Annotated in this window: 99 protein-coding genes and 4 pseudogenes (2 of these 103 running past the window's edge); 57 read left to right on the top strand and 46 right to left on the bottom strand. The window is 70.4% G+C overall.

Translation table 11 applies throughout. From position 1 onward, the window contains the following. A protein-coding gene (locus OG747_RS03985) for a lysophospholipid acyltransferase family protein (RefSeq protein ID WP_405877831.1) crosses the window boundary here: on the top strand, positions 1–625 show its 3' portion. Its footprint begins 203 nt before the window's first position; the window shows 625 of its 828 coding nt (coding positions 204–828); its start codon lies beyond the left edge, outside the window; it ends in the stop codon at positions 623–625. Between the two features lie 98 nt (positions 626–723). Here OG747_RS03985 and OG747_RS03980 read toward each other — a convergent pair whose 3' ends face one another. The 3 genes from OG747_RS03980 to OG747_RS03970 all read right to left on the bottom strand — a co-directional run bounded on the left by OG747_RS03980 (position 724) and on the right by OG747_RS03970 (position 3276). Continuing rightward, positions 724–885: a hypothetical protein gene (locus tag OG747_RS03980; RefSeq protein ID WP_405877829.1), complete on the bottom strand. Its 162-nt coding sequence runs from the start codon at positions 883–885 to the stop codon at positions 724–726. A gap of 94 nt (positions 886–979) precedes the next feature. Continuing rightward, positions 980–2023 (bottom strand): LLM class flavin-dependent oxidoreductase, encoded by a 1044-nt coding sequence (locus OG747_RS03975; RefSeq protein WP_405877827.1) that lies wholly within the window; start codon positions 2021–2023, stop codon positions 980–982. A 41-nt stretch (positions 2024–2064) separates the two neighbouring features. After that, positions 2065–3276, bottom strand: coding sequence for a hypothetical protein (locus tag OG747_RS03970; RefSeq protein ID WP_405877825.1), 1212 nt, complete (start codon positions 3274–3276; stop codon positions 2065–2067). A 353-nt stretch (positions 3277–3629) separates the two neighbouring features. Between OG747_RS03970 and OG747_RS03965 the strand changes: the two genes are divergently transcribed. Continuing rightward, positions 3630–4598, top strand: coding sequence for an aldo/keto reductase (locus tag OG747_RS03965; RefSeq protein WP_405877823.1), 969 nt, complete (start codon positions 3630–3632; stop codon positions 4596–4598). Positions 4599–5345: 747 nt separating this feature from the next. After that, positions 5346–7499 carry a ricin-type beta-trefoil lectin domain protein gene (locus tag OG747_RS03960; RefSeq protein ID WP_405877821.1) on the top strand — a complete coding sequence of 718 codons (2154 nt, stop codon included), beginning with the start codon at positions 5346–5348 and terminating at the stop codon, positions 7497–7499. Positions 7500–7532: 33 nt separating this feature from the next. Here the strand turns inward: OG747_RS03960 and OG747_RS03955 are convergent, their stop codons facing one another. The 3 genes from OG747_RS03955 to OG747_RS03945 form a co-directional block, all read right to left on the bottom strand. After that, positions 7533–8777 (bottom strand): hypothetical protein, encoded by a 1245-nt coding sequence (locus OG747_RS03955; RefSeq protein WP_405877819.1) that lies wholly within the window; start codon positions 8775–8777, stop codon positions 7533–7535. Between the two features lie 257 nt (positions 8778–9034). Further along, the gene (locus tag OG747_RS03950) at positions 9035–9766 is read right to left on the bottom strand and encodes a DUF4232 domain-containing protein (RefSeq protein ID WP_405877817.1); all 732 of its coding nucleotides are present in this window, start codon (positions 9764–9766) and stop codon (positions 9035–9037) included. Positions 9767–9912: 146 nt separating this feature from the next. Continuing rightward, positions 9913–11310, bottom strand: a complete 1398-nt coding sequence (locus tag OG747_RS03945) for a serine/threonine-protein kinase (RefSeq protein WP_405877815.1) — start codon at positions 11308–11310, stop codon at positions 9913–9915. 85 nt (positions 11311–11395) lie between these two features. Between OG747_RS03945 and OG747_RS03940 the strand changes: the two genes are divergently transcribed. Then, complete coding sequence (locus OG747_RS03940; RefSeq protein WP_405877813.1) at positions 11396–11809, top strand: DUF2637 domain-containing protein; 414 nt, start codon at positions 11396–11398, stop codon at positions 11807–11809. On the opposite strand, the gene OG747_RS03935 is transcribed toward OG747_RS03940, so the two are convergent. Then, positions 11690–12814: a PP2C family protein-serine/threonine phosphatase gene (locus OG747_RS03935; protein WP_405877811.1), complete on the bottom strand. Its 1125-nt coding sequence runs from the start codon at positions 12812–12814 to the stop codon at positions 11690–11692. The genes OG747_RS03940 and OG747_RS03935 overlap by 120 nt on opposite strands. A gap of 354 nt (positions 12815–13168) precedes the next feature. Here OG747_RS03935 and OG747_RS03930 point away from each other — a divergent pair, with 354 nt between their 5' ends. From OG747_RS03930 to OG747_RS03910, 5 genes and pseudogenes are all read left to right on the top strand, one after another. Then, positions 13169–15925, top strand: coding sequence for a SpoIIE family protein phosphatase (locus OG747_RS03930; protein WP_405877809.1), 2757 nt, complete (start codon positions 13169–13171; stop codon positions 15923–15925). Between the two features lie 100 nt (positions 15926–16025). After that, positions 16026–16148, top strand: coding sequence for a hypothetical protein (locus tag OG747_RS03925; RefSeq protein ID WP_405877807.1), 123 nt, complete (start codon positions 16026–16028; stop codon positions 16146–16148). Between the two features lie 252 nt (positions 16149–16400). Then, positions 16401–16632: pseudogene (locus tag OG747_RS03920) on the top strand (class II aldolase/adducin family protein); the annotation flags it as partial. 193 nt (positions 16633–16825) lie between these two features. Beyond that, entirely contained in the window at positions 16826–17377 is a 552-nt protein-coding gene (locus OG747_RS03915) for an RNA polymerase sigma factor (RefSeq protein ID WP_405877805.1), read from the top strand. A gap of 228 nt (positions 17378–17605) precedes the next feature. Continuing rightward, a complete protein-coding gene (locus OG747_RS03910) occupies positions 17606–18544 on the top strand; it encodes a hydrolase (protein ID WP_405877803.1) in 939 nt (312 codons plus the stop codon). Between the two features lie 73 nt (positions 18545–18617). Here OG747_RS03910 and OG747_RS03905 read toward each other — a convergent pair whose 3' ends face one another. The 4 genes from OG747_RS03905 to OG747_RS03890 form a co-directional block, all read right to left on the bottom strand. Beyond that, positions 18618–19967 carry a jacalin-like lectin gene (locus tag OG747_RS03905; RefSeq protein ID WP_405877801.1) on the bottom strand — a complete coding sequence of 450 codons (1350 nt, stop codon included), beginning with the start codon at positions 19965–19967 and terminating at the stop codon, positions 18618–18620. Positions 19968–20417: 450 nt separating this feature from the next. Continuing rightward, entirely contained in the window at positions 20418–21803 is a 1386-nt protein-coding gene (locus tag OG747_RS03900; protein WP_405877799.1) for a glycoside hydrolase family 43 protein, read from the bottom strand. 73 nt (positions 21804–21876) lie between these two features. After that, positions 21877–23286 carry a glycoside hydrolase family 43 protein gene (locus OG747_RS03895; protein ID WP_405877797.1) on the bottom strand — a complete coding sequence of 470 codons (1410 nt, stop codon included), beginning with the start codon at positions 23284–23286 and terminating at the stop codon, positions 21877–21879. Next, positions 23180–23770 (bottom strand): LamG domain-containing protein, encoded by a 591-nt coding sequence (locus OG747_RS03890; RefSeq protein ID WP_405877795.1) that lies wholly within the window; start codon positions 23768–23770, stop codon positions 23180–23182. Before OG747_RS03890 ends, OG747_RS03895 begins: the two co-directional genes overlap by 107 nt. A 208-nt stretch (positions 23771–23978) precedes the next feature. Between OG747_RS03890 and OG747_RS03885 the strand changes: the two genes are divergently transcribed. After that, a complete protein-coding gene (locus tag OG747_RS03885) occupies positions 23979–24479 on the top strand; it encodes a hypothetical protein (RefSeq protein ID WP_405885441.1) in 501 nt (166 codons plus the stop codon). Positions 24480–25186: 707 nt separating this feature from the next. Here OG747_RS03885 and OG747_RS03880 read toward each other — a convergent pair. The 6 genes from OG747_RS03880 to egtA are packed head-to-tail and all read right to left on the bottom strand — an operon-like array spanning position 25187 to position 30036. Beyond that, the gene (locus OG747_RS03880; protein ID WP_405877793.1) at positions 25187–25402 is read right to left on the bottom strand and encodes a dodecin; all 216 of its coding nucleotides are present in this window, start codon (positions 25400–25402) and stop codon (positions 25187–25189) included. Between the two features lie 53 nt (positions 25403–25455). Then, entirely contained in the window at positions 25456–25578 is a 123-nt protein-coding gene (locus OG747_RS03875; protein WP_405877791.1) for a hypothetical protein, read from the bottom strand. Positions 25579–25617: 39 nt separating this feature from the next. Continuing rightward, positions 25618–26580: an L-histidine N(alpha)-methyltransferase gene (gene egtD, locus OG747_RS03870; protein WP_405877789.1), complete on the bottom strand. Its 963-nt coding sequence runs from the start codon at positions 26578–26580 to the stop codon at positions 25618–25620. Further along, positions 26577–27386, bottom strand: coding sequence for an ergothioneine biosynthesis protein EgtC (egtC, locus tag OG747_RS03865; protein ID WP_405877787.1), 810 nt, complete (start codon positions 27384–27386; stop codon positions 26577–26579). Before egtC ends, egtD begins: the two co-directional genes overlap by 4 nt. Beyond that, a complete protein-coding gene (egtB, locus tag OG747_RS03860; RefSeq protein WP_405877785.1) occupies positions 27386–28708 on the bottom strand; it encodes an ergothioneine biosynthesis protein EgtB in 1323 nt (440 codons plus the stop codon). The genes egtC and egtB overlap by 1 nt, the downstream gene beginning before the upstream one ends. Continuing rightward, entirely contained in the window at positions 28705–30036 is a 1332-nt protein-coding gene (gene egtA, locus OG747_RS03855; RefSeq protein WP_405877783.1) for an ergothioneine biosynthesis glutamate--cysteine ligase EgtA, read from the bottom strand. Before egtA ends, egtB begins: the two co-directional genes overlap by 4 nt. Positions 30037–30314: 278 nt before the next feature. On the opposite strand from egtA, the gene OG747_RS03850 reads away from it, so the two are divergent. Continuing rightward, the gene (locus tag OG747_RS03850; protein WP_405877781.1) at positions 30315–31172 is read left to right on the top strand and encodes a TIGR02452 family protein; all 858 of its coding nucleotides are present in this window, start codon (positions 30315–30317) and stop codon (positions 31170–31172) included. Between the two features lie 113 nt (positions 31173–31285). On the opposite strand, the gene OG747_RS03845 is transcribed toward OG747_RS03850, so the two are convergent. The 4 genes from OG747_RS03845 to OG747_RS03830 all read right to left on the bottom strand — a co-directional run bounded on the left by OG747_RS03845 (position 31286) and on the right by OG747_RS03830 (position 35593). Further along, positions 31286–31741: a type II toxin-antitoxin system PemK/MazF family toxin gene (locus OG747_RS03845; protein WP_405877779.1), complete on the bottom strand. Its 456-nt coding sequence runs from the start codon at positions 31739–31741 to the stop codon at positions 31286–31288. A 487-nt stretch (positions 31742–32228) separates the two neighbouring features. Further along, entirely contained in the window at positions 32229–33722 is a 1494-nt protein-coding gene (locus OG747_RS03840) for an SPFH domain-containing protein (protein WP_405877777.1), read from the bottom strand. Positions 33723–33868: 146 nt separating this feature from the next. Beyond that, a complete protein-coding gene (locus tag OG747_RS03835; RefSeq protein WP_168498610.1) occupies positions 33869–34087 on the bottom strand; it encodes a hypothetical protein in 219 nt (72 codons plus the stop codon). An 81-nt stretch (positions 34088–34168) separates the two neighbouring features. Continuing rightward, the gene (locus OG747_RS03830; protein WP_405877775.1) at positions 34169–35593 is read right to left on the bottom strand and encodes an amidase; all 1425 of its coding nucleotides are present in this window, start codon (positions 35591–35593) and stop codon (positions 34169–34171) included. 170 nt (positions 35594–35763) lie between these two features. Between OG747_RS03830 and OG747_RS03825 the strand changes: the two genes are divergently transcribed. The 3 genes from OG747_RS03825 to OG747_RS03815 all read left to right on the top strand — a co-directional run bounded on the left by OG747_RS03825 (position 35764) and on the right by OG747_RS03815 (position 38850). Beyond that, positions 35764–36798: a LacI family DNA-binding transcriptional regulator gene (locus OG747_RS03825; RefSeq protein WP_405877773.1), complete on the top strand. Its 1035-nt coding sequence runs from the start codon at positions 35764–35766 to the stop codon at positions 36796–36798. A gap of 80 nt (positions 36799–36878) precedes the next feature. Further along, positions 36879–37376 (top strand): FAD-dependent monooxygenase, encoded by a 498-nt coding sequence (locus tag OG747_RS03820; RefSeq protein WP_405877771.1) that lies wholly within the window; start codon positions 36879–36881, stop codon positions 37374–37376. 37 nt (positions 37377–37413) lie between these two features. Next, a complete protein-coding gene (locus OG747_RS03815) occupies positions 37414–38850 on the top strand; it encodes an aldehyde dehydrogenase family protein (RefSeq protein ID WP_405885440.1) in 1437 nt (478 codons plus the stop codon). 15 nt (positions 38851–38865) lie between these two features. On the opposite strand, the gene trxA is transcribed toward OG747_RS03815, so the two are convergent. Beyond that, entirely contained in the window at positions 38866–39252 is a 387-nt protein-coding gene (gene trxA / locus OG747_RS03810; protein WP_405877769.1) for a thioredoxin, read from the bottom strand. A 128-nt stretch (positions 39253–39380) separates the two neighbouring features. Between trxA and OG747_RS03805 the strand changes: the two genes are divergently transcribed. Next, the gene (locus OG747_RS03805; RefSeq protein WP_405877767.1) at positions 39381–40823 is read left to right on the top strand and encodes a dihydrolipoyl dehydrogenase family protein; all 1443 of its coding nucleotides are present in this window, start codon (positions 39381–39383) and stop codon (positions 40821–40823) included. Between the two features lie 465 nt (positions 40824–41288). On the opposite strand, the gene OG747_RS03800 is transcribed toward OG747_RS03805, so the two are convergent. Beyond that, entirely contained in the window at positions 41289–41945 is a 657-nt protein-coding gene (locus OG747_RS03800) for a peptide deformylase (protein WP_405877765.1), read from the bottom strand. A gap of 252 nt (positions 41946–42197) precedes the next feature. On the opposite strand from OG747_RS03800, the pseudogene OG747_RS03795 reads away from it, so the two are divergent. Both OG747_RS03795 and OG747_RS03790 read left to right on the top strand, forming a co-directional pair. Beyond that, positions 42198–42371, top strand: a pseudogene (locus OG747_RS03795) (PepSY domain-containing protein); the annotation flags it as partial. Between the two features lie 31 nt (positions 42372–42402). Further along, positions 42403–42861: a BlaI/MecI/CopY family transcriptional regulator gene (locus OG747_RS03790; protein ID WP_405877763.1), complete on the top strand. Its 459-nt coding sequence runs from the start codon at positions 42403–42405 to the stop codon at positions 42859–42861. Positions 42862–43164: 303 nt separating this feature from the next. Here the strand turns inward: OG747_RS03790 and OG747_RS03785 are convergent, their stop codons facing one another. The 3 genes from OG747_RS03785 to OG747_RS03775 all read right to left on the bottom strand — a co-directional run bounded on the left by OG747_RS03785 (position 43165) and on the right by OG747_RS03775 (position 44533). After that, a complete protein-coding gene (locus tag OG747_RS03785) occupies positions 43165–43512 on the bottom strand; it encodes a tetratricopeptide repeat protein (RefSeq protein WP_405877761.1) in 348 nt (115 codons plus the stop codon). 77 nt (positions 43513–43589) lie between these two features. Continuing rightward, entirely contained in the window at positions 43590–44030 is a 441-nt protein-coding gene (locus OG747_RS03780; RefSeq protein ID WP_405877759.1) for a MarR family winged helix-turn-helix transcriptional regulator, read from the bottom strand. An 8-nt stretch (positions 44031–44038) separates the two neighbouring features. Further along, a complete protein-coding gene (locus OG747_RS03775; protein WP_405877757.1) occupies positions 44039–44533 on the bottom strand; it encodes a MarR family winged helix-turn-helix transcriptional regulator in 495 nt (164 codons plus the stop codon). 193 nt (positions 44534–44726) lie between these two features. Between OG747_RS03775 and OG747_RS03770 the strand changes: the two genes are divergently transcribed. Then, positions 44727–45692, top strand: coding sequence for a pirin family protein (locus tag OG747_RS03770; protein ID WP_405877755.1), 966 nt, complete (start codon positions 44727–44729; stop codon positions 45690–45692). A 212-nt stretch (positions 45693–45904) separates the two neighbouring features. On the opposite strand, the gene OG747_RS03765 is transcribed toward OG747_RS03770, so the two are convergent. Together OG747_RS03765 and OG747_RS03760 are read right to left on the bottom strand one after the other, a co-directional pair. Beyond that, complete coding sequence (locus OG747_RS03765; RefSeq protein ID WP_405877753.1) at positions 45905–46327, bottom strand: hypothetical protein; 423 nt, start codon at positions 46325–46327, stop codon at positions 45905–45907. Positions 46328–46371: 44 nt separating this feature from the next. Then, positions 46372–47586 (bottom strand): globin domain-containing protein, encoded by a 1215-nt coding sequence (locus OG747_RS03760; RefSeq protein ID WP_405877751.1) that lies wholly within the window; start codon positions 47584–47586, stop codon positions 46372–46374. A 429-nt stretch (positions 47587–48015) separates the two neighbouring features. On the opposite strand from OG747_RS03760, the gene OG747_RS03755 reads away from it, so the two are divergent. The 3 genes from OG747_RS03755 (at position 48016) to pflA (ending at position 51399) form a co-directional block, all read left to right on the top strand. Next, positions 48016–48315 carry a hypothetical protein gene (locus OG747_RS03755; protein WP_405886077.1) on the top strand — a complete coding sequence of 100 codons (300 nt, stop codon included), beginning with the start codon at positions 48016–48018 and terminating at the stop codon, positions 48313–48315. A gap of 79 nt (positions 48316–48394) precedes the next feature. Beyond that, complete coding sequence (gene pflB / locus OG747_RS03750) at positions 48395–50656, top strand: formate C-acetyltransferase (protein WP_405877749.1); 2262 nt, start codon at positions 48395–48397, stop codon at positions 50654–50656. Then, positions 50653–51399, top strand: coding sequence for a pyruvate formate-lyase-activating protein (gene pflA / locus OG747_RS03745; RefSeq protein ID WP_405877747.1), 747 nt, complete (start codon positions 50653–50655; stop codon positions 51397–51399). The genes pflB and pflA overlap by 4 nt, the downstream gene beginning before the upstream one ends. Positions 51400–51972: 573 nt before the next feature. Here pflA and adhE read toward each other — a convergent pair. The 3 genes and pseudogenes from adhE to OG747_RS03730 form a co-directional block, all read right to left on the bottom strand. Beyond that, positions 51973–54642 carry a bifunctional acetaldehyde-CoA/alcohol dehydrogenase gene (adhE, locus tag OG747_RS03740; RefSeq protein ID WP_405877745.1) on the bottom strand — a complete coding sequence of 890 codons (2670 nt, stop codon included), beginning with the start codon at positions 54640–54642 and terminating at the stop codon, positions 51973–51975. A gap of 302 nt (positions 54643–54944) precedes the next feature. Then, positions 54945–55366, bottom strand: a pseudogene (locus OG747_RS03735) (type I glyceraldehyde-3-phosphate dehydrogenase); the annotation flags it as partial. A 106-nt stretch (positions 55367–55472) separates the two neighbouring features. After that, the gene (locus tag OG747_RS03730) at positions 55473–56165 is read right to left on the bottom strand and encodes a response regulator (protein ID WP_405877743.1); all 693 of its coding nucleotides are present in this window, start codon (positions 56163–56165) and stop codon (positions 55473–55475) included. Between the two features lie 481 nt (positions 56166–56646). On the opposite strand from OG747_RS03730, the gene adhP reads away from it, so the two are divergent. The 4 genes from adhP to OG747_RS03710 all read left to right on the top strand — a co-directional run bounded on the left by adhP (position 56647) and on the right by OG747_RS03710 (position 62883). Beyond that, positions 56647–57657, top strand: coding sequence for an alcohol dehydrogenase AdhP (adhP, locus tag OG747_RS03725; RefSeq protein WP_405877741.1), 1011 nt, complete (start codon positions 56647–56649; stop codon positions 57655–57657). A gap of 118 nt (positions 57658–57775) precedes the next feature. Continuing rightward, positions 57776–60463, top strand: a complete 2688-nt coding sequence (ppdK, locus tag OG747_RS03720; protein ID WP_405877739.1) for a pyruvate, phosphate dikinase — start codon at positions 57776–57778, stop codon at positions 60461–60463. A gap of 314 nt (positions 60464–60777) precedes the next feature. Then, positions 60778–61485, top strand: coding sequence for a CBS domain-containing protein (locus tag OG747_RS03715; protein WP_405877737.1), 708 nt, complete (start codon positions 60778–60780; stop codon positions 61483–61485). A gap of 405 nt (positions 61486–61890) precedes the next feature. Then, positions 61891–62883 carry an Acg family FMN-binding oxidoreductase gene (locus OG747_RS03710; protein WP_405877735.1) on the top strand — a complete coding sequence of 331 codons (993 nt, stop codon included), beginning with the start codon at positions 61891–61893 and terminating at the stop codon, positions 62881–62883. Positions 62884–63370: 487 nt separating this feature from the next. Here the strand turns inward: OG747_RS03710 and OG747_RS03705 are convergent, their stop codons facing one another. The 3 genes from OG747_RS03705 to OG747_RS03695 form a co-directional block, all read right to left on the bottom strand. Beyond that, positions 63371–64267 (bottom strand): universal stress protein, encoded by an 897-nt coding sequence (locus OG747_RS03705; RefSeq protein ID WP_405877733.1) that lies wholly within the window; start codon positions 64265–64267, stop codon positions 63371–63373. A 240-nt stretch (positions 64268–64507) separates the two neighbouring features. Then, positions 64508–64867, bottom strand: a complete 360-nt coding sequence (locus OG747_RS03700; RefSeq protein WP_405877731.1) for a hypothetical protein — start codon at positions 64865–64867, stop codon at positions 64508–64510. A gap of 182 nt (positions 64868–65049) precedes the next feature. Then, entirely contained in the window at positions 65050–65415 is a 366-nt protein-coding gene (locus OG747_RS03695; RefSeq protein WP_405877729.1) for a hypothetical protein, read from the bottom strand. Between the two features lie 267 nt (positions 65416–65682). Here OG747_RS03695 and OG747_RS03690 point away from each other — a divergent pair, with 267 nt between their 5' ends. Continuing rightward, positions 65683–66666: an Acg family FMN-binding oxidoreductase gene (locus OG747_RS03690; RefSeq protein WP_405877727.1), complete on the top strand. Its 984-nt coding sequence runs from the start codon at positions 65683–65685 to the stop codon at positions 66664–66666. Positions 66667–66700: 34 nt separating this feature from the next. After that, positions 66701–67234: a hypothetical protein gene (locus tag OG747_RS03685; protein WP_405877725.1), complete on the top strand. Its 534-nt coding sequence runs from the start codon at positions 66701–66703 to the stop codon at positions 67232–67234. A gap of 10 nt (positions 67235–67244) precedes the next feature. Here OG747_RS03685 and OG747_RS03680 read toward each other — a convergent pair whose 3' ends face one another. Together OG747_RS03680 and OG747_RS03675 are read right to left on the bottom strand one after the other, a co-directional pair. Continuing rightward, positions 67245–68480: an amino acid deaminase/aldolase gene (locus OG747_RS03680; protein ID WP_405877723.1), complete on the bottom strand. Its 1236-nt coding sequence runs from the start codon at positions 68478–68480 to the stop codon at positions 67245–67247. Continuing rightward, positions 68477–68755 carry a hypothetical protein gene (locus tag OG747_RS03675; RefSeq protein ID WP_405877721.1) on the bottom strand — a complete coding sequence of 93 codons (279 nt, stop codon included), beginning with the start codon at positions 68753–68755 and terminating at the stop codon, positions 68477–68479. Before OG747_RS03675 ends, OG747_RS03680 begins: the two co-directional genes overlap by 4 nt. Before the next feature lie 99 nt (positions 68756–68854). Here OG747_RS03675 and OG747_RS03670 point away from each other — a divergent pair, with 99 nt between their 5' ends. Further along, positions 68855–69511, top strand: a complete 657-nt coding sequence (locus OG747_RS03670) for an MFS transporter (protein ID WP_405885439.1) — start codon at positions 68855–68857, stop codon at positions 69509–69511. A gap of 88 nt (positions 69512–69599) precedes the next feature. After that, a complete protein-coding gene (locus OG747_RS03665; RefSeq protein ID WP_405885438.1) occupies positions 69600–70193 on the top strand; it encodes a TetR/AcrR family transcriptional regulator in 594 nt (197 codons plus the stop codon). Positions 70194–70438: 245 nt separating this feature from the next. Here the strand turns inward: OG747_RS03665 and OG747_RS03660 are convergent, their stop codons facing one another. Further along, positions 70439–71785, bottom strand: coding sequence for a glycoside hydrolase family 125 protein (locus tag OG747_RS03660; RefSeq protein ID WP_405877719.1), 1347 nt, complete (start codon positions 71783–71785; stop codon positions 70439–70441). Between the two features lie 183 nt (positions 71786–71968). Here OG747_RS03660 and OG747_RS03655 point away from each other — a divergent pair, with 183 nt between their 5' ends. The 4 genes from OG747_RS03655 to OG747_RS03640 all read left to right on the top strand — a co-directional run bounded on the left by OG747_RS03655 (position 71969) and on the right by OG747_RS03640 (position 76346). Beyond that, positions 71969–72976 carry a carbohydrate ABC transporter permease gene (locus OG747_RS03655; protein ID WP_405877717.1) on the top strand — a complete coding sequence of 336 codons (1008 nt, stop codon included), beginning with the start codon at positions 71969–71971 and terminating at the stop codon, positions 72974–72976. Then, on the top strand, positions 72960–73871 hold the full coding sequence (locus tag OG747_RS03650; RefSeq protein WP_405877715.1) for a carbohydrate ABC transporter permease: 912 nt from the start codon (positions 72960–72962) through the stop codon (positions 73869–73871). Before OG747_RS03655 ends, OG747_RS03650 begins: the two co-directional genes overlap by 17 nt. A gap of 51 nt (positions 73872–73922) precedes the next feature. Continuing rightward, positions 73923–75221, top strand: a complete 1299-nt coding sequence (locus OG747_RS03645) for an ABC transporter substrate-binding protein (protein ID WP_405877713.1) — start codon at positions 73923–73925, stop codon at positions 75219–75221. A gap of 93 nt (positions 75222–75314) precedes the next feature. Beyond that, positions 75315–76346 (top strand): LacI family DNA-binding transcriptional regulator, encoded by a 1032-nt coding sequence (locus OG747_RS03640; RefSeq protein WP_405877711.1) that lies wholly within the window; start codon positions 75315–75317, stop codon positions 76344–76346. A 35-nt stretch (positions 76347–76381) separates the two neighbouring features. On the opposite strand, the gene OG747_RS03635 is transcribed toward OG747_RS03640, so the two are convergent. Next, complete coding sequence (locus OG747_RS03635; RefSeq protein WP_405877709.1) at positions 76382–77551, bottom strand: glycoside hydrolase family 76 protein; 1170 nt, start codon at positions 77549–77551, stop codon at positions 76382–76384. 241 nt (positions 77552–77792) lie between these two features. Here OG747_RS03635 and OG747_RS03630 point away from each other — a divergent pair, with 241 nt between their 5' ends. Together OG747_RS03630 and OG747_RS03625 are read left to right on the top strand one after the other, a co-directional pair. Then, positions 77793–79406 (top strand): glycoside hydrolase family 27 protein, encoded by a 1614-nt coding sequence (locus OG747_RS03630; RefSeq protein ID WP_405877707.1) that lies wholly within the window; start codon positions 77793–77795, stop codon positions 79404–79406. Positions 79407–79426: 20 nt separating this feature from the next. After that, positions 79427–80902, top strand: a complete 1476-nt coding sequence (locus OG747_RS03625) for a glycoside hydrolase family 76 protein (protein WP_405877705.1) — start codon at positions 79427–79429, stop codon at positions 80900–80902. Between the two features lie 448 nt (positions 80903–81350). Here OG747_RS03625 and OG747_RS03620 read toward each other — a convergent pair whose 3' ends face one another. The 3 genes from OG747_RS03620 to OG747_RS03610 form a co-directional block, all read right to left on the bottom strand. After that, a complete protein-coding gene (locus OG747_RS03620) occupies positions 81351–81827 on the bottom strand; it encodes an alpha-L-rhamnosidase C-terminal domain-containing protein (protein ID WP_405877703.1) in 477 nt (158 codons plus the stop codon). Further along, complete coding sequence (locus OG747_RS03615) at positions 81814–84354, bottom strand: zinc ribbon domain-containing protein (RefSeq protein ID WP_405877701.1); 2541 nt, start codon at positions 84352–84354, stop codon at positions 81814–81816. Before OG747_RS03615 ends, OG747_RS03620 begins: the two co-directional genes overlap by 14 nt. 1106 nt (positions 84355–85460) lie before the next feature. Then, positions 85461–85883, bottom strand: a complete 423-nt coding sequence (locus OG747_RS03610; protein ID WP_405877699.1) for a pyridoxamine 5'-phosphate oxidase family protein — start codon at positions 85881–85883, stop codon at positions 85461–85463. A 338-nt stretch (positions 85884–86221) separates the two neighbouring features. Here OG747_RS03610 and OG747_RS03605 point away from each other — a divergent pair, with 338 nt between their 5' ends. Then, positions 86222–86521 carry a hypothetical protein gene (locus OG747_RS03605; RefSeq protein ID WP_405885437.1) on the top strand — a complete coding sequence of 100 codons (300 nt, stop codon included), beginning with the start codon at positions 86222–86224 and terminating at the stop codon, positions 86519–86521. Beyond that, positions 86518–87285: a respiratory nitrate reductase subunit gamma gene (gene narI, locus OG747_RS03600; protein WP_405877697.1), complete on the top strand. Its 768-nt coding sequence runs from the start codon at positions 86518–86520 to the stop codon at positions 87283–87285. The genes OG747_RS03605 and narI overlap by 4 nt, the downstream gene beginning before the upstream one ends. Before the next feature lie 184 nt (positions 87286–87469). On the opposite strand, the gene OG747_RS03595 is transcribed toward narI, so the two are convergent. Continuing rightward, entirely contained in the window at positions 87470–89206 is a 1737-nt protein-coding gene (locus tag OG747_RS03595; RefSeq protein ID WP_405877695.1) for a GAF domain-containing protein, read from the bottom strand. A gap of 338 nt (positions 89207–89544) precedes the next feature. Between OG747_RS03595 and OG747_RS03590 the strand changes: the two genes are divergently transcribed. Further along, complete coding sequence (locus OG747_RS03590; RefSeq protein ID WP_405877693.1) at positions 89545–90117, top strand: hypothetical protein; 573 nt, start codon at positions 89545–89547, stop codon at positions 90115–90117. A gap of 27 nt (positions 90118–90144) precedes the next feature. Then, on the top strand, positions 90145–90714 hold the full coding sequence (locus OG747_RS03585) for a hypothetical protein (protein ID WP_405877691.1): 570 nt from the start codon (positions 90145–90147) through the stop codon (positions 90712–90714). Positions 90715–90863: 149 nt separating this feature from the next. On the opposite strand, the pseudogene OG747_RS03580 reads toward OG747_RS03585, so the two are convergent. Then, positions 90864–90989 (bottom strand): annotated as a pseudogene (locus OG747_RS03580) (DNA-binding response regulator); the annotation flags it as partial. Between OG747_RS03580 and OG747_RS03575 the strand changes: the two are divergent. From OG747_RS03575 to OG747_RS03560, 4 genes are all read left to right on the top strand, one after another. Further along, on the top strand, positions 90927–91121 hold the full coding sequence (locus OG747_RS03575; protein ID WP_405886075.1) for a hypothetical protein: 195 nt from the start codon (positions 90927–90929) through the stop codon (positions 91119–91121). The pseudogene OG747_RS03580 and the gene OG747_RS03575 overlap by 63 nt on opposite strands. A 159-nt stretch (positions 91122–91280) precedes the next feature. Beyond that, entirely contained in the window at positions 91281–93404 is a 2124-nt protein-coding gene (locus OG747_RS03570) for a molybdopterin cofactor-binding domain-containing protein (RefSeq protein WP_405885436.1), read from the top strand. Positions 93405–93414: 10 nt separating this feature from the next. After that, positions 93415–93870, top strand: coding sequence for a (2Fe-2S)-binding protein (locus OG747_RS03565; RefSeq protein ID WP_405877689.1), 456 nt, complete (start codon positions 93415–93417; stop codon positions 93868–93870). A gap of 97 nt (positions 93871–93967) precedes the next feature. Continuing rightward, positions 93968–94168 (top strand): hypothetical protein, encoded by a 201-nt coding sequence (locus OG747_RS03560; protein WP_405877687.1) that lies wholly within the window; start codon positions 93968–93970, stop codon positions 94166–94168. 95 nt (positions 94169–94263) lie between these two features. Here OG747_RS03560 and OG747_RS03555 read toward each other — a convergent pair whose 3' ends face one another. Continuing rightward, positions 94264–96255, bottom strand: a complete 1992-nt coding sequence (locus OG747_RS03555; protein ID WP_405877685.1) for a protein kinase domain-containing protein — start codon at positions 96253–96255, stop codon at positions 94264–94266. 975 nt (positions 96256–97230) lie between these two features. Here OG747_RS03555 and OG747_RS03550 point away from each other — a divergent pair. Both OG747_RS03550 and OG747_RS03545 read left to right on the top strand, forming a co-directional pair. Then, entirely contained in the window at positions 97231–97407 is a 177-nt protein-coding gene (locus OG747_RS03550; protein WP_405877683.1) for a hypothetical protein, read from the top strand. An 89-nt stretch (positions 97408–97496) separates the two neighbouring features. Continuing rightward, complete coding sequence (locus OG747_RS03545; RefSeq protein ID WP_405877681.1) at positions 97497–98117, top strand: TetR/AcrR family transcriptional regulator; 621 nt, start codon at positions 97497–97499, stop codon at positions 98115–98117. A 78-nt stretch (positions 98118–98195) separates the two neighbouring features. Here the strand turns inward: OG747_RS03545 and OG747_RS03540 are convergent, their stop codons facing one another. Continuing rightward, complete coding sequence (locus OG747_RS03540) at positions 98196–98777, bottom strand: peroxiredoxin family protein (RefSeq protein WP_405886073.1); 582 nt, start codon at positions 98775–98777, stop codon at positions 98196–98198. A 357-nt stretch (positions 98778–99134) separates the two neighbouring features. Between OG747_RS03540 and kdpF the strand changes: the two genes are divergently transcribed. From kdpF to OG747_RS03505, 7 genes are all read left to right on the top strand, one after another. Beyond that, positions 99135–99224 carry a K(+)-transporting ATPase subunit F gene (gene kdpF / locus OG747_RS03535; protein WP_016434100.1) on the top strand — a complete coding sequence of 30 codons (90 nt, stop codon included), beginning with the start codon at positions 99135–99137 and terminating at the stop codon, positions 99222–99224. 8 nt (positions 99225–99232) lie between these two features. After that, positions 99233–100897, top strand: coding sequence for a potassium-transporting ATPase subunit KdpA (gene kdpA / locus OG747_RS03530; protein ID WP_405877679.1), 1665 nt, complete (start codon positions 99233–99235; stop codon positions 100895–100897). Next, on the top strand, positions 100894–103029 hold the full coding sequence (gene kdpB / locus OG747_RS03525) for a potassium-transporting ATPase subunit KdpB (RefSeq protein ID WP_405877677.1): 2136 nt from the start codon (positions 100894–100896) through the stop codon (positions 103027–103029). Before kdpA ends, kdpB begins: the two co-directional genes overlap by 4 nt. Positions 103030–103034: 5 nt before the next feature. After that, complete coding sequence (locus tag OG747_RS03520) at positions 103035–103703, top strand: potassium-transporting ATPase subunit C (protein WP_405877675.1); 669 nt, start codon at positions 103035–103037, stop codon at positions 103701–103703. A 126-nt stretch (positions 103704–103829) separates the two neighbouring features. Then, a complete protein-coding gene (locus OG747_RS03515) occupies positions 103830–104537 on the top strand; it encodes a response regulator (protein WP_405877673.1) in 708 nt (235 codons plus the stop codon). A 241-nt stretch (positions 104538–104778) separates the two neighbouring features. Next, a complete protein-coding gene (locus OG747_RS03510) occupies positions 104779–106947 on the top strand; it encodes a zinc ribbon domain-containing protein (RefSeq protein WP_405877671.1) in 2169 nt (722 codons plus the stop codon). A gap of 579 nt (positions 106948–107526) precedes the next feature. Continuing rightward, complete coding sequence (locus tag OG747_RS03505; protein WP_405877669.1) at positions 107527–107862, top strand: hypothetical protein; 336 nt, start codon at positions 107527–107529, stop codon at positions 107860–107862. 626 nt (positions 107863–108488) lie between these two features. On the opposite strand, the gene OG747_RS03500 is transcribed toward OG747_RS03505, so the two are convergent. Continuing rightward, positions 108489–109379, bottom strand: coding sequence for an LLM class F420-dependent oxidoreductase (locus OG747_RS03500; RefSeq protein WP_405877667.1), 891 nt, complete (start codon positions 109377–109379; stop codon positions 108489–108491). A gap of 284 nt (positions 109380–109663) precedes the next feature. On the opposite strand from OG747_RS03500, the gene OG747_RS03495 reads away from it, so the two are divergent. The 5 genes from OG747_RS03495 to OG747_RS03475 form a co-directional block, all read left to right on the top strand. After that, positions 109664–111475: a hydrogenase maturation protein gene (locus OG747_RS03495; RefSeq protein WP_405877665.1), complete on the top strand. Its 1812-nt coding sequence runs from the start codon at positions 109664–109666 to the stop codon at positions 111473–111475. Between the two features lie 61 nt (positions 111476–111536). After that, a complete protein-coding gene (locus OG747_RS03490) occupies positions 111537–112625 on the top strand; it encodes a hydrogenase expression protein HypE (protein ID WP_405877663.1) in 1089 nt (362 codons plus the stop codon). An 85-nt stretch (positions 112626–112710) separates the two neighbouring features. Beyond that, positions 112711–114495 (top strand): nickel-dependent hydrogenase large subunit, encoded by a 1785-nt coding sequence (locus OG747_RS03485; RefSeq protein ID WP_405877661.1) that lies wholly within the window; start codon positions 112711–112713, stop codon positions 114493–114495. Further along, a complete protein-coding gene (locus tag OG747_RS03480; protein WP_405877659.1) occupies positions 114492–115109 on the top strand; it encodes a hypothetical protein in 618 nt (205 codons plus the stop codon). The genes OG747_RS03485 and OG747_RS03480 overlap by 4 nt, the downstream gene beginning before the upstream one ends. After that, positions 115106–115343, top strand: partial view of a DUF5947 family protein gene (locus OG747_RS03475; protein WP_405877657.1) — the beginning only. Its footprint extends 419 nt past the window's final position; only the first 238 of its 657 coding nucleotides appear in the window; its start codon is at positions 115106–115108; its stop codon lies beyond the right edge, outside the window. The genes OG747_RS03480 and OG747_RS03475 overlap by 4 nt, the downstream gene beginning before the upstream one ends.

The raw sequence follows: 115343 nt of genomic DNA, 5'->3' as shown, positions 1-115343 counted from the left end.
GGGCGTCCGCGTCCGGATCACCGGCCCGGCCGCACCCACCGGCGGGCTGCTGATCGTCGCCAACCACATCTCCTGGCTGGACATCCCGCTCCTCGCCGCCGTCCGGCCGGCCCGGATGGTCGCCAAGTCCGAGATCCGGCAGTGGCCGGTGGCGGGCCCGCTGGCCGCGCGCGGCGGCGTCCTGTTCATCGAGCGCGACCGGCTGCGCGCGCTGCCGGACACGGTCGCGCGCATCGCCGGGCTGCTGCGCGGCGGGGCGGCCGTCGTGGCCTTCCCGGAGGGCAGCACCTGGTGCGGCAGGGCGCAGGGACACTTCCGGCGGGCCGTCTTCCAGGCCGCGCTGGACGCCGGGGTGCCGGTCCAGCCGGTGCACATCCACTACCGGCTGGCCGGGGGAGTGGCGAGCACCGCGCCCGCCTTCGTCGGGAACGACTCGCTGCTCGCCTCCCTGTGGCGGGTGGGCTCGGCGCGCGGGCTGGTGGCGGAGGTCGAGGTACGGCCCACGCTCGCGCCGGGCAGCCACCCCGATCGACGGGGCCTGGCCCGCGCGGCACAAGGGGGGTTGCACCCCGTGGACGGACGGGCATCAGCTCCCGCACATCTCTCACGTACCGCTATGAAATAGCGCGAAACGGTAACACCGACCTCGCGCGTAAGGCCCGGCCGCCGTCGCGGTGAAGACGGCAGACTCGGCGCCCGCGCACGCGTACGAGCCGCGCGGGTCTATCGGTCCTGAGCGAGGGCGCGGGCGAGATACGGAGCCGTCGTGCTCCCTTCCACCCGCGCCACCTCGGCCGGCGACCCCGCCGCCACGATCCACCCGCCCTCGTCCCCGCCGCCCGGACCCAGGTCGATCACCCGGTCCGCGCCCGCGACCACCGCCATGTCGTGCCGGACGTACGAGTCATGGCGGCCGCTGGGGACCTACGGACTGGACATGGCCAGAACTCCTGCGGGGCTCGGGGCAAACCCCACGATTCTAGGCCGCGGTCAGTCCCGCGACCCGGGCGAGCCTGCGGAAGGAGTCCCGCAGGGCCTCCCGGTCGTACGTACTGGTCGTGACCAGCACCTCCTGCGCGTCCGTCTCCTTGATCAGCGTCTCCAGCTCGTGGGCGACCTGCTCCTCGGTGCCCGCTATGTGCCCCGTGAGCCCGGACTCGTAGAACCCCCGCTCCTTGCCGCTCATGACAAGGCCCTCGACCCGCTCGGCGGGTGGCAGCGGCGGGAACGTGCCGTGAGTGCGGGAGTACGCCATCGACCAGGCCTCCGGGAGCAGCAGTCGGCGCGCCTCCTCCAGGGTTTTGGCGACCGCGACCGTGCCGGAGACGACGACGTACGGCTCCGCGGCCCAGCGGGAGGGGCGGAACGCGGCCCGATAGTCATCGATGCCGCGTCGCATCTTCTCCCGGTTCCTGAGGTCCCCGATGACCAGTGGAAGCCCCGCCCGCGCCGCGATCGTGGCGCCCTCGCCCAGGGCGAGCACGAAGGGCGGCACCGTCAGCCCCTCCGCGGGGCGCGCGTGCACCCCCGTCGGTGACTGGCCGCGGAACCAGCCGAGCAACTCGTCGAGCTGGCCCGCGAAGTCGTCGGCGACGTCCTTGTCCCGCCCCAGCGCCCTGCGCACCCCGTCCGTGAAGCCGACGGAACGCCCGAGCCCCATGTCGATCCGCCCGGGAAACAAGGACTCGAGAACCCCGAACTGCTCGGCCACGACCAGGGGTCGGTGGTTCGGCAGCATCACCCCGCCGGTACCGACCCGGATCGTCCGGGTGGCGGCGGCGACCGCGGCGGCCAGCACGGTGGGCGCGGACCCGGCGACACCGGGCACGCCGTGGTGCTCCGAGACCCAGAAGCGGTGGTATCCGAGCCCTTCCACTTCCTGGGCCAGGCGCACGGTGTCCCGCAGGGCCTCGGCAGCGTCGTGCCCCTCACGGGTGCGCGAGCGGTCGAGGACGGAGAAACGCGTGGCGCTGACGCGGGAGCCCCGCCCCCGAGGAGCTTCGTGATCTTGCTGACTCGGCATGGCTCTTTCGGATGATACGACTTCGTCGTGCCGGTCGTCGGTCAGAGAGCCCGGTGGGAAATGGTGAGCAGGTAGGTGCCGTAGAAGAGGGAGAACACGGTCAGGCCCGTGAGCAGGACGGCGACCGTACGGCGGCGGGCGCGGACCAGGGACAGGGCGAGCGGGAGCAGCAGGGGGAAGGCGGGCAGCAGGAGCCGGGGCCTGCTCGTGAAGTAGTGGGCGTCGCCCAGGGCGATCGCGAGGAGGATCCCCGAGTACACGAGGAGCGGTAGCGGCTGCCGGTCCAGGACGCCGAGGACGAACAGCAGGACGCAGCCGAGGACGATTCCGGCGGCCAGATAGGTGACCAGGGTGTCGTGTCCGACGATCAGGTGCTTGAACATGCGCGCGGTGTCGAGGCCGAAGTCGAACCGCGAGCCCCACAGGCTCTGCACATGGAAGTAACCGGTGGGGTCGCCCGTCCTGAGCCCCACCCAGGCGACATAGCCGAGCCACCCGGTGGGGGCCAGCAGAATGGCCCCCCAGGCGCGTGGGGCGGTGGGTTCCCCGGCGCGGCGACGCTGCCAGAGGTGGGCGACGGCGGCCACGACGACGGCGGCGGCCACGGCGAAGCCGTTGGGGCGGCACAGTCCGGCCAGCACGGCCAGCGTCCCCGCGGTCAGCCAGCGGTGGGTCAGCGCGGCGTAGAGCGACCAGGCCGCGAAGGCCGTCATCAGGGATTCGGTGTACGCCATCGTCAGCACGACGGCGTGCGGCAGCAGCGCCCAGAGCGCCGCGAGCGCCAGGCCGACCTTGCGCCCGTGCAGCAGCTCGCCGACCGCGTACACGCCCCAGGCGGCCACGGCGGCGGCGACCCAGGCGATGACGAGCGCCGCGTTGACCGGGCCGATCGGCAAGGCCGTGCTCAGCGCCCGGATCAGCCCCGGGAACAGGGGGAAGAAGGCCAGGTCGTTGTAGATGAGGCCGTTGCCCGACTTGGCGGCGACGATCGTGCCGTAACCGTACCGGGCGATGTGCCAGTACCAGCTGCCGTCCCATTCCAGGCCGAGCACGGTACGCGGGTGCCGGCCGAGGTGCAGCGACCAGACGGTCACCATGAGCACGCCCGACAGCCGCACGGCGGCGAACAACCACAGCGCGGGCAGTGCCCGCTTCAGTTCGGCCCGCCATCGCCACACCTGCGCAGGCACGGCAGGCGGAGGCACGAGCCGCCGCGTGACCGTGTCGCTGCCCCTCAGGGGGCCGTCATCCATACCGTCCTCCTTTTCGCCCTGCTAGAGGGATTGACCGGGGACGAGGTTCCACGGGGATGGAAGATCCTGACTTCATGTGAATCGACGGTGCACAAGGGCGCATCCCGCACCGTGGCGTACGGCCGCGCCGTTCACACTCCCGGGTGAGTGCGGGCCGGTCGCCGACGGCCCACGAGCCCCGTACCGGTCGGCGGGGTGGGTCAGGGCGTCGATGGGAAGGCCGAGGTCGGTGACGCCGCCGTGCGACTAAGCGAACCGCGATCGGGAATGGCTTCCCCGGAGCGCTCCGCGGCGGCTGGCCGCGGCCGCTTCGGCGGGAGCCGTCCCACCCCCCATGGAAAGCAGGAGTGAGCATGCAGTACGTGAAGCTCGGTTCGACGGGCCTGGACGTGTCCCGGATCTGCCTGGGCTGCATGGGTTTAGGGCTGCCCGACCGGGGGCCCAACGCGTGGACGCTCGACGACGAGGGGGCCCGCCCGTTGATCCGCCGTGCGCTGGACGCCGGGATCACCTTCTTCGACACGGCGAACGTCTACTCCGAGGGCACCAGCGAGGAGATCGTCGGCCGGGCGTTGACGGAGTTCGCGCGCCGCGACGAGATCGTCATCGCCACCAAGGTGAACGGCGTGATGCACGACGGCCCCAACGCACGCGGCCTCTCCCGCAAGGCCGTCATGACGGAGATCGACAACAGCCTGCGCCGGCTGGGCACCGACTACGTGGACCTGTACCAGATCCACCGGTTCGACCCCGCCACTCCCGTCGAGGAGACGATGGAGGCCCTGCACGACGTGGTGAAGGCGGGCAAGGCCCGTTATGTCGGGGCGAGTTCGATGTACGCCTGGCAGTTCTCCAAGGCCCAGTACACGGCCCGGCTGAACGGCTGGACGCGGTTCGTGTCCATGCAGAACCACTACAACCTCCTCTACCGCGAGGAGGAGCGCGAGATGCTGCCGCTCTGTGCGGACCTGGGCGTCGGCGTGCTGCCCTGGAGCCCGCTCGCCCGCGGCCGACTCACCCGCGACTGGGACGTCACCACCGAGCGCAGCCGCACCGACGAGTACGGAAAGCGGCTCTACCAGGCGGGCGACCGCGCGATCGTCGACGCCGTCACCCGGATCGCCGCCGAACGCGACACCCCGCGCGCCCGGATCGCCCTCGCCTGGCTGCTGCGGCAGAGCACGGTGACCGCGCCCATCGTCGGTGCCACCAAGGTGGGGCACATCGACGACGCGGTGGCCGCCCTCGACGTGGAGCTCACGGAGAAGGAGGTCGAAGAGCTGGAGCAGCCGTACACGCCCCGGGCGATCAGCGGCCACTGATCCACAGAGCGTCGGGAAGCCGCACCCAGGGCGCGAAGGGCACCGGCACGCCCGCCCACCGGTGCTACGAGAACTCGCTCATCGCTTGCGTCGTGGAAGTGGTGAGCCGGGCCCAGTGGCGGGCGGGCGGTGCGCTCAGCCGAGGCGCCCCGGGAGGTCGCCATCCCGCCGCGGTGGGGGCGGTCGCGAGACCGCCGACGAGTAATGCGCCCGTGAGCAAGGCGGCGGCCAGGTGTTTTTGACGGCCGCGGGGCAACGGGAATGCGGACATCACCGGCTCCCGGTGGTGAAGTGAATGCGTTGCCGCCGTCACGATGGGGTGAACGACGGAAATGGGAGCGCTCCCAATAGGGGGCATTGCATGGGCATGTCAGAGCGTCAATGGGCGGGTGAACGCCTTTCCGGTCCCCGGGTCCTGGTGGGGCCGTCTCGCGCGGGGGCCTGGCCGAGGGCCGTGTGGGATTGCGAATTTCCTTTGCGGGGACTTCGGCTGACCTTCCGTCAATCTCCCTGCGTGCGGCGGAATGGGGAAAGTGACGAGATCTCTTGTTTCGGCTCGTCGCCCTGTGCAAAGGTGTGCGTTGTCGGCGTGCAGACATTTCGTTTCCTTCTGTGCGCGTACGGTGCACCCGCCCGCCCCTCGCTTGAAAAGAGCTGTCGGAGGGGGTGTTCGTGGCAACAACCCCCCCATGGGTAGTCCCTCCGCTTCGACGGGCGGGCTACATACCCATTGGTATGGACTAATTCATGCTTACCTTTGGGAGGAAAGCGGACGTGAATGACGCAGCCCTGTCTCATTCCCCAGCACTCGCTCGCTTGTTCGAGGTTTCGGATGAGCGGCTCGCGGCCGATCTGAAGAAGAGCTCGGGGAACACGCCTGCGCACCACCCCGTCGGAGAACTCCTCGACCGCCACTGGGAAGCGGTCTTCTCCTACGCGCGTCTGTGCACCAACGGGGTGCGTCCCGCCGGAATGCTCACCACGGCCGCTTTCACCCGGTTGTTCGGGGAATCGCTGCGGCAGACCGGGCCGACGGCCGCCTGGCGGCCGCAACTGCTGCTCACCGTACGCCGTATGGCCGTCGAATGGCTCGGGGACCAGCGGCGGGAGCTGCTCCATCCCGAGCTGCTGGCCGAGTCGGACAGCCGGGAGCGGGTCATGGCGCGACTGCTGCCGCCGGAGGGCAGACGGCAGCTGGCCCGGGCCTTCCAGCGGCTCCCCGAGCCCGCCCGCTGTCTGCTGTGGCACACCGAGGTCGAGGCCGAGCAACTGGACGTACCGGCCGCGCTGTTGGGCATCGGCGACGACGACGCCTCCGTGGAACTGCGCCGGGCCGGTGAACGCCTGCGCGACGGCTGCCTGGAAATCCATCGTGAACTGGCCCCCGAGGAGGAGTGCCGCCGCTACCACCGCATGCTGGATGTGTCCCTGCGCCGCGGTGGCGAAGACCTCGACCCCGATCTGCGCAAGCACATGGGCCGGTGCCGGCACTGCCGCAACACCGCCGACCAGTTGAGCCGGTTCAACGGCGACCTCGCGCTGTCGCTGGCCGAGGCCGTGCTCGGCTGGGCGGCCGCGGCCTACCTCGAATCGCGCCCCGGCCGCGACACCGCGATCGTGGAAGTGACGGGTGCTCCGGCCGCTGCCCCCGCTGCCCCCAGCATTCCTCCCTTGCCCAGCTATGCCCCTTTCCCCAGCCATGCCCCTTTCCCCAGCCATGCCCCCTTCCCGAGCCATGACCTCGTCCCCAGTCACGCGGGCCCCCTCACGGGCCAAGCCCCGCTCGTCGGCCATGACCTCTTCGCCGGTCATGACGCCCACTCCGGCCATGCCCCGCTCCCGCCGAACGAGCCCCCGCGCCCCGCACCGCACGCCCATGCCCCCGCCGCATCCCGCCCGGCCACGCACAAGGCGCCCCGACGCTCCTCCCGCCGTGCCCCGCACCGCCGGAACATCGCGCTGGCCGCGCTGACCGTGAGCGGAATGATCCTGGTCCCGCTCGTCCTGTGGGTCGCCCAGGGATCGGACGGCGCGGACGGCGTGGCCGACGGCGCCGGACCTTCGGGCACGCCCAGTTCGGGCCCCGCCAAGGCGTCCGGCTCGAACCCGTCCTGGGTAGGCACCGGCGAGAAGTCGAACGGCACCGTGCGCGGCCGACTGCGCAACATCGAGACCGGGCTGTGCATCGGCATCGTGGGCGAGAAGCCCGTGAAGGGGGTGGAGACGGCGCTGACGCCGTGCTCCTCGGCCGCGAGCCAGGAGTGGGCGTACGAGGAGGACGGGCTGCTGCGCGATGTAGCCGCCCCCGACCTCTGTCTCGACTCCCACCTCGGCTACTCGGTCCAACTGGCGCCCTGCTCCGGCGAGTCGCAGCCGGGCACCAAGAACGTGCGTTACGACTTCACCCTCCAGGGCACGGTGGTGCCCCGCTGGAACCAGGACCTGGCCCTTGCCCCCGCCTCCACCGCGAGCGAGGCGTCGCTGGTCCTCAAACCCCGCAAGGACGAGTCCGACCAGCACTGGGCGATGGACACCTCGTCGCCCTCGCTCCAGATGGAGGCGGTCAACTGGGACTCCGCGGGACAGGCGGGGACATCCGCGAGCCACGCCTCTCCCGAGCACTCGAAGACGCCGTCGGCGAGCAGCGGCACGCCCAAGTCGTCGCCCAAGCCTTCGACCCATCCGTCGACGCCCGCGCCGACCCCCTCGACGTCGTCGCCCGCGGACGGCTGTTCCCCGTACTCCTACTGCTCGCCGCCGAGCGGGCAGGACGGCGCACCCGGTTACGGATATGGCAGCTACGGCAGCTACGGCAGCTACGGCGGCTATGGAGACGGCGGCTACGGATACGGCGGATACGGCGGCTACGGATACGGCGGTGGCCAAGCGGGCCACCGCTGATCCGTCCGGGACGCGGGCGGGCGTCGTCAGTGGTCAGGAGCCGGCGGTGGCCGACTGGGAGGCCGCCGTGCCCAGGAACTCCGCCCAGCCGCCGAGGGGCGACTGCCCGGGGTTGAGCGTGCGCAGCTTGCGCAGCACCGCCGGGTCCTGGGCCTCCAGCCACTCCACCAGCTGGCGGAAGGAGACCATGCGCACGTCGTCGTGCGTGGCGATCTGCTTGACGGCCTGTTCGACGGCATCCATGTATATACCTCCGTTCCAGCGCTCGAAGTGGTTGCCGATGAAGAAGGGCGCGCGGTTGCTTTCGTAGGCGCGGCGGAAGCCGGCGAGGTAGCTGTCGCGGGCCTGGGCGCGCCAGGCGTCGTACATGGTCTTGTCGCCGAGCGGGTTGGCGTGCGACTGGTTGGCCATGAGGTTGTAGTCCATCGACAGGACCTGGAAGGAGTGGCCGGGGAAGGGTATGGACTGGAGCGGGAAGTCCCAGATCTTGCCGCCCTGGACCTTGCCGGGCCACATCTGCAGGCCGCCGGGGGAGCTGGCGTCGTACTTCCAGCCGAGGGCGGCGGCGGTCGGCAGCAGGTTGGACTGGCCCTCCAGGCATGGGGTGCGGCCGCCGATGAGTTCCTTCTCGTAGTCGAAGGGGAGCGGTTCGAGGTCGGTGAAGCCGGTGTTGGTCTTCCACTCGGTGACGAACTTCTTCGCCTGCGCGATCTCGCTGCGCCACTCGGCGGGCGACCAGCGGCGCACGCCGTCGGTGCCGCAGAAGTGGCCGTTGAAGTGGGTGCCGATCTCGTGGCCCTCCAGCCAGGCGGCGCGGATCTGCTGGATGGTGGAGTGGATGTGCCGGTCGGCGAGGTAGCCGATCGCGGAGGCGCCGACGGGGTGCTGCGGCGGGCTGTAGAGGTGCTTCTTCGACTCGGGCAGCGTGTAGATGCCACTGAGGAAGAACGTCATCGAAGCGCCGTGGTCGGATGCGACCTTGCGGAACCGGGAGAACAGCTGGTTGCTGAGCTCGCCCGCGCCGTCCCAGGAGAAGACCACGAACTGCGGCGGCCGCTCACCCGGCTTCAGCCGCGTGGCCTTCGGCTGCTTCGGCTGGGCCCCGGTGTCGGCGGTGGAGCCGTCGCCGATGAGCTTGGGCTGCGGGGTCTTGCCGCTCCCGTCGCCCTTGTCGCCGCTGCCCACGGACCAGTCGTTCGCCGAGCAGGCGGAGAGCGCGCCCAGGGCGCCCGCCGATGCCGTCGCGGCCAGCAGACGCCTGCGTGAGATACCAGTCATGACCATCCCCCGATTCCTTGTTCCCTGTTCTTGGTGCGGCTCCCGCCCGCCGGGCCGGAGCCTTCCGTTCCTGTGACGCGCCGCCCTTGGCGGTGTGCGTCAAACGCTGTGATGCGCGGATGTTCGGGAAAGGTCGCCGCAACGGCCACGTGTTGCTGTTCCGTGACAAACCCCGCCGATCCGCGGGGCGGATGGCGGGGCTGGGGGGAGCGGGACCGGTGGGGTCAGGCCGGGGTCGGGCTGGGGGCCGGCTGGGGTCAGACGCCGCTGCCGGCGCGGACGACGGTCAGGGACACCGAGGAGGCGTTCCCGGACACGGGCACCTTGCCCCCCGTCCACGCCACCTTGAGCGGGTCCCGCTCGTCGGGCGGGGTCACGATCAGCGTGGCGGGCGTCGCGGTGTTCGCCCCGCTGATCTCCGGGTTGGAGAACGTCAGGCCGGCCCACGCGTTGCGCCCGGGCGCCAGTGTGACGGTCGTCGGCGTCTCCGAGGAGCGCTTCGGGTCGGGCCCGAGCTGCTTGCCGGACGCGTCCACGAACGCCGCTCCGGGGAAGCCGCGCAGGGTGCAGGTGCGGTGGGAGGTGTTGGTGAGGACGACGGGGAAGTTCTCCTGACCCGCGCCCGGTTGGTTGGCACCGACCGCCGCGCGCAGTTCGGAGGTGTGGCACCGCGTACTGCCGGACGTGCCGCTCCCGCTCCCGCTCCCGGACGCGGACGAGGAGGACGACGAGGAGGTCGCGGCCACTGCCGATGCCGTGTCGGAACCGGTCGGGGCAGTGCTCGTACCGGTGCCGTCCGCGGTGGTGTCACCGGAGGCCGGCTGGGCCGCGCCGGGGAGTTTCTGCGGGGTGCTCGTCGTGCCGTTGTCGCTGCCGCAGGCCGAGAGCGGGCCCAGCACCAGCACGATGCCCGCGACCAGTGCCGCCCGGTGGGCGGGGGAGGACGGACGGCGTGCGGAAGCCGCCCCGCCGGGCTGGAAGGTCGCCATGTCAACACTCCTTGGGATTCACCGCACGCGCCATGACTCGGCGTGCGAACGGCGCTCTGTGCTCCGCCACCAGTCTCTGATGCACCGGGAGAGGGAAAAGTTCGCGGGACCCTCGGGCGGGTTCGCGCGATCTTCGGGCAAGTTCGTCAGTCCTTCACTCGTACGGAGCCGAGCACCCGGTCGGTCGTGGCGTCGCTGCCGGCGGCCTGGCGGATCTGGACGTACAACTGCGGCTGCTCGGCGCCGCCCGCAGGGGTGAGCCCCGCCTCCGTGAGCGAGCCGCGGCTTCCCTGACAGGCGCTCCAGGTCCGGATCAGTCCGTGCCAGCGCGCGCCGGTATAGGTGCGGCTGCCCTCGTAGTGACAGCCGGTGTGGGCGATCGTCCCGACCCCGGCGCGCACGTCGCCGTGTTCGCTGAGGCCGACGAACACCCCCTCGGCCCCCGAGCGCAGGTCCTGCCACTTCGCCAGGTCGTCGGCGACGGCGAGACCCGGCTCGTGGGTGTCCGACAGGCCCATGGTCCGCGGATTCCATCCGGAGTCGCGCAGTTGGCCGCCCCAGCCGTCCGGAACCTCGACCGAGACCCGTCCGGAGGCGTCCTCGACCGTCATGGACGTGGCGCCGGACTGCCGGGTCACGAGCGCGGCGGTGACACCGGCCGCGCCGAGCACGACCGCGGCGGCCACGGACACGGCCGTGACCACGGTCCGCCGACGGCGCCGGGGCGCGCGGACGGTGCCCATCGACACCTGTTCGGCCAGCCGCTCCAACTCCACGGCGAGGCTCAGCGCCGTGGGCCAGCGCCGCTCGCGGTCGGGCTCCATGGCGCGCAGCAACGCCCGCTGGACGTCCGGGGCCAGGTCCGTACGGAGCCGGTCGGGCCGTACGACCTTGCCGGGCGGCCCGGGGACCGAGCCCGTGATCAGGTGGTAGCCGAGGGCACCCAGGCTGTACACGTCGGCCCGCGCGTCGATGCCCGACCCCGGCTGGGCCTGTTCCGGCGGGGTGTAGCCCGCGGAACCCGCCGCCATGGTCAGTCCGGAGGCCTGCGCCAGGCTCTTGGCGAGACCGAGGTCGGCGAGCAGGACCCGGTCGGCGCCGCCGGGTGAGGTACGCATAAGGACGTTGGAGGGCTTGATGTCACGGTGTACGATCCCGGCCTCGTGCAGCGCGGCGGCTCCGCGCGCCGCGAGGGCCGTCAGACGCAGGGCCTCGGCGACGGGCAGCGGCCCGGCCTCGACCCGGTCCGCGAGGGTGCCCCCATCGGCGTACTCCATGACGAAGTAGGGCCTGCCGTCGGGGAGTTCACCGATGTCGTAGACCTGGACGACCCGGTTCGAGTTGGCCTTGCGCAGCAGCCGGGCCTCGGAGAGGAAACGCTCCCGGACGTCGAGGTGGTCGACCCAGTTCTCGGAGAGCACCTTCACGGCGACGACGGCCTCCAGGACCTCGTCGTGGGCGAGCCAGACCACGCCGAAACCACCCGCGCCGAGGCGCCGGTCCAGACGGTAGCGGCCGATCCGCTCCAGGGGATCCCTCAGCATGGACGACCCGCCGAAAGGCCTGTGAGCCGGTGGTTTCGAGCACGGCCGAGGTGGCGTGGCGTCGCCGCATCGCCGGCGACGCCCGATGAGGGCTCCTGAGGAGCCCCGGACGAGGGGTTCTCGTGCGGCTGACGTCGGGGGAGGGGTGCGAAGCGGCTGTGCCCTGTCGGTCGCGTCCGTGGCGGTGTACGCCTCCTGTGTTCACCAGCGGGCATTTGCTCTCCAGGGCGGGGCGGATGCCACGAGCGCCACGCTGTGGCCGCTGTCCGTAGACGGGCTGCTGCTCCTGGCAACGGTCGGATTGTTGAAGCCTACCTGTCACGTCAGCCGTCGAGCACACCGCGCCATGGGGATGGCGTTCTTCCTCGGGATCGGGGTCTCACAAGCGGCCGACACAGCCGTGATCCCGGGGATTCCGGCACCGCACCGAGAGGGCCGCGATGTCGTCGTTGAGCCTTCCGCCGCTGTAGTGGAGCAGGTCCCAGTGAAGCCGGTCTAGCAGCTCGCGAGGCGGCTCCGTGCCCTGCCGCCGCATCCAGTCCGGCAGCGGGAAGAACTCGCCGGCGCGGTCCCGGGTCTCCGACACGCCGTCGGTGTAGAGCAGCAACTGGTCGCCCGGGGCGAAGGGGATGGTGTCGACGCAGTAGCGGTCACCGATGAGTGCCGAGAGATTGAGAGGCGGCGAGGAAATGGTGGGCTCCAGGACGCGGATCTTCCCATGGTGAGCAAGCAGCGGCGGGGGATGTCCGCAGTTGAGAAGCCTGACGCGGCCGCCGTCGTGCGCGATCTCGGCGATGATAGCCGTGGCGAAGCGTTCCGGCAGATCCTGGCCGGGATACGCGGCGTTGTGGCGGGCGATGCTGGTCTCCAGCCGGTGGACGATGCTCCGCAGGTCGGGTTCGTCGTATGCGGCCTCCCTGAAGCAGCTGATCACCGCTGAGGCCGCCCCCACCGCGGACAAGCCCTTGCCGCGTACGTCGCCGATGAGCAGCCGGACCCCGTACGGTGTGCCGGCCGCCTCGTAGAAGTCGCCGCCGATCCGGGCCTGTTCTTGGGCCGCCAGATACAGCGACTCGATCTCGACGTTCTCGATGCGGCGCGGCAGGGGGCGCAGCAGCACTTTCTGGGCTGCGTCGGCCACGAGGCGGACGTGGAAGAGTATTTCCTCGCGCTGGAGTCGGACATGACTTGCGTATGCGGCCGCCAAGGTGACCGCGACGATCGCGGCCGACGTGTACTGCGTCCCCAGGTCGGTGTAGAGGAAGCTCAGACTGATCATGACCAGCAGGCAGAACGCCCCCAGGAGAATCGTGGGGAGTACGGGCCACATCGCGGCGGCGAGAGCGGGTGCGGCGGGCAGGAGGCGGCTGACGGCGATCTGCCGCGGTGTGGCGAAGGCCAAGCCGGCGATGAGGACGGTAAGGATCACCGGTGCCAGCTGGGCGGCTTCCCATCGGCCGCAGTACAGAGGACGACGGCGCCGCAGCCGCCCAGACGTGGTCACAAACTGCATTATATCGGTCAAAGTGGGCATTGGGCTCTGAGGGGTCATGCGCCACATGCGCGGGGATCGCGCACTTCATGCACGGGAATCACGCTCATGGGTGGCCATCAGGGCGGCGCGCCGCATCCCCCGAAGTCGCCGACCACCCGACCGCGCAGAACCCGTCCCGCCTGGGTGGCGCGCTGGAGACGCGATACGGGAGCGTCCGGGATTCCGCCGACCGGGACGCCGCGGTGGCCGGCGTGGCGGAAGCCGTGCGGCACATGCCCGAGCGGCCCCCGAGGTCGAGCCGGGTGGGGATCACTCCGCGGGTGGGCGCTGGTCACCCGGGATCGCCAGTGCTAGAAAGGTCGCATGGCGAGCTTTTTCGCCCTTTTTCGACGCATATCACTCAGGTCATTGGTCGGCAAGAGCCCGCGAAGCGTAGCCGGGCAGGTGCTGGTTCTCCAGGTGGCCCTGGTAGTGCTGCTCGTGGCCTGCGGCGTGTTCGCCATCTTCCTGCAGTCGGAGCGGGACGCCAACGCCGAGGCCAGGCGCCGCTCCGTAGCCGTTGCAGAGACCTTCTCGCACTCTCCCGGTGTCGTGGCGGCACTGCAGAGCCCCGACCCGTCCAAGATCCTCCAGCCGCTCACCGAGGTGGGGCGCAAGGCCGCAGGCGTCGACTTCATCGTGGTCATGGACACCAAGGGCATCCGCTACACCCACCCCATACCGAACCGAATCGGAAAGCGGTTCGTGGGCAACATCGGGCCGTCGCTGGCGGGGAAGGTCTACACGGAAAGCGTCCACGGCCCGCTCGGCCACGAGGTACAGGCCACCGTCCCCGTCGACAACGCCAGGAGCAAGGTGGTGGGCCTCGTCTCCGCCGGGCTGAAGGTCAAGAACGTGACCAATCAGGTATACCGGCAACTACCGATCATCCTGGGTGCCGGAGCCGGGGCGCTCGCGCTGGCCACCGGCGGCACGGCACTGATGGGCAGGCGGCTGCGACGGCAGACCCACAGCCTGGCCCCGGACGAGATGACCCGCATGTACGACCATCACGACGCGGTGCTGCACTCCGTGCGCGAAGGGGTGCTCATCGTCGCCGGCGACGGGCGGCTGCTGCTGGCGAACGACGAGGCCAGACGGCTGCTGGAGCTGCCCCCGGACGTCGAGGGACGGTTCGTGTCGGAGCTGTCGTGCCTCGACCCCGAGACGGTGGCACTGCTCGTCTCCGGGCGCGAGGCCACCGACGAGGTGCACTTCGCCGGAGAGCGACTGCTGGCGGTCAACCAACGGCCCACGGGGCGCGACGGAGGTCCCGGGGGAACGGTGGTGACGCTGCGCGACTCCACCGAGCTGCAGGCGTTGACCGGCAGGGCGGAGATCGCACGGGAGCGGCTCAAGCTGCTGTACGACGCCGGACTCGAGGTCGGCACCACCCTGGACGTGCTGCGCACGGCCGAGGAGCTGGCGCGGGTCGCCGTCCCTCGCTTCGCCGACTTCGCCACGGTGGACCTGGCCGACGCCGTGCTGCACGGCGAGGAGCCGGCCCCCACGGCAACGGGCATGCGACGCGCAGCCGTGTGCGGTATCCGGGATGACCATCCGCTCTACGAAAAGGGCCGGCTGATCGACTTTCTGCCTGCCACGCCCCAGGCGCGCGGCTACGGCAGCGGCCACTCCGAGCTGGTGGCCGACCTGTCGACCGCCACGGGCTGGCGGGTGCAGGACCGGGAGCGCGCCAAGGAGATCATCGACTACGGCATCCATTCCCTCATCGCCGCCCCGATCCAGGCCCGCGGCGTCGAGCTGGGCATGGCCAACTTCTGGCGCACCAAGCAGCACGAGCCCTTCGACGAGGAGGAACTGTCGCTGGCGGAGGAACTGGTGGCCCGTGCCGCGGTCAGCATCGACAACGCCCGCCGCTACACCCGCGAGCACGCCCTTGCGGTCACTCTCCAGCGCAGCCTGCTGCCGCGGGCCCTGCCTGAGCAGAGCGCCCTCGATGTCGCCTACCGCTACCTCCCCGCCCGGTCGGGCGTGGGCGGAGACTGGTTCGATGTGATTCCGCTGTCGGGGAGCCGGGTGGCGCTGGCCGTCGGCGACGTGGTCGGCCACGGCCTCCACGCCGCCGCGACCATGGGACGGCTACGGACCGCGGTGCACAACTTCTCCACCCTCGATCTGCCGCCCGACGAGCTGCTGAGCCATGTGGACGACCTGGTCGGCCGCATCGACCAGGACGAGGCGGGTATGGAGGGCAACGCGGGTGTCGTGGGCGCCACCTGCCTGTACGCGATCTACGACCCCGTGATGCGCCGCTGCGTCATGGCGCGTGCGGGGCACCTGGCGCCGGCGCTCGTCCACCCCGACGGCACCGTCACCTTCCCGGACCTGCCGGCCGGGCCTCCCCTCGGCCTCGGCGGCATGCCGTTCCAGACCGCCGAGCTGGATCTCGCGGAGGGCACTCAGCTCGTCCTCTACACCGACGGCCTCATCGAGGACCGCAGGCGCGACCTGGACGTGGGAATGGAACTGCTGCGCGACGCGCTGGCGGGCCACCCCGACCGGACGCCCGAGGAGAGCTGCCGGGCCGTGCTGGACGAGCTGCTGCCCGAGCGGCCCAAGGACGACGTCGCTCTGCTCATCGCCCGCACCCGTGCACTGCCGCCCGACCGGATCGCCGACTGGGATGTGCCGCCCGACCCGGCCGCCGTCGCGGGGATGCGCGACGCCGTGTCCCAGAAACTCGACGAGTGGGGCCTGTCCGAGCTCGGCTTCAGCATGGAGCTGGTTCTGAGCGAGCTCATCACCAACGCCATCCGCTACGGCTCCGAGCCGATCCATGTGCGGCTGATCCAGGACCGTACGCTGATCTGCGAGGTGGCCGACGGCAGCAGCACGTCGCCGCATCTGCGGTACGCCGCGACGTTGGACGAGGGAGGCCGGGGCCTGTTTCTGGTGTCGCAGATAGCCGAGCGCTGGGGCACCCGGTACACCCCCCAGGGCAAGGTGATCTGGGCCGAACAGGTGCTGCCGGACGTCATCGAGGAACCCGACCTGAAGCCGGCCGACGCGGACGAGCCCCCGGACGAGGGCGCGGCCGCCCAGGACGCCCCGGCGTGAAGACGGTTCGGCCCAGCAGTGCTTCGTCAGGTACGCCGATCCTGCCTGGTCGGGAGCATGGTGGCGGTAGGGGGCTTGGTGAGGCGGAAGGGCTCCGGGGGTGAGACGGCCTAGCTCGGTCCTGGCCTCGGGCGACAGGGCGATCTTCGACGCCTACGCCCCGGCCGACGGCTACTACACCGTCCACACCGACTACGCGTCCAACGGGTCGAGCACCCTGTGAAGCAGTGGCAGATCCTGAGGATCCGCACCGATGACACGAAGTAGCATCAGCCAGCCTGCTCAAGCCGAACACCCAACAGTCCCCCGGTCGCCGGACGGTCCCGCCACCCGGACGCTGCCGCACGCCCGGCTGAACGATCATTTTCGGATCAGTTGAAGACCCTGGTTGCGGCGGTACGGCGGCCGGATCTCCTCCGAGTGGGAGTTCGCCAAGGCACTGCAGATCTTGGAGGAGGACCCGGAGGTCTGGCAGAAGGCCGTCGAGGTCCCCGGCGCGCTCGTCGCCAACCACGGCCCCTTCACCTGGGGTGCCACCGTCCGCAAGTCCCTCGAACACTCCATCATCTGCGAAGCCGTCGCCGACATCGCCATCCACACCCTCGCGCCGGCCCCCGCCGCCTCGGCACCTCCTCGACCGGCACTACACCCGCAAACACGGCCCCGACGCCTACTACGGCAACCCGGAGACGGCGAACCCCGTGTAACCGCCCGTCACACGGGAGGGGGATCAGATCCCGCCGACGTGGCCGGTCGGCGGGACGACGGGTGTGCCCGAATCGGCTCGACTCGTACTGAGGGAAGACCCTGTCGCGGATGTTGCCGACCGTGTGGGCGAGCCGCCAGGCGGTGCATGCGACTATCGTGCCTGGCCTTGGATCGACAGCGAGGGAGCATCCAGTGCAGGACGCGGCGGGGACCGAGGAGCTTGCGCAGCGCGCGGCCGTGGGCGATCCGGGGGCCCTCGACCTGCTGCTGGAGCGGATCCGGCCGGAGATCGTGCGGCGCTGCGGACGCTTCCTGCCCTGCCGCGAGGACGCCGAGGAGGCGGCGCAGGACGTCCTCCTCCAGGTGGCACGGAAGATCGACTCCTTCGAGGGGCGCAGTCGCTTCAGCACCTGGCTCTACACGGTCGTCGCCAACTGCGCCCGCCAGAAGTACCGCGAGCTGAAGCGGCGGGCCGCCGAGCAGCCGGACGTCATCGACGCCTCGCAGCACGTCGACCCGCGCACCACGAGCGTGATCGCCGGTTCCCGTATCGACCTCCTGGAGGCGCTGGAACGCCTGGAGCGCGAACACCCCCACCTGGTCGCGCCGTTGGTCTATCGGGACATCTGCCAGCTGGAGTACGCCGAGGTCGCCGAACGGGTCGGCATTCCGCTCGGCACGCTCAAGTCCCGGCTGCACGAGGCCCGACGGCAGGTCAGGCCCTGGCTGGTCGACGCATCCTGACGGGACATCAGCCAGGAACAGTCGTCAACTGGCCAACTGTCTACGGTGGTTGTGGCGCAAGGTAAGAGGTTGATGATAAGTCGCGGCAGGGACTCCCGGTGGCCGTGATCTCGTCTGTACTGTCCACCGTTGTGTCGAACGGCAGTCGTTCAACGGCCGTTCTACGCGCGCAGATCGGCGCCCCGCACCGCCTCTTCCCCCGTCCCCCCACCCATGGAGGAATGCCGGATGCTCACCCCCACAAGGCCCCGCCACAGACTCGCCGTCGCCCTCACCGCGCTCGGCGTGCTGCTCACGGGAGCCGCGCTCCAGACCACCGCCGCCGCCCCCGCGCACGCGGCCACCACCCACCGCGTCCTGTTCGACAACGGCCACGCGGAGACGGCGGGCAACGCCGACTGGATCATCTCCACCAGCCAGCCCAACCCGCTGAGCGAGGACTCCTCGCCGTCCTCCGAGACCGACTGGACCGGCGCCCTGTCCTCCTGGGGCGTGGCCCTGCAGCAGACCGGCGACTACAGCCTGGACACGCTGCCTTCGGGCTCCAAGCTGACCTACGGCGGCACTTCGTCCACCGACCTGTCGAACTTCGACACACTGGTGCTGCCCGAGCCCAACACGCTCTTCACCACGGCCGAGAAGACCGCGATCATGACGTTCGTGAAGAACGGCGGCGGCCTGTTCATGATCTCCGACCACACCGGCGCCGACCGCAACAACGACGGCTACGACGCGGTCAAGATCCTCAACGACCTGATGACCAACAACAGCGTCGACTCCACCGACCCGTTCGGCTTCTCCATCGACTCGCTGAACATCAGCTCGGGCTACCCCGCGGCGATCAGCGACAGCAGCAACCCGGTCCTGCACGGCTCGTTCGGCACGGTCACCAAGAGCCTCATCGCGAATGGTACGACGGCCACGCTCAAGCCCGCCGACAACTCGGCCGTCAAGGGACTGCTCTACCGCTCCGGTTACTCCGGCAACACGGGAGCCTTCTTCGCCACCAGCACCTTCGGCAGCGGCAAGGTCGCCTTCTGGGGCGACAGTTCACCGATCGACGACGGCACCGGCCAGTCCGGCAACACGCTGTACGACGGCTGGAACGACACCGGCGCCACGAACGCGGCCCTCGCTCTGAACGCCACCGAGTGGCTTTCCTCGTAAGTGAGGTGAGCTGACCGAGCCCGCTCCCCGCCGTGTCCGACCACACGGCGGGGAGCGGGCTTTTCACGGTCGTTCAGCGCTGGGTGTAGATAAAACCGATCTTGTCGACCTCGTCGCCCGTACGGCCGTGGAACCCGGCGATCTGCCAGCCCGACGGCGCCGTGCGGGTCACGCAGTCCGAGGTCGTCGTACCGCCCGCCAGGGTGTTGCCCAGGTTGGTGGTGAACTTGGCGTAGAAGATCCGGGTGTTGCCGTCCTTCACGCCCTCGCACAGCTGCGCCGAGGTGACGTACTCGCCGCTGCCGAGCGTGAGCGACGAGGCGGTGCCGCCCGTGCCGCCGTGCGCCAGCGTCGTGCCGTTGCTCAGCGTCAGGCCCATCTGGTCGACGCGCGAGCCGCTGCGCAGGGTGACGGCGGTCGCCCTGGCCCCGGTGGGCACGCTGTCGATGTCGTTGAAGTAGTCCCCGTGCGGGCCGCCGAACTGGTCGCTCAGCTGGAAGGCGGAGTTGCGCGACCAGGTGAACTTGGCGGTGATCGGGTCGTGGTCGGAGAGCATGAGCCCGTCGGAGGTCAGGAAGCTCGCGTGCTCGTTGTTGTAGCTCGTGGCGTCGAGCGTGACCAGCTTGCTGCCGCGGTAGAGGATCTTGTCCACGACCTCGCAGGTGTTGGGCACGGTGGCACCGGTCTGGTCGCAGACGAGCGCGTCGCTGCCCTTGGCGGGCGCGGTGCCGCCGCGGATGACCTTGACCCAGGCGTCGGTGAGCCCGTTGGCCGCGCCGAACTCGGCGATCGTGTCGCCGGTGCGCGTGTAGCGGGTGTTGGTGTCACCCATGACCACCACGGCGTTGCCCTTGGAGTGGCTCTGGATGAAGGCCGTGAGCTGGTTGAGGTTGTCCGCCCGCGAAGCCAGGTCGCCGTCGTTCGTGCCCGCGTTGGTGTGCAGGTTGTAGAAGTCGACGTAGACACCCTCGGCCAGTCGCTCCCGCATGAACGTGAAGCCCTTGGGGGTCAGGCAGTCGCCCGAGTCGAGCTGGCAGGAGTTCCAGTGCACCCGCTCGAAGTCGTCGGTGTCGTACGAGATCTTCGACAGGGTGTTGAGCCCGCTGCCGATCCCGGCGCCGCCGCTGGTGGGCGTGCGGTAGGCGTGCGTGGTGTCGCCGGCGTAGAGATAGGCGTGGTAGTTGAAGTCCTCCTGCACGTGGACGATGTCGTACGGGCCGAGCCGCTGGCCGATCGCCGTGGTGCTGGTGTCGCGGGGTGTCGAGGCGCTGGAGAGGCTCTCGGGGAGGCCGGCGACGTTGTAGCTGAGCACACTGAAGGTGCCCGAGTCGGCGGCCGCGGCGGTGGGGGCGGTCGCTGTGAGTCCGCCGAGGGCCGCGGTTGCCGCGGCGAGAGTGGCGAGGACTCTTCGGAGGGGTGACATGGGGAGTGTCTCCTGGGGACTGAGGACTGGGGGCTGGGGACCGGGGATGAAGGGGGTTGGCACCTGCTCGTCGAGGAGGGTGCGTGAGGTCGTTTTAGCTCGATCGTGTGATGGTCGGCTTCCGGGCTTGCGGTGCCCTGGGCCGTCCGGGTTGGCGTGGCTGTGCGATCTGGGACGCCGGGTGCGGTGCCGGCGTGCGGGGCCCCTGCTCCACCAGGGTGATGGTTCGGGGCCTCCCCGTCGCTTCTGGCCGTACCCATATGACCGGGTCGCGTAGGGAACTGGCCTCCCGGGACCGGACCACGCACAGGATGCGTGTCGCCGCCCCGGGGTTGAGTACGCTGGGGACCTGGGGGTACCTCCCACGCCCTTAAGGCAGTGGGGGAGCGCCCAAGACCGTTCGGGGCGCGCGGCTGATCGGGCTCACTCCCGCTCAGTCCATAGGAACGGTCAGTAGCCGACCGAGAACGTGGCGTCGGCCTTTTCGGTGCTGGTGGAGATGGGATCGATGCGCAGGACGTAGTCCGCGTGGCGGATGTGACGGTCCGGATAGTTGAAGGAGCGGAAAGACGACCAGGAGGTATCGGCCAGGCCCGCGGTCCGGTAGAACGTGGCGTCCTGCGCGAACGTCGTCGTGCTGTCGTTGACGTCCAGTTGCAGTTGGTAGTTGTAGTGCCTCAGGTAGCGCGTCGGATAGCTGACGGACTGGAAGGACACCCCGGAGCTGTCGGCGAGCCCCGGCACGAGCTTCCACTCCGCGTCGGTGAACGGGTCGAACGGGTAGGCGTCGATCCTGCCGACGTAGTTCGCGTGGCGGACGTAACGGTCCGGGTAGTTGTAGGACTTGATCCGGTTCCAGGCCGGAGTGCCGTACTTCGCCACGAGGTTGTCGTACTCGGTCGTGGTGATCGGCTGGATGGTGCCGTGCTTGGAGTTGAGCGGCTGGGTGTACAGGCGCTGGTCGACCGCGGTCCAGGTGCCGGCGGCGAGGTCGGTGGTCTGCCAGGCGTAGAAGACACCGTTCGGGGTGTAGGTGTCACCCCACAGGTACCAGGTGCTGGACGTCTGGGACTTGACGAGGATCGGGGCCTCGGTGCCGCCGTGCGAGACCGGCGTGCTGAACACGGTGAAGCTGCCCGGATCCAGGGAGGTCGACTTGGCACCGACCAGCGTCTGGTCCTTCTTGAAGTACAGGTAGTTGACCCCGCCGACGCCCACGGCCAGGTCGCCGTCGATCACGTCATAGCCGGGGTCGAAGAAGACCTGAGCCGCCGACGCCGTCGCGAAGTCGGTGGTGTAGTTCACCATGATGACGTTGTGGCCGCTGGAGTCGACGGCCGAGTAGATGATCCCGTACTGCCCGCGCCCGGCGTCCCAGTACGCCTCCGGCGCCCAGCTGTGGGTGGCCATGTCGTGCAGCTTCAGCCGGCGGTAACCGGTGAAGGAGCGCAGGTCGGTGGAGTCCCAGACGTGGATGTACTGGCTCTGCAGGCTCCAGTCGGTGCCCTTGAGGTCGGTGGCGAGCACCACGAAGGTGCCGTCCTGCTTGCGCAGGATGAACGGGTCGCGCAGCCCACCGGTGCCCCCGGTCGGCGTCACGACCGGGTTGTTCTGGTTCAGCGGGGTCCACTGGAGCGAGTCGGCGCTGACGGCCAGATGGAGGCCGTAGTCGGAGCCGAGGCCGTTTGGGGACTCGGTGAAGTAGCCCATCACGTACGCGGATCCGGACGCCGCCCGCGCGGACGGGGTGCCGATCGCGAAGGAGGCGGTGAGGGCGGCCATCGCCCCCAGCACCGTACGGCGGGACGGCTGGAGCGGGCTGGAACGGTCACTCATCGGGTACTCCCTTTCTTCGCTGACAGGGACCTCTGAACGTGGCTCTTTGAACGCGGCTTTCCTGACGCGGCGGTCATGCCCAGGCCGTGACGGGAACGAAGGAGCTGTCCTGGCGGAAGAGATCGGTGCCGTCCGACACGTCCACGCGGAGCTGGTAGTTGTAGTGGCGCAGGTAGTAGCCCGGGTAGTTGTACGACTCGAAGCGGACAGCGCCGTCGGGTGTGCCGGTGCGGATGATGTACGTGGCGTCCTTGGCGAACGTCGACGTTCCGTCGTTGGCGTCGAAGCGGGCCCGGAAGTCCCAGTGCCTCAGGTAGTTGCCGGCCGCGTCCCGGAAGGAGTAGCCGTTCGCTTCGGCGAGGCCCGGCACCACGGTGAAGGTGGACGCCTGCTTCTCCGCGGTGGTGCTGGAGCTGGTCACCACGGGCAGGTTGAGCAGCGCGGTCTGCTCCTGCCAGTAGCGGGTGGAGTAGTTGCCCGACCGGAAGGAACGGGTCACGCCCGTCGCCAGGTTGACGCCGCCGGACACCGTCTCCTTGATCACGGTGAAGTGCCGGGCCGTACCCGAGACGCCGGGCAGCTTCTTCGGGGCGGTCCAGGTGGCGAAGGTGTCGTAGCTGTCGCTGTAGTAGTAACTGCCGTCGCCGTAGCCGTCGAAGAAGATCCGCCAGGCGCCGTTGTCGAGCTGGATCACCGAGGGACCCTCACGCGTGCCGCCCCAGCCCGCCCAGTCGCCGGTCCTGGTGATGGTGTACGGCCCGGTCAGGCTGGAGGCGGTGGCGTACTCGATGTACTTCGTCGTCTCGTTCTTGGGGAACGCGTGGTAGGTGGAGCCGATCTTCACGATGAACGTGTCGATGTGGTTGGTGCCGATGCCGGACAGGGCCACGGGCGAACTCCACGCGTCGAGCGTGGAGTTGGAAGCCTTCATCACATACGGCGTGAAGATCCACTCGTCGTCGGTGGTCGAGCACGACACGATGATGTTGACGCTGCCGTCGCTGTCGACGAACCACTCGGGTGCCCACGCGCGGGACAGATTGGTGATCGGTACCGTGTAGTCGTACAGGAAGGTCCAGCTGACCCGGTCGGAGCTGCGCGCGAAGCCGATGGTGGTGCTGACGTCCTGCCAGGTGTGCGTGGTGTACGTGATGTAGTAGTAGCCGTCGGTGTGCTTGAACACGCTGGCGTCGCGGATGCGGTTGCTGGGCGGGGTGTAGGCGGACGCCTTGACGAGCCGGAAGTCGGTGGCGTCGTCGGACTGGTAGACGTTCACGGTGCCGTCGTCGCTGTTGAGGAACGGCACGATGGTGTAGCGGGTGGCCGAGCCATGGGCGGGCGCCGCCGCGGCGGCCGACCCGAGCAGCCCGGGCAGTTCACCCAGGACGAGTGCGGTCGCGGGTATCGCGACCATCGCACGCAGCAGACTGCGGCGGGACGGGTCGAGCGGCGTCGAGGACGCGTTCCGGTCGGGGGTGATCATGATGCGGCTCTCCTTGTTTCTGTTGATCCGGGTGGGGGCGCGGCGACTCCGCGTCCCCACCCGCCGTGCGCACACGTCGAGGCGCCACCCAGGCCTGGGCCAGTGCGGCGACTTCCTCGGCCGTGAGGGTCTTGCCGTGCACACGGAAGTCGTCGACAGCCCCCTTTGAGCAGGGGCCGGCGTACTGAGACCTGCCGAGGTACCCGGCGCGGATGTGGTTGCCGAAGTAGCGCGGCTTCACCGTCACGGGGGCGTTTCGCCCGGCCTGCTGCCCGTCCGCACAGAGGACGGCGGTCCCGCTGCCGTGTGTCAGTGCCACGTGCACCCAGCGGTCGGTGGGCAACGGCTCGGCGTCGATGCGCTGTTCGGCGCCCGCGCGCCCGGCGGTGATGGCGTAACGGAGGGTGTCGTCGCCGCTGAGCGGGGTCAGGAACATATTGGCCGTGACGCCGGTACCGAGATCGAACAACGTGATCCTCCGCATGCCGAAAAGTCGGGGCGGTGGTGTCCCTCCACCGTCCCGCCATGTTCGATATACCGAATGTCGTGCGACATGCCGTGCGAGGGTTCACGTTAAGGGCTGGCCGGGTGTTGTCAACAGTCCCTGGAGGGGCGGAAGTTGTTAAAGAGACCGGAGACTGGGCGGGGGTTCGGCTCGGGTGGCGGGTGGGGTGTCCGAGGCCCTGTTTAGGGTGGTCCGCGTGACGGAGAAGAACAGCACCCCGCTCGCCGTGTTCGACCTCGACGGAACGCTCGCGGACACCGCGCACCGTCAGCGGTTCCTGGAGCGCAAGCCGCGGGACTGGGACGCGTTTTTCGCGGCCGCGCCGCAGGACCCGCCGCTCGCGGAGGGGGTGGCCCTGGCGTTGCGGTACGCGGAGGAGTACGAGGTGGTGTATCTGACCGGCCGCCCCGAGCGCTGCCGCCGTGACACCGTCGCGTGGCTGGCCGCGCAGGCGCTGCCCGCCGGCCGCATCTGGATGCGGCGCAACGACGACCGCAGGCCGGCCCGCCGCACCAAACTGGACGTCCTGCGCCGGCTCGCCCGCGACCGCGAGATCCATGTCCTGGTGGACGACGACGAGCTCGTCTGCGACGAGGCGGAACGGGCCGGTTTCAGGGTCGTACGGGCACGCTGGGCGACCACGTCCGCGGCACTGAGAGACGCTCAGGAACGAGAGGGACGGACCTAGAGGTCCGCGGCGAGGGGGAGTCGAGGGGGTTCCCGTGCAGCCCGGGTGGGGGTTGAGGGGCCGCGGTCCCGGCGCCGTTCGCGGCTCTGCCTGCTGCCGCGCCGCGGGCCTTCACCGCGGCCCGCCACGCGGCTCCTCCTCGGCGCGCATGTGGCTTCGCACGCGGCTCCCCCCGGACACCGCGCGCGTCTTGCCCGCTGGGCCGCCCGCAGCTCTCCCCGGCGGCTTCGCCCGCGCGTTCCTCCGGCGGTTTCGCCCAAGCCCCTTCCCGGGGCTCCGCCCAAAGTCCCGGGCAGGGCCTCGTCCGAGGGGCCCGGGCGGCAGGGCGGCTCGCAGGGCTCGGGCGTGGTGCTCCAGTTGGGTGACCCGGCGCGTGGCCCGCGCGAGAGGCAAGTCCGTGGCTCCGGCCGGAGACTTCCCCCGGTGGCTCACCCAAGACCGGGCCCAAGACCGGGCCCAAGACCGGGAAACCATGCCCAAGACCGGGCCCTGGGACCTGCCCGAGGGGCCTGGGCGGGGGCAAGTTGCGGCGCTTGAGCGCGGGATCGCGTGACCCGGCGCGCGGCTCGCCCGGGGGGTGGCCCGCGGCCCCCGGCGGCTCGCCGAAGGCCCGTCCAAAATCCGCCGGAGGCAGCCCGCAGGGCTTGAGCGTGGGGCTCCGATTGGGTGACCCGGCGGGCTGGTTTCCTGGCTGGAAGCCGGCTGCGTCAGGCGCCGTCCTCCAGACGGAAGCCGACCTTCAGGCCGACCTGGTAGTACTCGATCTCCCCGTCCACGATCTGTCCCCTGACCTGGGTGATCTCGAACCAGTCCAGGTTGCGCAGGGTCTGCGAGGCACGGGCGATCCCATTGCGAATGGCCTGGTCGACGCCCTCGTGGGAGGTGCCGACGATCTCGGTGACCCGGTACGTGTGATCGGACATGCGGGTGCTCCTCTCCGCCGTGGCGGGTGTGCCACGCGTCATTCCACGGTGCCTCACGGCGCGGCGGTGCGCGAGATGTCGGTGATGTCGTCGATATCGGCGATATCGGCGATGCCGGAGAAGGCAACCAGCTTGCGGCCGCCGTGCTTTTCACAGTCGGCCGGCAAGCTGATCACGTGACAACAAGCGTCTCTGGAACTCTTCCCCTGGTGGCGTCAGCGGACCACGCTCAGCGACAGTGCGAAGCGGCCCTCCCGGTCCGTCCACCAATGGGCCAGGTCCAGCCCCGCGGCGGCCAGTTCGCGACGTACGCCTTCCTCATGGAACTTCGCCGAGATCTCGGTGCGCAGTTCCTCGCCCTCCGCGAAGTCGACGGCCAGGTCGAGCGCGGGGATCTTCACGGTCTGGTCGGTCGCCGACCGCAGCCGCATCTCGATCCACTCGTTCTCGGCGTCCCAGAGGGCGACATGGTTGAACGTGTCCGGGTCGAAGTCGGCGCCGAGTTCGCGGTTGACGACGTGCAGCACGTTCTTGTTGAAGGCGGCCGTCACCCCGGCCGCGTCGTCGTACGCGGCGACGAGCACCTTCTCGTCCTTGACCAGGTCCGTGCCGAGCAGCAGGGTGTCGCCGGGGGAGAGCAGCGCCCGTACGGACGACAGGAAGGTGGTGCGCTCGGCGGGCAGCAGATTGCCGATGGTGCCGCCGAGGAACGCCACCAGCCGGGGTCCGGGCGTCCCCGGGAGCGCGAGACCGCCCGTGAAGTCGGCGATCAGCGCGTGCACGCCGAGGCCCGGATGTTCGGCGATCAGCGCGTGCCCGGCCTGGGTCAGTGCGCTTTCGCTGACGTCGACCGGCACGTACGTATGGAGTCCCGGCAGCGCGTCGAGCAGGTGGCGGGTTTTCTCGGACGAGCCGGACCCCAGTTCGACGAGGGTGCGCGCACCGGTCGTCGCGGCGATCTCGGGGGCCCGGGCGATCAGGATCTCGCGCTCCGCCCGGGTGGGGTAGTACTCGGGCAGTTCGGTGATCTGGTCGAAGAGTTCGCTGCCGTGGGCGTCGTAGAACCACTTCGGCGGCAGCGTCTTGGGCGTGTGGGTGAGGCCGTGCAGGACGTCGGCGCGCAGCGCGGCGTCCGTGGCGTCCTCGGGCAGGGTGCGGGTGAGAAGGAACGGGCTCACGTGCTGGGCTCCTTGGTGCGGGCGGATGCCATGGGGGCGTGCGCGCCTTCCGGCGCGTGCGGGTCCTTGAGCGGAGTGAGCAGGACGTCGGTGCGGCTCGCCGCGAGCAGCGTGCGGTCCGGCACCTCCCGCCAGTGCGGGTCGTCGTCGTACGGCTCGGAGGCCACGACGGTGCGGCGGCCGGGCTCGGCGAGGTACCAGAGGGTGTCGCCCCAGGCCGTCGCCGTGATCGTGTCGCCGTTGGTGAGCAGGAGGTTGAGGCGGGACCCGGGGGCCGCCTCGGCGACCTCCAGGACGGTGTCGGCCAGTGCCCGGCTCTCGTCGTCGCCGGCGCGCAACCGGTGCAGGAGCAGCGCCCAGACGAGCGCCGAGTCGCAGCGGGCCTCGAGCGACAGCAGTTCCACGGGCGGCAGGCTCTGTACGAGCGGGGCGAGGGAGCCCGGCCAGCCCCGTACGGCGCCGTTGTGGCTGAACAGCCAACGGTCCGCGGCGAACGGCGCCGCCGCGGCCTCGTCGTCCGCTCCGGCCACGGTGGCATCCCGGACGGCGCCGAGCAGCGCCGTGGTCTTCACGACCCGGGCCAGGTCCGCGAACGACTGATCGCCCCAGATCGGCCCGGGGCGCCGGTACCGGGCGGGCACCGGATCCCCTTCGGCGTACCAGCCGACCCCGAAACCATCGGCGTTGACCGTCCCGTGCCGTTGCCGCCGCGGTGCCCACGACTGCCGGAACAGACTGTGCGGCGGCTCCACGAGGAGCCGTCCGAGCGGCTCCGCGGGTCCCAGGTAGGCCAGATGACGGCACATCAGGCGTTCCCGTCGCGGGCCGTGCGGAATCCGGAGAAGATCTGCCGCCGGATCGGATAGTCCCAGTTGCGGAACGTTCCCCGGCAGGCCACCGGATCCACGGCGAACGAGCCACCACGCAGCACCTTGTACTCCGGACCGAAGAACACCTCCGAGTACTCCTTGTACGGGAACGCCGCGAAGCCCGGATAGGGGTGCAGGTCGCTCGACGTCCACTCCCACACGTCACCGATCAACTGCCGTACGCCGAGCGGTGATTGCCCCGCCGGGTAGCTGCCGGCCGGGGCCGGGCGCAGATGGCGCTGGCCGAGGTTGGCGTGCTCGGGGGTGGGGTCGGCGTCGCCCCACGGGTAGCGCGTGGAGCGGTCGGCAGCCGGATCGTGACGGGCCGCCTTCTCCCACTCGGCCTCGGTGGGCAGTCGGCGCCCCGCCCAGCGGGCGTATGCGTCGGCCTCGTACCAGCAGACGTGCAGCACCGGCTCCGAGGGCGGTACGACCTCGGTGACGCCGAAGCGGCGCCGCAGCCACTGCCCGCCCTCGCGGCGCCAGAACAGCGGCGCCTCGATGCCGTGCGAGCGGATGTGGTCCCAGCCTTCCGGAGTCCACCAGCGCCTCTCGCCGTACCCGCCGTCCTCGATGAAGGCCTGGTACGCGGCGTTCGTCACCGGAGTGGTGTCGATGAAGAACGGCGCGACCTCGCGGCGGTGCGCCGGGCGCTCGTTGTCCAGCGCCCACGGCTCGGTGGACGTCCCCATCGTGAACGGGCCGCCGGGCACCAGGACCTCGGCCGGTCCCGTGAACGGCGGCGCGGGAGCGGGGTCCGGCGCCGTGAGGGCCGCCGGTCCCCTGCGGAGCTGATGGGTGATCAGCATCGTCTCGTCGTGCTGCTGTTCATGCTGCGCGATCATCCCGAACGCGAAGCCCGCCTCGGTCAGCGGCGTGCCCTGGAACGCGGCGCTCTCCAGGACGTCCAGCGCCCGCCCGCGCACCTCGGCGGCGTACTGACGGGCCTCCGCGGGCGGCAGCAGCGGCAGCGAGGGCCGCTCGGCGCGAGGGTGCTCGAAGGCGTCGTACAGGCCGTCTATTTCGGGCCGCATCGCGTCCCGCCCGGCGACCGCGCGCAGCAGCCACAGCTCCTCCTGGTTGCCGATGTGCGCGAGGTCCCAGACCAGCGGGGACATCAACGGCGAGTGCTGTGCGGTCAGTTCGGGTTCCTCCACGCAGGACGTGAGGAGCGCGGTGCGGTCGCGGGCCGTGGTCAGTGCGTCGAGCGCGCGCTCCCGGAGCGACTCCGGGTCCGTGGGTGATGCGGGGGCGGTCATGTGCGGATGTCCTTCCCGTACAACCGACCGTGCGACCGGTCGTGGTGATCATGGCCCTGACCATCGAATTGGCTGCGGAACCGGCTCAGCAGGTCGTCGGCGGGGCAGCGCCCCCGGGCCACATAGCGGTCCGTGAACTCCGCGACGGCCTCCTGTACCTCGGCGGTGGCGCCCAGCCGGGGCAGCGCCTCCGCCGCGGCCGCGAAACAGGTGACGGCGGCGTCGCGCAGCTCGGGGTCGGTCAGGCCGTACCGCGCCGCGGTGGTCCACAGCGGATTGCGTGGAGCCGGCCGCGAATCAGCCCGCTCCGCGAGGGGTTTGACGGTCCGGTACGCGACCTCCGCGGCCTCCGGGTCGTCGAACAGCGCCGCCGTCACCGCGAGTGGCACGATCCACCCGTCGTCCCCCGGCTGCGCGTCGATCATGCGCAGTTCCAGATGGCCGCGCGGGCGGACCGGCGGGAACAGGGTCGTCAGGTGGTAGTCGAGATCCGCCCGGTTCGGCGGTGTCCCGGACCGGGTCCACGCCCGGAAGGTCAGATCCTCCGGTACGTCCCAGGGGCCGTCCGGCGCCCGGACGCACATCACCGGCGCGTCCAGGACGTGCCGGGCCCAGGCGGCGCGCGGATCGCCGCCCAGCCGAGGTGCGCTGGACCGTCCCGGGTCCATCGCCGCCCACAGGGACTGCCGCGTGGAGCGCCAGCCCGTGTACCTGCCCTGGGCCGCCGGGGAGTGCGCGAACGCGGCCACCAGGACCGCGCCCAGCTGGTGCGCCAGCCACCAGCGGCGCCCGTGCCCGAGCGGGCCCGGCTCCTCGTACCCGGCGTCCAGGCACACCTGGACGGAGGCGGAGGAGCACATCATGGCCCGCCCCTCGGGGCCCGCCCGGTCGAGGTAGCGCTCCATGGCGTCGTAGCGCGGCTCATGGAGGTAGCGGCTCGGGGGGTTCCAGGGATCCTGGCCGTACCCGCTGAGGCCGAGATCCGCCTCGCGCAGTACCGCGCGCACCGCGTCGAGGTCGGCCGACACGGACCCGATGCACTCCATCAGGGAGGCGGCGGGAAGGGAGCTGAGCTCCAACTGGCCGCCGGGTTCGACGGTGAGCGCCGAACGCAGGGGCAGGGTCCGCAGTGCGGCGTAGGCCGCTTCGAGTTGTTCGGGTGTTGCCGGGAGCTGCGGCCGGCGCAGCTCGTGGATGAGCCATTCCACCTCGACGCCGAGGGTGCGGGGCGGTCCGGTCTTGAAGCAGATGCCCCTGACCAGCGCCTCCACCTCGGCCTCGGTGACGGCGGAGCGGTGCTCCGTACAGTCACTCACCGAATCGGACATGTCGGGATCCTCCTGAGATTCCACCATGCCGCCGGCCCGACGTCTGTGGTGCCGGACCGGCATCGCTCGTCCCACCCAAGACCTTCTTGGCGGCTCGCACAAGAGTGCACTTCGACGCTCGTGGCACCGGAAGGCGCTGTTTGCCGGGCCGCGAGGCACTGTTTACGGGGCTGCGAAATTCCGTTGCGCCGTACGACCAGCATCGCTCACGATGCGTTCATGGGCACGGCGGGGGAGATCGCGAGGGGCGTTCTCGTGGCGCGTACGGGGGTCGCGCCATGAGTGCGCGCCTGCGCGCGATCGCGCAGCAGACCGAGGACATCGTCGCGGCGGGCGCGTACCGCGCGTCCGGGGGACGCGCGGTGTCGATCGCCGCGGCGGTCGAGGCCGCACGGGCCGGCACCCGGATGTACGGACCGGGGCCGGTCCGGACACCGGCCGGTGCTCCCGCGGGCACGCCGTCCGCGAGCACGCTGTTCCAGGTGACGGGCGAGAGCAGCATGGAGGCCGCCCGACGGCTCGCGGGCGAGGGCGGCCCACGCCCGGCGGGCCCGGTCGCCGTCCTGAACTTCGCCTCGGCACGCAACCCCGGCGGCGGCTACCTGAACGGCGCGCAGGCCCAGGAGGAGGCTCTGTGCCGGGCCTCCGCGCTGTACACGTGCCTGCTGCGGGCCCGCCAGTTCTACGACCACCACCGCGCCCACCGGGACCCGTTGTACACGGACCGTGTCATCCACTCACCCGCCGTGCCCGTCTTCCGTGACGACCGCGGAGCGTTGCTCGACGAGCCGTACACCGCCGGATTCCTGACCGCCGCGGCCCCCAACGCCGGAGTCGTCCTGCGTACGGCCCCGGAGCGCGCGGCCGAACTGCCGGGCGCCCTGGCCGTACGCGCCGAGCGCGTCCTGGAGACCGCCGCGGCCCACGGCTACCGCCGTCTGGTGCTGGGTGCGTGGGGCTGCGGCGTCTTCCAGAACGATCCGGCACACGTGGCGGGGGCGTTCCACGGCTTGCTGGTCAAGGGCCGCTTCGAGGGGCTCTTCGACCACGTCGTGTTCGGGATCCTGGACCGCACGAGGGACCAGGCGACGCGAGGCGCCTTCGAGCAGGCGTTCGCATCCGAGCTCCGGGGGTGATGACGCGCCTGACAGGGGCGCGGGGCTGTGACATTGTGCGGCTCCGCCGCGTGGGCGCGACCAGCCACAACGAACCCGCGGCCTCCCCTCAGCCCCCGCCTGCACGGCGGCCCTCAACGCCACCCGTACCGCTCCCGCAACCGATGCACCACCGAATTGAACCGCATCCGATCCAGCGCACAAGCCTCCCGCCGCATCCCGTCCTCGTGCAACCGCAGCACCCGGTCCACGTCCACCCACGAGTCGCGCCCCGACCGATCCCACGGCCCACTCCCGATCGGCACCCACTCCCGGTCGCCGTCGTGCCGCTTGCTCGACAGCTGGACGGCGAGCAGCGTGCCGGTGGCCTCGCGGGCGACCACGAGCACCGGGCGGTCCTTGCCCCGCCCGTCGTTCTCCTCGAAGGGCACCCACGTCCAGACGATCTCCCCGGGATCGGGGTCGCCGTCGTGCGCGGGCGCGTACTCGGTCCGTATCCGGCCCACCTCGCGGGGCTCGGCCTCGGTGGTGGCGGAAGGGCCGTAGCGGCCGGGGACGTCTTCGGCGGTGTCATCGGTAAAGGCAGTCACGCGGGTCACGTTAGAGCGTCTCTGGAACTCTTAAGGATCCGGGGTTATCGCGTGGCCCCGAGGGGTGGAAGCGATGGCAACCGCACCCGGCGCAGGCTGGGCGTCACCATCTCGGTGTGCGTCACGGTCAAATGGGTTGCCACCACAGCTCCTTCGTCGTCCTTTGCGCACGAGACTCGCAGGAGGGAAGGGCACCGGCAATGCCGGGGCGGTGAACCCATGGGTGCGGCCCACGAGTCCGCGCCTGGTACGTGGCTGACGGCCAAGGTGTGCGGTCAGCGAACCCCTCGGACGAAGGTGATGCCGACCGCGTCGGCGGGATTGCCACGGGATCGCCGACAACGCGCTGTGGGCCCTCGACTTCGAGGACCCACAGCCACGACGTACGTGAGCGAGCGGGGTGGGAACCGCCCCCGTGGGGCGCGGGTGACGAGTGACTGGATCGCCGCCCGCCACCGGCCTCACTCGCCGTCGTTCTCCACCGGTATCACTCCTTGTCGTCCCTCTCCACCGGCACCTTCTCCGTGCGCGGCGGTACGAAGCCGTTGAGCCCGGCCGCGGTGGACTTGCCCGCGCTGTCGTCCGGGTTCATCGACGAGAGCAGTTGACGGGCGAGGCCGAGGCCCGTGCCGCCCATGGTGAGCGCCTTGGCGAACAGGTCCGACATGCCGTCGGCGCCGTTGAGCAGCACCATGTGGTCGACGTTGCCGAACGCGCTGGCACCCGCCTGGACGATCTCCGGCCAGTTCTCGGCGAGTTGCTGGGCGACCACCGCCTCCTGGTTCTCGGCGAGGGCGGCGGCCCGTGCCTTGATGGCCTCCGCCTCCGCGAGACCCTGCGCGCGGGTCGCCTCGGCCGCGGCGAGACCCTTGGCCTGCGCGGCGGCCGCCTCGGCCTCACCCGTGGCCCTGGTCGCCGTCGCGGCGGCCGCACCCCGGGCCTTCGTCGCCTCGGCCTCCGCGTTGGCGGCCGTCTTGACCCGGTTCGCCTCGGCCGCGGCCGCGAGCTCGGTCTCCTTGGCCTTGGCCTGTGCCGCCGAGATACGCGCGTCACGCTCGGCCTCGGCCCGGGCCCGGGTCTCGTACGCCTGGGCGTCCGCGGGCTTGCGGACGTCCGCCTGGAGCTGCTGTTCACGGCGGTGCGCCTCGAGTTCGGCGATCCGCGTCTCCTGGACGACGACGTCCTGCCGGGCGGCGGCGTCGGCGAGCGGTCCGGCCTGCCGGGCCTTCGCGGCGGCCTTGTCGCGCTCGGCCTGGTACCCGGCCTGGAGGATCTCGCTGTCCCGGGTCGCCTCCGACATCCGGGCCGCGGCCTTCTGTTCGGCCTCGGTGGCGAGACGATTCGCCTCCGCCTGCGCGATGCGCGCGTCCCGCTGTACGGCGGCGGCGTGCGGCATCGCCAGGTTCTTGATGTACCCGGTCGGGTCCTCGATCTCGTGGATCTGCAGCGAGTCGACGATCAGACCGAGCTTCTCCATCTCCGTACCGCACGCGGCCCGGGTCTGGCCGGTCAGCTTCTCCCGGTCGCGGATCATGTCCTCGACGGTCAACCCGCCGACGATGGACCGCAGATGGCCGGCGAAGACGTTGTGCACCCGCTCCGACATCATCTTCTGCTGGTCGAGGAAGCGGCGGCCCGCGTTGGCGATCGACACGAAGTCGTCGCCCACCTTGAAGATGACCACACCCCGCACCTTCAGCGGAATGCCCTGGGAGGTCACGCAGTCCACGTGCAGCTCGGTCTCGTTGAGGTCGAGCGAGATCTTGCGCACCGCCTGCACACCCGGCAGCACCAGCGTGCCGCGCCCCGTCACGATGCGGAATCCCATGCCCTCTTCAAGGCCTTCGGTCCGATGCTTCGAACCGGAGATGATCAGCGCTTCGTTGGGCTCCGCAACACGCCACATGAGCTTGAAGACCACAACGACGAAGATCAGTGCGAGGACAACAGCCCCCGCCACGACGCCGACAACCATCGGCATACGCCCCCTTTGCATGGTGCCCTATCGGCACCGAACGAACGGGAGTGTGCTCCTCGGCGGGGCCGGGGTACAGACGCTGACGGATCCTTGTTGCAATCTTGACGCACACCGCTCTCACCTGGGGCGGAGCGTGCACAGACGAGCCGTCAACTGTCGTACGCGGCCGATACGTACACCGTGCGCGGCGGCAGATACTCGACCACCATCACCACCGTGCCGCACTCGATCCGCTCCTTCGCGGCGGCGGGGTACGCGAGGAAGTGCTCGGCGCCGCCGCGGACCCTGACGATCACCTCGCCGACGAGCCCGGGCCCGACCGTGCCGGTCACCCGCCCCATCAACCCGACCATCGACGCATCGTCCATCATGGGCACAGGGTACGGCCGGAACCCGCTGGTCAGTGCCTCCGTGTCGAACCCGCTTGAGGATTTTCGCCCCGAACTCGCCTACACCGCCGGGGAGTCCGCGGGCGCCCCGTGCGGCGGCCAGTGCTCGTGCCAGCGCTGGTCGGCCTCCAGCTGGGCGGCCAGCGAGACGAGCAGCGGCTCGCTGTTCGCCGGGCCGAGGAGCTGGGCGCCGACCGGCAGGCCGTCGCCGACGAAACCCGCGGGGACATTGACGCCCGGCCAGCCCAGGATGTTCCACGGCCAGGCGTACGGGCAGGCGGCGATCATGGCCCGATCGGTATCGAGGCCGCTCAGGTTCACCATCGAGCCGATGCGCGGCGGGGGAGCGGCCGTCGTCGGCGCCAGCAGGACGTCGTAGGAGTCGAAGAGCGTGCCGATCCGCCGGTGCAGGGTGGTCTCGGCGCGCCGGGACGCCCGCAGGGGCGCGCCGCCGAGCAGTCGGCCGAGGCGGGCGGCGCCCAGGGTCCGGTGGTCCAGGAGGTGCGGGTGGGGCAGGTCGCGCACCCGCTCGGCGAGCCCGGCCGTGGCGCGCGGGATGAAGGTCAGCCCGATCTGCCCGTACCGCGGCTCCGCCTCCTCCACCGTGTGGCCGAGCGCCGCGAGCCGCTCCGCGAGCGCGACGACCCGTGCCCGTACGAGGGGGTCGAGCCGCGCGGGCAGCGCCGTGAACGGCGGTTTCAGCGAAAGGGCGATCCGCAGCCGGCCCGGCTCGCGGCCCACCGCGTCGGAGATGCGCAGCGCGGGCGGGCGGTGCAGATCGCCGTCGTGGTTGCCGCTCGCCGCGTCCAGGAGCAGGGCCGCGTCCGCGACCGAACGGGCGAGCGTTCCGTTGACCGTGATGCCCTGGAAGGACTCCGCACGCGGCCACGTCGAGATCCGGCCGCGCTGCGGCTTGATCCCGATCAGATGGGTCCAGGAGGCCGGGATACGGACCGAGCCCGCGCCGTCCGAGCCCAGCGCCGCGGGGACCAGTCCCGCCGCCACCGCCGCCGCGGAGCCGCCGGACGAGCCGCCCGGGGTGTGCTCGGAGTGCCAGGGATTACGGGTGGCGCCGAAGGCGGGCCCCTCGGTGAACGGCCACTGGCCGAGCTCGCAGGTGTTGGTCTTGCCGATGACGATCGCCCCGGCCGCGCGCAGCCGGCGCACCGCCTCCCCGTCCTCGGCCTCGGGCGGGAACACCCCCCGGCAGCCGAACGCGGTCGGCTCGCCCGCCACGTCCATGTCGTCCTTCACCGCCACCGGAACCCCGAGCAGCGGCCGCCGCACCCCCGACGCCAACTCCTTGTCGGCGGCGTCGGCCTCGGCGAGTGCCGCCTCGGCGCGCACCACCCGGAAGGCGTTCAGGGAGTGCTGGGTCGCCTCGATCCGGGCCAGCGCCCGCTCCACCAGCTCGCGTGCGCTCACCTCTCCAAGGGCGAGGGCGCGCGCACACTCCGCCAGACCTGCGGCACGGTCGTGAGCCATACGGGACCACCTCCGGAGCACGTCGTCTACCGCACGGTAACCTCCCCACGGGCCATCCCGCACGGGATGCGGAAGTTCCCTCGCGGAAGGGGATGTTCCGGCATGGGAGGCCCGCGAGGTTCCCCCGGCGCGAAGGGGCGCGCGGGGTTTCTGCAAGGATGCGACACGTCATGGTGCAGATACCGAAACAGCCCGTCCCGCCGTCGCCCGCACAACGACCCGTGCCGACGAGTGCCGATGTGGCCCGCCTGGCAGGCGTCTCCCGGGCCACCGTCTCGTACGTTCTGAACAACACCAGCGCCGTCCGGATCAGCGAACCCACCCGCCGCCGCGTGCACGAGGCGGCCAAGGAACTCGGGTACGTCCCGCACGCCGCCGCCCGTTCCCTGCGCGCCGGGCACAGCCGTATGGTCCTGATGCCCACGCCGAGCGTGCCCGTGGGACCGCTCTACAGCCAGTTCCTCAACGAACTTCAGTGGGCGCTGGGCCGTCTGGATTACACCGTCGTGCAGTACGGCAGTGTCGGCCTGCACGACGACGAGGCCGCCCGCGCCTGGGCCGAGCTGCGGCCGGTCGCCGTACTGGTGCCCGGCAGCGACCTCGGCCCGCAGGGAGTGGCCGTCCTCAAGCGCTCCGGCGCCCGGGCCGTCGTCACGTTCGGCCCCGAGCGCATCGAGGGTGCGCACGCGCTGCTCATGGACCACGACAAGGTCGGCCACAGCGCGGGCGTCCACCTGCTGGCCCGGGGCCGCCGCCGGGTCGGCGTCGTGGTGCCCGAGGAACCCGGCCTGGAGATCTTCTCCAAGTCCCGGCTCGACGGCGTCCGCCGCGCCCTGACCGGCACCGACGCCGCTGTGACCGAGCTGCCGCTCGCATACGAGGAGGGGGCCGCCGCCCGGCTCGCGGCGCGCTGGCGCCCGCTCGGCCTGGACGCGGTGTTCGCCTACAACGACGAGTACGCGATGCTGCTGATGCGTGCCCTCCAGGAGGAGGGCATCGGCATCCCGGACGAGACGGCCGTGATCGGCGCCGACGACCTCATGCTCGGCCGGCTGCTGCGGCCCCGCCTCAGCACCGTCCACATCGAACTGCCGTCCGGACGCGACCTCGCGGAACTGGTCGACCGCGCGGTGCGCGAGCCGGGCGCGGCGCCCGAGGCCCGCGAGGTACTGGGCGCGCGGGTGGTGCACCGCGACTCGAGCTGAGAGAGGCTGTAGCCGGTCCGGACATGTATCGGCCGGATCGGATACGGCCGTACGGCCGGATCGGATACCGGAGGCGCGTCATGCGGACCACGGTCGGCATCATCGGCGGCGGCCCCGCCGGGCTCCGGCCGGCCCGGCTGTCGCATCGCACGGGCATCGACTGCGCCGTCCTGGAGAGCGGGCCGCGCGCCCACGTCGAGCAGCGTCGGCGCGTCCGCGAGCCGATGAACCACGGCCGGCTGTTCCTGGCCGGGGACGCCGCGCACATCGTGCCGCCGACCGGGGCCAAGGGCCTCAACCTCGCCGTCTCGGACGTACGGGTGCCGGCCCGCGGGTTCGCCGTGCCGCACCGCACCGGATCGGTCCAACTCCGACTCCGTTACTGGGAGTTGTTCCTCGACCGGGTGTGGCAGGCCACGCGCTTCTCGTACGACATGACTAGGATGTTGCACGCTCAACCAAATGGGGATGTCTTCGACCACCGGGTCCAGCTCGCCGGGCTGCGCCGGATCACGGCATCCCGCCACGCGGCCGCCGAACCGGCCGCGAACCACACGGGACTCCCCCTGGGACGATGAGTCCCAGGGGTGAACAGTGAACGATCGGAGAGCCGACATGCCGCTGCTCGACCCCAAGACCTGGCAGTCCCGCACCCTGGCGGGCGCCGAGTACGCCGTCACCGAGCCCGCCACCGGCGAGACACTGGCCACCGTCACGCTCGCCGCCGCCGAGGACATCGCCACGGCCGCCCGGGACGCCCGCGCCGCCCAGGCGGAGTGGGCCAAGGCGCCGCACTTCGTCCGCGCGGCCGTGCTGCGCAAGGCCGGTGACCTGTTCGCCGCACACGCCGACGAGCTGCGCGAATGGATCGTGCGCGAGTCCGGCTCCATTCCCGGCAAAGCCGACTTCGAACTGCACGTCGCGGCCCAGGAATGCTACGAGGCCGCCGCCCTCGCCTCCCGCCCGACCGGCCAGATCCTGCCGTCGGAGGCGCCGCGGCTGTCCTACACCCGGCGCGTCCCGGTCGGCGTGGTGGGCGTGATCTCCCCCTTCAACGCCCCACTGATCCTCTCCATCCGCTCGGTGGCCCCGGCGCTCGCGCTCGGCAACGGCGTCGTACTGAAGCCGGACCCGCGCACCGCCGTCTGCGGCGGCCTCGCGCTCGCCGCGGTCTTCGCCGAAGCGGGCCTCCCGGACGGCCTGCTGCACATCCTGCCCGGCGGTGCGGAGGTGGGCCAGGCGCTGGTCGCCGACCCGCACGTACCGGTGATCTCCTTCACCGGCTCGACCGCCGCCGGACGCGCGGTGGGTGAGGCGGCGGGCCGCCTTCTCAAGCGCGCCCACTTGGAGTTGGGCGGCAACTCGGCGCTGATCGTGCTGGAGGACGCCGACATCGACGCGGTCATCTCCACGGCCGCGTGGGGCTCGTTCTTCCATCAGGGCCAGATCTGCATGACGACGGGCCGCCACCTCGTGCACGCCTCCCTCTACGAGGAGTACGTCGAGCGGCTCGCCGCCAAGGCCGACTCGCTCGCCGTCGGGGACCCGCACCGCGAGCAGGTGCACCTCGGACCCATCATCGACAGCGCCCAACTCGCCAAGATCCAGGGCCTGGTGGAGTCCAGCACGGCGCGCGGCGCGAAGCTGGCGGCCGGCGGTACGCACGAGAAGCTGTTCTACCGGCCGACCGTCCTCGCGGGAGTCGACGACTCGACGCCCGCGTATGCCGAGGAGGTGTTCGGGCCGGTCGCGCCGGTACGTTCGTTCAGTACGGCGGACGAGGCCGCGGCGCTCGCCTCCGCGGGACCGTACGGCCTCTCGCTGGGCATCGTCACCCGGGACACCGCACGCGGCCTGGACCTGGCCGAGCGCATCCCGACGGGGATCGCCCACATCAACGACCAGACGGTCAACGACGAGGCGGTGGCCCCCTTCGGCGGGATCGCCGCCTCCGGCACCGGCGCCCGCTTCGGCGGTGAGGCCAACCTGGAGGCCTTCACCGACGTGCGCTGGACGACGGTGCGCGGGGACGTGGCGCCGTACCCGTTCTGATCAGAGGGACGGGTCTTACTTGCCCTGCTGTGCCTGCTGTGCCTGCTGTGCGGCGATGGACTTGCGGACCTCGTCCATGTCCAGCTTGCGGGCCTGTCCGATGATGTCCTCCAGGGCGGCCTCGGGCAGGGCCCCGGGCTGGGAGAAGATCGCGACCTGGTCGCGGACGATCATCAGGGTCGGGATCGACTGGATCTCGAAGGCCGCGGCCAACTCGGGCTGCGCCTCGGTGTCGACCTTCGCGAACACCAGGTCGGGGTTGGCCTCCGCCGCCTTCTCGTAGACCGGGGCGAACTGCCGGCACGGCCCGCACCAGGAGGCCCAGAAGTCGATCAGGACGAACTCGTTGTCCGTGACCGTCTGGTCGAAGTTCTCCTTGGTCAGCTCCATCGTGCTGCTCATGGCGTGACTACCTCTTCCTGATGTCGGGCCTCGGGGCGAAGCCGGTGTGCACAACGCCGCCCCCCAGCGGCGTATTCCGCGCGCGTACCCGTGTGGCCACGGCGCACACCAGCAACCAGACTGGCCCCATGACGGAAACGGAATCCATCGCGTACGACGTCGTGGTGCTCGGTGCCGGGCCCGTGGGGGAGAACGTCGCCGACCGCGCCCGCGCGGCCGGTCTCTCCACCGCGGTCGTGGAGAGCGAGCTGGTCGGCGGCGAGTGCTCCTACTGGGCCTGTATGCCCAGCAAGGCCCTCCTGCGTCCGGTCATCGCCCGCGCCGACGCCCGCCACGTGCCCGGCCTCAGCCAGGCGGTGCAGGGCCCCCTCGACGTCCCGGCGGTCCTCGCCCACCGCGACTACTACACCTCCCACTGGAAGGACGACGGACAGGTCGACTGGCTGAACGGCATCGGAGCCGACCTCTACCGCGGACACGGGCGCCTCGCCGGGTCGCGCAAGGTAACCGTCGAAGGCCCGGACGGCCCGGACGGCGAACGGCACGTGCTCACCGCGCGGCACGCGGTCGCCCTCTGCACCGGCAGCCGCGCCCTCCTCCCCGACCTGCCGGGGCTCGACCAGGTCAGGCCCTGGACCAGCCGTGAGGCCACCAGCGCCCACGAGGTGCCGGGCCGGCTCATCGTGGTGGGCGGCGGCGTTGTCGCCACCGAGATGGCCACGGCCTGGCAGGCGCTCGGCTCCCAGGTCACCGTCCTGGTCCGAGGCAAGGGGCTGCTGCCCCGTATGGAGCCCTTCGCCGGTGAGCTGGTCGCCGAGGCGCTGAAGGAGGCGGGCGCGGACGTCCGCACGGGCACCTCGGTGACCGCGGTGACCCGCGAGGGCTCGACCGTGGTGGCCCTGACGAACACCGGCGACCGCATCGAGGCCGACGAGATCCTCTTCGCCACCGGCCGCGCGCCCCGCACCGACGACCTCGGCCTCGACACGATCGGCCTGGAGCCCGGCTCCTGGCTCGACGTCGACGACAGCCTGCGGGTGACCGGCAGCGAGTGGCTCTACGCGGTCGGCGACGTCAACCACCGCGCACTCCTCACCCACCAGGGCAAGTACCAGGCCCGGATCGCGGGCGCCGCCATCGTCGCCCGCGCCGCCGGGGTGCCCCTGCTGGAGACGGACCCCTGGGGCGCGCACGCGGCGACCGCCGACCACGGGGCCGTCCCCCAGGTCGTCTTCACCGACCCGGAGGCGGCGGCCGTGGGCCTCTCCCTCGCCGAGGCCGAGAGCGCGGGCCTGCGCGCCCGCGCCGTAGACGTCGACATGGCCTCCGTGGCGGGCGCGGGCCTGTACGCCGACGGCTACCGCGGCAAGGCCCGGATGGTCGTCGACGTCGACCGCGAGATCCTGGTCGGCCTCACCTTGGTCGGCCCCGGCGTGGGCGAACTCATCCACTCGGCGACGATCGCGGTCGCCGGGGAGGTCCCGGTCAGCCGCCTCTGGCACGCGGTCCCGTCCTACCCGACAGTGAGCGAGGTGTGGCTGCGCCTGCTGGAGGCGTACCGGGACGCGTAACTCCCCCCAGGCTCGGGGGTGCGGGTGCGGGTGCGGGTGCGGGTGCGGGTGCGGGTCGAGGCTGACGGATGTGGTAAGGAGCAGCGGTGTCGGCCGAGGCCGAGCATGAGTGGGCGCCGCCGTCGGGCCAGGCTCGGCGGGTGGCGCCCGCCGTGGGCCCGAGCCCGGCACGGCGACGCCCCGGTCCGGGCCCAAGCTCGGCATGAGCCGAGGCCGCCGGCGACCGAAGCCGACGCCGGCCGAACCCACCACACCCGGCACCCGCGCGCCCGAACCCCGGCACACCCCAGCACCCCGGCACACCCTGTACCCGGCCACCCGGAACCCCGCCACGGGCGAAACCTGGCCCCGCCACCGCCACCGCCACCGCCACCGCCGCCGGCGGTAAGCCGCCGTCGGGCCGCGCCTGCCGGGTCGCACTCGGCCGAGTCCAGCCGGCCGGCCGCCGCCTGCCGGCACCGGGTCTTACTCAGGCAGGGCGAAGCCCATGACCGCCGCCGCATCCTCCGGGGTCGGTTGCGTCCAGCGTTCCGCCATCGCCTGGTTGGAGGACAGCGAGCGCAGTTCCGCGCGGTCGAGGTAGAGGACACCATCCAGGTGGTCCGTCTCGTGCTGGACGATACGCGCGGGCCAGCCCGTGAACACCTCGTCGATCGCACGGCCCCGCTCGTCCAGCGCCGTCAGCCGCACCTCGGAGTGCCGGGCCACCACGGCCTGCCAGCCCGGCACGCTCAGGCACCCCTCGAAGAACGCGGCCCGCCCCGCGCCGACCCCCTCGTACGACGGATTCACCAGCACCCGGAACGGCTGCGGCACCCGCCCGCGCACCACCCGCACCTCCTCGGACACCGGCGCAGGGTCCTCGACGACCGCGATCCGCAGCGGCACGCCGACCTGCGGTGCCGCGAGGCCGACACCCGGCGCCGCGTGCATGGTCGCGCGCAGGGCGGCGACGAAGCGGGCCAGGAGCCCGGGACCGAGCTGGCCCTCGAACGGCTCGGCGGGGCGGCGCAGCACGGGGTCCCCGGCGGCGACGATGGGCAACGGGCCTTCATGGGCGAGGAGTTCCTCGACCAGGTCGCTCAGGGGGCGGGAGGCGCTGGGGTCACGTTCGGATGCCATCGCGCCAGGATGCCAAGCCGGATCGCACCAAGCGAGGCGGCGCCAGGCGCGTCCCCCGGCTCCCTGCACATCCCTGGGTGTGACCCACGCCATCTATCCGCTCGGGAACTCGGCGACTTTGCGCCCCGACTTCTGGACCACCACGGGCGAGGAGGCCCAACTTCCCGACCCACGCGCCGAATCCGTCCCATCCGCATTCCTGTGCCTGTCCAAACCCCGTCCCCGTACCGGCCCCCGCCCCCGCCCCTGCCCTCGCAGCAGGTGCCGCCGCAGATCCTCGTACCGCTCATGGCGGCCGTAGCCGTCCTCGGCTACTTCGTCCCACTGCTCGGCATCCCGCTCGCGGTGTTCATCGCTGTGGACGTCGTCCTCGGCGAGAGCGCGTACCGACGAGGCAAGCGCACCTACGGAGGCCAGGTAGCGTGATCGGGTAGGGGAACGCCGGAAGGAGACGGACATGGCGCAGCGCGACCGCGACGACCCGCAGCGGCCTTCCAGGCGGCGCGGGCAGGGCGAGTTGGAGGGCCAGGTGCTCGGTGCGCTGCGCGAGGCGGAGGCCCCGGTGACCGCCGCCTGGGTGAGGGAACGCCTCGGCGGCGACCTCGCCTACACCACCGTCGTCACCATCCTCACCCGGCTGCTCGCCAAGGACGTGGTGGCCCGCGAACGACGCGGACGTTCCTTCGTCTGGCGGCCCACCGCCGACGTCGCGGGCCTGGCCGCCCTCAAGATGCGTCGGCTCCTCGACGGCGAGAGCGACCGCGAGGCCGTCCTCGCCAGCTTCGTCACCGCGCTGCCGCCGGACGACGAACAGGCGCTGCGCGCGCTCCTGGAGGCAGCGCACGCATCCGACGTGACGGGTGGGCGCGATGTGGTGAATGGGGCCGACGGGACGCCCGATGGTGCGGAAGACTGACGTCTCATGGGGGTCTCACGGCCACCCGGCTGCTGACGGTGGTCGCCACCGTCCTGGCCCTGTGCAGCACCCTCTGCCTGGGCCCGCTGATGGTCCATCGGGACCGCCTCGCCTGGTCAGCCTGGACGACCTGCTGGGACGGCTGATGCAGTCGCGGGCGGCGTGACGGAGCCGGCCGGCCGGGGCGGCGCCGAGTGCCGTGCAGGGCTCACCCGCGGTGTCCCGCGATGTCCCGCGGTGTACGGGAAGAGGCCCAGCACCACCGGTGCCCGGCCTCTTCGGTCCCGCGACCTCAGGACGGGATCACACCTGTTCGAAGTCACCGGCGAGCGCCGAGGCGATCCGCAGATGCGACTCGGCCTCGTCGTGACGCCCCTGGCGCTGGAGTGTGCGCCCCAGCATCAGCCGGGCGTAGTGCTCCACCGGGTCGAGCTCCACGAGGGCCCGCAACTCGGCCTCGGCGCGACGCAGTTGGGCCGAGTGGTAGTACGCACGCGCCAGCAGCAGCCGCGGTCCGACCTGCTCCGGTACCTCGTCCACCAACCCGCTCAGAATCCGCGCCGCGACGGCGTAGTCCCTGGCGTCGAAGAACAACCGCGCCCGCTCCCACCGCTCCGCGGTCGTCCCCTGGTCGTAGTACGTCGTGTCCACTGCTGACCTCCTTCGGGACCGGAAACAGGCCGAGAAGGTTGAATATTCCACAACCTCTCGTGGGTGCTTGTGCGGCCTTACGCGTTGGCCAACTCCGCCTCGGCCCGCTCCGTGACCAGGGCCAGCACACGCCCCGCGGTCGCGAGATCCTCGGCCGGAATGCCCGCGTACAGCCGGGCCGCGATCTCGTTCCCGCTCGTGCGGATCTCCTCGAACACCTCCCGGCCGCGCTCGGTGAGCGACACGCGCCCCGCCGCCGGCTCCTCGAGCAGCTTGAGGGCCGTCAGCTCGTCGACGGTCTCCTCGGCCGCCGACTCCTCGATCTTCAGTGCACCGGTCAGCCGACCGACGAGCCGGGCGCGCTCGACGGTCCCGCCCTGGTCCGAGACGGCCCGCAGGGCCACCGACTGGTCGAAGGTGCTTCCGATACGCGCCAGCACGGTTTCCAGGACCGCGCGGCTCGCGTAGTGGGCAAGGCCGATGACCTGGCCGTTGACCGGGGTAGTGGTGGTGGTCATGGCGACTCCTAGTCAGGATGCGAAGTGAACTCGGCAGGTGGATCGAGTGGTGTATCGAGTGGTACGTCGAGCAGGGTCGCCAGTTCGTTGGTGAACGCCTCCGTGCGTTCGCCGGCGAGCCCGCCGAGGGGTTCGAGGAGCTGGTCCAACATGCCCTGGACGATCCTGATCGCACGGCGTGCGACCTCGCGCCCGTCCTGTGTGAGCGACAGTTGGACCGCGCGGGGATCTGCGGGGTCCCGCGTCCGGTCGACGACGCCGGCGGTCTCCAGGGCCCGGGCCAGCTTCGAGACATAGAGCGGTTCGAGTCCGGTGTGGTCGGCGAGCTGGCGCTGATTCGGCCGCCGCCCGGCCCTGTGCATGCCGTACAGCGACGCGACCAGCGAGTACTGGGCGTGGGTCAGGCCCAGTGGTGCGACCGCCCGGTCGACGGCCACCCGCCACTTCATCGACAGGCGCCAGACGAGGAAACCGGGGGTCGCGTGCTTGGGTACCGAACTCATGAGAAAAACCGTACATGGCTACTATATCCATGGCTACTATTTCTCGGACGCCCCCGACCAACGACGTACTGGCCTACGACCATGGTCCTAGGCCCGCGCCGCTTCTGATCTGAGCCGAGGGCCCCCGCCAAGGGAGTTCGAGGGAGCGTGGATGGCCTGACGGACGGTCCTCGACGGGGCTAGGTTGTGCGCCATGAGCAATCTTGATCGCGAGGCAGTTCCCGCACTGTGCGGTGGCCGCGGTTTCGTGGTGGCCGAGCCGGTGCGTGAACTCCTCAGTCCCCGCCGGGTCAAGCTCGGCGAGTCCACCGAAGTCCGTCGCCTGCTGCCCAACCTGGGCCGCCGCATGATCGGCGCGTGGTGCTTCGTCGATCACTACGGGCCCGACGACATCGCCGATGAGCCCGGCATGCAGGTCCCGCCGCACCCGCACATGGGCCTGCAGACCGTCAGCTGGCTGCACGAGGGCGAGGTGCTGCACCGCGACTCCACGGGCAGCCTGCAGACGATCCGCCCGCGTGAACTGGGCCTCATGACCTCGGGGAGGGCCATCAGCCACTCCGAGGAGAGCCCCAAGCCGCACGCCCGCTTCCTGCACGGTGCTCAGCTGTGGGTCGCCCTCCCCGACAGCCACCGCCACACCGACCCGCACTTCGAGCACCACGCCGAACTGCCCCTCGTCACGGCTCCCGGCCTCAAGGCCACGCTCATCCTGGGCACCGTCGACGGCACGACCTCGCCCGGTACGACGTACACCCCGATCGTCGGAGCCGACCTGGCCCTGGCGAACGGCACCGACGTGCGACTGCCCCTGGAGCCCGACTTCGAGTACGCCGTCCTGTCCATGTCCGGCGAGGCCCACGTGGACGGCGTACCGGTGCTCCCCGGCTCGATGCTCTACCTCGGCTGCGGCCGCACCGAACTCCCCCTGCGCGCCGAGTCGGACGCGGCTCTCATGCTCCTCGGCGGCGAGCCGTTCGAGGAGGAGTTGGTCATGTGGTGGAACTTCATCGGACGTTCCCAGCAGGACATCGAAGAGGGCCGCAGGGACTGGATGGCGGGGACCCGCTTCGGCGAGGTGCACGGCTACGACGGCGCCCCACTGCCCGCTCCCGAACTCCCGCCGCTGCCGCTGAAGCCGCGGGGACGGGTACGTTGACCTGCGGTTATCTTTCCGGCGCGAGTGTCCGGGAGGCGTGGTTGGCTTCCCCCCTGGGTAGGGGTGGCCCAGGGGGGCAGTTGGCCTTCGGCCTCGGCGGCATGGGCTCCGCGACCCGCGAGGGCTTCCGCGGTGTCCGCGTACAGACGCGGGGGAAGCGCAGAGGCCCGGTCGGTGACGGTCCACCGACCGGGCCTTTACTCACCGCGGACTCACGCCGGGTGAGAGTCCGCCGCGCCGCCGCTTTCCGGGACAGGACTCGGGGTGCCGGATCCGCCGCGCCACGGCGGGGCCTCCGCCCGATGGTCGTTGTGTCCGGCGCGGGCGGCCTTGTCCGTCTGGCGGCGCAGTCGGTCCTGGAGCTGGTCGATGAGCTCGTGGCCGGTGGCCTCCTCGGCGAGCACGACCACTTCATGCCGTCCGACGTGCAGGGTGGCCGTTGCCGACCAGGGACGGTCCGCGTGGTGGGCGGATGCTCTCGTGATGTGCACCTCGCCGCTGACGGCGGGCAGTCCCGGCCGGCCCACGACCGCGTCGATCTTCGTGCGGGCGTACGCCAGGGTCTCCTCGTCCACCTCGCCGTCCGGGCGCAGCAGCACTGCGGGAGCGGTGGTCTGGGTGTCATTGCTGGTCATGCCGATTCCTTTCCTGGAAACGCGGTGGGATGTCCCGACGTCGTTCAGGCCGCCGGGCCGGGCAGCCACAGGTCGGGTCCGAAGACCTCGTAGCGGATGCGCTGTGCGGGAACCCCGGCGCGCAGCAGTTGTGCGCGGACCTCGCGCATGAACGGCAGCGGGCCGCACAGGAATACCGTGGCGCTCTCGGGCAGTTCGATGCCGTCGAGGTTCATCAGGCCCTCGCGGGCGTCGGGTTCCTCCGAGCCGGGGCGCTCGTACCAGAAGACCGCGCGGGCGCCCGGCAGTTGGCCGACGAACTCGCCCGTCTCGCTGCGCAGGGCGTGGTCGGCGGGGGAACGGTCGGCGTGCAGGACCAGCACCGGGCGGGTCGAGCCGAGGCCGGCGAGATGGGCCAGGATGCCGGTCATGGGGGTGCCGCCAATGCCCGCGGAGACCAGTACGACCGGAGTGGTGGCGTCGGCCGGGTCGTCGAGGAAGACGTCCCCGAAGGGAGCGGACAGTGTCAGTTCGTCTCCCTCGTGGATCTGATCGCTCAGGAGGTTGGAGACCTCGCCCTGCGGCGTGTCGGCCGTGCCGACGACCCGCTTGACGGTGATCCGCCGCAGATCTCCGCCCGGGTCGGAGGACAGGCTGTACTGGCGCAGCTGGTGCACCCCGTCGGCCATCAGGACCCGTACGCTCACGTACTGGCCGGCCCGGGCATGCGGCGCCGGTTCGCCGTCGGCCGGGCGGAGGACGAAGGACACCACGTCCGGCGTCTCGGTGCGGCGCCCGACGACCGTCCACTGCCGCCACACCTTGCCGGGATCCACGCCCGCGTCCTGGTACAGGAGGGCCTCACGGCCGATCAGGGCACCGGCCATCAGCCAGTACACCTCGTCCCAGGCGGCAGCCACCTCCGGGGTGACCGCGTCGCCGAGGACCTCGGCTATCGCGCCGAGCAGGTACTTGTGCACGATCGTGTACTGATCGTCGGTGACGCCGACCGCGGCGTGCTTGTGCGCGATCCGGTCCAGCAGCGTGTCCGGGCGGGTGTCCGGGTCCTCGAGCAGCGCGGTCGCGAACCCGGCGATCGAGCCGGCCAGAGCGCGGCGCTGGGCTCCGCCGGCCTGGTTGCCGCGGTTGAACATTCCGTCGAGCAGTTCCGGCCGGTCGCGGAACATCGCGCCGTAGAAGCGAGTCGTGATCTCGTCGAGCGCGCCGGCCACGGCGGGCAGGGTGGCACGGACCACAGCGGCGGATTCTGCGGACAGCATGAAGCCTCCCGGGCAGGGGATGGGGTGGGACGGACGCCGCATCGCATCGGGCGGCATCTTCTGTGTAGCAGGCACCCGACCGCGTTTCGGCGCTGTTTCACGGCGCTGGGCGAAGAGGGGCCGAACGGCCCCATCGATTCAGGCACACCGGTCCCACCACCTGCTCCGCCGCGGGGCCGCACGGCACCGGGACGAACTCCTGTCGGCCCTGTCCGCCGCAACCGTCCTGGGCGAGCGCCGACAGCGGCGACGGCGCCGACATCGCCAGGCACCCCGCAGGCGTCGCGCTGTGGAGGACGGGTCCCCGGGCGGCCTGCTGATCGCGGCACCACTTCCTGTATGCGGTCACGGCCGTCGGCAGGGTGGGGAAGATCCGCTCGCTGCCGACGGCGGCCGCCGGCCAAGCACCTGTCCGACGGATCGGAGAGCATGTCGACCAACCCGTTCGCCGACCACCACGTGATCTACGCCGTCGTCCTCATCTCCCTCGCGGTCGTGGGCGCCGGCGCCACCCGGTGTCCGGGCAGGGCCTGGGCGCGGCTGCCCTCGTCGGCCGCAACCGCCGGCTGCTCCGAGGCCCGCATGCTCGTCGGACCGGGGCACCTCCGCTTGTCCGCGGGGGTGCCCCGATCGCTGGTGCGGTCCTCGGCGGTCAGAAGTGGGCTCGATCCGACGAGGCCCAATGGCCCCGCACAGCAGGGACGGGTGGCGCGCCCCAGGTGCGCCTAGCGGCCCTCCCCTCGTGGATGTCGAGCGACGAGCATCGGAAGCGCAGAAGTTCATGTGGACAGTGAGGGAGAGACCGGCGATGACGGTAACGGTGACAGCTGGACCCCGGGCGACGACCGAGGCATGGCGAGGCTTCGCCGGCGCGCGCTGGCGGGACCACATCGACGTGCGCGACTTCATCCAGGCCAACTACACGCCCTACGCGGGCGATTCCGCGTTCCTCTCCGGGCCGACCGAGCGCACGCTCGGCGTCTGGGGCAAGGTCGCCGCTCTGTTCCCCGAGGAACGGCGCCGAGGCGTCCTCGACGTCGATCCAGGCAACCCCTCCACCATCACCTCGCACCGGCCGGGCTTCATCGACCGCGAGCGCGAACTGATCGTCGGTCTGCAGACCGACGCCCCGCTGAGGCGGGCGATCATGCCCAACGGCGGGCTACGGATGGTGGAAAACGGGCTGAAGGCGTACGGCTACAAGGCTGACCCGTTCGTCAGCCGCGTCTTCGGGACCTACCGCAAGACCCACAACGACGGTGTCTTCGACGCCTACACCCCCGAGATGCGCGCCGCCCGCAAGGCCGGGATCATCACCGGACTGCCCGACGCCTACGGCCGAGGCCGGATCATCGGCGACTACCGGCGGGTGGCGCTGTACGGCACCGCCCGGCTGATCGAGGCCAAGCGGGCCGAGCGCGCCCTGCTGGACGCGGGGCCCTCCAGCCCGGACGTCATCCGGGACCGCGAGGAACTGGCCGAGCAGATACGGGCGTTGGGCGAGCTGGCCCAGATGGCGGCCTCGTACGGCTGCGACGTCACCCGGCCCGCTGCCACGGCGCACGAGGCCGTGCAGTGGCTCTACCTCGGCTTCCTGGCCGCGGTGAAGGAGCAGAACGGCGCCGCGATGTCACTCGGCCGCACCTCCACCTTCCTGGACGTCTACCTTCAGCGCGACCTTGACGAGGGGATCCTCGACGAGACGCGGGCGCAGGAGCTGGTCGACGACTTCGTGATCAAGCTGCGGATCGTACGGTTCCTGCGCACCCCCGAGTACGACGCGCTGTTCTCCGGCGACCCGACGTGGGTGACGGAGTCCATCGGCGGCATCGGTACGGACGGCCGTCCGCTGGTCACCCGCACCTCCTTCCGCTTCCTGCAGACCCTGTACAACCTCGGCCCGGCCCCCGAACCCAACCTGACCGTCCTGTGGTCGCCGCGGCTTCCCGAGGGCTTCAAGCGGTTCTGCGCGCAGGTCTCGATCGACACGAGCGCGATCCAGTACGAGTCCGACGACCTGATGCGTCCGCGCACCGGGGACGACACGGCGATCGCCTGCTGCGTCTCGGCGATGGCGGTCGGCAAGCAGATGCAGTTCTTCGGCGCACGCGTCAACCTGGCCAAGGCGCTGCTGTACGCGATCAACGGTGGCCGGGACGAGATGACCGGCGAGCGGATCGCCCCCGAGGCACCCGCTCTGACCGGGGAGTACCTGGAGTACGAGGAGCTGTCCGCGGCCTACGACCACATGCTCGACTGGCTGGCGGCCACGTACGTCAACACGCTCAACGTCATTCACTACATGCACGACAAGTACGCCTACGAGCGCATCGAGATGGCGCTGCACGACCACCCGGTGCACCGCTTCATGGCCTGCGGCATCGCCGGACTGTCGGTCGCCGCCGACAGCCTGTCCGCCGTCAGGTACGCGCGGGTGAAGGTGATCCGGGACGACACCGGACTGGCCGTGGACTATCAGATCGAGGGCGAGTACCCGGCGTACGGCAACAACGACGACCGCGCCGACGCCCTCGCCGCCGATCTCGTGACGTCCTTCATGGCGAAGGTGCGCAAGCACCCCACCTACCGGGGCGCCGAGCACACCCAGTCCGTCCTGACGATCACCTCGAACGTCGTCTACGGCAAGCACACCGGCAACACCCCCGACGGCCGCCGCGCCGGACAGCCCTTCGCGCCCGGCGCCAACCCCATGAACGGCCGTGACCGGCACGGCGTGGCCGCCTCGGCCCTCTCGGTGGCCAAGCTCCCGTACGAGCAGGCCCGCGACGGCATCTCGCTCACCACGACGATCACGCCCGAGGGACTGGGACACGACCCGGCCGAGCGTGCGGGCCACATGGTCGGCATCCTGGACGCGTACATGGCCTCCGGCGGATTCCACATGAACGTCAACGTCCTGGACCGGGCCACGCTCGAGGACGCCATGGAACACCCGGAGAAGTACCCGGAGCTGACCATCCGTGTCTCCGGATACGCCGTCAACTTCGTCCGCCTGACCCGCGAGCAGCAGCTCGACGTGATCAGCCGCACCTTCCACGGATCGCTGTGAGTACCGCGGTCGAGCCGGTGACGGGCCGGGTCCACTCCTGGGACCTGTCCACGGGTGTGGACGGTCCCGGGACCCGGTTCGTGCTGTTCCTCAGCGGCTGCCCGTTGCGCTGCCTGTACTGCGCCAATCCGGACACCTGGCACATGCGCGACGGCCGGCGGACCACCGTCGACGAGGTGACGGCCGAGATCGAGAAGTACCGGGCCTTCATCACCACCGCCGGCGGGGGAGTGACGCTCACCGGCGGTGAGGCCCTGCTGCAGCCCGCGTTCACGGCCGGGATCTTCCGTCGCTGCAAGGAACTCGGTCTGCACACGGCCCTCGACACCTCCGGCTTCCTCGGCGCCCGCGCCACCGACGAACTGCTCGCCGACACCGACCTGGTACTGCTGGACATCAAGTCCTTCGACGTCCGGACCTACCGGAAGCTGACCGGAGGAGACCTCTCCCCGACCCTCAGCTTCGCCACCCGCCTGGACCGGCTCGGCATCCCGGTGTGGATCCGCTACGTCCTCGTGCCCGGCTGGACCGACGACCCGGCGGCCGTCGATGCGCTCGGCGCGTTCCTCGCCGGGCTGGGCAACGTCGACCGGGTGGACGTCCTGCCGTTCCACAAGCTCGGCGCCCACAAGTACGACGCGCTGGGGATCCCGTTCCCGCTTCGCGACACACCCGCGCCGGATCCGGACCTGACGGAGCGGGTGCGCGAGCAGTTCCGGGAGCACGGCCTGCGGGCGCTCTGAGGGAGTGGCCCGGCACGGCGTGATCGAGGTGCAGCGGCCCGGAGCCCCCGACCGGAAAGTGATCCGGTCGGGGGCTCCGGGCCGCTGCGCTGGGAGCTTCTCTCCAGGTCGCGATCAGGCCACGGCCACGATGGCGCCCACCTCCATCAGTACGCCGGCGCTGAGTCAGGGGGCGAACCAGATCGCCTTGAGGACGAGCCCACCTGCGGCCCCGACGAGGGCTGCGGTGGGCCACCAACAGCTGCCCGCGAGGGTCCCGGCGCCGGCGGACGGCTCGGCCGGCGTCCGCGGCGACCCGCGGCACCCACCGGTCGAGGCCGAGGATCAGGTCGAACAGGCTCCGGCGGGGCAGGCGATGTCCAGTCGCGTCGGGTGGTCGGGCTCCTCACCGACGGTGAACAGCGCAACATCCCCAGGTTGAAGCTGAACAGGGTGACCGGCGTGGCCGCCGACGGGGAGCCGTGACGAGGGCCGTCCGGGGCCGATGTGGGGGTCATCGGTCCCGGACGGAACGATCGGCACATGGCGGATCGGCACCCGCCCATCGCGGATGCCGATCCCGTTCCATCGGGCCTACTCGTCGGTCGCCTCGACCGGTCCGAAGTAGGCCGCCCGCATGATCTCCTGCATGTCGTCGAGCATGGGCATCCGCGGGTTGGCGGGCGCGCACTGGTCCTCGTAGGCGTTGAGGGCCTGCTGGGGCAGGGCATCGAGGAACGCGTGCTCGTCGACGCCGAGAAGGCGGAACGACGGCTCGATGCCCACGGCCTCGCGCAGGCGTTCCACCGCGTTGGCCAGCGACTCGACGCCCTCCTGCGAGGTGGTGGCGGGCAGGCCGAGAGTGCGGGCGATGTCCTGGAAGCGTTCGGGGGCGCGGTAGTTCTCGTACTTGGGCCAGCCCGTGAGCTTGGTCGGGACGGTGCCGTTGTAGCGGATGACGTGCGGGAGCAGGACCGCGTTGGTGCGGCCGTGCGCGATGTGGAAGGTGGCGCCGAGGGTGTGGGACATGGCGTGGACGATGCCGAGGAAGGCGTTGCCGAAGGCCATGCCGGCGATGGTGCCGGCGTTGTGCATCTTCTCGCGCGCCTCGGGGCGGCCCAGGCGGTCGTTCACCGCTGCTTCGATGTTGTCGAAGATCAGCCGGATGGCGTGCAGGGCGAGGCCGTCGGTGAAGTCGTTGGCGTAGACGGACACGTACGCCTCGATGGCGTGGGTGAGGGCGTCGAAGCCGCTGTCGGCGGCCAGGGCCGGGGGCAGCCCGGTGGTCAGTAGCGGGTCGACGATGGCCACGCTGGGGGTGAGCGCGTAGTCGGCGAGCGGGTACTTCTTGCCGGTGGCCGGGTCGGAGATGACGGCGAACGGGGTGACCTCGGCGCCGGTGCCGGAGGTGGTGGGGATGCACACCAGGCGGGCGAGCTTGCCGAGGACGGGGAAGCGGAAGGCGCGCTTGCGGATGTCGGAGAACTTGTGCCGCATGTCGGCGAAGTCGATGTCGGGCTGCTCGTACAGCAGCCACATCACCTTGGCCGCGTCCATGGGTGAGCCACCGCCGAGCGCGATGATGGTGTCCGGGCGGAAGTCCCGCATGAGGCGGGCGCCGCGCTGGACGGAGTCGATGCTGGGCTCGGGTTCGACGTTGTCGATGATCTGCAGCGTTATGGGCTCGGGACGGCGCTGCAGGACGCGGCCGATGCGGTCGACCAAGCCGAGGCGGGTCATGGTCGCGTCGGTGACGATCGTGACGCGGTGGACGTCCGGCATGGAAGCGAGGTAACGGATGGCCCCCGGCTCGAAGTAGATCTTCGGCGGGACCTTGAACCACTGCATGTTGTTGTGGCGGGTGGAGACCCGCTTGACGTTCAGCAGCTGGGCGACGGAGACGTTGTTGGACACCGATGTGCTCCCCCAGGAGCCGCAGCCCAGGGTCAGGGACGGCAGCAGGCTGTTGTAGATGCCGCCGATGGCGCCCTGCGAGGAGGGGGCGTTGACGATGATCCGCACGGTCTTCATCCGGCTGCCGTACGCCTCCGCGAGCTCGGGCTCCTCGGCGTGGATGACGGCGCTGTGGCCCTGCCCGTGGAAGGCGACCATGTCGGCGGCCAGGTCGAAGCCCTGCTGCTTGGAGCCGGCGCGCAGCACGGCGAGCACCGGGCACAGCTTCTCGCGGGTCAGCGGCTCCTCCGGGCCGACCCGGTCGGCCTCGACCAGGATGAGTGAGGTGGCCTCGGGAACGGTGAAGCCGGCCTGTTGTGCGATCCACTGCGGACTCTGTCCGACGGCCGCGGCGTTGACCTTGGGTTCGCAGCCGTTGTTCGACGCGTCGACAGGGAACAGGTACGCCTCCAGCTTCCGCTTCTCCTCGGCGGTGGCGAGGTGGGCGTGCAGGGTGCGGAACTCGGCGAGCGCCGCGTCGTAGATCTCGGTGTCCAGGATGACGGCCTGCTCGGAGGCACAGATCATGCCGTTGTCGAACGTCTTCGACAGCACCAGGTCGTTGACGGCCCGGCGCAGTTTCGCGCTCTTGTGCACGTACGCGGGGACGTTGCCGGCGCCGACGCCGAGGGCGGGCTTGCCGGCCGAGTAGGCGGCCTTCACCATCGCGTTGCCGCCGGTCGCCAGGATCAGCGAGACGCCGGGATGACGCATGAGCGTGCCGGTCGCCTCGACCGACGGGGTCTCGATCCACTGGACGCAGTGCTCCGGCGCTCCCGCGGCGACGGCCGCGTCCCGCACGACGCGGGCGGCTTCCGCACTGCAGCGCTGGGCCGAGGGGTGGAAGGCGAACACCACCGGATTGCGGGTCTTCAGCGCCATCAGGGCCTTGAAGATCGTGGTGGAGGTCGGGTTGGTGACGGGGGTGATCGCGCACACCACACCAACCGGTTCGGCGATCTCGATCATGTCGTCGATGTCGTCGCGGGCGATGACGCCGACGGTCTTCGTCTTTCCCATGCTGTGCGTGACGTGCTCGCACGCGAACATGTTCTTGGCCGCCTTGTCCTCGAAGACACCGCGTCCGGTCTCCTCCACCGCGAGGCGGGCCAGCGCGGTGTGCTGGTCCAGGGCGGCGACCGACGCCTTCTTCACGATGTGGTCGACCTGTTCCTGGTCGAGGGCCTCGTAGTCGGCGAGCGCCTTCAGCCCGTTGGTGACCAGCCGGTCCACGGCGATCGCGCTGTCGGAGGGTCCGCCCTGGGATTCCTGCGGGGCAGCGGTCCGGTTGCGGTCGTCCTTGCGGGCCATGGAAATACGCCTCCTGGGTCGGTGGGCCGAAGCCGGGGCTCCGGCGCTCGTAGGGGGAGCGGCACTGTGAGGAATCGGTGCCGCTCCCCTCACCAATGTCGCTCCTGGCGGCCCCGCCACTCCGGTGCCGAAGGTCCCCGCCGGGGCCCCGACCGTCCCCAATCCGGCGGGCTGGACAGTCTTCGGTACCGAACGACGGACGGCGCGCCGGGGCGGCCATCCGGCTGCTCTCAGGGGCACGGCCGCGCCTTCCGAAGGCGATGGTGAGGGTGTGGACGCCCGTCGGATGGACGCCCCCGCCGTCCGGTCGGCTCCGGCAGGACCAGGCCGACGGCGCGGGCGGCGCCTGTGCTGGTGGGGATGATGTTGACGGCGGCGCTGCGGCCACGGCGGAGGTCTTTGTGCGGGCCGTCCAGGACCACCTGGTCGTTGCCGCAGCCGTGGATGGTGGTCATCAGGCCCTTGACGAGGCCGAAGCGCTCGTCGAGCACCTTCACCATGGGGCCACGCGGTCGGTGATGCACGAGGCGTTGGAGACGACGTGGTCCCGTTCCGGGTCGTACACGCCCTCGTTGACGCCCATGACGACGGCGCCGTCAACTCCCTTGCCCGGCACGGAGAGCAGCACCTTGCGGGCGCCCGCCTTCAGGTACAGGCCGACCCGCTCACGGGTACGGAAGCGACCGGTCGACGCGATGACCACGTCCATGCCGAGGTCGCCCCAGGCCGCTTCTGCCTGCCTGCAGGCAGGCAGGCAGGGGACGGGATCGGGCTTGGGCCGGACGGGGGCGAGCCGGGGGACGTTCGGGCCGGCGGCTCGCCGCGCGGTTTCAGTGCCCTTCTTGCTTCAGCCGGTCCTGGGCCTGCGTGGCGATGACCGCGGCCTGGATGCGCCGCTCCACCCCGAGCTTGGCCAGCAGACGGGAGATGTGGTTCTTCACCGTCTTCTCCGCCAGGTAGAGCCGCTGGCCGATCTGGCGATTGGTCAGTCCCTCGCCGATCAGGGCCAGGATCTCCCGCTCCCGCTCGGTCAGGCCCGGCAGGGCGTCCGGCGCCGGCTCCGGCTCCTGGCCCTGGCGCAGGCGAGCCATCACCTTGGCGGTGGCGCTCGGGTCGAGCAGGGACTGGCCGGCGGCGACCGTGCGGACGGCCGAGACAAGATCCGAGCCCTGGATCTGCTTCAGCACGTATCCGGACGCCCCCGCCATGATCGAGTCCAGCAGGGCTTCCTCGTCGTCGAACGAGGTCAGCATCAGACACGCCAGCTCCGGCATCCGCGAGCGCAGTTCCCGGCACACGGTCACGCCATCGCCGTCGGGCAGACGCACGTCGAGCACCGCCACCTGCGGGCGAAGCGCGGGCACGCGCACCAGCGCCTGCTCGACATTGGCGGCCTCGCCCACGACGGTGATGTCCGGCTCGTCGTTCAGCAGGTCGTGCACCCCGCGCCGTACCACCTCGTGGTCGTCCAGCAGGAAGACCCGGATCGGGTTGTCGGGCCCGGGCTGCTCGCCGTCCGCCATTGAATGCTCCTTGTTTACGTTTTTAACGTTTTTGCGTTTTTGTGCTGTCTGAATCCTGCACCGGAGATGACCCACTGGGCGTAACCGGTCCTTGCCTATCGCAGATCTTGCGCGATCCCGGGCCAAAGGGCCAGGGCCGATCGGCCCTACTGACCCCAGCACCCCGTCTTCCGACGGGGTACCCGATCGGATCGCCTCCCCGGAGCCGGCCGCTGCCGGACAAAGATCTGGTCGCCACCCCCAAACCACGGCGCGAGCATCATCTCCAGATCCCGGTCACCCGCGGCACGGCCGTGCTCAATGGCGGCGGATCCGCATGACGCGTCCCACGGCAGCGCGTTTCGCCCGGCCCAAGGGGCCCGTTTCCGAGCGGCTCGGGGCCGATCGGCCCCACCCATGAGGACGTCCAGCACCTGCTGCCACGCCGGGACGCCGTCGACGCTGGAATCGCACCGCACCGACAGAGCTTGAGGAGCATTCCATGAAGGCAGCAGTCGTCCGGTCCTTCGGCGAGCCGCTGGTGATCGAGGAGCGCCCGGACCCGGAGCCCGGCCCTGGACAGGTCCGCATCCGTGTGGAGGCGTCCGGGCTGTGCCACACCGACATCCACGCCGCGCACGGCGACTGGCCGGTCAAGCCCACCCCGCCGTTCGTCCCCGGGCACGAGGGCGTCGGCATCGTCGAGGCGCTCGGGGACGGGGTGACCCACCTGGAGGTCGGCCGGCGGGTCGCCGTGCCCTGGCTGGGCTGGGCCTGCGGGCGGTGCGAGCACTGCCTGTCGGGCTGGGAGACGCTGTGCGAGCAGCAGGTCAACACCGGGTACGGGTGCGACGGCGGATACGCCGAGAAGATGCTCGCCGCGGCCGACTTCGCCGCCCCGGTGCCCGACGGCATCGACCCACGCGACGCCGCCCCGCTGACCTGCGCCGGCGTCACCACGTACAAGGCGCTGAAGGTCGCGGGCGTGGCTCCGGCCCAGCTGGTGGCGATCTCCGGTGTCGGCGGACTCGGCCACCTCGCCGTGCAGTACGCGAAGATCGCCGGAGCCACCGTCGCCGCGATCGACGTCACCGACGACAAGCTCGAACTCGCCAGGGAACTCGGCGCCGACATCCTCATCGACGCCCGTAAGGAGGACCCGGCCGAGGTGCTCAAGCAGCACGGCGGCGCCCACGCGGCGATCGCGCTGGCCGTCAACGAGCAGGCGTTCGCCTCCGTCTACGGAGGGCTGCGGCGCGGCGGCAAGCTGGTCATGGTCGCCCTGCCCGCCGGCGGAACCATCCAGGTGCCGATCTTCGACACGGTGCTCAACGGCACCTCCGTCATCGGCTCGATCGTCGGCACCCGCCAGGATCTCGCCGAGGTCTTCCAGCTCCACGCCGCCGGACGCACCAAGGTCATCTACGAGACCCGGCCCCTGGAGACCGTCAACGAGTCCATCGCCGAAGTCCTGGACGGGCGGATCAAGGCACGCATCGTCTTCGAGATGTGATCCGCCCCCACCCGCCCCCACCGCCGTCGGCCGGGCGCCGACCGGGTTCAGCGCCCGGCCGCAGGCCCGGCCGCGGCAGCTCCCTCACCCACCGCAAGCCGGAAGGAAGAGCATCGCCATGGTCCGTTACGTGTACGCGTTCACCGAGGGCGGCCGCGACATGGCCGAACTGCTCGGCGGCAAGGGCGCCAACCTGGCCGAGATGACCCGCATGGGCCTGCCGGTGCCGCCCGGCTTCACCGTCACCACACAAGCCTGCCGCGCCTTCCTCACCACCGGCTCCGAGCCGGACGGCCTCGCCCACGAGATCTCCGATCACCTGACCGCCCTGGAGCAGGCCGCCGGGCGGCGGCTGGGGCAGCCGGACGACCCGCTGCTGCTGTCCGTCCGCTCCGGGGCCCGCTTCTCCATGCCCGGCATGATGGAGACGATCCTCGACATCGGCCTCAACGACGACTCCGTCCTCGGCCTGGCGAAGTCCTCCGGGAACGAGCGCTTCGCCCGGGACTCCTACCGCCGCCTTGTGCAGATGTTCGGCAGCACCGTCATGGGAGTTGACGGCTCACTGTTCGAGAACGTCATGGCCGACTTCAAACGGGCCCGCGGCGCGGTGGACGACCTGGGGCTGGACGCGGCCGATCTGGCCGGACTCGTCGAGGCGTACAAGGAGCTGATTCGCGAGCAGACCGGCGAGTACTTCCCGCAGTCCCCGGCCGAGCAGCTGCGCCGGGCGGTCCTCGCCGTCTTCCAGTCGTGGAACGGCGAGCGCGCCCGGCTCTACCGCCGCCGCGAGCACATCCCCGACGATCTGGGCACCGCGGTCAACGTGCAGACCATGGTCTTCGGCAACCTCGGCCCCGACTCCGGCAGCGGCGTCGCCTTCACCCGCGACCCGGCCACCGGCCACGTGGGCCTGTACGGCGACTACCTGCCCAACGCGCAGGGCGAGGACGTCGTCGCCGGCATCCGCAACACCGTGCCGCTGACCGAGCTGGAGCGGTTGGACGCACGCTCGTACCGGCAGCTGCGCGACCACATGCAGACCCTGGAACGCCACTACCGGGACCTGTGCGACATCGAGTTCACCATCGAGCACGGCCGGCTGTGGATGCTGCAGACCCGGGTGGGCAAGCGCACCGCCGAGGCCGCTTTCGCCATCGCCGCCGAACTCGCGGACGAGGACCTGATCACTCCCGCCGAGGCCCTGGCGCGAGTCAGCGGCGACGGCCTCGCCCACCTGATGTTCCCCCGGTTCGACGCCTCGGCCGTCGGCGACGCGCTCGCGCACGGCATTCCGGCCTCGCCCGGTGCGGCCGTGGGCGCCGCGGTGTTCGACTGCGCCGAGGCGGTGAGGCGTGCCGCGGCCGGCGAGAAGGTGATCCTGGTACGCCAGGAGACGACCCCCGACGACCTGCCCGGGATGGTCGCCGCGCAGGCCGTGCTCACCAGTCGTGGCGGCAAGACCAGCCACGCGGCCGTGGTCGCGCGCGGCATGGGCAAGGTCTGCGTCTGCGGCGCGGAGGAACTCACCGTGGACACCGAGGCACGGCGCTTCACCACCCGGGACGGCACCGTCGTCGAGGAGGGCACGGTCATCTCCGTGGACGGCTCCGCGGGCGCCGTGTACGCGGGTGCGGCCGCGCTGGTCGACTCCGCGGTCATACGGTACCTGGAGACCGGCGAGCGGTCGGACAGCGTGGTCGACGCGGTCGCCCGCGCCCTGGAACGAGCCGATGCCGTACGACGGTTGGAGGTGCGGGCCAACGCCGACACCCCCGAGGACGCGGCGCGTGCCCGCCGCTTCGGCGCGCAGGGCATCGGCCTGTGCCGTACCGAGCACATGTTCCTCGGGGAGCGCCGCAAGCTGGTCGAAAAGATGATTTTGGCCGGCACGGACGACGACCGAGACCGGGCGCTCGCGGCCCTGCTGCCCCTTCAGCGGCAGGACTTCGAAGGCATTCTTGAGGCCATGGACGGCCTGCCGGTCACCATCCGGCTGCTGGACCCGCCGCTGCACGAGTTCCTGCCCGACCGCACGGACCTCGCCGTCCGCATCGCCGCCGCCGAGGCCCGCGGCGAGCAGCCGGACCCACACGACACCGAGCTGCTCGAAGCGGTGAATCGCATGCACGAGGAGAACCCGATGCTCGGGCTGCGCGGCGTACGGCTCGGCCTGGTGGTACCCGGACTGGTCGCCATGCAGGTGCGGGCGATCGCCGAAGCGGTCGTGGCCCGCACCCGGGCCGGGGGCTCCCCCGAGGCGGAGATCATGGTGCCGCTGGTCGGCGCCGTCGAGGAGCTGCGCATCGAGCGCGAGGAAGTCGAGCGGGTACTGGCCGAGGTCTCGCAGGAAACCGGCGTGCCACTGCACTGCCCGGTCGGCACCATGATCGAGCTGCCACGGGCCGCGCTCACCGCGGGCCGGATCGCGGAGGAGGCGGAGTTCTTCTCCTTCGGCACCAACGACCTGACCCAGACCGCCTGGGGTTTCTCCCGCGACGACGTCGAGGCGGCGTTCTTCTCCGCCTACCTCGACAAGGGCGTCTTCACCACCTCGCCCTTCGAGACGATCGACCGCGACGGCGTGGGCCGGCTGGTCAGGATCGCGGTCGCCGAGGGTCGCGCGACGCGCCCCGACCTGAAGATCGGTGTCTGCGGCGAGCACGGCGGTGACCCCGAGTCGGTCCACTTCTTCCACGGCGCGGGGCTGGACTACGTGTCCTGCTCGCCGTTCCGTGTCCCGGTGGCCCGACTGGAGGCCGGACGCGCCGCACTCCCCGCGGCGGAGACGAGCGACACCAGGTGACGGGGGCCGCCCGGCGCGGTGCCGGGACCATGTACCCCGGGGTCCCGGCGACCGGCCCACCGGGCGGTGGGCGGTTTGTCCTCGGTCGCGGGACGCTCGGCCCCTGCTCCGGCAGACATGCGGGAGGGAGCCTGAAGAGGTATCGCAGACCGACTCCAGGGGACGACTCCAGGGGACGACCCGAGGGGACGGCAACAGCCGATGTGCCCGTTGGAACTCGTGGTCCGGCCCCGGATGCTCTGTGTCGGCCGCCGCGCCCCCACAGGACCAGCAGTCGGGCGAGCAGGCACAGCGCAGGGAAGGGAGTGAGTGTGATGACCCGTATCGTGGGCGAGGTGATGACTCGTGAGGTCGTCGAGGCCCGCCGGGAGACGTCGTTCAAGGACGTGGCGCGGCTGCTGGACCAGCACCGGATCAGCGGGCTGCCCGTGGTCGACCAGGACGACAAGGTCCTGGGGGTGATCTCCGAGACCGATCTGATCCGCCGCCAGGCAGCCGGGTCCACAGACGGCCGGGCACCACGGTTCCGGATGCCCGCACTGGGCCGCTCGGCCCGCCGCGCGGCCGCCGTCGCCCGCGCCACCACGGCGGAGGGCCTGATGTCGACGCCGGCGATCACCGTACATCCGGAACAGCCGATCGCGGACGCCGCGCGCGTGATGGAGCGACACGGCGTCGAACGTCTCCCGGTCGTGGACGAGGAGGACCGGCTGATCGGCATCGCCACCCGGCGTGACCTGCTGCGCGTCTTCCTGCGCACGGACGAGGAGATCCGCCGGGAGGTCCTCGAAGACGTGCTGAACCGTGCCATGTGCCTGCCTGCCCACGCCGTGACCGCCTCCGTCACGGACGGCATGGTCACCCTGGGAGGGTGCCTGGAGCGCCGCAGCGACATCCCGTTCTTGCTCCGGCTGGTGTACCGGCTGGACGGAGTGGTCGGCGTCGTCAACACCCTGACCTTCCGCATCGATGACACCCGCGTGCTCGGGAGGGGCCCCTCCCGCAGCGACGAGCACGAGTAGCCGGCAGCCGACGGGCCGCACGATCTGCCGACTTCAGGGCCGGTCAGGCTCTCAAGGGGGCCAACAGCATCGTGGGGACGGGCGGACCCCTCGGGGGATACCGATCCCGGGGCCCGCGCCTGACTCAATGATCGCTCCGAGGGTGTGGGCGGAGGAGGGGCGGTCGGACCCGGATGGGGACGAGGGGGGCCGTGCACGGCGTGTTGTGCCGGGGTGAGGTCACCCGGGCGCAGTGGCCGTGTTCAGGATTCCGCAGGACCGCCAGGCCCCGTCGGGCGGACACTGGGATCAGCCTGCCGGGTACGGGCAGACCACCGCAGTGGTGGGCGGTGTCCGCCCGTCCGCTCAGCGGGGGTACATCGTGCTGGAGGCCACTTTCCGGCGGGCGCTCGTGAGGAGGATGGCATGGCATGGCGACAGCTCGACGAGAAGACGGTGGCCAGGCTGGTGGCCGAGGCCACTGCGGCCCCGTCCATGCACAACGCGCAGCCGTGGCGCTTCCGCTTCCTGACCGGTGAACGTCTCCTGCTGCTGTACGCCGACCTGGAGCGGGCCATGCCCCGCTCCGATCCCGACAACCGGGCACTGCACATCGGCTGCGGGGCGGCCCTGCTCAACCTGCGCGTCGCCGCCGCGCACGCGGACCTCGTCCCGCAGATCCGGCTGCTGCCCGAGCCGCAGGACCCGCTGCTGCTCGCCGGCGTCCATCTGCCCGACGAGGCCGGGCGCGCGCGGGACGACGACCTGGCGCGACTGCACCCGGCCATCCGGGAGCGGCACACCAGCCGCTATCCCTTCGCCGAGAAGGACGTCCCCGAGGACATGCGGTCCACCTTGCAGGACGCTGCCGAGCGGGAGGGAGCCGAGCTGCTCTTCCCCGGACCCTGGCACGTCGAGACCGTGCTCGACCTGATCCGCGACGCGGAGAGCCGCGACACCCTGGACCCGGACGCCGGCGAGGACCTGGTCCGCTGGACCCGGCTCGGACCGGAGGCGGACACCGCCATCGACGGCGTCCCCGAGTACGCGTTCGGGCCGCGCAAATGGGACGGCAAGGCGCCCGTGCGGGACTTCGCCGGGCGCCGGCCCGTCGCGGACCGCGGCACCACCGCCTTCGAGCACACTCCGCACCTGGCTCTGCTGAGCACCCGCGGCGACGGCCCCGCCGACTGGCTGCGCGCCGGGCAGGCACTGGAACGGGTCCTGCTGGAGGCCACCCTGGCCGACCTGGTCACCTCCTTGACCTCCCACGCGCTGGAGGACCGCGCGCTGCGCCTGCTCGCCCGCGACCCCGGTTCGGGTACGGGCCAGGTGCAGATGGTGCTGCGTCTCGGCTACGGCCCGCGGGGCCCGGCCACCCCTCGCCGCCCGGTGGCTGACGTCCTCGACATGGTGTGACCGAGGGGCCCGGACCGGGTACGCAGGGAAACCTGGCTCTCCGCCCGTCGGCGAGGTGGACGCCCCTCATGCATGCCGCGTGCCGCGCGCCGCGCGCCGTTCAGCCGGTGTGATCTTCTTCAGCGGCGGAACTCCGCAGGCAGGCCCGTGTTCTGCGGAACGGCCCGCGAGGTTCCGCGGTTCGGCAGGGAACCGCGGGCGCGAAGGCGCGATCTCCCCGAAACGGGGTCTTCGAAGTCGAGCGGGTGCGCTCGATCGGCGGACTTCGTCGGGGGCAGCCACCTGCGTTGTCCGTCAGCCTGCGTCCGGACAGCTGTCTGGTCCAGGGCCGACTTGGGACCTTGGAAGGGCCGATCGTCCCCTTCCGCTGTCGGTCGGCGCGCAGCACCTCGGGATCTGAGGGGACCGAGAGGTGAGGTGAGGTGAGGTGAGGTGAGCGCCCAGGACCAGCGTGGGCCCTGGGCGCTCACCTCCCCGCACCACTCGCTCACTCGTGCGGGACCACCGTGACCGGCGCCGCGGCGTGGTGCAGCACGGTATGGGTGACGGGACCGATGCGGGCACCGAGTGGCGCGCGCCGGATGCGTCGGCCGACGACGACCAGGGACGCGTCGGCCGCGGCGTCCACCAGGTGGCTTCCGGCGTTCCCGATCGCGGGCTGCTCGACGACCTCCACACCGGGGAACTTCTCGCGCCACGGTGCCAGCGCCGCCTTGACGGCGCTCGCCTCTTGGCGGGCCAGTTCGTCGTTCAATTCGGGGTCCGCGGGCAGGCCGTAGGCGAAATAGGGCGGCAGGCTCCAGCCGTGCACGACGCGCAGCCTGGCCGCGCGACGGGCCGCGGCCTCGAACGCGAAGGCGATGACCGTGTCGTCGGGGTGTTCGTGGTCCAGTCCCAGGACGACGTCTCGGTAAGGGGTGGCGGTCGACGGCCGGCCGTCCGCGTCCGGCTGGTGCTCGTCCTCGGCGCGCGTCTCCGAGCGTACGAGGACGATGGGCCGACTGGTCTGCGCCGCGAGAGCGAGCCCGACGGAACCGACGAGGAAGCCGGCGAGACCGCTCAGCCCCCGGGAACCGATGACCAGTGGGTCGGCGTTGTCGGACGCCGCCAGCAGCGCCGTCACGGGTGGCCGCTGCACCTGCTCCGAGGTGATCTCCAGATCCGGGTGGCGGGCGTGCAGCCGCTCGGTCGCCTCACGCAGAACGCGGCCGCCCCAGTGCCGGTGCGCGGCGATCTCGGGCACCGGCTGGGCCTGCGGCTGCCAGTCCCAGGCGTGCACCAGGTGCAGGGCGCGGCCCCGCCGTTCCGCTTCACGCGCGGCCCACTGCGCCGCGGCGAGGCTTCCGGGCGAGCCGTCCAGACCGACGGTCACGGTACGGGGCATGACGAGGACCTCCTTGGGGAGAACGGGGGGCCTCAAGCGGCCCGTTGACACGGTGTCATCGGGGCGGGTGGGGCAGCAGGGCCGAGTGGCCCGCGGCTGTGGTGGCCTATGGCCCTGATGATCGGGTAGGTCGGGCCGGACGAGGCGTGCCGGACCTTTCGGGGCGGCGGTCCTGGCCTCACGGTCCAGCCATGGCCGCAGGCGGCCTTCGGGCTCTGGCTGGGTGGGTCCTGGCGGTGCTCACCCCCGCTGGTCAACCCGGTCCCGCTCGACCGCAGGGGCAGCCGCCCGCACGCTCACCACAACCCACTGGACTCCTTCCAGCCCGAAGGCCGGATTCGCTACAACCCCAAGATCCCCAAGGCCAGGCCGCGCGAGATCCCCGACGAGCGGTGGAACGGCCTCTTCGGTGCACTGCGCTCCAACCGCGACCAACGTGCCGTGCGAGCGCATCCAGTCCAGCAGATCCCGGTAGCCGTGGATGGTCGCCGGGAACTCCAGGTCGGCCAGGTGCCGGCCGTCCATGTCGATCACCGCGGCGTGGTGAGCCAGGCCGTGCGTGTCGACTCCGCCCGTGATCTGCGTGCCGTCGTGCGTCATGCTAATCATGTCCGTCCTTGCGTGTCCGTTCCGAGGGCGGCACGCGCCGGTCGGGCGGGTGGACAAGGCAGTGACGGGGCTTCTGGACCAAGCTCCCATAAGGTCGCAAACGCCCGTCCGGCCGCGTGCGTGGTGACGCCCGGCGAGCCGACAAATCCCCAACAGGACAGTCGAGACGTCAGTCAGGCGAGGTCCGTCAGGTCCTCCGCGAACACCTGCGACAGAGGCTGGGGTCCCACGTATTGCTGGCAGTTGCACTGGCCGGCCTCGTAACGCAGCGGCTTCTTGTTCTCGTCCCAGGCCGTTGGCACCTCGACGCGTTCGTGGCACCGGCCCTGCTTGTCGTGCTTGGCGAGATGGTGCGTGCATCCGCACACCGGCTCCGGCGGCTTGTGCGCCGCTTCGATGGCCAAACGCTCCTGCTTCGCTGCCTCCAACAACTGCAACTTCCGCTCATGCCGATTGCGCAGCGCGGTGCGGGCGTTGTCGGCTGCCCACGCGAAGCCACCCGTCCAGAAAATGATGAGAACCCACCAGGACCAGTCCACCAACTACCCCTTCCCCCTGTCCTGCTGTGGGTCAGCATAGATGGCTCATCCGAGGCGGCTCCGCCTTGTCATGCAGGCCTCAGACACAGCTTCTGAGCCAGGGCATGGCATCACGCGGGTCAGAGCCCTACCAGGGCCTCACCCCGTCGTCCGGCTCAGGTTTTGAGGCCGTTCGGCGCGCCGGAAGGGGCCGGTGAACCCTCTCCCGAGCGAGGACCGTGACGCAGGATGGGTGGTACGGGGAGAGCGTTGCAGAGGAGAGCCGCCATGCAGACCCGGGAACTCGACGCCACAGCCGTTCGGTCGCTGCTGGCCGCGGCGGTGGCGGCGCCGTCGATCCACAACACCCAGCCCTGGCGGTTCGGCCTGGACCCGGACACCCGGTCGGTCGAGGTCCGCGCCGACCTCACGCGGCGGCTGCCGATAACCGATCCTGACCTGCGCGCCCAGCACCTGTCCGTGGGTGCGGCCGTCTTCAACCTCCGGGTGGCCGCGGCACACCTGGGCTGGCAGCCGATCGTCCGGCTGCTGCCCGCCGCGGACGATCCCGACCTGCTCGCCCGCGTGCAACTGGCCGGGCCCACCGAGGACGGGCCCATGTCCCTGGCCGGCCTGTACGAGGCGGTCGAGCGGCGTCACACCAGCCGGATGCCCTTCACCGGCCGACCGGTACCGGAGCCGATCGTGACGGCGATGATCACCTCCGCACGGTCCGAGGGCGCGCAACTGGATGTTCCCGACATCATGGGGACCCGGCGTCTCCTGCGGTTGACCCAGGCGGCGGAGGCCCGCAACGCATCCCATCCGGCCCGTGCCGCCGAGGCGCGTACCTGGCTTACCGCCCCGGGCAAAGACACCCCCTACGGCATTCCCGTGACCGCACTGGGCGCCAGGGATGTGTCCGGGCGGGTGCCGATGCGGGACTTCACCGGCCGGCTGCCCGTCCCGCACCTGCCTGCCCTGCGCTTCGAACGTCACGCCCAGGTGGCGCTCTTGTGGACGGCGTGGGACCGGCGGGAGGACTGGCTGCGGGCGGGCCAGGCCCTGCAGCATGTGCTGCTCACCGCGACCGCGTACGGGGTGCGCACCTCGATGCTGCACCAGGCGATGGAGTGGACAGATCTGCGGGCGGCGACGGGCGGATCGAGGATGCGGTGCTGCCCGCAGCTGCTGATCCGGTTCGGCTACGGCCCCGAGGGCGGCCGCACGCCGCGTGCGTCCGCGCACGCAGCGCCGCATCCCGCTCCCTGACCGGCGGCCTCCGGTGTGAGTGCGCTCCCACCGCATGACCGTGCCTCGGCGGCGGGCGCCCGGCCGACCGGACCGCACCGCTGAAACCCGCACGTGGATCACCGCTCCAGGAGCGGACACTCCCTACGGCATTCCCGTCACCGCCCTCGGTCCGCCCGCCGTCGGCGGACGGTTGCCGATGCGGGACTTCACCGGCGCGCTGCCCGCCCTTCGACTGCCCGCCCTGCGGTTCGAACGCCACGTTCAGCTGGCCCTGCTGTGGACTCCCCACGACCGGAGGGAGGACTGGCTGCGGGCCGGCCAGGCCCTGCAGTACGTGCTCCTCACGGCGACCGCCCACGGGCTGCGTACCTCACTCCTGCACCAGGCCATGGAATGGCCCGACCTGCGCGCTGCGACGGCCCTCCCGCGACACAACCGGTGCCATCCGCACGTGCTGATCCGATTCGGCTACGGCCCGGACGGCGCCGGCACACCGCGAGGACCCGGGGACTCCGCCGCTCCGACGGTCAGAACCGTTCGGCCGGTGATGCCTGCCGTGGTGTCCGGGGTGTCCCTTCACTCGTAACCATTCGTGATCACAGGAAGTGATGCCCCTCGCCACGGTACGTGGGGACACTCTCGACGACCTCGCCGCCCCGGACCAGGTGCAGTTCGCCGACCCGTTCGCACAGTTCCCCCGCCTTGGCGTGCCGCAGCCACACCTGGTCGCCGATGCGCAGGACCTGTGCGGGCTTGCCGACCAGGGGCGTCTGTACCTCCCCGAAGGCCTCGGTGGCGGTGACGCGCAGCCCCGGGGGCCATGCCAGGGTGGGCAGCCGGTCCTTGCCGAGCGGGCCGGACGCCACCCAGCCGCCGCCGAGGAGTGTCGCGATCTGCGCGGAGGGGCGGCGCACGACGGGCAGGACGAAGAACGCCGCCGGGACGGGCCGGAAGGTCCGGTAGAAGTCGAACAGTCCGGGACCGTACAGGCCGGAGCCCGCGGCGAGTTCGGTGACGGCGTCCTCGCGTGTGGTGAGCTCCAGACTGCCGGTTCCGCCGCCGTTGACGAACCGCAGTGGTGTCACGGCCCGCACGGCGTCGACCGCGGCGGCTCGCCTGCGGTACAGCTCCTCGGCGGAGGAGCGCTGCATCGCCCGCACGACGGCCCGCTTGATCCGTGAGCCGGGCTGGTTGTCGCCGAGGCCCGCGATCTGGCCCTCGTAGCCCATGATGCCGGTGAGTTCGAAGCCGGGGCGGGAGGCGACCTCGCGTGCGAAGTCGGCGGCCTCCCGCGGCGTGTGCACCGGGGACCTGCGCGGTCCGAGGTGGATGCGGCCGCGGGCCAAACGCAGGGCCGCGTCCAGCTCCAGGCAGACGCGGACGCGGGTTTTGCGGGGGCCGGTCGCGGCGTCGATGAGGTCGAGGTGCTCGACGGAGTCCACCATCAGGGTGATGCGGGAGGCGAGCCGTTCGTCGGCGGCCAGCCGACGCAGCGCGGTGGCGTCGGTGGTGGGGTAGCCGACCACGATGTCGTCGAACTCCTCGGCCAGCCACAGCGCTTCGGGCAGGGTGAAGCCGAGGATGCCCCGGAATCCCGGGCGGGCGAGAGCGCGGCGGATGAGCGCGCGGGAGCGGAGCGACTTGCTCGCCAGCCGGATGGGTTTGCCACCCGCGCGGCGTTCGAGGTCCAGGGCGTTGGCGTCGAAGGCGTCCAGGTCGATGACGCCGAACGGCGGTTCCAGGCCGGCGGTGGCGGCCCGCAGCCGGTCGAACTGCCCCTGGACCGCGGGCGTGGACGTCGCCTTGGCGATCGAGGCGTCGGCGGTGGTCATCGGCTGCCCCCTTCCTTGCGGACCGCGGCCCGTGCGGGGGCGCCACTCGGGCTGCGGCGCTTTGCCATGGCCGCCACCCGGGGAATCGCGAAGTGCAGGAAGCCGAGGCCGCCGGCCCGGCCGGGAACCTCCACAACGGTCTCGGGCTGCCCGGCGGTGTCCCAGCGGTGCACCGTCCCGTGGGCGAGATCGCAGAACCACAGCGCGTCGTCGTGCCAGCGCAGTGACTCCAGAACGCCGAATCCGTCCAGAACAACAGTGGCCTTTGGTCGCACTCCTGCCTCCTGAGGGTGCTCGTGCCAGGCGTTGGTTCCCGCTACGGTCGCCCAGCGTTCAGAAGTAAGTCAAGCGTCTTGGACACTTGACTTACTTCTCTGCGGATCCGCATTCTGGGGCGGACGCCCGCCGCGCCGGCTGCCGCCCGGCCGGCCGCCCCGCCGCCGCTCCGGCGGGTCGGGGTGGCCCGGCGAGGCCCCGGCTTCCGCTGGACCCTCACCAGCCGGCTGCTGGTCAACCTCGCCAATACGCTCGGCGTCTGCTACCTGCTCTACTTCCTCACTGACCAGGTCCACGCCGCCGACCCGGTCGGCGCGCTCCTGCCGCTGACGCTGATCTACGTCCTGGGGATGCTGGTCACGAGTGTGATCGGGGGAGTTCTCTCGGACCGGATGGGCCGGCGCCGGGTCTTCGTGTGCGTCGCCGTGATCCTCCAAGCCGGCGCCGCGCTCGCCCTGGCCTCCGTGCCGACCCTGGAGGTTGTCACGTTCGCAGCGGCCGCGTTCGGCGCCGGGTCCGGCACCTACATGTCGGTCGACCAGGCGCTGGTCACCGCCGTACTCCCCGATGCCGCGTCCCGCGCCAAGGACCTGGGACTCATGAACATCGCGTCCCTCGTCCTGCGGGCGTTCGTGCCACCGGCAGCGGGAGTGATCGGCAGTGGACTTGGCGGATACCCCGCCCTCTACGCGACCACCGCCGTGACCGCCGCACTCAGCGGGTTCGCCGTCCTGCGCGTACGGGCCGTTCGCTGACGGTTGGCTATTCTGACGGGCGAACCCGCACGTGAAGTGCCCGATAGCGAAGAACCCACAGGTGAGGAGAGGAGAACGCGTGCCCCGCATGGCGGCGAGCGACCGGAGGGCCGAGCTCCTGGAGGCGGCGATCCGGGTCATGGCGCGCGACGGCGTCGCCAAGGCCACCACCCGCGCGATCGTCAACGAGGCCGACATGACCCTCGGGGCGTTCCACTACTGTTTCGACTCCCGTGCGCACCTTCTCGAACTGGTCACGCAGACGCTCACCGAGCGGTACGTCGCCGAGGTCCGGGGTCTGTTCGCGCCGCACAAGGAGATCCGCGACAGCGTCCTCGACAGCCTGCACGCCTTCTGGAAGGGCTTCGAGGCCAACCCCGGTGAGCACCAGATCAGTTACGAGCTCACCCAGTACGCACTGCGCAACCCGGGCTTCGAGAACGTCGCCAGGAAGCAGTACGAGATCTTCCTGCGGGCCTTCGCCTCGCTGCTCGAACTGGCCGCCGACAACGCCGGGATCGAGTGGACCCAGCCCGTGCCGGTCCTCGCCCGCTACGTGCTGTCGGTGATCGACGGCCTCAACATGACCTGGCTGGTCGACCGCAACAGCGAGGACAGCCAGGCGGCGCTCGAACTGCTCGCCGACCACCTCCTCCTGCACGCCCGGCCGCGAAGCACCTGACCCCGGCGGGGCCGCTCAGCCCACGGCATCCACGCCTGAGGGTGATCGCGATCCGGGCGCCCGGCTTGGCGGTGATCTTCACTTGCGTGCGCACGCCCAGTTCGGCATGACCCGCTTCATCCGAGCCGCCGACGGTCGCGCCGACCTGGAGCGTGGCACCGCCGACGCCGACGCCGACGCCGACGCCGACGCCGACGCCGACGCCGACGCCGACGCCGACGACCGACCCCGACGACTGACACAGGTCAGGCAGGCCCGCTGCCCGTGCTCGGCGCAGCGGGCAGAGTCCGCGGGTGCACGGGAAACAGGTGCCGTACGCTGCCCGCGCACAGGTCGACGGCGAGTTCGCAGAACATGGCGTTGGCCCAGCCGAACCAGTCCCGGGTGAACCGGCCGGGATCGTCGACATGGAAGCTCTCGTGCATCAGGCCGGTGCCGGCGGTCGTGGCCGCCAGTGTTTCCAGTGCCTGTGCGGCGGCGTTCTCGTCGCCGGTCAGGCCGGCAGTGGCGATCGCCAGCGGCCAGACATGACCGTCCGGCGTATGCGTACTGCCGACACCGGACGCGTACTTGCCGCCGAAGAACGAAGGGTTCGCCTCGGAGAGCACAAGACGCCGGGTGGCCTGATAGAGCGGGTCCTGCGGTGTGCACCAGCCGCTCAGGGGGAGGCTCAGCAGACTCGGGAGGTTGGCGTCGTCGCCGTACAGCGCCGCCCCGAGGCCGTCGACCTCGTAGGCCAGGACGGGTGCGCCGTCGGCCTCGACCACCGCGTTCGCCAGGATTCCGGCGTCGATCTCGTCGGCCAGCCTCCAGGACTCGTGGGCGAGTTCCGCGTCGTGGAGGACCGACGTGGCCAGTTCGGCCAGCCCGTGCAGGCTCGCCGACGCCAGCGCGTTGGCCGGGACCAGGTAGCCGTGTGCGCACGGATCGTCGCTCGGACGGAAGCCCGACCACGTCATACCGGTCCGCCCGACCCGGGCTCCGCGGCCGTCGTGGGGAAGGCTGTCACCGGCGAAGGGGCCGGACGGCCGGATGAACCGGTAGGGCGACTGCGCATGGGACTGCTCCGCCCGCCACATTCGTACGATCGTCCAGGCGGCGCGGTGAAAGGCGTCGTCGAGGTGGTCCTCGCGACCGGTCGCCCGCCGGATCGCGTACCCCAACTGCAGCGGCGCGCAGAGGGAGTCGAGTTCGTACTTGCGCTCCCACACCCATTCCCCCGGCGTGGGCCGATCGGCGGGCTCGCCGTGCGCGCCGGTGGGTCCGTCGTTGAAGGCGTTGGCGTACGGATCCAGCAGGACGCAGCGGATCTGACGGCGCGATACGCCGGCCAGAACGTCGCCGACCTCCGGATCCGTGGCCACGGCGAGGTAGGGGCGGACCTGGGCCGTGCTGTCACGCAGCCACATCGCCGGGATGTCTCCGGTCTTGACGAAGACTTCCGAGACCTCCGACGGCGGAGTGCCCCAACTCATCGATGTGGTCCATGTGTTGGTCAGGCAACTCTCGACGATGTCCGCTGCCGGGCTGCCCCGCAGTTCGGTGGCCAGCCGTCGTCCGAGCGTCCTCAGCGACTCCGGAACCGCCCACACTGTTCCGGATGTTGATCCGGGAAACGTTACCATCGCGCCTCTTGACTCCCTCTGTGGCGTGCGCCACCGTGTGATCAACAGGGAATGGAAACGTTACCTTGAAGGAGCTGGAGACCACCAGACGGTCGGGTCCACCCCGGTCTGAGTCATCGCCAACTCCTCGGAGGGAGAAGGTGAGCGCGTGTGACAGCCACTCCGCACCAAGAGACGCGAACCACCGCACCACCTGTGGACCGGCCGCCCGAGCAGGGGCGCCCGGGGCGCCTCGGCCCACCATGGCGCCGGCGAAGGAAGGCGGCGTCGGACACCCTGGCCGCGTACGTGTTCCTGGCACCGGCTCTCATCGGCTTCTCGGCGTTCGTCGTCTATCCACTGATCCGGTCCGCCTACTTCGCGCTGACCAGGTACAATGGCCTGTCGGACCCGGAATTCATCGGGCTCGACAACTTCCGCAGGATGTTCACCACCGACCCGTCCTTCTGGCCCTCGGTGCGCGCCACGCTGCTGCTGGTCGTGCTGTATGTGCCGCTGTCGCTGGTCATCGGGCTGGCCCTGGCGGTGTTCTGCAATCAGCGGATGCGGGGTGTCCGCCTGCTGCGCACGCTGTGCTACCTGCCGGTCGTCCTGCCCGTGGTGGCCACGATCACGCTCTGGAAGTTCGTATTCAATCCGCAGGTCGGCCTGGCCAACCAGGTGCTGACGTGGCTTCACCTGCCCACCAGCGAGTGGCTGTCCGGTTCGGACTCGGCGATGCCCTCGATCGTGATCGTCATGCTGTGGAGCGTCGGCTCCACAATGATCATCTTTCTCGCCGCGCTCCAGGCGGTCCCCATCGAGCTCTACGAGGCGGCCAGGCTCGACGGCGCCGGCCCCCGGACGGTGTTCTTCCGGATCACCCTGCCGCTGATCAGTCCGATCATGGTGCTGCAGGTGGTCCTGCAGATGGTGACCGCCCTTCAGGCATTCAACCAGCCTAAGATCCTCTCGCCGGACGGCCTGGGTGGTCCCGGATTCAGCACCAGGACGCTGATGCTGTCGATCTACGCCAACGGCTTCCCCAAACTCGGGCAGGTCTCCCAGTTCGGCTATGCCTCCGCCCAGGTGTGGGTGCTCTTCCTCGTCATCGTCGTCGTGATCGCCGCCACCGCCCGCTTCTCGTCGATTTGGACCTACAGTGACCACGTCTCCTGACGTTACGAGGGCGCCGGCGACGGCGCTGACGACAGCCCCGGCATCGAAGCCGCGCGGCAGGACCGTACGTACGGCGTCCTGGTACGCCACCGCGCTGCTGATCAGCTCGGTGATGGTCCTGCCCATCCTGTGGATGCTCACTGTCGCCTTGAAAGGCCCCTCGGCGGTCTTCGAAGTCCCGCCCAAACTGCTGCCCCACCAGTTCCACTTCGAGAACTTCATCAACGGGCCGAAGGCGATCCACTTCCCGCGGCTGCTGTTGAACTCCGTCGTCATCACCAGTCTGTCGGTGGTCGGTGGCGTCATGACCTCGATGATGGCCGGATACGCCCTGTCCCGGCTCCGCTTCCCCGGCCGGAAGGCCTGGTTCTACGTTTTCGTCGGCAGCATGCTGCTGCCCCCGGTGATCGGCATCATCCCGCTGTTCCAGCTGTTCAAGGACATCGGCTGGTACGACACCTGGCTGCCGCTGATCGTCCCGGCCTTTCTGGGCGGCAATCCGCTGTTCATCTTCCTCGCCCGCCAGTACTTCCTGTCGATTCCCCATTCCATCGACGAGGCGGCCAAGGTCGACGGCGCGGGACACGTCCGGATCTTCGTCAGCGTCATGCTTCCGATCACCAGGCCGGCCTGGATCACCATGTCCATCCTGGCCTTCCAGATGTCCTGGAACGACTACCTCAACCCACTCATCTATCTGTACTCGTCGCAGAAGTGGCCGCTGAGCGTAGGCATGGCCTCCTTCGTCGCCCCGTTCGCCGGCCAGACCCCGGACTGGAACCTCTACATGGCCACCAACCTGCTCTACATGCTCCCCCCACTGGCCGTGTTCTTCGTCGCCCAGCGCTACTTCATCCAAGGCCTGAGCGCTCTGGGCACCGTCAACCAGCGCTGATCCGCACACGACCCACGCACGAGCCATGTACCAGCCAGGTATCAGGAGGCCATGATGAAACGATCGATCCGTGTCGCCGGAATGTTGATGGCGGCGGGAGGACTGCTCGCAACGGCGGCCTGCGGCGGCTCCTCCGGAAAGCAGTCGGACGGCAAGGCGACGGTCACCCTCATGACCTGGGAGGCGAACGCGACCAACAAGGCCATCGACCAGGCCCTGACCGGCTTCCATGACCCGAACATCACGGTCAAGCGCATCGACACACCCAACGGCAACTACAGCGACAAGCTCGCGGCCCTGACCCAGGCCAAGAAACTGCCCGACCTGTTCTGGTGCGGCAACGACACCGAGCAGCAGTACACCAGCCAGGGTCTGCTCACCGACTGGTCCTCCCGGCTCTCCGGCTCCGGTGATTTCAGCGCCGACAGTTTCATCTCCTCCACCATGAAGAACTGGAAGACCGCCGACGGAAAGATCGGCGGTGTTCCCTCGCTGATGAACACCTACGGCATCTGGTACGACATCGACGCCTTCAAGGCCGCCGGGATAGCCGTGCCCACCTCCGGCTGGACCTGGGACCAGATGTTCGACGCCGCCGCGAAGCTGCACGCGAAGGGTGCCAAGTACGGTCTGGTCGCCGACGCCATGACCTCCCTGGACGGTCCCTTCACCCTCAGTACGTACTCCATGTCCGCCGGTGGCGCGCCCTTCGCCGACTCCGTTCACCAGCCCACCAAGGTCACCATCGACGCGAAGTACACCGAGGGCGTCAGCAAGCTCGTGGCAGGCATCAAGAGCGGCGCCATCGCACCTCCCGGCTACGACATCAGCAACCAGCAGGCGCCGTTCGCCGCCGGAGAGATCCCCATGCTGTGGAGCGGCCAGTGGCTGGCCGCCGGCTTCCTCACGGACAAACCGAAGATCAAGTACGGGTTCGCGCCCATCCCTCAGGTCAACAAGGCGACCACCCTGTACGACGCCGTGGGCATCTGCACCCCGTCGTACACCCAGAACGCCGACGCGACCTTCAAGGTCCTGAAGTACCTCGACTCCACCGTGTGGACCAAGGTGCTGCCCGACTCCCCGGTGGCGGCTCCGGCCTATCTCTCGGCCCAGGACGCCTACTTCGGCGCCCTCGACAAGGCCGGTCTGACGACCGTCGCGTCCACCGTCAAGGCGGGACTGAACACGTCGTCCACCATCGGCGTGCGCTTCACCACCCAGTGGGCCAGCCAGTCGAACGACCTGATCACCGCCTACTGGCCGGACATCCTCCAGGGCAAGAAGCCGCTCTCCGACCTCCAGACCATGACCGACAAGATCAACGAAGTGATCAAGAGCAACAGTTAGCCACCTGGGCCGAGCGGCGGGCCGGGACCCGAAACGTATCCTGAGGGCGGTCCCGGCCCCCGGTACGCGATGGAAGGTTGGTCTTCAACTCACGTGAGCAGTCGTCCCCCGCACCACCAGAACGCCAGGCCCACGATGCGCGATGTCGCGGAGCGGGCCGGAGTCGCCGTCGTCACCGTCTCCCGCGTCGTCAACGGCATCGGAACGGTCCGCGAGGAGACGGCCGAACGTGTGATGGCGGCGATCAACGCCATCGGGTACCAGCGCAACGAGATCGCGCGCTCGCTGCGTCCCGGGCAGAACTCGATGACCATCGGGCTGCTGCTCGGCGACCTGACCAACCCGTTCTACGCGTCCCTGGCCAAGGCCGCCGTCGAAGTGGCCAACCGGGCCGGCTACGCGGTCCTCCTCAGCACGGCCGACGAGGACCCGGAGGTCGAACGCCGCGCCGTGGGCGAGCTCATCGGACGACGCGTCGCCGGGCTCATCATCGTCCCCGACCAGGGCGACCACGCCTTCCTCAACGAGATCAACGGCCACGACCACGTACCCATCGTCTTCGTCGACCGGCCGGCCACCGGTGCCGAGGCCGACGTCGTCCTCGTCGACAACGAGGACGGCGGACGCAAGGCCACCCAGCACCTCATCGACCAGGGCCATCGCCGGATCGCCATCCTCGTCGCCCCCTCCTACTACAGCACCGGCCGACGGCTGCGCGGTTACCGCAAGGCCCTTCGCCGCAGTGGCATCACCCCCGACAACCACCTGGTCGTCACCCTGCGCCGCGGCACCACCGAGGAAGCCTCCGCCGCCACCCACACCCTGCTCACCTCCGACCGTCCGCCCACCGCGATCTTCTCCACCACGGGCTTCCTCACCGAGGGCGTCCTGCGTGCCTCCCGGCAGCTCCAGACCCCCATCGCGCTCGTCGGCTTCGACGACTTCAAACTGGCCGACATGCTCCCCACGCCGGTCACCGTGGTCACCTCCGACACCGAGGAACTCGGCCGCCACGCCGCCCACCTTCTGCTGGACCGCATCAACGGCGACGACGCTCCCTCCCGCCGCACCGTCCTCCCGGTCCACCTGATCGCGCGCGGCACGGGAGAGATCGGGCACCAGTAGTCGGTGGTCAGTAGTTAGTAGTTAGTAGTTAGTAGTTAGTAGAGCGTCCGCCACTTGGCGTGGGGCCACGCGAGCACGGCGTAGATCTGCGCGAGCGCCGCCTGCTGGATCGCTTCCGTACCGCCGGCCGCATTGAAGTGCACGAGGCCGGTGGCGGGATCGCGCATCGTGGACCACACCTGGTCGGCGTAGTCGGCCATTGCCTGGTGGTACCTGTCTTTCTCGGTCACCGACTCCAGGAGCAGCAGGTTCTTGAAGAAGATCGAGTTGAAGTACACGGGCTGTGTGAACAGCCGCCCCTGCGTGACGTAGTAGTCGTACGCGGCCTCGGCGATCCGCTCGGCCCGGCGCAGATAGACGCGGTCGCGGGTGACCTCGTAGAGGAGAACGTTGACGCCGACCGGCACGCCCTGGTTGTAGGACCAGAAGGTCTTCTCGACGGTGCCTTGCAGGTCGAGGTGGTCCCAGTACAGGCCGCTGGGGCTCTGCAAGTGCGTGTTCGTCCAGTCGTAGAAACGTCTCGCCCAGTCCAGACAGTCGGCCTCGCCGGTGATCTGGTGGAGGCGCAGGGCGAGTTGGGCACCCGGCATGTTCGAGACGGTGTTGCGGTCCTGGCTCCAGCCGGCCTGGGTCCAGAAGACCCCGCCGGGGGCGGCGTGGCTCGTGTCGGTGTCCCAGCCGGACCTGACCAGGGCGAAGATCTCCTGCGCGCGTGCCAGGGCGGCGGCGTCCCCGGTCTGCAGATGGCGCTGGACCTTCGCCAGGCCGACCCATTCGTTGTCGTCGTAGAACATGTCTCCGCCCGAGCCGTACGGGGCGACGGGGTAGGAGGCGTACCCGGGAAGCCCGGTCGTGCCTCCGCCGGCGTTCCAGAAGTGCTCCTGCGCCGTTGCCCGTTCGGCCAGCTCCGACTCGTACGTCGCGTCCACGGCCGTGAGGTCGAGCGCGGCGATGTGCACCTGCGAGAAGGGCCATTCGTACGAGTACGGCTTGTCGTCGGCCGCCGCCGGAACCCGCTCGCGGACCAGCTCGGAGCCGTCGTTCGTATCGAAGTGTCTCCCGAGCGCGGAGTACACGGCGATGGCGCGCGACAACGCCCGGGCCGGGCTGGAGCGTTCCGCCGCGGCTGCCGGTGTGGTCGCCATCGCTGTCATCGCGGCCAGGCCGGAACCGACCATCACTCGCCGAGAGGGATGCAGGGGCATGGGAGGACCTCCAGGTGTGGGATGATGGAAACGTTCCCACTGAGCCATGGGGCCGTCAACGCTCTTGTAAGCATGAGTAGTTGCGCCCGACGACAGTTTGGTTCGGACCATTGACGGTTGAGCCCGACTGGTGGGATCTTCGCGATGGTTACGTTTCCAATGGCCTACACCCGGCAACGGGACAACGCTGCCGGGTGCTTGAGTCCGTCCGGCCCCACACGGCGAAGCAGGAGACATCGACATGACCGTCCCGTCACCCTTCATGAGACGCCTGAGTGTCGCCCTCACAGTGGTGCTTGTGCTGGTCCTTGCCCCGGCCCTGCTGGTGCTCCGTGCCGCACCGCCCGCGCAGGCCCTCGAAAACGGCTTGGCCAGGACGCCCCCGATGGGCTGGAACGACTGGAACGCCTTCGGCTGCAACGTGACGGAGCAACTGGTCGAGCAGACCGCCGACTACCTCGTCTCCTCCGGTCTGAAGGACGCCGGGTACCAGTACGTCAACATCGACGACTGCTGGATGACCTCGGCCCGGAACTCCGGGGGCCAACTGGTGCCCGACCCGGCCAAGTTCCCCGACGGCATCAGCGGAACCGCCGCCTACGTCCACAGCAAGGGCCTCAAGCTCGGCATCTACGAGAGCGCCGGCACCGCCACCTGCCAGGGCTACCCCGGAAGCCTCGGCCACGAGCAGACGGACGCCAACAGCTTCGCCGCCTGGGGCGTGGACTACCTCAAGTACGACAACTGCAACCACCAGAACGTGCCCGACCAGCAGCGCTACACCGCCATGCGCGACGCCCTGGCCAACACCGGCCGCCCGATCGTCTACAGCCTGTGCAACTGGGGCCTGGCCAGTGTGTGGACCTGGGGTGTGGGGGTCGGCAACAGCTGGCGCACCACCGACGACATCAACGTCAACTTCTCCACGGTGGTGTCGATCTACAAGGCCAACGTCAAGCTCGCCCCGTACGCCAAGCCCGGCGCCTGGAACGACCCCGACATGCTCGAAGTCGGCAACGGCATGTCGTTCACCGAGGACCGTTCCCACTTCAGCCTCTGGTCCGAGATGGCCGCGCCGCTGATCGCCGGAACCGACCTGCGCAAAGCCTCCGCCGCCACCCTCTCCCTCTACGGCAACAAGGACGTCATCGCCGTGGACCAGGACTCCCTGGGCAAGCAGGGCACCGAGGTGTCCTCCTCCGGCGGTCTTCACGTGCTGACCAAGCCGCTGGCGAACGGCGACGTATCAGTGGTGCTCTTCAACGAGAACTCCTCCGCCGCCACCATCACCACCTCCGCCACCGCGGTCGGTCTCCCCGCGGCGTCTTCCTACCAGCTCAACAATCTCTGGTCCCACGTCGTCAGCAGCACCAGCGGAACCATCTCAGCCGGCGTCCCCGCTCACGGCTCGGTGATGTACCGGGTCTCCGTCGGCAGCGGCACCAGCGTCGGCGGCACCCGCCCCCTGGTCGGAGCCTCCTCCAACCGTTGCCTTGACGCGTACGACAACCAGACCGCCCCCGGCACCAAGATCGAGATCTGGGACTGCGGCGGCGGCGCCAACCAGGCCGTGACCATCACCGCCGCCGGTGAACTCCGGCTCTACGGCGGCACCCAGTGCCTGGACGCCTACGACAACGGGACCAAGGCCGGCACCAAGGTGCAGCTCTACACCTGCACCGGGGGCGCCAACCAGAAGTGGAGCCTCAACCCGAACGGCACCGTCACCGGCGCCCAGTCGGGCCTCTGCCTCGACGTCACGGGCGGCGATCAGGCCTCCGGCAACGTCAACGGCACCGCGCTCGAACTCTGGACCTGCAACGGCGGCGCCAACCAGCAGTGGCGCCTGGGCTGACCGACCCCGACGGAGCTGACATGCACTCAAAAACACGAAGTACAGGCATGTTCGGGGCCGGCCTGCTCGCGACCGCAGTATCCCTGGCTCTCCTGATCCCGGCATCCGGAACCGCCGAAGCACAGACCACAGCAGTCCAGGCAACCATCTGCAACAAGTATTGCGACGGCCGTGACCCGTCTCTGTCCCCCCAGGATCGCCGGCCGGTGACCGCCACCATCTACTCCCGCACCATCACCCTCCACTTCGACGACACCGACGCCATGGGCTGGGCCTCGATCACCAACGGCAGCCCCGCCGACGAGGTCTGGATCGACCGCTCCTTCGACGGCGGCCTCACCTGGACCTCCGGAAGCAAGCTCGGCGACACCACGATCCCCTCGGGCCAGACCGGCTGGCGCACTGCGATGTACAACGTCGACGACTGGAACAACCTCGGCGTCGGCGCCCTCCGCGCCTGCGGCAAAGCAGGCAACCGCACCGAGATCGCCTGCACGGCCTGGGCCCGTACGACCTGGAACGCCGGCAGCCGCCCGACCGCGGCGGCCACCGCGCTGATGCAGTCGTACAACCTCAGCACCGGCCTGTTCGACACCACCGGCTGGTGGAACTCGGCCAACGCGCTGACCGCCCTCATCAACAACATCCAGGTCACCGGCATGGGCAGCTACCAGTACGCCATCGCCAAGACCTACGACCTCAACCTGTCCGCCCAGGGTGGCAACTTCACCAACGACTACATCGACGACAGCGGGTGGTGGGGCCTGGCCTGGGTCGCCGCGTACGACCTGACCGGCGACAGCAGGTACCTGAACACGGCCCGCGCCGACGCGGACCACATGTATCGGTACTGGGACTCGACATGTGGCGGCGGCGTCTGGTGGAGCACCGCCAAGACCGCCAAGAACGCCATCGCCAACTCCCTCTACCTGGAGCTGAACGCCGCGCTCCACAACCGTGTCCCCGGCGACACGGCTTATCTCGCCCGCGCGAACGCGGAGTGGTCATGGTTCCAGGGCACCGCCATGATCAACAGCTCCCACCTGGTCAACGACGGCATCAACCTCACGACCTGCACCAACAACGGCGACACTGCCTGGTCCTACAACCAAGGCGTCCTCCTCGGCGGCCTCGCGGAGCTCTATCGCGCCACCGGGAACGCCGCCCTGCTCACCACGGGCCGTCGGATCGGTGACGCCTCGACCACCTCCACCTCGCTGAACTCCGGCGGAATCCTGCGCGAGCCCTGCGAGACCGGCGACTGCGGCGCCGACGGCCCCTCCTTCAAGGGTGCCTACATCCGAGGCCTCAGCGCCTTCAACGCCCAGCTCTCCGACCGCCCCTACACCTCCTACATCCGCCGCCAGGCCGACTCCGCCTACGCCAACGACCGCACCCCCCTCGACACCTACGGCCTGCACTGGGCCGGCCCCCTCGACACGACCGACGCCGCCCGCCAGCAGTCCGCCGTCGACCTGATGAACGCGGCCTCCTGACCCCGCACCCACTTGGTCCGCTGATTGGTGTGCTTGAGGCACCCCATGCCGCGCTCGATCGTCCATCGTCTCGGAATGATCGTGAACCTGTGTGCTCCCGGCGGGCGTTGAACGGGCTGGATGTCGATACCGAGGCGGGGCAGAGCTCACAGCCCGATATGCCCGTGAAACGCCACGGGGCTCTCCGCTGCGGCCGCCCGTAGGCGCGCTTCGCCGAGAAGTCACCTTCAAGGCATTGCGCGGGGTCAGCCTCGACTCCACGGCCATCACCCGGATCGCCCGCGCCGTCCTCGTCCTGCTGCAGCTCGAACACGACTGAACCACCTGAGCGAAGACCCGGTTGTGCTCGGCACCGGCGGACCGGAGCACGTACCCGCCGCGATCCGCCTGCCGACATCAGTGCTGTGCCGGGCGGCATCCTCATCCGCCCGGCACAGCGGGCTGCCGGCTAGCGAGGCGTCGCGGTGAAGTGGTGAGCGCCGGCGTGCGGAGCGGTGATCGTGACGTGGCCATCGACGACCTTCACGTCACCACGTGCGGCGCGGTGTCCGTCCCACACCGTGCTCCCGTTGACGCGTACCACCACGTCCTTGGCCATTTGAGGGAAGACGACCACACCGGCGGTGTTCTTCGGAGCATGGACGGTCAGCTTGAACTGCGCGGGGGAGTTGGTCCACGCGACCCGTAGCGGACCGTGCGGGGTGGGCAGTTCACCTTGCGCCCAGGCAACGCTTCCCGGATGGGGGCTCACCTTCCACGCGGTGTATCCCGGCGAGGTCGGCTGGGCTCCCAGGAGCTCGTGGGTCAAAGCCGGCAGAACACCCGTCGACCACCCGTGGGCCATGCTGGTGAAACCGTCCTCGTAGAGCGACCCGTTGGGACCGATGCCCTCCCAGTTGGTGACGCCGGGGTCATGGCTGTCCATCCAGCCGTAGGTACGCCGGATCTGGTCCAGTGCGGAGTCCGCGCGCCCGGTCAGGAAGCGGGCGACGATCTCCGGGTACGAGGTGAACGCGTACACGCGCTGCGAGGCACCTCCGAAAATGGTGTCGTTGTCCATGAACGCATTGCCGTAACGCAGCTGCGTGGTGGCATCGAGATGTCCGAGAGCGCTGGTGGCACGCTCGGAGTCGGCGACCCCTGCGGTGATGGCGATGGCATTGCCGTCCTGGGCGTGCCGGACCGGGCCGGTCGCGGAGTCGAGGTAGGCGCCCGCCGACTCGTCCCACAGATAGGTGTTGACAGCGTCTCTGGAACTCTGTGTGTGCCTGTGGTTTCCAGGCTTTTCGGGCGCGGCGTGGCCGTGTGCGGTCGCCGTTGTGGGGTCCGAACCTCGGGGTGAGGGGGTGGACCTCGGTGGCGTGCAGGTGGTGGAAGCCGGTCCGCTCGGCGGCGCGGGTGCGCCGTCGACAGGTTCTGTTCGAGAGCCGCATCCGGCCGGATCGAAGCAGATCTTCTTCGATCCGGCCGGATGCGGGTACTCCATGACCTGGCACCGGCCCGGATACGGCGGCTGGTGTCGTGGTGTCATGCCCCGCCGGACGCTGGACTGCCCCCGTGGTGGGGGTGGTGGCGGGGACCGTACGCACATCGGGCGCACGGCGGGAAGTCGTGGGGCCCGGGGCCTGTTCGGCGGCGCGCCGGGTGCCTCGGCCACGGGGGCCGGTGGGCCTGCTGGGCGTGGGGTGCCCCTTGCCCTCGGTGGTCTTCGGCCCGGCCGGGCGGGGTGGGGCCGTTTCGGCGCGGCGCAGTCGGCGCAGGCGGCGGGTGGTCTTCTTCGGGCGCCTCACCAGGCGCACGGTGCCCTCAATGGTGGTGCGGATGGTCCGGGTGTTGGTGGCGCGGTCGGTGAGGGTGTGGGTCTGGGCGAGCAGGCCGCGGGAGACGATCCGGCGGGCGGCGGCGTGATCCCGGTCCATGGACAGTCCACACCCGGTGCAGTGTGCCCATTTCCAGCCGCGCTCGGCGAGCCGGTCGGGGGCGGGGTGGTGGGTGAGGGTGTTCAGGCAGCCGGGGCACAGTGTGGAGGTGCCCCGGGCCGGGACGGTGACCACCACGATCCCCGCCTTCGCTCCCAGATGCCGCATCGCCTCGGCCACCGTGCCGCGCACCTGCCCGGACAGGCGGGCGTTGCCCCGCCGGTGGCCGCGGGCTTCCAGGGTGGTGAGGTCTTCGAGGTAGATGACGCTCGCGCCGAGCGTGGTCGCCTGGTCGACGGCCCAGCGGGCCGCCGCCCAGGCCAGCGCCTGATTCAGGTGCCGGATGCGGGCACATACCCGGCCGTGCTCGGCTTCCAGTACCCGGGCCCGGTCGAGGTGTTCGCCCCAGGCCGGGTGGGGGGAGCCGAGCCCGTCCGCGAGGGCTTGGTAGTGGTTGCGTTTGGCGGCGAGGTGCTCGCGCACGCCGCGCAGCCGGTGCAGGGCGGCACTGACCGTGGTGGCGTCGAAGACCAGGGGACGGCCGTCGGTGACCACCCGCCTGGCCGGGCCCTGGCCGGTCAGGCGGCCCAGGACGCCGGTGAGCAGGGTGTTGACACCCCAGTCGAAACCGAGCCCCACCCGATGGCCGGTCGCCCTGGTGGCCGGGGCGGGCCGGGAGTGGGGCAGGTCGACGGCGATCCTCCCGGCCGGGGTGGTGCGCAGGGTCGGGGTGTGCAGCACCGCGTCCGGCGCGATGGTGCCGGGCAGCCGGATGTCGATCACATGCCAGGCCCAGTCCCGCCCCGTGGCCGGGGCGGCGCGCAGGGGGAGCTTGACCCGCAACCGGGCACTCGCCTCGTCCACCCGGGCCAGCGTGACCTGCTGGCGGTCCATCGCGGCCAGCAACACCTGCCCGGCCACCCGCGGCGGGCCCTCCAGGGCGCACAGCCCGGCGGGCAGCTGCCCGTGCCCGGATACGTACGCGCGGATCTGCCGGGTGCGGTTGCGGATTTCCGCACTGCTCACCCCAGCAGGCAGCACCGCCCGCAGCGCCGCCCATTCCGCCTCGGTGCGCCGCCGCGGATCATCCGGCCAGGTGGCCAGGACCGCGGCCACGATACTGCGCCGGTGCAGGGCCAGCCGCAGCGTGCGGGCCGCGTACTCCTCCACGCCCCGGCGCACCCGGTCCGAGACGTACACCCCCGCCGGGGCCGCGACAGTCTGCGGCCAGTCCAGGCGGCGCATCGCCATCCACCCCTTGGACGGCAGCGCCTCGCCCCGCTCGTCCACCCCGGCGGCCAGCACATCGAGGGAATCCTCATCCCACCGGGCGGCCACCAGAGCACCGGCCAGCTCCCGGCTCAACTCCGCCAGAAACCCCACCCGTTCCAGCAAGACACGCTGCCCGACCCGCTCACCACTGCCCTCCAGCACACCGGAGAAGGCGGTGCACGTGGCCGTCGCCATCAGCCTGGCCATGCCCGCCACCCCGCTTTCCCGCACGTGTCCGGCCATCTTCAGCAGCGGCCGCATCCCGGCACTCCGATCGGCCTAACGACCGACCATCACACAAAGACACGGCCTTCCCGCACCCTCAGGGTCCGGGAAGGCCGGGAAAGTGCGGGAAGACCACGATCGTCGGCATCCGACGAGGACAAGACGGTGAACACCCGCGTCTCTCAAAGCCGACGGAAACCCTAACCAGCCAGGATGAAAGCAGTGGCAGATCCTGAGGATCCGCACCGATGACGCGAAGTAGCATCAACCAGCCTGCTCAAGCCAAACACCTAACAGTTGAAGACCCTGCACGTAGCGGTGCCAGGATCTGCTCCCCCCCAGCGGTTCCGGCCGCGGCCTTTTCCAGGGGAGTCGCGCCGACTGATGCGGCCGCCGTTCCGGAAACAGTCACGGACAGTGCCACGGCACTGGCTCCCGCCACCACCACTGCGCGCCGGCCTGGGCCTGGCTGCGGAGCCTGCCCGACACTCGGGCTCATGCTGCCTCATCTCTCGATCGCCATGGATTGAAACGATTCAATCCCGGGGGGTGACGTGAAGCTATCGCAGGGCGTTCGCGCCGTACAGAGGTTGCACAGGGCGGGACGCTGTTCGCGTAGGAATGAGTAGAGATGACCTACGACTCGCCCCGAGGGGCGTGGGGCGGGCGTCTGGTGCCCCACGCCCCTCGCACTCGATCGGCCCGTCCTGCCCGACCGTCGGAGCCTGGAGTTGGAGGAGCCGTGTTCAGGTCGGCGTCGAGGGCTGCTGCCCCGAGGGAGCCGCCGCGAGCCGGACACCTGTCATGGCCGGTGCGATCACAGGGAATACCGGATCGCAGGCCGCCACAGTGCAGACACTCGAACGGTTCACTGCACCCATCGGCCGTGCAGACAAGAGAGCGGGCGCCACGGAACGCCGGGGACGCCTCAGTTCACCGGATCGTCGGCTCACCGGATCGTCGGCCGCGCGGCCCGCCGGGGCGAGCATCCTGGCCAGAGGTGTCGCATCGGCGGGCGCGCTTGAGGACCGATACGAGAACCGATACGAGAACCGAGCCGACGGACTGATCCCGTGTCGTCGGGCGCGTGCCCTGTCCGCGCGGCAGCGGCGGAAGCCCGGCGGGCCGCTGTGGGCTGCGCGTCAGTGCGTCGCGCGCGTTCCCGTGAGCTCGCGTCCGGTGACCATCTCGGATTCGATCCGCACGAACACGGCCTCCTGCAAGGGCATCCAGGAAGGGAGGCCGGCCTGCGACAGCCGCTCGTGCTCGGCGGGATCGGTCACCACGGTGGCCCGGCCGGTGACGACCACGCTCCAGCCGGACCGGGCTGCCGTATCGAACTCGTCCGCTTCGAAGGCGACCACGACGCCGTCGATGGCGCGTACGAGGTCCGAGTCCGGCGAGGTGCACAGCAGGACGGAGGCGTCCGCGTCCAGGGAGAAATTGATGGGGAGGACCGCGGGCAGTGCCTGTCGGGTGTACACCACACGGCCGACCGGCACCTTGGCCAGGAGGCGCAGGCACTCCTGCCGGTCGAGTGCGTGAAAGGCGTCGTTCTGGGACATCGGCCCATCGTCCCTCCGGGTGCCGGGACCGGGTAGGGCCGGTCGGCCCTACTCCCGTGCCACCAGGACCGTCGATCGCAGCGGTTGTTCCGCAGGGGGCCGAGAGAGCAGGCGCGGGGTGGGGCCGTGTGGCGGAACAGATGATTCCGAATCAGGGACCGTCCGCCCGGTGGCAGGGACGCATGGCCCATGCCGCCGGGAGGACCGGACGCGGACGGTGGTCGTGGGGTTCCGGCCCGCAGACAAGGGGCCTGTGGTTTCCGTGTGACCCCGGTGCTGTGGCACTACCGTAAGAGGGAAGGGACGGACAGCATGGATGGCGCCTCGCCGACGACGAACTGCCCGACCACCTCGCCGTCGTCCTCGAATTCGCCGCCACCGACCCCGCCGCCGGAGCCCGCCTGCTCACCGAACACCGCGCCGGCCTGGAACTCCTGCGGCTGGCCCTCAACGACGACGGCTCGCCCTGGGCGCGCGTCCTGGACTCCGCCTCCGCCACCCTGCCCGCCCTCGCCGGCGACGACCGCGAAGCCGTCATGCGCCTGGCCGCCCAGGGCCCGCCCGAGGAGCAGGTCGGCCTCGACCCGTACGCGTCCCCCGTGTTCCTGCCCGACCCCGTCGTAGGAGGTCCCCGATGACCGCACCCGCGCAGCCCGTCACCATGGCGGCTCAGGCCGGCACAGGCGGCATTCTGTTGTGGGTCGCCCTGCCCTATGTCTGCCTCGCGGTCTTCGTCCTCGGCCACGTCTGGCGCTACCGCTACGACAAGTTCGGCTGGACCACCCGCTCCTCCCAGCTGTATGAGAGGCGGCTGTTGCGCATCGGCAGCCCGCTGTTCCACTTCGGCATCCTGGTGGTGCTCCTCGGCCACATCGGTGGCCTGGTCATTCCCAAGAGCTGGACCGAGGCAATCAGGGTGAGCGAGCACACTTACCACATCGGCGCGGTCGTCCTCGGCACGATCGCCGGCGTCGCCACACTCGGCGGACTGGCCATCCTGATCTACCGGCGCCGCACCGTCGGCCCGGTCTTCTCCGCCACCACCCGCAACGACAAGGCCATGTACGTCTCCCTGACGGTGACCATCGTGCTCGGCCTGGCCGCGACCGTGGCCGCGAACGTGGTCGGCGGCGGCTACGACTACCGCGAAACCATCTCCCCCTGGTTCCGCTCCATCTTCTACCTCCGCCCCGACCCGGACCTGATGACCGACGCCCCGGTGCTGTTCCGGCTCCACGCACTCAGCGCCCTGCTGCTGTTCGCGGCCTGGCCCTTCACCCGGCTCGTCCACATGCTCACCGCACCGATCGGCTATCTGACCCGGCCCTACATCGTCTACCGCAGCCGCGACACCCGGCTCGGCGCGCGCCCTCCGCGCCGCGGCTGGGAACGAGTGGGGTGATGAACGGGGGTCCACCGAACACTGGCCGCCAGTGGGTCCCAAAGCGGCACAGACCCTGATCGACGGCGGGGATCTGTACGCGCCGGCCTTCAGCCCCGAAGGCACCACCCTTGCCGTCGGCCGCGACACGCCGCAGCTGAACTGGGCAACCGCCCAGCCCGACGAGCATGTCGCGAGGTGGGGCTCAGGCTTCCGTCCGTGCCGGGAGGGGAACCGTCCATTCCGCGATGGTGCCGGTGGGCTCGTTCGGCGTGAGAGTGAAGCTGCCGCCGAGCTCGGCGGCACGCCGGCGGAGGTTGTCCAGGCCGCTGCGACGGGTGACCGCCGGGTCGATGCCGCATCCGTTGTCGGCGATGCGCAGCCGCAGCCGGGTGCCGTCGGTCTCGGCGGTGACCTCGACGGCGGTGGCTTGGGCGTGGCGGGTGGCATTCGACAGCGTTTCACGCAGGACCGCGAGCAGCTGCTCGGCATGGCCGACGGGTACGTCGGTGTCCAGCAGGCCGGTCATGCGCAGCGCGGGGCTGAAGCCGAGCATGGTGGCGGCCTGGTCGGTCTCGGTCAGCAGCTTCGCGCGCAGCCCGCCGTGTCCGTCGGTGCGGTCGCGCTCGCGCAGCGCGTAGATCGTGCCCCGCACGGTCTTGATGGTGTCGTCGAGGTCGTCGACGACACGCTGGACACGCTCGGCCACCTGGGGACGGTCGGAGATGCGGCCGAGCACCGAGTTCAGGGTCAATCCGGAGGCGAACAGCCGCTGGATGGCCAGATCGTGCAGGTCGCGGGCGATGCGGTCGCGGTCGGTCAGGACCATGAGGTGCTCGGCTTCGCGCCGGTGCTCGGCGATCTCCAGGGCCAGCGCGGCCTGGTCGGCGAAACCGCTGATCATGGTCATGGTGGCGTCGGAGAACTCCGCTCCGCCGGGCAGGTTGGCGACCTGCAGCACCCCGCGCACGTGTTCGCTGCCGCCGAGGGGGAGCAGGAACCCGGGCCCCAGGTTGATCTGTGCCGCGGAGCCGCCCCCCGCCTGCGGCTCGTCGGACAGTGCGCCGCTGGTGATCCGCTCGTTGGAGTGGTAGACCTTCGCGGCCAGAGTGGTGGCCGGCAGCACCAGCCCGTGCACCTGCTCGGCGCCTTCGCCGTCGGCGGCCTCGATCACCAGCTCACCGCCGTCGAACGGCACGGCCATCGTGACCAGGTCCGCCGCGGACAGAGCTCTGACCGTGGCGGCGACCTGGTGCAGGACGTGGTCCGGGTCGGTGCCGGACAACAGGCTGCGGGTCAGTTCGCTGCTCGCGGCCAGCCACCGCTCCCGGCGGCGGGTGTCCTCGTACAGGCGGGCGTTGTCGATCGCCACGCCGGCCGCGGCGGCGAGCGTGCGCAGCACTGCTTCGTCGTCGTCGTCGAACTGCGCGCCGCCGCGCTTGTCGGTCAGGTACAGGTTTCCGAAGACCTGGTCGCGCACGCGCACCGGCGCCCCCAGGAAGGTGGTCATCGGCGGATGCCCCTCGGGGAAGCCGACCGAGTCGGCATGCCGGCCCAGGTCGGCCAGTCGCAGCGGCTCCGGTTTGCGGATCAGCAGCCCCAGGATGCCCTGGCCTTCGGGATAGTGGCCGATCGCGTCGATGGTGTCCTCGTCCATGCCGACCGTGATGAACTGCCTGATGCGCCCTTCTTCGCCCAGCACTCCCAGCGCCCCGTACTGGGCGTCCACCAGGGTCACGGCGGACTCGGTGATGCGCCGCAGCACCACGTCGAGATCGAGGTCGGAGCCGATGGCGAGGACCGCGTCCAGCAGTGTGTGCACCCGGTCCCGGGTCGCGCGTACCTGCGCCACCTGTGCCTGCAGGCCCTCCAGCAGCTCATCCAGCCGCAACTGAGATGCCGCCGGAGTGTTTTTTCGCTCCGCTGCCGGACTGTCCGCCATTCCTGCTCCCTCCGGAAAAAGTGCCGCCGGCACCTTCTCATCATGCCCGAACGACCCTGTCAGCACGCGAACGCATGTGTTATTCGGGATCGTCCCGGCAGCCAGATCCTATGGCCCACCGACTGCGCGGTCTGCGTTGCCCCAAGCCGTCGCCGCCCGCCGCCTACGGCCACCGCGCCGCCCAAGCGTCGGTTGCCGCCGTCCCTGGGACACGGGTGCCGTTCGGCTGCCCGCCCAGAGCCGAAGAACGGCCCCGGGCGGGGAAGACGCGACGGCACCAGGGCCCACCCGCTCGGCGAACGCCACCCCGAGTTCATCGACCCCGCCGTACTCGCCCCGTGGAGCACGGCACTCGTCACCGTCCTGCTCGCCATCGCCGTTGGTCGCTGCCCGTCGCCGCGGCCGTCGCCGCGGCCGTCGCCGGGGTCACCGCCCTGGGCATCGCCCGCAAACTCGACGGCACCGGCCACCCCCATCGGCCGGCCCTACGGCTCACCGCGAACGGGGTCGTCGGCGCGCTGACCCAGGCCTCCGCCCTGCTGCCCCGGCACTGGTGGCCGCTCACGGCACTCGGCTGCACGGCATCGTGCCGGGTGCGCCGGGCCGTGGCGGTCGCCGCCCTGGCGGACATCGCCCTCGAACACCGGCGCGACCCCCTGGTACCTCGAGCCGGTCCGCTACCTCGTCGCCCGGCGCCTCGACGACCTCGCCCATGGGGCCGGCGTACGGTTCTCCGCCCTGAAGGGCCGATCCACCGCGGCCCTCGGACCGCGGATCTGATCGAGTCCCTATCGAACCCGGAACGGTTCAGCCGCTCGCTTCCTGAGTTCTCGGCCGCCGTCGGTCAAGGCTTCGCCATGTGGCACCGTTGGCTGAGCGGGCGGGAGTCAGCCAACGTACTAAAGGAGTAAGTAGACCGCCCGGCAAAGGGAAACTCCGTGATTCAGCAACGCATCGTTCTTCTCTCGGCCGCGGGGCTCGCCTCGGCCCTCCTCCTGGCGGCGTGTGGCAGCTCGACGGGCAAGGCCTCCTCCGGCACGAACCCCGGCAGCGTCGCTCCGGTCGCCACGGCCGCCACGGCCGCCACGGAATCCGCGACCTCCGCACCGGCCGGCAGCAGTGACTCCGGCAGTGGGCACATGGCCACGACCACCATGCTGATGGCCAAGGCGGTCAAGGGCATGGGCAGTGTGGTAACCGACGACAAGGGGATGACCCTCTACCGCTACGACAAGGACCAGGCGACTCCGTCCAAGTGGACGTGTGCCGGTGAGTGTACGAAGACGTGGATGCCCGTCATGGAACAGGACTCCGTACAGACCATGGGGGTTGAGAAGAGCCTTCTCGGCACGGTCCACCGGGACGGCATGAAGCAGGTCACCCTCGGCGGCTGGCCGCTGTACCGGTACATGGGCGACACGAAGGCCGGACAGATGAACGGCCAGGCCAAGGACAAGATGTGGTACGCCGTCACCCCGTCCGGCGAGAAGTCCACCATGACGGGCTGAGCCCAGACGCGCGGCCGCGGGGCTGCCGTCGCGCGGCGAGCCGTCAGACGGCTGCCGGGTCCGCCCGTACGACGATCCGCTGCCGCGCCGTGGGAACGCCTTCACCAGGGCCAGGACGCGGTTATCTCCCATGTGTGTCCGCCCCTGCTGATGCATGTACCGATGTCGCCGTTGGACAGTCCCTCCGCGATCAACACGAGCACCTCGCGCTCGTGCTCGGTGAGCAGCCCGACGCGGGCGGTCTCCCCATCGTCGGCGGCCGCCGCTCCAGGGTGGCCTACCCTGCCCTGGCCTGGATCCCGTTCGTCATCGCCGGCATGGCGGTGGCCCGTCTCGACCCCACACCGGGCCGCCTGGGTACCCACCCCGGGGCTACGGCGTCAGCGGGCAACCTCCAGGCGCCCTGACCCCTCCTATCAGTCGAACTATCAGTCGAACCACAGGTCGACGCAGCAGCCGAACGAACGGAGTGAAGGGTGGATGGCTTCAGTTCCTCTGCCGCGGGCACGAGCACCGGTCCCTCACAGGACGGCGCGGCCCGGCAGCCGTTGTCCCGGCGAAGGTTCATGGTCTACACGCTCGCGGCGTCCACCCTGACCGTCGCGGCTCCCATCGGCTGCGACGGGTCGTCGGCGGAAGGTGCCGAGCCCGCCGCGGCGCACACGAGTGCGCCGTCCGACGTCGTGGTGACCGGTGCTGACGAGGAGTTGCTGGTCCTGGAGGTCACCGCGGCCAACAGGATCGTCGTACGGCTGCCGCGCGTCGAGGTCGGCCAGGGCATCACCACCGCGGTCGCCATGATGATCGCGGAGGAGTTGGACGCCCGGCTGGCCGACGTCGACATCCCGCTGGCCGAGGCCCGGACCAAGGGGAACCAGTACACCGGCGGTTCGAACTCGGTGAGTTCGCTGTACGGACCGGCCCGCCAACTGGCCGCCACCGCCCGCGCCAGGCTGGTGACCGCGGCTGCCGAGCGGTGGCATCTCCCGGCACGGACCCTTCGTACCCGGGACACGACGGTGGTCGCGCCGGACGGGCGTTCGGTCACCTTCGGATCCTTGACCGCGAGCGCCGCCCGGATCCGCCGTCCGGCCGTGTCGAGCAAGCCCAAACCGGCGTCCCGGCACCGGGTGATCGGGCGGCCGACGACCCGGATCGACGCGCGGGACATCGTCACGGGAAAGGCGCGGTACGCCGGGGACCTGTCGGTGGCCGGGGCGAAACCGACCGTGGTGGCCCGGCCACCGACCCTCGGCGGGAAGGTCGTCTCGGTCGACGACCGGGCGGCCCGCGCCCTGCCCGGCGTGCGTGCGGTCGTCACGATCGCCGGCGGTGTCGCTGTCGTGGCGGACTCCTTCCACCACGCCTTCAAGGCCAGGGACGCCCTGCGGATCACTTGGGCCCCCGGCCCGCTCGCGGCACTGTCCGACGCCGCCATCCGCTCCCGGCTGCGCGCCGCCGTCCCACTGCTGGGGACGCCGCTGCTTGGAACGCGGCAGGTGACGGGCGAGTTCGAGTTCGCCTTCGTCAGCCACGCCCCGATGGAGGTGCTGACCGCGGTGGCGGACGTACGCGCGGACCGCGCCGAGCTCTGGTTCTCCTCCCAGACACCGATGGACGCGCGCGACGTCATCGCCTCGGCGGTCGGGCTGCCCGCGTCGAAAGTCCGGGTGCATGTCATACGGGGCGGCGGCTCGTTCGGACGGCGGCTGAACTACGACGCGGCGATCGAGGCGGCCCTCATCTCGAAGGCGGCACACCGTCCGGTGAAACTGATGTGGAGCCGCGCCGACGACATCCGGCACGGCAGGATGCGCCCGGCCAGCCACCATCGGATCCGGGCCAGCCACGCGGGGGGCCGGGTGGTGGCCTTCACCCACGTGATGGCCTCGGTGAACGAGTCGTACGGAAAGGAAGGCCTGTCCGGGCAGGGCGGTGTGACAGGGAGGGCGATCACCACCACGTCCCGCGGCGGTCGCGCTCCGGCGGCGGGACCGCTCAGCAGCGACGACGGCCTGTACAACTTCGGGCGTGTCTCCGGTGATCTGGGCGGGGTGGAGTTGGCGATGCCACTCGGGGCTTGGCGATCGGTGGACTCCGGGACGATGCGGACCGCGGAGGAGATCGTCGTCGACGAGGTCGCGAGGAACCTGGGCAAGGATCCCGTCGCGTTTCGACGCACCACCCTCAGGAACAAGGCCGTCAAAGCCGTGCTCGACAAGGCCGCAACCGCCGGGAACTGGGGCCGGACCATGCCGACGGGGCAGGCCCAGGGCGTGGCCGTGCACGAGGAGTACGGCTCCTGCGTGGCCTGCCTGGTCGAAATCGACGCAACCGACCCGAAGAACGCCCGGGTGACCAAGGTGGTGATGGCAGCCGACGTCGGAACGGCCGTCAACCCCCGGGGACTCGAGGCCCAGCTCATGGGCACCGCGGTCGACGGGATCTCCACCGTGCTGCTGGCCGGCCTGCACATCGACCGGGGCGCCGTCCGTGAAGGCAGCTTCGCCGACTTCCATTACGCCCGTCAACGGCACGCCCCGCTGCACTTCGAAGCGCACATCATGCCCTCGCGACGGGACCCCGGCGGAGCCGGCGAACTCGGAGTTCCGGCCGCGGCCGGCGCCGTTGCCAACGCCTACGCCCGCGCGACCGGCACCCGCCCCCGCCGCTTCCCGATCAACTTCTGAGAAGGTGCAGATGCCGTCTTACTCCTTCGTCCTCAACGGGAAGCCGGTCACCGTCGAGGCCCCGGCGGACATGCCGCTGCTGTGGGTGCTGCGCGATCTGCTGGACGTCACCGGCCCCAAGTACGGCTGCGGTGTCGGTGTCTGCCGTGCTTGCACCAGCCATCTCGACGATGTGGAGATCCAGCCCTGCGTCGTCCCGGTCGCCGACTGCGCGAACCGCAAGGTCACCACCATCGAGGGTCTGGCCGACGGTGACACACTCCACCCGGTCCAACAGGCCTGGCTTGATTGCGACGTCGCGCAGTGCGGCTTCTGCCAGCCCGGGCAGATCATGGCTGCGGCGGCGCTGCTCAAGAAGACGTCCAGCCCGACGGACGCCGACATCGACCGTATTGACAACGTCTGCCGCTGCGGAACCTACTCCCGCATCCGCGAAGCGATCAAAAAGGCGTCCGCCAAGGGGTGACCAGACGTAGTCGCTCCCGTTGCGTCACCGCCGACGCTTGGGCTGCAGGCCCTCACGGGGGACGGCCGTTCCGACGGTCCGGACGGACGGCGGGCGGGTGTCGGTCGAACTGCCCTCGGGCACCGGGCCGCTCACCGAAACGGCCCTCGCCCAACTGGTCTGCACAGTCGCTGACGCCCGCCTCCTCGAAGCCCCGGCCACCGGCACCACTGCGACGAGAGTGACCGTGACGCTCCCCGCCGCCTGGCGGATCGAAGGTTCCAGCGAGGCGTGCCCATCGGTTATGGGCGCCGACTGACCCCGTCGAGGGGCCCCGCCGAGGCCCTGGACCGCTGCACAGCAGGCGTCACATGGCCTGCTCACGGGCGTACGCAGGGGCAACCTGGCGGTACATCAGGACCAGTTCCATATCTGGTTGATGCTGCCCGCACATCCCCAGCCCTGGACCGACTGACCGTCCGTCCCGGAGGTGGCGGCCTCCGCGTCCAGGCAGAAGCCGTCCGGGACGCTGACCAGTGTCCGGCCGTCGGACGTGCCGGAGGAGCCGAGCCGCCACCGCTGGGCGCTCAGCCCGTCGCAGTTCCTGGCGCGGATCTTCTGGCCGTTGTGGCCGATGGTGCCGAGGTCGGCGTCCAGGCACCGGTGGCTGTCCTGATCGACGACGATGTACTGGGAGCCCTGACCGGGCACGCGATACAGAGCCCACTTCTGGGCAGCCGTGTCCTTGCACGCCCACACCTGGATGTCCGGGCCGTTCCCGCCCGCGGTGCCGGTGTGGGCGTCCAGACACCTGGCGACCGAGGCGCCGTTGACGCTCTCGGTCACGGTCAGCGAACCGACCCGGACCGGCCCACGCGCCGTGCCGTACAGCAGTTTCTTGGTCTGCGCGCCGATCTTCCCGTCCACGGCGGTCCCGGCCTCGGCCTGGAAGACCTTCACCGCGGTGAGCGTTTCCTTCCCGAACCGTCCGTCGACCGGGACGTGCAGTCCGTAGCCGACGAGCAGGAGCTGCAGGGCCTTGACGCAGTCGCCGTGGGCTCCCGACGCGATCTCGGTGGCGCACGCGGCGGACCGGATGTCCAGCGCCGCGGGATTGCGCGGGGTCGCCGGACTCGACGTCTTCTGCGCCGCCGGGTCCGTGTTCGAGGGTGCGGTGGTGGGCGCGTTCTGCGAGCTGTCGGGCGCTGAGGTCGGGTTTCCCGTTACGGCTGGGGACGACCCCGGCCGGGGGCCGGCCGATGTCCGGTTGTCGCCTTGCCGCAGCAGCGCCGTGGTGACGCCCCCGGCGACCAGGACGGCTGCCGCCGCGGCGGCGCCCACGATCACCTTTCTGCGCTTTCCGGGCTTTCTGGGCGCGGCAGAGGCGCTGGGCGCGGCGGACTCGGCGGGCGGGGCGGGGGCTGCCGCGGCGGGAAGGGCCTCGGGCCCCTTGCCATGGGTGGTTGCGTACTTGGGGCCGGTTTGTGACGGGTTCCGTGTCGGCGCGGACAACTGGTGCCCGATGGCGGTCCTGAACACCGTCTCCGGTAACGGACGCTGCTCGGGATCCTTGTCCAGGCAGGTACGGATGAACGCGGCCAGTTCCGCATCGACGGCCGTCACCTTGTCGAGGACTTCCTCCCGAGGCGGTTCGAAGGCCACCCGGTGCAGGACGTCGACGCCCGTACCCTCGCCGAACGGCGCCTGCCCCGCGACGGCGTAGGTGAGAGTGGATGCCAGCGAGAAGACGTCGGAGGCGGCGGTCACCTCTCGGCCTCTGGTCTGTTCCGGGGACATGTAGGCGGGGGTCCCCACGTTCTGGCCCGTGGCGGTGATCGTGGTGCCGTCGGTGGCCTGGACGACACCGAAGTCGATGACGCGGGCGCCGTCGGCACCCAGGATCACATTGGACGGTTTGAGGTCGCGATGAACGATCCCCGCGCGCCATATGGCTTCGATCGCGCGTCCCACGTCGGCCAGCAGCCGCCAGGCCGCCGCCGCGTCGATCGGGCCGCGCTGGGTGACGACGTCCGAGAGAGTGGGCCCGGGTATGTACTCGGTGGCAACCCAGACCAGGTCCTCATCGCAGCCGCTGCCCATCAGCCGCACGATGTGCGCCCCCTGGACGCGGTCCAACGCGCCGACCTCCCGCTCGAAGCGCTTGCGGAACAGCGGGTCTTCCGCGTATTCGGGCCGGATCACCTTGACGGCGGCCAGGCCTGCCCCGCCGGTGGTGTCCCGGCCCAGATAGACCCGGCCCATGCCGCCGCTGCCGAGCACCGACTCCAGCCGGTAAGGGCCCGCCCGCCTCGGATCGTTCTTCCGCAGCGGGACCACGGGCGGCGGTTCCATGCCGGCCGCCGCATAGGCCATCGTTTCGGACCGGCTGCGGTGCTGGACTGGCATGGGAATCCTGGTCTCTCGCGTGGCGCGTGTGACCGCGAGATTAGCGCAGCACACGTGTGCGACAGGCCAGTTGGCCCGGTTCCGCTGCCAGGAGTTTCCCCATGGAGCCGGGTTCAGCCGCGCGGCCTCAGCCAGCGGCGCCCTGGCGATGAGGATCTGGTGGATCCGGCTGGTGCCCTCGTGGACGCGGAAGAGGCGGACGTCGGGGCAGAAGCGCTCGGCGCGAGCCCGCGCGTACGGCCCACGCCGCCGTGGACCTGAACGGCGCGGTCTGTGAACGGGGCCTGTCTTGATCCCGCGTCCGCTGCCCACCAGGCCCCGGGAGTACGCGCCTGGTTCTTGAAGGCTCAGCGTTTCGGGGGCGCCGTGTCGCGGAGCAGGGCGGCCGCGTCGGAGAGGGTGAACGTCGGCAGAGCGACGCCGGTCGCGAAGCCCCGCCGTCCTTGGAGAACCGCTGACTCTGAGCGCCTTCGATGTACGGGTTACGGGTTCGCCGGGCCCTTATGCGTACAGGGTGGTGCCGATAGCGGCCGCGACAGTCTGCGGTCGCTTCGAGTGGAGGTCGGCAGAGCCGTTGCCGCGGCCGAACCCCCGTCGCGATAAGACCGGGTTGCTGCTCTTCATGTCACTCCTGTGCGGCCGCACTGCGCGGCTTCGCTGTGGATCTGCTGATTGCTCGGCGCGGGGAGGCGTGAGCCGATGGCGTCGGCCATCGGCTTCGAGTCCACACGGTGTCCTCAGCCGATTGCTCCGACCGTCCCATCTCGTCACCACCTTGACAGGTGACGACCGGGCTGCAACTATCATCACCAGTCGAACAGGTGATGATCTTGTGGTGAGACGTCTGGGCCTGACTGACGTGAAATCCGGCAGAGAGGGAATTGGCGTCGGCGCCCATCAGGGGTGCCCCTATTTCAAGGTCGCTCGCGGCGATATCCCGGTCACCGTCGAAGCGACCGTCGTATGGAGGACGAAATGCCGTATGAAGAGAAGGCCCCGGACGCCGCCGAGGTGGCGCGCCGTGAACGATTCGGCAAGCTGCCGGAGCCTATCCGCCTGGCGGATACGGTTGAGGAAAAGCCGGCCACGGTCCCGGATCCGGCGAGAGACGCGTACAACCACGACGAGTGGCTCGTCCGTACGTGTCTGTGAGTCGAATGAGCCGCCACTCCGAAGCCCCGGAAGGGGGAATAGTGAACCGGTCGACTTTAAACCTAGTCGATCGGTCGTATACTTGCGTCATGGGACGTACCAGCAACGCCAGGGAGAAGATCCTCGCCGCCGCGCAGTCGCTCATCGAGCTGCGGGGTTACTCCGCGCTGGGCACTGCCGAGATCTGCAAGGTCGCAGGCGTCCCGAAGGGCAGCTTCTACTATTTCTTCGAGTCCAAGGAAGCCCTCGCTCTCGCTGTCCTCGACGAGCATTGGGTCATCCAGCGCCGCGAGTGGACTCGCATCCTGAGCGGCGACACCCAGCCGCTCCTGCGGCTGCGGCAGCTCTTCGAGGAGACCGAGGCCGGCCAACGTGCCGGGCAGCAGAGCTGTGGCACCGTCTCGGGATGCATGTTCGGGAACCTGACGCTGGAGATGAGCAACCAGACCGAAGCCATCCGCGAACGCCTGCAGCAGATCTTCGACGCGCAGGTCGGCATGGTTGAAGAAGTCATCGTCGAAGCCCAGGAGCGCGGCGAAGTCACCGTGAGCGACCCCCACGAGGCTGCCCGGTCCGTCGTCGCCCAGCTCGAGGGCCAGGTGCTCTTCGCCAAGCTCTACAACGACACCCAACGCCTCAGCCCCCTCTGGGTGAACTGCCTCGCCATCCTCGGCGCCCGCATGCCTGAGGAGGCGGCGGCCACAAGGTGAGGTTCTCCGCCGTGGTGCGCCAGTCGCCTGGTCGCAGCACAGGGTGCCAAAGGCGAAGCGGTGTCATCCGCTGCCGCCTCACGTGCGCGTGCGGCCTCCTCGGGCATCCTGGTACGGGTAGTGCATCGAGCGGTCGCCGGCCTCCCAGGCCGCGCTGAGGCCCGGTGCGGTCGGGTCCCAGTCGGGGCGGATTGCGCGGGTCACCTCGCGGAGATCGCGACGGAGGTCCTCGATCGACGGCCTGCCCCAGTACCAGTAGCCGTTGTAGACGCTGTGGATGACCAGGCCCGGTCGGAGGACGAGCGTGTGCGGGATCATCGGGTCGTGATGGGGGTCGGTGTATTCCTGGATCCCGAGGTCCTTCTGCACCTTGCGACCGACGTCGGACAGGAACGTCCACTGGGCGCCGACCGCCGCGCGGAACTCGCCCAGCTCGAGGATGTTGTCGGTCCCGATGGTGACGATCTGGGTGTAGGCGACGGCGATCTCGGGATAATGAGCTGCCAGTTGAAGGTGCTGCTGGTGGTCCTTGCGTACGGCGCTGCTGCGGGCGGTCAGCCACGACCTGCGCATCCCGCTGGCGTCCTGATCCCCGAGGTCGAGCCGGACCGGCTGCGGCAGCGGTTGCTGCAGAACCAGCGGGGAGCGGTCGTCGCCCACGCCGTGCGCAAGGAGACGGACGCGGTGATCTGTCGGCTGCGGTTCCGCCTCTCCTGATGTCCTGCCTTGATGGCCCGCACCGCGTTGGTGCGGGCCATTGGCGTGCTCAGCCGGATGGCGGGTAGTCGTCGCCGCAGATGAAGCAGTCGGCCGTAAGAGTTCCGTCAAAGGCAGGCAGGCTGCCGTATGGGAGGTGTCAACGGCGGCCGAATCCAGCCATCGAGGCTGTTTCCTCTAACCGTCCGATTCGTTTCTGAACCTCTCCTAGGAGTTCGCGATGGCCGATCTGGCCTTCGTCGTCACCACGGTCGCGGTGTTCGCGCTGGTGGCCCTCGTCGCCAAGGGGGTGACGAAGCTGTGACCGCCGAGAACATCGTCGGCCTGGTCGTGGCCGTCGCCCTGCTGGGCTATCTCGTCCTCGCCCTGATCTTCCCGGAGAGGTTCTGAGCGTCGATATGAGTCCCGTTCTTGCGGGCGTGCTCCAGCTGCTCGCGCTGATAGCGGCACTGGCACTCGCCTATGTTCCCCTGGGCGACTACATGGCCAGGGTCTACTCCTCCGACAAGCACCTGCGTGTGGAGAAGTGGATCTACAAGGGCATCGGTGCCGACCCGAGCACTGAGATGCGCTGGCCCGCGTACCTGCGTGGTGTCCTGGCCTTCTCCGCGGTCAGCGTCTTCTTCCTCTACCTGCTGCAGCGGCTGCAGGGTCATCTGCCCGGCTCGCTCGGCTTTGCCGCGATCGACCCGGACCAGGCGTTCAACACCGCCGCGTCGTTCGTGACGAACACCAACTGGCAGTCGTACTACGGCGAGCAGGCCATGGGCCACGTCGTGCAGACGGCTGGTCTGGCGGTGCAGAACTTCGTCTCCGCCGCGGTCGGTATCGCCGTCGCCGTGGCGCTCGTACGCGGCTTCTCGCGTTCGCGTACCGGTGAGCTGGGCAACTTCTGGTCGGACCTGGTGCGTGGCACGATCCGTATTCTGTTGCCGCTGTCGGTGGTGGCCGCGGTCGTCCTGGTGGCCTGCGGCGCGATCCAGAACTTCTCCGGGATTCACTCGGTGGGCCAGTTCATGGGCGGTTCGCAGCAGTGGAACGGTGGCGCGGTCGCCTCGCAGGAGGCCATCAAGGAGGTGGGCACCAACGGTGGCGGCTACTTCAACGCCAACTCCGCCCACCCCTTCGAGAACCCGACCCCGTTCACGAACCTGTTCGAGATCTTCCTGCTGCTGGTCATCCCGTTCGCGCTGACCCGCACCTTCGGCCGGATGGTCGGGAGTCTGAAGCAGGGTTACGCGATCCTGGCGGCGATGGCCACGATCTGGGTCGGTTTCATCGCCCTGATGATGTGGACCGAGTTCGCCCACCACGGCCCGGCGTTCCAGATTGCGGGCGGGGCGATGGAGGGCAAGGAGACCCGTTTCGGTGTCGGTGGTTCCTCGATCTTCGCGGTGTCGACGACACTGACGTCGACGGGTGCGGTGGACTCCTTCCACTCCTCGTTCACGGGTCTGGGTGGCGGGATCACCATCCTGGGCATGCAGCTGGGTGAGATCGCACCCGGTGGTACCGGTTCCGGCCTGTACGGCATGCTGATCATGGCGGTCATCGCGGTGTTCATCGCGGGCCTGATGGTCGGCCGTACGCCTGAATATCTGGGGAAGAAGATCGGCACCCGTGAGATCAAGTTCGCGGCCTGCTACATCCTGATCACGCCGGCGCTGGCGCTGGTGTTCACGGCCGCGGCGATGGCGTTGCCGACTCCGGATCACTCGATGACCAACAGTGGGGCGCATGGCTTCTCCGAGATCCTGTACGCCTATACGTCGGGCGCGAACAACAACGGTTCGGCGTTCGCGGGTCTGAACGCGGACACGCAGTGGTTCAACAGCACGATCGGCATCGTGATGCTGCTCGGGCGTTTCCTGCCGATGGTGTTCGTGCTGGCGCTGGCGGGTTCGCTGGCCGAGCAGAAGCCGGTTCCGGCGACCGCGGGCACCCTGCGCACCGAGAAGCCGCTGTTCACCGGTCTGCTGGTGGGCGCGATCCTGATCATCACCGGTCTGACCTACTTCCCGGCGCTCGCGCTGGGCCCGCTGGCCGAGGGGCTGGCGTCATGACCACTCGTACAGACAACCAAGAGGACGCCGTGTCCACGACTACTCCCACTCGGGCGCCGCACAGTGATGTGCCGACCGGCCACAAGGACGAAGGACGTGTCGGCGCGGGTCTGTTCGACCCGAAGCAGCTGCTGAAGTCGCTGCCGGACGCTGTCCGCAAGCTCGACCCGCGGGTGATGGTCAAGTCTCCCGTGATGTTCGTGGTCCTGGTGGGCTCGGTCCTGACGACGGTCTTCTCCTTCAAGGATCCGGGTGACTGGTTCGGCTGGGCGATCAGCGCCTGGCTGTGGCTGACCGTGATCTTCGCCAACCTGGCGGAGGCGGTGGCCGAGGGCCGCGGCAAGGCGCAGGCCGACACACTCAGGAAGGCGAAGACGGACACGGTCGCCCGCCGGCTCTCCTCGGACGGCAGGACCGAGGAGGAGGTGCCGGGTACTGAGCTGCGCGTCGGTGACCTGGTGGTCTGTGAGGCGGGTGACATCATTCCCGGCGACGGTGACGTCGTCGAGGGTGTGGCCTCGGTCGACGAGTCGGCGATCACGGGTGAGTCGGCCCCGGTCATCCGTGAGTCCGGCGGCGACCGCTCGGCGGTCACCGGCGGGACGAAGGTGCTCTCCGACCGGATCGTCATCAAGATCACGACGAAGCCGGGCGAGACCTTCATCGACCGCATGATCGCCCTGGTCGAGGGTGCGGCGCGGCAGAAGACGCCCAACGAGATCGCGCTGAACATCCTGCTCGCGTCGCTGACGATCGTCTTCCTGCTCGCGGTGGCGACCCTGCCGCCGTTCGCCGACTACGCGGGCACGCACCTGACGATGGTCGTGCTGGTGGCCCTGCTGGTCTGCCTGATCCCGACCACGATCGGCGCGCTGCTCTCCGCGATCGGTATCGCGGGCATGGACCGGCTGGTGCAGCGCAACGTCCTGGCCATGTCCGGGCGGGCGGTCGAGGCAGCCGGTGACGTTTCCACGCTGCTGCTGGACAAGACCGGCACCATCACCCTCGGCAACCGTCAGGCCTCCGAGTTCGTGCCGGTGACCGGTACCACCGAGGCCGAGGTCGCCGACGCCGCCCAGCTCTCCTCGCTGGCCGACGAGACGCCCGAGGGCCGCTCCATCGTCGTCCTGGCGAAGGAGAAGTACGGGCTGCGCGAGCGGCACCAGGGTGAGCTGGCGCACGCCGAGTGGATCGCCTTCACCGCCCAGACCCGGATGTCGGGTGTGGACGTGGACGGCAGGAAGATCCGCAAGGGTGCGGCCGGTTCGGTCATCACCTGGGTCAAGGAGCAGGGCGGCACCGTCTCCAGGGACGCCGACACGCTCGCCGGCCGCATCTCCGAGGCCGGCGGCACCCCGCTGCTGGTGGCGGTCGAGGACGGCGAGGGTGCCCGGGTCCTGGGCGTCATCCACCTCAAGGACGTCGTCAAGGAGGGCATGCGGGAGCGGTTCGACGAGCTGCGCCGGATGGGTATCAAGACCGTCATGATCACGGGTGACAACCCGCTGACGGCCAAGGCGATCGCCGAGGAGGCGGGTGTCGACGACTTCCTCGCGGAGGCCACTCCCGAGGACAAGATGGCCCTCATCAAGCGGGAGCAGGCGGGCGGCAAGCTCGTCGCGATGACCGGCGACGGCACCAACGACGCGCCGGCGCTCGCGCAGGCGGACGTGGGCGTGGCGATGAACACGGGTACGTCGGCCGCCAAGGAGGCCGGCAACATGGTCGACCTCGACTCCAACCCGACCAAGCTCATCGAGATCGTCGAGATCGGCAAGCAGTTGCTGATCACCCGGGGGGCGCTGACGACGTTCTCCATCGCCAACGACGTCGCGAAGTACTTCGCGATCATCCCGGCGCTGTTCGCGGCGGTCTACCCGGGCCTGGACAAGCTGAACATCATGCACCTGTCCTCGCCCGACTCGGCGATCCTGTCGGCGGTCATCTTCAACGCGCTGATCATCATCGCGCTGGTGCCGCTGGCCCTGCGGGGTGTGCAGTACCGGCCGGTGAGCGCCGACAAGATGCTGCGGCGCAACCTCGGGATCTACGGTATCGGCGGCCTGATCGCCCCCTTCATCGGCATCAAGATCATCGACCTGCTCATCTCCCTCATCCCCGGAATCGGCTGATCCCCATGAACAACTCGGTTACCAACACTGCCCGGTTGCTCTGGGCGGCCCTGCGCGCGCTCCTCGTGCTCACCGTGGTGACGGGCGTCCTCTACCCGCTGGCCATCACCGGGGTCGCCCAGGGCCTGTTCTCCGGCCAGGCCAACGGCTCGGAGATCAAGGCGGACGGGAAGGTCGTCGGCTCCTCGCTGATCGGCCAGGCCTACAACCTGCCGCTGAAGAAGGGCCAGGAGACCCCGGATGCGGACCTGAAGTGGTTCCAGGGCCGCCCGCAGAACGGACTCGGCACCAACAGCGTCAACACGCAGTACAAACTGATCCTGTCCGGCGCCACCAACCGCTCCGGTGACAACAAGGACCTGATCGACTGGGTGAGCGCCGCCAAGAAGGCCGTCATCAAGGACAACTCGGTCAACGGCTACACGGTCAGGCCCTCCGACGTGCCCGCCGACGCGGTCACCTCCTCCGGCTCCGGCCTGGACCCGGACATCTCCCCCGACTACGCCGACATCCAGGTGCACCGGGTCGCGGAGAAGAACGGCCTGTCCGTCGCCCAGGTGCACCAGCTGGTCGATCAGCACACCGACGGCCGCACCCTCGGCTTCATCGGTGAGCCCCGCGTCAACGTCCTCGAACTCAACATCGCGCTCAAGGAACTCGTGGCGAAGAGCTGATGGCCTTACGCGCACCGCGCGGGAGTTGGCGGACGGGGCAGACACCCCGCCTCGTCAACTCCCGCAGCCATGAGACCGGTTCCGCATGGTTCCGGCCTGCCGTACCAACAGGAAAGGCACCCACCGATGACCCGGGTACTGGTGGTGGAGGACGACCCTCAGCTCGTCCGGGCCCTCGTGATCAACCTGCAGGCACGCAAGTACGGCGTGGACCCCGCCCCCGACGGCACCACCGCCCTGCGCCTCGCCGCCGCCCGCCAGCCCGACGTGGTCCTGCTCGACCTCGGCCTGCCCGACATGGACGGCACGGACGTCATCAAGGCCCTGCGCGGCTGGACCCGCGTACCGATCCTCGTCCTGTCCGCCCGCCGGGCCTCCGACGAGAAGGTCGCGGCCCTGGACGCGGGCGCCGACGACTACATCACCAAACCGTTCAGCATGGACGAACTGCTGGCCCGGCTGCGCGCCGCCGTCCGCCGCACGGAGGACGTTCCGCTGGCCCCCGAGACGACACTCGTCACGACGGACGACTTCACCATCGACCTCCTCGCCAAGAAGGCGACCCGCGCCGGACACGACGTACGCCTCACACCCACCGAATGGCATCTGCTGGAGATCCTGGTCACCAACCCCGGCCGGCTCATCACACAGAAGCACCTGCTCCAGGAGGTGTGGGGAGTCAGCCAGAGCAACAAGACCAACTATCTCCGGGTCTACATGGCTCAACTCCGCCGCAAACTTGAGACGGACCCCGCCCATCCCCGCTACCTGATCACCGAGCCGGGTATGGGATACCGCTTCGAAGGGTCTTCAACTGTTGGGTGTTTGGCTTGAGCGGGCTGGTTGATGCTATTTCGTGTCATCGGTGCGGCTCCTCAGGATCTGCCACTGCTTTCATCCTGGCTGGTTATGGTTTCCGTCGGTTTTGGGAGATGCGGGTGTTCACCGTCTCGTCCTCGTCGGATGCCGACGATCGTGGTCTTCCCGCACTTTCCCGGCCTTCCCGGACCCTCGGGGTGCGGGAAGGCCGTGTCTTTGTGTGATGGTCGGTCGTTAGGCCGATCGGAGTGCCGGGATGCGGCCGCTGCTGAAGATGACCGGACGCGTGCGGGAAAGCGGGGTGGCGGGCATGGCCAGGCTGATGGCGACGGCGACGTGCACCGCCTTCTCCGGCGTACTGGAGGGCAGTGGTGAGCGGGTCGGGCAGCGGGTCCTGCTGGAACGGGTGGGCTTTCTGGCCCAGTTGAGCCGGGAGCTGGCCGGTGCTCTGGTGGCCGCCCGGTGGGATGAGGATTCCCTCGATGTGCTGGCCGCCGGGGTGGACGAGCGGGGCGAGGCGCTGCCGTCCAAGGGGTGGATGGCGATGCGCCGCCTGGACTGGCCGCAGACTGTCGCGGCCCCGGCGGGGGTGTACGTCTCGGACCGGGTCCGCCGGGGCGTGGAGGAGTACGCGGCCCGCACGCTGCGGCTGGCCCTGCACCGGCGCAGTATCGTGGCCGCGGTCCTGGCCACCTGGCCGGATGATCCGCGGCGGCGCACCGAGGCGGAATGGGCGGCGCTGCGGGCGGTGCTGCCTGCTGGGGTGAGCAGTGCGGAAATCCGCAACCGCACCCGGCAGATCCGCGCGTACGTATCCGGGCACGGGCAGCTGCCCGCCGGGCTGTGCGCCCTGGAGGGCCCGCCGCGGGTGGCCGGGCAGGTGTTGCTGGCCGCGATGGACCGCCAGCAGGTCACCCTGGCCCGGGTGGACGAGGCGAGTGCCCGGCTGCGGGTCAAGCTCCCCCTGCGCGCCGCCCCGGCCACGGGGCGGGACTGGGCCTGGCATGTGATCGACATCCGGCTGCCCGGCACCATCGCGCCGGACGCGGTGCTGCACACCCCGACCCTGCGCCCCACCCCGGCCGGGAGGATCGCCGTCGACCTGCCGCACTCCCGGCCCGCCCCGGCCACCAGGGCGACCGGCCATCGGGTGGGGCTCGGTTTGGACTGGGGTGTCAACACCCTGCTCACCGGTGTCCTGGGCCGCCTGACCGGAAGAGGGCAGACCCGCCGGGTGGTCACCGACGGGCGGCCCCTGGTCTTCGACGCCACCACGGTCAGTGCCGCCCTGCACCGGCTGCGCGGCCACCGCGAGCACCTCGCCGCCAAGCGTGACCACTACCGGGCCCTCGCGGACGGGCTCGGCTCCCCGCACCCTGCCTGGGGCGAACACCTCGACCGGGCCCGGGTACTGGAGGCCGAGCACGGGCGGGTGTGTGCCCGGATCCGGCAGCTGAATGCCGCGCTGGCCTGGGCGGCGGCCCGCTGGGCCGTCGACCAGGCGGCAGCGCTCGGCGCGAGCGTCATCTACCTGGAAGACCTCGCCACCCTGGAAGCCCGCGGCCACCGGCGCGGCAGCGCCCGGCTGTCCGGGCAGGTGCGCGGCACGGTGGCCGAGGCGATGCGGCACCTGGGAGCGAAGGCGGGGATCGCGGTGGTCACCGTCCCGGCCCGGGGCACCTCCACACTGTGCCCCGGCTGCCTCGGCAAGCTCACCCACCACCCCGCCCCCGACCGGCTCGCCGAGCGCGGCTGGAAATGGGCACACTGCACCGGGTGTGGACTGTCCATGGACCGGGACCACGCCGCCGCCCGCCGGATCGTCTCCCGCGGCCTGCTCGCCCAGACCCACACCCTCACCGACCGCGCCACCAACACCCGGACCATCCGCACCACCATTGAGGGCACCGTGCGCCTGGTGAGGCGCCCGAAGAAGACCACCCGCCGCCTGCGCCGACTGCGCCGCGCCGAAACGGCCCCACCCCGCCCGGCCGGGCCGAAGACCACTTTGGGCAAGAGACACCCCACGCCCAGCAGGCCCACCGGCCCCCGTGGCCGAGGCACCCGGCGCGCCGCCGAACAGGCCCCGGGCCACAAGACTTCCCGCCGTGCGCCCGATGTGCGTACGGTCCCCGCCACCACCCCCACCACGGGGGCAGTCCAGCGTCCGGCGGGGCATGACACCACGACACCAGCCGTACCCGGGCCGGTGCCAGGTCATGGAGTACCCGCATCCGGCCGGATGCGGCTCTCGAACAGAACCTGTCGACGGCGCACCCGCGCCGCCGAGCGGACCGGCTTCCACCACCTGCACGCCACCGAGGTCCACCCCCTCACCCCGAGGTTCGGACCCCACACCGGCGACCGCACACGGCCACGCCGCGCCCGAAAAGCCTGGAAACCACAGGCACACACAGAGTTCTAGAGACGCTGAAGCGTCTGTTCACCACCGAAACCGGTGCCCCCAGCCCCCGCCCGCGAGACGAAGAGACGTGAAGATGGCACGCGGCAAGCTTCGGATATACGGGTCTCCAGGGCGTGGCCGAGCTGCTGCTGATGCGGTACGGGCCGCGGAGAAGGCCTCGGCCGCGTGCGAGGCGAGGATCCAGCCGGTACGCCGAGCGGCCTCGTCGAAGGTGTGCGGCCGGCGGGAGTGCAGGTTGAGAGCGCCGGGCTCGTCGTCCTCGGTGAAGAGGAGAAAGCCCATCACGCTCCCCATACCCAGCTTCCTCAGCTCGGGAGCGAAGCGGGACCGGCGCTCATGCGGCCGGACAGAACAGCGGCAGGACAGCCCCGCAGGGCGTCAGTCAGTGCCAGAGCCATGACCACCGGAACCCGCGTACCCATCTCGATGTCAGTGCCTTCAGGAACAATGCTGAGCAGCGACAACGTCACCGCTCCCCGCGGTACGCGATCGAACCCGTCCGTCGAAAGGCTGCCCGCACATGACGCCCGCCCTCCGCCGCCGCGCCGTGCCGCGAGCCCTGAACGGAGACCGCTGACGATGCTCCGATCCCTCCCGCGCACGCCCGCTCCACTCGGCCCCGGCGGTGCCGAGGTTCTGCGTCTCATCACCGTGCAGCGGGTTCCCGTCTGCCTCACCGTGCACGCCAACGGGCGCCGCCGGTACGGCTACTGGCAACCCATCAGTTCCGGTGCCGGACAGGGAGGTTGCTACGTCGCCCTCCCCACCGGCGACTGTGACGCGTTGCACGCGGCGGGCCGGATCGTGCTCGGGGACCCAGTGGTGGATCCGGCGAAGACCACGTACCCGGTGCGCCCCGCCGTGCAGGGTGCACCGTCCGCGGCAGGCGCACCCCGGCAGGCCCTCACGGCGTGAACTCCGACCGCTCGAGGGCACTCGTTTCAACGGACCGAACTTCTTTCAGGAACAGTGCCCCACGCGGCTCCCGCCGGCCGCCGGGGTGACCCCACCCCATGCACCCTGGAGATGGTCAGGCGACCGAACGGGGCGTAGAAGGTACTCCATTCGAGCGTGCCGGTCCGCCACCTGTCCGTGGCGATGGTGGCGGTCGGCGGGCTCCCGCAGGATCTCCCGGGGGATTCCTTGGAATGGCAAGCTTGAGTGAGGGACGTCTTGGCGACCGATATGACGGCCACGTCGCCGGGGGCGGCGAGCCCCAGTGCCCGTGTGCCCGTGAGGGCGGTCGGCGCGGTCTCGTCGCTGTAGGCGGCTACGACCGTCACGGACTGGTGCGTCACTCGGTCGCCATCAGGCAGGGTGCACGCCGCCCCGAGAGGGAGTAGCCGAGCCGCCGGTGGCCCCGGGCCACCTCTGTCACGCCCGCGCGGCGCAGGTTTTGAACCATCCCCACCGCATACCTGTCCGGGGCGGGCGCCGCCGGCCGTATCGCCCTGGTCGCGCAGGTCCGGCGGCAGATCGTCAAGTCCACCGCGACGACGACCGCCGAACCCGCGGAGCCCGCCTCCAGGTGAGGCGTGGCGTCAGGTCAGGATACCTGCCAGGCGGCGCCACTCCTCGCGCGGGAGGGCGGCCGGGGAGTGTTCGCCGACCACCTGGAGCGCCACGTGGTCCGCGCCCGCCGCGTGGAAGTCGTTGATACGTGCGAGGATGCGGTCCTCGTCGCCCCAGGCGTAGAGCGAGTCGATGAGGCGGTCGCTGCCGCCGTCGGCGAAGTCGGACTCGGCGAAGCCCAGCCGCAGAAAGCTGTTGGTGTAGTTCGGCAGCGACAGATACATGCCGAGGCTGCCCCGGGCGAAGGAGCGGGCGCGGTCCGGGTCCGTCTCCAGGACGACCTTCAACTCCGGTGCCAGCAACGGGACCTCGCCCAGGACCTCGCGGGCCTGCGCGGTGTGCTCGGGGGTCACGAGGTACGGGAGCGAGCCGGCGGCCCGGTCGCGTGACAGCCCCAGCATCTTAGGGCCGAGCGCGGCCAGCATCCGGCGGCCGGCGGGCACCCCCGCCGCGTCCAGCGCGTCCAGGTAGCCGACCATGCTCGCGTAGGGACGGCGGTACTGGTCCGCGAGCTTGGCGTGGCTCACCCCGAGGCCGAGCACGAAGCGGCCGGGGTGGGCCGCCTCCAGCTCGGCGAAGCTCGCCGCGCTCTCGGTGGCCTCGTGCGTCCAGATGCTCTGGATGCTGGTCCCCACGACCAGTCGCTCGGTCGCCGCGATGAGCGGCGCCGCGTTGGCCGCTGTGCTGCTGCCGCCCAGCCAGACCGCGCCGAAGCCGAGCTGCTCCAGCTCGGCTGCGGCCTCGGCGCGCTCCCCCTGACGCTCCGGATCCTCCGACCGCAGGCCCACACTCCAGATGCCGTACCGTCCGACGGCCTCCTTGAGCGAGCCGACCTGGTCCTCGGTGGTGACGTCGTTCATCGTTTCCGATCCCTTCGGGTTGGACGGGTGCTTGAGGGCCGAACAACCGTTGCCTGCGAATGTGTTCGACACTACGGTCCCATTTGATCACCCGCGCCGTGAAGGACGTACGGGTGACCGGTCGCTCCGCCGACCGCAAGGACCTGTCGCCGCCGGGTGGCGGTCCTACGCCCGCTTTCGGGTGACCCCACCGCCTGTCGCCGGGGCCGGGCGGCGGGGCGTGACCGAGCATCGCAGTCGACCGGGGCATCGCCGCCCGCATCGTCCGCCGCCGGGAGCTCGCCGTGCACATCCTGCTCGTGGCCAGCGCGTTCAACAGCCTCACCCAGCGCGTCCATGCCGAACTGCGTGACCACGGGCACACGGTCGCGGTGGAACTCGCCCTGCCCGACCGCCCGTTGGCCGAGACAGTCCGGCGGCACGCGCCGCAGCTCGTTCTCGCGCCGATGCTGAGGACGGCGATTCCCCGGGAGGTGTGGGCCGCGTACCCGTGCCTCATCGTCCACCCGGGGCCCTTCGGGGACCGGGGGCCGTCCTCGCTGGACTGGGCGATCCAGGAGGGCGCCGACACATGGGGTGTGACGGTCCTTCAGGCGGATGCGGAAATGGACGCCGGGGACGTCTGGGCGTCCGTCGCCTGTCCGGTCCCGCCGGTGGGCAAGAGCGACCTGTACCGGGGCGAGATCGCCGACGCCGCGCTGTCGGCCGTCCTGCTCGCCGTCGAGCGTTTCGCCTCCGGCGCCTACACCCCGCGCGAACAGGGCTCGGCGCACGCGGAGGACGCCCCGGTGCGTTCCCGCCCCTACCTCGACCAGAGTGTCCGGCGGATCGACTGGGAAGCCGACTCCACCCGGACCGTCCTGCGCAAGCTGCGCGCGGCGGACTCGCAGCCCGGCGTGCTCGACGTGCTGCTCGGCGCCGAATGGTACCTGCACGGCGGCCACCCCGAGGGCGGCCTGCGCGGCACCCCGGGAGAGCTGCTGGCCACCCGGGCCGGTGCGATCTGCCGGGCGACGAGGGACGGTGCCGTCTGGATCCCCGAGCTGCGGCGCAGACGCGGTCCCAGGCAGCCGCCCACCTTCAAACTGCCCGCCGTACAGGCCCTCGGCGACAGGCTGCCGACCCTGCCGGAGCTCGCCACGCCGCCGTTTTCGGACCCGCGGCGGCGCACCTGGACGGACATCGGGTACCGGGAGGACGGGAGCGTCGGTTTCCTCTCGTTCGCGTTCCCCGGCGGAGCGATGAGCACCACGCGGTGCCGACGCCTCCTCGACGCCTACCGGGAGGCGTGCGCACGGCCCACCTCGGTGCTGGTGCTGGGCGGACAACGGGACTGCTTCTCCAACGGAATCCACCTCAACGTCATCGAGGCGGCGGAGGATCCCGCCGCCGAGTCCTGGGCCAACATCAACGCCATCGACGACCTCGTCGAGGCGATCCTGACCACCACGGACCGGCTGGTGGTCTCCGCCGTCGCGGGCAACGCCGCGGCGGGCGGGGTGATGCTCGCCCTCGCCGCCGACGAGGTCTGGTGCCGCACCGGCTGCGTCCTGAACCCGCACTACCGGCTCATGGGCCTGTACGGCTCGGAGTACTGGACGTACACCCTGCCGCGCCGCGTGGGCGCGACGGCGGCCGAGCGGCTGCTGCGCGAGGCCCTGCCGATGAGCGCCGTGAGCGCCCGCGACCTGGGGCTCGTCGACCGGGTGATCGACTGCGCTCCGCAGGACTTCGGCGCGGAGGTCGGCCGCCTCGCGGCCCGGCTGGCGGTCCTGCCGGGATCGCGGTCCCGGATCGCCGCGAAGAAGGCGGAGCTGGACCGCCAGGAGTGCGGTGAACCCCTGGCCGCGTTCCGGGAGCGGGAGCTGGCCAGGATGCGCCGCACGTTCGACGACCCGGACGCCCCCTACCACGCACTGCGGCGCGCCTTCGTCCGCAAGGAACGCCCCTCGTGCACACCGCCGCATCTCGGCCTCGCCGCGGCCACGGCCGCGCGGACGGGACCAGGGGTGGTACCGGGTGCGGACCGGTCACGAGGGGCTCGGGTCACCGGAACGGCCCTCGATGACCTCTCACCCCGGCCGGTTGGCTGGTAGCAAGAGAACTAATGGTCGAAATACCAGCTTTCATCCCTTACCTCCCCGAGGAGGCGGTCCCATGACAGCGGCGACACCGAGTACGGCCGGCGCAACGGACGCCGGTGGTGCGCCCGCCGACGAGACGCCCACGATCCACATCCTCTGGATCAACGCCGGGCTGAGCTGCGACGGTGACTCCGTCGCGCTGACGGCGGCCATGCAGCCGAGCATCGAGCAGATCGCGCTCGGCGAGCTGCCGGGCCTGCCGAAGATCGCCGTCCACTGGCCCCTCATCGACTTCGAATGCGGTCCGGTCGGCGGCGCGGACACGTTCATCGAGTGGTTCTTCAAGGGCGAGCGGGGTGAGATCGACCCGTTCGTGCTGGTCGTCGAGGGGTCCATCCCCAATGAGTCGATCAAGCCGGAGGGCTACTGGTGCGGCTTCGGGGACAACCCCGAGACCGGCCAGCCGATCACCACCAGCGAGTGGATCGACCGGCTCGCGCCCAAGGCGCTGGCCGTCGTCGCCATCGGGACCTGTGCCACGTACGGCGGCATCCACGCGATGGCGGGCAACCCGACCGGCGCGATGGGCGTGCCCGACTACCTCGGCTGGGGCTGGAAGTCGCAGGCCGGCATTCCCATCGTGTGCGTCCCCGGGTGCCCGATCCAGCCCGACAACTTCGCCGAGACCCTCACGTACCTGCTCTACCAGGCGGCCGGCTCCGCCCCGATGATCCCCCTCGACGACAAGCTGCGTCCGTCCTGGCTGTTCGGTGCCACCGTGCACGAGGGCTGCGACCGCGCGGGCTACTACGAACAGGGCGACTTCGCCTCCACCTACGACTCGCCCAAGTGCCTGGTGAAGCTGGGTTGTTGGGGCCCCGTCGTCAAGTGCAACGTGCCCAAGCGCGGCTGGATGAACGGCATCGGCGGCTGCCCCAACGTCGGCGGCATCTGCATCGCCTGCACGATGCCCGGGTTCCCGGACAAGTTCATGCCCTTCATGGACCAGCCTCCGGGGGCGACCTTGTCCACCAAGGCCAGCGGCGCCTACGGGGCGGTGATCCGCAGACTCAGGTCCCTCACGCTCGACACCGTGGACAAGGAGCCGAAGTGGCGCCACAAGCGGGACAAGATCACCACCGGATACCGGCCGCCGTGGTGAACCCCCGCCGCACCTGAGTCAGGGCCCCACGACCCCGTCCACACCCTCCCGGACCACCCGCGCGAAGAAGGGCACGACACACACGATGGCACCGAAGACGAAGCCGGCCGGTGACGGTAGCGGCCTGATGGAGATGTCCTGGGACCCGATCACAAGGATCGTGGGCAGCCTGGGTATCCACACGAAGATCGACTTCAAGCAGAAGCGTGTCGCGGAGTGCTACAGCACTTCGTCCGTCTTCCGCGGCTACAGCGTCTTCATGCGCGGCAAGGACCCCCGCGACGCGCACTTCATCACCAGCCGCATCTGCGGGATCTGCGGGGACAACCACGCCACCTGCTCGGTGTACGCGCAGAACATGGCGTACGGCGTGAAGCCGCCGCACCTCGGTGAGTGGATCATCAACCTCGGTGAGTCCGCGGAGTACATGTTCGACCACAACATCTTCCAGGAGAACCTGGTCGGGGTCGACTACTGCGAGAAGATGGTCAAGGAGACCAACCCTGGTGTCCTCGAACTCGCCGAGCGCACCGAGGCCCCGCACGCGGCGGAGCACGGCTACCGCACGATCGCCGACATCATGCGGTCCCTGAACCCCCTGGAGGGCGAGTTCTACCGCGAAGCCCTCCAGGTGAGCCGCTACACCCGGGAGATGTTCTGCCTCATGGAGGGACGCCATGTGCACCCCTCCACGCTCTACCCGGGCGGCGTCGGCACCATCGCCTCCGTCCAGCTCTTCACGGACTACCTCAGCCGGCTGATGCGCTACGTGGAGTTCATGAAGCGCGTCGTCCCCCTGCACGACGACCTCTTCGACTTCTTCTACGAGGCACTGCCCGGGTACGAGGAAGTGGGGCGCCGACGGGTGCTGCTCGGCTGCTGGGGCGCGCTCAACGACCCCGAGTACTGCGACTTCACCTACGCCAACATGACGGACTGGGGCCGGCGGATGTTCGTCACGCCCGGCATCGTCGTCGACGGCAAGCTCGTCACCAACGACCTCACCGAGATCAACCTCGGCATCCGTATCCTGCTGGGCAGTTCGTACTACGAGGACTGGCAGGGCCAGGAGCAGTTCGTCACCCACGACCCGCTCGGCAACCCGGTCGACCCCCGCCATCCCTGGAACCAGCACACCATCCCCGCCCCGCAGAAGCGGAACTTCGACGACAAGTACAGCTGGGTCATGTCGCCGCGCTGGTTCGACGGAAAGGACCACCTCGCCCTGGACACCGGCGGCGGCCCCATCGCCCGCCTGTGGTCCACCGCCCTGTCGGGCCTCGTCGACACCGGCTATGTGAAGGCCACCGGCAACAGCGTGGTCATCAACCTGCCCCGCACGATGACCAAGCCCGAGACCACCTTCGAGTGGAAGATCCCGAAGTGGAGCAACGCGCTGGAACGCAACCGCGCGCGCACCTACTTCCAGGCCTACACCGCCGCCCTCGCCCTGCACTTCGCGGAGAAGGGCCTCGAGGAGGTCCGCGCCGGACGTACCCAGACCTGGGAGAAGTTCGAGGTGCCCGACGAGAGCATCGGCGTCGGCTTCACCGAGGCGGTACGCGGTGTGCTCTCCCACCACATGGTGATCCGCGACGGCAAGATCGCCAACTACCATCCGTACCCGCCCACCCCGTGGAACGCCAGCACCCGGGACACCTTCGGCACCCCCGGCCCGTACGAGGACGCCGTGCAGAACACGCCCATCTTCGAGGAGAACTCCCCGGAGAACTTCAAGGGCATCGACATCATGCGCACCGTCCGCAGCTTCGACCCCTGTCTGCCCTGCGGTGTCCACATGTACGTCGGTGGCGGCAAGACCGTACAGAAGATGCACATGCCCACCGGCCTGAGCGGACTGGGCGGATGAGCGCGGGTACGACCATCGACGCGACGAAGACGGTGGTGGCGACGAAGACAGTGGACGCGGTACAGACCGGGCGGCGGATCGAGGACGTACTCGACCGGCTCGCCGCCACCGGCGACCCGGCCGCCCGCGCAGCCGCGGAGGAACTCGTCCAGGCCCTCATGGACTTCTACGGGGCAGGGCTGGCCCGGGCGCTCCACCTGCTGTCCGTGCCAGGGAACCGGACGATTCCGGGCGGCCCGACGACGGCGCTGCTCGGCGACGAACTGGTCGCGAGCCTCCTTGTCCTGCACGACCTGCACCCCGAGGACCGGGCGACCCGTATCGGCCGCGCGCTCGACACCGTCCGCGACCACGACCTGGAGGTCGTGGACTTCGACGAGGAGACCGGGACCCTCCGGCTGCGGGCGGCCGCGGGCGGGGGATGCGGCTGCGCCGGAAGCGGCACGACGGCCCAGCAGGCGGCCGAGGACGCGCTCGCCTGCTTCGCGCCGGAGGTCACCGCCGTCGAAGTGCGGCCCGCCGGCCGGCCGGGGGAGCCCGCACTGCTCCAGATCGGCAACGGCCCCGGGCCCCGCGCCACGCCCGCCCGCCCTGCTCCGGCGAAGGCCCCATGAGCGCGCCCCTCGCCCCCGGCCCGGCCGTCCGCGGCTCAGGGCTGCGCAGATTCCTGACCGGGCGCGAGCCGCGGCCGGAGCGGTGCGGCCTCTGCGCGGCGGCCGTGGACGAAGCGCACCACCGCCACCTGGTGGACACCGAGCAGCGGGCCATCGTCTGCGCCTGTACGCCCTGTGCCCTGCTGATGGAACAGCAGGGCACCGCCCTCGGCCGCTTCCGCGCGGTGCCGGACC

This window comes from Streptomyces sp. NBC_01384, from assembly GCF_045040035.1.
Lineage (GTDB): Bacteria > Actinomycetota > Actinomycetes > Streptomycetales > Streptomycetaceae > Streptomyces.
The sequence above is the reverse complement of the archived record's forward strand: the minus strand, read 5'-3'. Positions and strand labels throughout refer to the sequence as shown.

Coding starts and splice junctions, on each gene's coding strand:
- OG747_RS03980 (WP_405877829.1), bottom strand. CDS start 885: ATGGCGGTGGTCGCGGGCGCGGACCGGGTGATCGACCTGGGTCCGGGC.
- OG747_RS03975 (WP_405877827.1), bottom strand. CDS start 2,023: ATGCCGAGTCAGCAAGATCACGAAGCTCCTCGGGGGCGGGGCTCCCGC.
- OG747_RS03970 (WP_405877825.1), bottom strand. CDS start 3,276: ATGGATGACGGCCCCCTGAGGGGCAGCGACACGGTCACGCGGCGGCTC.
- OG747_RS03965 (WP_405877823.1), top strand. CDS start 3,630: ATGCAGTACGTGAAGCTCGGTTCGACGGGCCTGGACGTGTCCCGGATC.
- OG747_RS03960 (WP_405877821.1), top strand. CDS start 5,346: ATGCTTACCTTTGGGAGGAAAGCGGACGTGAATGACGCAGCCCTGTCT.
- OG747_RS03955 (WP_405877819.1), bottom strand. CDS start 8,777: ATGACTGGTATCTCACGCAGGCGTCTGCTGGCCGCGACGGCATCGGCG.
- OG747_RS03950 (WP_405877817.1), bottom strand. CDS start 9,766: ATGGCGACCTTCCAGCCCGGCGGGGCGGCTTCCGCACGCCGTCCGTCC.
- OG747_RS03945 (WP_405877815.1), bottom strand. CDS start 11,310: ATGCTGAGGGATCCCCTGGAGCGGATCGGCCGCTACCGTCTGGACCGG.
- OG747_RS03940 (WP_405877813.1), top strand. CDS start 11,396: ATGAGGGCTCCTGAGGAGCCCCGGACGAGGGGTTCTCGTGCGGCTGAC.
- OG747_RS03930 (WP_405877809.1), top strand. CDS start 13,169: ATGGCGAGCTTTTTCGCCCTTTTTCGACGCATATCACTCAGGTCATTG.
- OG747_RS03910 (WP_405877803.1), top strand. CDS start 17,606: ATGCTCACCCCCACAAGGCCCCGCCACAGACTCGCCGTCGCCCTCACC.
- OG747_RS03905 (WP_405877801.1), bottom strand. CDS start 19,967: ATGTCACCCCTCCGAAGAGTCCTCGCCACTCTCGCCGCGGCAACCGCG.
- OG747_RS03900 (WP_405877799.1), bottom strand. CDS start 21,803: ATGAGTGACCGTTCCAGCCCGCTCCAGCCGTCCCGCCGTACGGTGCTG.
- OG747_RS03895 (WP_405877797.1), bottom strand. CDS start 23,286: ATGATCACCCCCGACCGGAACGCGTCCTCGACGCCGCTCGACCCGTCC.
- OG747_RS03890 (WP_405877795.1), bottom strand. CDS start 23,770: ATGCGGAGGATCACGTTGTTCGATCTCGGTACCGGCGTCACGGCCAAT.
- OG747_RS03880 (WP_405877793.1), bottom strand. CDS start 25,402: ATGTCCGATCACACGTACCGGGTCACCGAGATCGTCGGCACCTCCCAC.
- egtC (WP_405877787.1), bottom strand. CDS start 27,386: ATGTGCCGTCATCTGGCCTACCTGGGACCCGCGGAGCCGCTCGGACGG.
- egtB (WP_405877785.1), bottom strand. CDS start 28,708: ATGACCGCCCCCGCATCACCCACGGACCCGGAGTCGCTCCGGGAGCGC.
- egtA (WP_405877783.1), bottom strand. CDS start 30,036: ATGTCCGATTCGGTGAGTGACTGTACGGAGCACCGCTCCGCCGTCACC.
- OG747_RS03850 (WP_405877781.1), top strand. CDS start 30,315: ATGAGTGCGCGCCTGCGCGCGATCGCGCAGCAGACCGAGGACATCGTC.
- OG747_RS03840 (WP_405877777.1), bottom strand. CDS start 33,722: ATGCCGATGGTTGTCGGCGTCGTGGCGGGGGCTGTTGTCCTCGCACTG.
- OG747_RS03835 (WP_168498610.1), bottom strand. CDS start 34,087: ATGGACGATGCGTCGATGGTCGGGTTGATGGGGCGGGTGACCGGCACG.
- OG747_RS03830 (WP_405877775.1), bottom strand. CDS start 35,593: ATGGCTCACGACCGTGCCGCAGGTCTGGCGGAGTGTGCGCGCGCCCTC.
- OG747_RS03825 (WP_405877773.1), top strand. CDS start 35,764: ATGGTGCAGATACCGAAACAGCCCGTCCCGCCGTCGCCCGCACAACGA.
- OG747_RS03820 (WP_405877771.1), top strand. CDS start 36,879: ATGCGGACCACGGTCGGCATCATCGGCGGCGGCCCCGCCGGGCTCCGG.
- OG747_RS03815 (WP_405885440.1), top strand. CDS start 37,414: ATGCCGCTGCTCGACCCCAAGACCTGGCAGTCCCGCACCCTGGCGGGC.
- trxA (WP_405877769.1), bottom strand. CDS start 39,252: ATGAGCAGCACGATGGAGCTGACCAAGGAGAACTTCGACCAGACGGTC.
- OG747_RS03805 (WP_405877767.1), top strand. CDS start 39,381: ATGACGGAAACGGAATCCATCGCGTACGACGTCGTGGTGCTCGGTGCC.
- OG747_RS03800 (WP_405877765.1), bottom strand. CDS start 41,945: ATGGCATCCGAACGTGACCCCAGCGCCTCCCGCCCCCTGAGCGACCTG.
- OG747_RS03790 (WP_405877763.1), top strand. CDS start 42,403: ATGGCGCAGCGCGACCGCGACGACCCGCAGCGGCCTTCCAGGCGGCGC.
- OG747_RS03780 (WP_405877759.1), bottom strand. CDS start 44,030: ATGACCACCACCACTACCCCGGTCAACGGCCAGGTCATCGGCCTTGCC.
- OG747_RS03775 (WP_405877757.1), bottom strand. CDS start 44,533: ATGAGTTCGGTACCCAAGCACGCGACCCCCGGTTTCCTCGTCTGGCGC.
- OG747_RS03770 (WP_405877755.1), top strand. CDS start 44,727: ATGAGCAATCTTGATCGCGAGGCAGTTCCCGCACTGTGCGGTGGCCGC.
- OG747_RS03765 (WP_405877753.1), bottom strand. CDS start 46,327: ATGACCAGCAATGACACCCAGACCACCGCTCCCGCAGTGCTGCTGCGC.
- OG747_RS03760 (WP_405877751.1), bottom strand. CDS start 47,586: ATGCTGTCCGCAGAATCCGCCGCTGTGGTCCGTGCCACCCTGCCCGCC.
- OG747_RS03755 (WP_405886077.1), top strand. CDS start 48,016: ATGTCGACCAACCCGTTCGCCGACCACCACGTGATCTACGCCGTCGTC.
- pflB (WP_405877749.1), top strand. CDS start 48,395: ATGACGGTAACGGTGACAGCTGGACCCCGGGCGACGACCGAGGCATGG.
- adhE (WP_405877745.1), bottom strand. CDS start 54,642: ATGGCCCGCAAGGACGACCGCAACCGGACCGCTGCCCCGCAGGAATCC.
- OG747_RS03730 (WP_405877743.1), bottom strand. CDS start 56,165: ATGGCGGACGGCGAGCAGCCCGGGCCCGACAACCCGATCCGGGTCTTC.
- adhP (WP_405877741.1), top strand. CDS start 56,647: ATGAAGGCAGCAGTCGTCCGGTCCTTCGGCGAGCCGCTGGTGATCGAG.
- ppdK (WP_405877739.1), top strand. CDS start 57,776: ATGGTCCGTTACGTGTACGCGTTCACCGAGGGCGGCCGCGACATGGCC.
- OG747_RS03715 (WP_405877737.1), top strand. CDS start 60,778: ATGACCCGTATCGTGGGCGAGGTGATGACTCGTGAGGTCGTCGAGGCC.
- OG747_RS03710 (WP_405877735.1), top strand. CDS start 61,891: ATGGCATGGCGACAGCTCGACGAGAAGACGGTGGCCAGGCTGGTGGCC.
- OG747_RS03705 (WP_405877733.1), bottom strand. CDS start 64,267: ATGCCCCGTACCGTGACCGTCGGTCTGGACGGCTCGCCCGGAAGCCTC.
- OG747_RS03700 (WP_405877731.1), bottom strand. CDS start 64,867: ATGACGCACGACGGCACGCAGATCACGGGCGGAGTCGACACGCACGGC.
- OG747_RS03690 (WP_405877727.1), top strand. CDS start 65,683: ATGCAGACCCGGGAACTCGACGCCACAGCCGTTCGGTCGCTGCTGGCC.
- OG747_RS03685 (WP_405877725.1), top strand. CDS start 66,701: ATGACCGTGCCTCGGCGGCGGGCGCCCGGCCGACCGGACCGCACCGCT.
- OG747_RS03680 (WP_405877723.1), bottom strand. CDS start 68,480: ATGACCACCGCCGACGCCTCGATCGCCAAGGCGACGTCCACGCCCGCG.
- OG747_RS03665 (WP_405885438.1), top strand. CDS start 69,600: ATGGCGGCGAGCGACCGGAGGGCCGAGCTCCTGGAGGCGGCGATCCGG.
- OG747_RS03645 (WP_405877713.1), top strand. CDS start 73,923: ATGATGAAACGATCGATCCGTGTCGCCGGAATGTTGATGGCGGCGGGA.
- OG747_RS03635 (WP_405877709.1), bottom strand. CDS start 77,551: ATGCCCCTGCATCCCTCTCGGCGAGTGATGGTCGGTTCCGGCCTGGCC.
- OG747_RS03630 (WP_405877707.1), top strand. CDS start 77,793: ATGACCGTCCCGTCACCCTTCATGAGACGCCTGAGTGTCGCCCTCACA.
- OG747_RS03625 (WP_405877705.1), top strand. CDS start 79,427: ATGCACTCAAAAACACGAAGTACAGGCATGTTCGGGGCCGGCCTGCTC.
- OG747_RS03620 (WP_405877703.1), bottom strand. CDS start 81,827: ATGGACAGCCATGACCCCGGCGTCACCAACTGGGAGGGCATCGGTCCC.
- OG747_RS03615 (WP_405877701.1), bottom strand. CDS start 84,354: ATGCGGCCGCTGCTGAAGATGGCCGGACACGTGCGGGAAAGCGGGGTG.
- OG747_RS03610 (WP_405877699.1), bottom strand. CDS start 85,883: ATGTCCCAGAACGACGCCTTTCACGCACTCGACCGGCAGGAGTGCCTG.
- narI (WP_405877697.1), top strand. CDS start 86,518: ATGACCGCACCCGCGCAGCCCGTCACCATGGCGGCTCAGGCCGGCACA.
- OG747_RS03595 (WP_405877695.1), bottom strand. CDS start 89,206: ATGGCGGACAGTCCGGCAGCGGAGCGAAAAAACACTCCGGCGGCATCT.
- OG747_RS03570 (WP_405885436.1), top strand. CDS start 91,281: ATGGTCTACACGCTCGCGGCGTCCACCCTGACCGTCGCGGCTCCCATC.
- OG747_RS03565 (WP_405877689.1), top strand. CDS start 93,415: ATGCCGTCTTACTCCTTCGTCCTCAACGGGAAGCCGGTCACCGTCGAG.
- OG747_RS03555 (WP_405877685.1), bottom strand. CDS start 96,255: ATGCCAGTCCAGCACCGCAGCCGGTCCGAAACGATGGCCTATGCGGCG.
- OG747_RS03550 (WP_405877683.1), top strand. CDS start 97,231: ATGCCGTATGAAGAGAAGGCCCCGGACGCCGCCGAGGTGGCGCGCCGT.
- OG747_RS03545 (WP_405877681.1), top strand. CDS start 97,497: ATGGGACGTACCAGCAACGCCAGGGAGAAGATCCTCGCCGCCGCGCAG.
- kdpA (WP_405877679.1), top strand. CDS start 99,233: ATGAGTCCCGTTCTTGCGGGCGTGCTCCAGCTGCTCGCGCTGATAGCG.
- kdpB (WP_405877677.1), top strand. CDS start 100,894: ATGACCACTCGTACAGACAACCAAGAGGACGCCGTGTCCACGACTACT.
- OG747_RS03520 (WP_405877675.1), top strand. CDS start 103,035: ATGAACAACTCGGTTACCAACACTGCCCGGTTGCTCTGGGCGGCCCTG.
- OG747_RS03515 (WP_405877673.1), top strand. CDS start 103,830: ATGACCCGGGTACTGGTGGTGGAGGACGACCCTCAGCTCGTCCGGGCC.
- OG747_RS03510 (WP_405877671.1), top strand. CDS start 104,779: ATGCGGCCGCTGCTGAAGATGACCGGACGCGTGCGGGAAAGCGGGGTG.
- OG747_RS03505 (WP_405877669.1), top strand. CDS start 107,527: ATGCTCCGATCCCTCCCGCGCACGCCCGCTCCACTCGGCCCCGGCGGT.
- OG747_RS03500 (WP_405877667.1), bottom strand. CDS start 109,379: ATGAACGACGTCACCACCGAGGACCAGGTCGGCTCGCTCAAGGAGGCC.
- OG747_RS03490 (WP_405877663.1), top strand. CDS start 111,537: ATGACAGCGGCGACACCGAGTACGGCCGGCGCAACGGACGCCGGTGGT.
- OG747_RS03485 (WP_405877661.1), top strand. CDS start 112,711: ATGGCACCGAAGACGAAGCCGGCCGGTGACGGTAGCGGCCTGATGGAG.
- OG747_RS03480 (WP_405877659.1), top strand. CDS start 114,492: ATGAGCGCGGGTACGACCATCGACGCGACGAAGACGGTGGTGGCGACG.